Origin of the sequence: Nonomuraea harbinensis, from assembly GCF_019396385.1 — a bacterium.
Taxonomy (GTDB): Bacteria; Actinomycetota; Actinomycetes; order Streptosporangiales; family Streptosporangiaceae; genus Nonomuraea; species Nonomuraea ferruginea.
This window is the reverse complement of sequence record NZ_JAHKRN010000001.1, coordinates 55,533-170,875: the sequence shown is the minus strand read 5'-3', so window position 1 is coordinate 170,875 and position 115,343 is coordinate 55,533. Positions and strand designations below refer to the sequence as shown.

The window sequence follows — 115,343 nt, the reverse complement described above, 5'->3', positions numbered from 1 at the left end:
ACGGGCTCGCCGAACAGCCGGTGCATGTTCAGCGGCGGCCGGTACGTCGGCAGGTTCTCGCCGAGCTCGGCGATCCAGTCGTGGTCCAGGAAGAAGTGCATGCGCCCGGTCAGGGTGTGCCAGGGCTTGCCGTGCTCGGTGTTGATGGTGAAGGCGCTGTACTGGCGTTCGGTGGTCTCGATGCCCGCCCATTCGGGGCTGGTGATGGTGGTCTGCGGGTGCGCCTGGGTGGCGGCGTAGGTGATGCGGCGGTCGGCGTCGGCGCGGGCCAGGCCGGCCAGCCCTTCGCCGGCGCCCACCTTCCGGGCCAGGGTGCGGAAGCCCTGGTCGGCGAGGCGGCCGTTGGTCGAGCCGGACAACGTCAGGATCGCCTCGCACGCCTTCTTGCCGGTGTCGATCAGCGGCAGGCCGTCGGCGGGACCGCCGCGCGCGACGCCGTTCACCTGGCCCAGCAGCCTGATCTCGTGATCCACCTGGTAGGTGACGCCCTTGCAGGGCACGCCCTCGGACGCGGCGAGCGGGCCGAGGGCGCGCAGCTGGGCGGCGATCGCCGTGTAGTCCCGCTCGACGACGGTCACGCTCGGCATGGTCCGGCCCGGGACCGGGGTCGATCCGTCGGCCCGCCAGTCCCGCGCCGCGCCCGTGGGGTTGCCCAGTTCGCCTGGTGTGTCGTGCTGGAAGGGCGTGGCCACCAGGTCGTACCGGGTGCCCAGATGCTCGCCGGCCAGCTCGGACACGCCGTCGGCGATGTCGTTGAAGATCTCGAAGTCGGTGCGGGCCTGCCAGGGCGGCTCCACCGCCGGGTTGAACGAGTGCACGTACGGGTGCATGTCGGTCGAGTTGAGATCGTGCTTCTCGTACCAGGTCGCGGCCGGGAGCACGATGTCGGACAGCAGGGTCGTGGACGTCATCCGGAAGTCCAGCGAGAGCAGCAGGTCGAGTTTGCCCTCGGGCGCGGGGTCGCGCCAGCGCACGTCGCGCGGCCGGACGTCCTCCGGCGCCTCGGTGGCCCGCAGGTTGCTGAGCGTGCCCAGCAGGTGGCGCTGGAAGTACTCGGCGCCTTTGGCGGACGAGCCCAGCAGGTTGGCCCGCCACGCGATGAGGATGCGCGGCCAGTTGCCCGGGTGGTCCGGGTCCTCGGCGCAGAACTTGAGCCGGCCCGCCGCCAGCTCCCCGGCGACGTGCTCGCCCGGGTCCCGGCCCGAGGCGCGGGCCTCGTCGGCCAGGTCCAGCGGGTTGCGGTCGAAGGTGGGATAGGACGGCATCCAGCCGAGCCGGGCCGACTGGGCCAGGATGTCGACCGCCGTCATCCCTTCGAAGCGTCCCTCGCCGAGCGGCGAGGCCAGGGCGTCGGCGCGGAAGTGGTCGTAGCGCCACTGGTCGGTGTTGAGGAAGAAGAAGCCGGTGCCGATCATCTGCCGGCTCGGCCGTTTCCAGTCGTTCGCGGTGGCCAGCGTGGTCCAGCCGGTGAGCGGGCGGCACTTCTCCTGACCGACGTAGTGGGCCCAGCCGCCGCCGTTGCGTCCTATGCAGCCGGTGATCAGCAGCAGCGTGATGAAGTTGCGGTACGTGGTCTCCGAATGGAACCAGTGGTTGGTGCCGGCGCCCATGAGGATCATGCAGCGGCCGTCGGTGCTCTCGGCGGTCATGGCGAACTCGCGGGCGATCCGGATGGCCGCGGCGGCCGGCACCGAGGTGATCGTCTCCTGCCAGGCCGGGGTGCCGGGCGAGGCCGCGTCGTCGTAGCCGGTCGGCCAGTCGCCGGGCATGCCGTCCCGGCCGACGCCGTAGCGCGCCAGCATCAGGTCGTACACGGTCGTGACCAGCGGCCCGCCGGGCGTCAGCCGTCTGGCCGGGACGCCACGCTTGAGCACCGCCCCCGAGCCGTCGGCGGTGTCGAACCGGGGAAGCAGCACCTCGGCGCCCACGGCGTCGGGCAGGCCCTGCAGGGTGAGCCGGGGCAGGACGTCGCCGAGGTCGAGGTTCCAGCGTCCGTCCTCGTGCGACCAGCGGTCGGCGACGGTGCCGGAGGGGACGACCACGTCGCCGGTGGCCTCGTCCAGCAGCACGGTGCGCCATTCGGCGTTCTCGGCCGCGGCGTGCTCCCCGCCGAGGTCGGCGGCGCGCAGGAACCGGCCCGGGACGTACGCGCCGTCCTTCTCCTCCAGCCGGACCAGGAACGGCATGTCGGTGAAGCGGCGCACGTAGTCGAGGAAGTACGGCACCTGCCGCTCGACGAAGCACTCGCGCAGGATCACCTGGCCCATCGCGTGGGCCAGCGCGCCGTCGGTGCCGGGATGGGGGTGCAGCCAGTCGTCGGCGAACTTGCTGTTGTCGGCGTAGTCGGGGGAGACCACGACCACCTTCTGGCCGTTGTAGCGGGCCTCGACCATCCAGTGCGCGTCGGGCGTGCGGGTGACGGGGACGTTGGAGCCCCACATGATCAGGTAGGCCGCGTCCCACCAGTCGCCGGACACCGGCACGTCGGTCTGGTCGCCGAACACCTGCGGGGAGGCCACCGGCAGGTCGGCGTACCAGTCGTAGAACGACAGCGCCTGGCCGCCGATCAGCGACAGGAACCGGGTGCCGATCGCGTGGGACAGCATCGACTGGCCGGGGATGGGGGTGAACCCGGCGATCCGGTCGGGGCCGTGCTCCTTGATGGTGTGCACATGGGCGGCGGCGATCATCTCCAGCGCCTCGTCCCAGGTGGTGCGCACCAGCCCGCCCTTGCCGCGCGCCTCCTGGTAGCGGCGCCGCCGCTCGGGGTCGCCCACGACGTCCGCCCAGGCCAGGACCGGGTCGCCGAGCCGCCTGCGGGCCTCGCGGTACATCTCCACGAGGACGCCGCGCGCGTACGGGTAGCGCACCCGGGTCGGGTGGTAGGTGTACCAGGAGAACGCCGCCCCACGCGGGCAGCCCCGGGGCTCGTACTCGGGACGGTCGGGGCCGGCCGTCGGATAGTCGATCTCCTGGGTCTCCCAGGTGATGATCCCGTCCTTGACGTACACCTTCCAGGAGCAGGAGCCCGTGCAGTTCACCCCGTGGGTGGACCGCACGATCTTGTCGTGCGACCAGCGGTCGCGGTAGAAGACCTCGCCCGCCCGTCCGCCCCGGTAGGACACGTCCCTCAGGTCGTCTGAATAGACGCCCCGGCTGAAGAAGTCTCCGATCCGCAGGAGGGCCCCTGTGGCTCCCTCCTTGGGTTCCTCCGCCGTTCGCTCGTTGACCATGTCGTGTATCTACCAACGGTGACCGTGAGCAACCGATCGAAACCTTATGCGCAGAGTAATGACTCGATTCCGGAGAGTCCGCTCAGGCGGTCGCGTTAGCGCCGCCCCGCGGAGGGCAGACGGCGGATCCACAAGAGACCCGTCCCGAGGGAGCTCCTATGAACACCCCCCGTACAACCGGCACCCGGACCCCCGTGCAGTTAGCGGCACTCGTCACGGGAGCCGTGTTCCTGCTGGTCGGTGTGCTGGGGTTCGTTCCCGGCATCACCACGGACTACGACCAGCTCCAGTTCGCCTCGCACGACTCGGAAGCGATGCTCCTGGGCGTGTTCCAGGTGTCGATCCTGCACAACATCGTGCACCTGCTGTTCGGGGTCGCCGGCATCCTGCTCGCCCGTACGGTGTCGGGCGCCCGCAACTTCCTCGTCGGCGGCGGCGTCGTCTACCTGCTGCTGTGGATCTACGGCATGCTGGTCGACCACGACAGCGCGGCGAACTTCGTGCCGGTCAACAACGCGGACAACTGGCTCCACCTGGTCCTGGGCGTGGGCATGATCGCCCTGGGGCTGCTCCTGGCGCGACGCCGCCCGCACGCCGTCCGCTGACCACCCGCCGTTCCGGCCTCAGGACCCGGTCTCGCGGCCCCGGGGCCGGAACGCGGGCACCGCGCGCGACAGCGCCCAGCCGACCGCGCCCACGACCAGCCCGACCATGACCCCGGTGAACACGCTGCTGCCGAACGCGAACGTCCGCATCAGCGCCTCCTCCGCGCCGGGCGACAGCCCGCCCGCCAGGTTGCCGCCCAGCCGCGGCGCGTCCTCACCGAACGCCGACGACCAGAGCAGCTGGTGGGTGATCGCCAGCAGCACCCCGTAGGCGCCGCCGATCGCCAGCAGCGTCAGGAACGGGTTCGGCACCCGCCTCCACAGCACGACGCCCAGCCAGATCGCGACCGGCAGGAACACCAGCACGGCGTTGACGACGGGGCCGACCAGCCCCAGATCGTGCGCGATCACCCGCGGCACGCCGAGCGCGGCCAGCCCCGCGACGGCGAGCGGTGACATTCCGAGAGAGTTCGTCTTCCTCATCGTCCGACGGTAGGAGCACGGCTCGGCGCGCGGCGTCGCCCCGCGGTTGTCTCCCCCGTACGCGCCCGCGAGTACGGGAACGCGGGCCCCGTAGGCAGAAAGATGTACGCGCCTCTTCGGCCATGAGCAGGATGCGACGACGGAGGCCGCTCGGCCAGGATCGGTGACATGATCACCGGCCTGCTGCTCACCCTGGCCGCCCTCGCGATCGTCGACAGCACCAGCTTCGGCACCCTGGGCATCCCCGTCTACCTGATGGTGGCGTCGGAGCGCGGGCAGGTGCCGCGGCTGCTCCTCTACCTGGCGACGGTGGCGGTGTTCTACTACCTCGTCGGCGTGGGCCTCATGCTCGGGTTGTCCACAGCCATGGAGAACTTCGGCGACGCACTCCACAGCGAGGCCGCGTACTGGGTGCAGCTCGTGCTCGGCGTGGGCCTGTTCGCGCTGAGCTTCCGCTTCGACGGCAAGCGCGGCAAGGGCCCGCGGCTGGAGCCGCGGATGGGCGGGCCGCGGGCGATGGTGCTGCTCGGGCTGACGGCGGGAACGCTGGAGGTGGCCACCATGGTGCCCTACCTCGCGGCCATCGGGATCATGACGACCGCGGCGCTCCCCGCCGGTCAGTGGTTGCCGCTGCTCGCCGCGTACGTGGCCCTCATGTTCGTGCCGGTGCTGGCGCTGCTCGGGCTGCGCGCGACGGCCGCGGCCTGGGTGGAGCCGAAGCTGGTACGGCTCCGCGCCTGGCTGGCCAGGCACGCGGCGTCGGCGGTGGGCTGGACGCTGGGCATCGCCGGCTTCCTGCTGGCCCGCGACGCCGCGGCCTTCCTGTTCTTCTCCGGAGGGTGAGATCAGGCGCTGGCCGCGCCGTCCACCACCAGGTCGTGGCCGGCGACGAAACTCGACCGGGCTTCGGCCAGCCAGAGCACGGCGGCGGCCACCTCGTCGGGGTCGGCGACGCGGCCGAGCGGCATCGACGGCGCGAGCCTGGCGTCCCGCTCGGCGGGGGTCTCGCCGGGCAGGAAGCTCATGGTCGTGTCGGTGGCGCCGGGGCTGACGGAGTTGATGCGGATGCCGTCGGCGGCGTACTCGAGCGCGGCGGCCTTGGAGAGCACGCTGACGCCGGCCTTCGAGGCGGCGTAGGCGGCCAGGCCCGGGATTCGGCGGTGCGCGCCGATGTTGGAGGCCACGTTCACGATCGATCCGCCGCCGTGCTCCTTCATGTACGCGATCTCGTACTTCATGGAGTGGAACACGCCCGTCAGGTTGGCGCCGAGCAGGGCCGCCCAGCCGGCGGGGTCCAGGTCGGCGAGCGGGCCGGGGCGGCCCAGCACGCCCGCGTTGTTGACGGCCACGTGCAGGCCGCCGTGCCGGTCGGCGGCGGTGGCGACCATGCGGGCGCAGTCGGCGGCGCTGGAGACGTCGGCGGCGATCCAGTCGGCGGCGAGCCGCTTGGCCGCGTCGGCGAGCCGCCCCTCGTCCCGCCCCGTGATCACGACGGTGGCGCCTTCGGCCGCGAACGCCCGGGCGATCGCGTAGCCGATGCCGGAGGAACCGCCGGTGATGAGAACGACCTTGCCCTGCATGGCAAACCCCTTTATCGAGAATGATCGGTCTATAATTTGAGCATGAAAAAAGGCCGCGTCAGCCCAGCACGGCCAGCGCCTGGTCGGCGGCGTCGTCCAGCCGGGCGGCGCCGCCGGGAGTCCGGCCGAGCACCCGCATCCCCTGCATGAGCACCAGCAGCATGCGGGCGACGGCCCGCGGGTCCTTGCCCGGAGCCAGCTCGCCCTGGGCGCGCGCCCTGGTCAGGGCCGAGGTCAGCACCGTCTCCAGGTGGCTCCAGCTGGCCTCCACGAACGCGGCCGCGGCCGGGTCGCGCGGCGCCAGCTCGACCGCGGCGTTCACGACCATGCAGCCCCGCCGGTCGTCGCCGCCGGACTCTTCCGCGTACGTCCTGATCAGCGCGCGCACGGCCGGCAGCACCGGGCCGGGCTGGGACAGCGCGTCCAGGACGGCCGGGTCCATGTTGTGCAGATAGCGCTCCAGGGCCTTGAGGTAGAGCTCGCGCTTGCCGCCGAACGTGGCGTAGATGCTCGCCCGCGCTATGCCCAGGTGGGCCACGAGGTCGGCCATGGAGGTCGCCTCGTAACCGCGCTCCCAGAACAGCTCCAGCGCACGCTGCAGCGCCGCGTCGGGGTCGAACTCCTTGCTCCTCGCCATACCGGAGAACCTAGCTCTATCCAGAACGATCGGTCAAGTTGAGCAACCGGAGTGTGGCCTCCCGCTCATGGGCCGCCCCGATCCGCCCCCACATCTCCGCCGACTCGCCCAACGCCTCCCGGTCCCCCCACAACCGCCCTTGGGCCCGCTTCAGGCAGGCGGCGGCCCACGCGTTCTCCTCACCCGCCGCCTTCGCCGCGGCCACCCGCTCAGCGGCATCCGGCTCCCCGCGGACCACGGCCAACTCCGCCACCGCCGCGATAGCGTACCTCCCGAACATCCCACCGCCACCCTCTCGCCCTGGGCCGTCCGCCGGCGGCGAGGTGTGCGCGAGGGCGAGGTCGGCTTGGTGGATGGCGAGGCGGGCGTCGATGAAGGTGATCAGAGGGGCGTAGCGGGAGGCCGGGCCGATGTGGCCGACGGCGATCGCGCGGGCCCGCCACGCCTGGCATGCCGTGTCGTCCCCGCGCAGGCCGTGGGCCAGTGCCACCATGCCGAGGGCGGGAGCCATCCACCGTCCGGGCGGGGCGTCCACGCGCGCCTGGCCGTCCACCATCTCGGCCGCCCGCGCCAGCGCCTGGTCGAAGTCGCCCGCGAGCACCAGCGGGGGCACCAGCCTGCTGCCGGCCAGCGCGGGATGGCTGCCCGTGACGTCGTCGTCCGCCGCCATCCGGGCCGCTTCCAGTGCCCCGTGCAGGTCGCCGACGGCGACGGCGAAGAAGGACGCGGTGTGCAGCGCGTCGACGATCTCGATACCGGTCCGCGGGTCGTCGCCGTCCATGGCGGGCAGCAGCTTGAGCCGCTCCCCTGCCAGCCGGTACGCCTCCCTGGCCCGTCCCCCGCGGTCGGCGGCGCAGATGACGGCGTCCAGCGCGGAGCTGGTCAGCACCGGGTCCCCGGTGGCCCGTGCGGCCTCCAGCGCCCGCCCGGCCACGTCCGGCCGCCCGGTGCTCCAGGCGCGCGCCGCCGCCACGTGCGCGGCCACGTACGGATCGTCCAGGTCTCCCGCCGCGGCCGCCTCCGCCGGCAGCGCCCGCACCCGCTCCTCCTCCGGCTCGTCGTCGAACCCGAACCCCGGATGCCTCTCGGCGATCACCGCCGCCCGCGCCAGCGCCACCGCCTGGGCGTTCCCATCTCCGGCCGCCCGCGCCCTCTCCGCGGCGCCGAGCTGCAGCCGATACGCCTGCCCCGCACGCGCGAACGCCAGCGCGCACTCGGCGGCGTCGGCCAGATCCCGCGCCGCCTCCCCATCCCCAGGAGCCAGCACCGCCGCCTGCTCATAACGCGCGACAGCCTCCCGCAAAAACCTCCGCCCATACGTCAGCCCCGCCAACCTCCTAGCCAGCCGATGCGCCTCCCCACCAACGCCCACCACACCCGACCCGTCAGCGCCCGCGCCGGTTGCCCCATCCGCAGTCCCCGCCGCGAACGTCACCTCGGGGGACGGGAGGGCGGCGGCGTCAGCGGTCGTCGCGGTGGCGAGGGCGGCTCGCAGGTCGTCGGCCACCGCGTCGAAGCGGCCCCACCAGGCGGTGTCGGGGTCGTCCGCACGGGCGGTGGTGAGCGCGTCGGCCGTTTCGACCGCCCAGGCGAGGTGACGCCGCCGGGCGTCCGGGAGCTCGCCGCTCTCCTCCAGGCGTTCGGCGGCGAAGGCGCGGACCGTTTCCAGCAGGCGCCAGCCGCCGGCGTCGCGACGGTGGACGACCAGGCTCTTGTCGACCAGCCTGCCCAGCACGTCGGCGGCGGCGCTCCGGCTGCCGCCCGTCACGGCCACCACGGCATCCAGGCCGAACCCTCCGGCGAACACCGCCAGCCGCCGGAACAGGGCGCGCTCGTCCGTCTCCAACAGATCGTGGCTCCAGCCCAGCACGGTCCGGAGCGACCGGTGCCGGCGGTCGCCGCCACGCCCGCCCGCCAGCAACCGCAGGTTGTCGTCGAGCGCCGCCAGCAGACCGTCGGCTCCCAGCGCGGCCCCCCGGGCGGCGGCCAGCTCGATCGCCAGCGGGAGCCCGTCGAGCCGGGCGCAGATGCGCGAGGCGACGTCCCGCCCGGCGGCGAACCCGGCGGCCCCGGCCCGGTCGAGGAACAGCTCGACCGCGTCGGACCCCGGCGGCAGCGGCTCGACGGAGACGACCCGCTCCCCGGGGACGCCGAGCCGCTCGCGGCTGGTCACCAGCGCCCGGGTGGCAGGACAGACCGCCAGCAGCCGGTCCACGAGCGCGGCCACCGGATCGAGCAGGTGCTCGCAGTTGTCCAGCACCAGCAGCGCGCGCCCGCGCCCGAGCCGGTCGGCGATCGCGTCCTCCAGCGGCTGCCCCGGCCGCTCCGCCACGCCGAGCGCCGCGGCCACCGCCTCCGCCACGAACCCGTCGCGCACCGGCACCAGGTCCACGAACGCGCCGCCGTGCGGGAACGACGGCGCCGCCGCCCCGGCGACCGCCACCGCCAGCCGGGTCTTGCCCACCCCGCCGGGCCCGGCCAGCGTCACCAGGCGGGAGGACTCGAAGGCCGCGATGATCTCCGCGCGCTCCGCCGACCTCCCCACGAAGCTCGTGCGCGCCGCCGGCAGCCCCGCCAGCTCCCCCGTCCGGCTCTGCCGGGCGAGCGCGGCCAGCTCCTTGCGGTCGGCGGCACCGTGCTTGCGCAGCAGCGACGAGACGTGGCTCTCGACGGTGCGGACGGAGATGTGCAGGCGGGCGGCGATCTGCGCGTTGGTGAGGCGGTGCCCGAGGGCCGCGAGCACCTCGGCCTCGCGCTCCGACATCCCTTCACCCGCCACGGCCCCATCATCGCCCACGGGTGCGGGTGGGCGGTGAATCCGTGGTGGATCCGTGGTCTATACGGATGCCCCCGCGGGCGTGCCGCAGGAGTCTGAGATCAGGTCAACCACCGAAGGGACGCATCATGCTGACGAACATCGCCGACCGGATCGACGGCTTCACCGGTGCCGTGCACCTGCCGGGTGACGAGGGCTACGAGCTGGGCCGGCAGTCGCTGAACCCGGCGGTCGACGCGCGGCCCGTCATGGTCGCGGAGGCGGCGCGGACGGAGGACGTGCGGGCCGCCTTGGTGTCCGCCAGGACGTGCGGGCTGCCGCTGGCCGTGCAGGCCACCGGGCACGGGACGCACGTGCCGGCCGACGGCGGGATCCTGCTGCGCACGGGGGCGCTGGACCGGGTGGAGATCGACCCGGTGAGGCGGGTGGCCCGGGTCGGGCCCGGCGTGCGGTGGGGGCGGGTGCTGCGGGAGGCCGCGGCGTACGGGCTGGCGCCGCTGTCGGGGTCGTCGCCCGACGTCGGGGTGACGGGCTACACGCTCGGCGGCGGGGTCGGGTGGCTGGCGCGCAGGTACGGGCTCGCGGCCGACAGCGTGGTGAGCGCCGAGGTGGTCACCGCCGACGGCCGGACCGTCACGGCGGACGCCGACCGGCACGCCGGCCTGTTCTGGGCGCTGCGCGGCGGAGGCGGCAACTTCGGGATCGTCACCTCGCTGGAGTTCCGGCTCTACCCGGTCGACCTGGTCCATGCCGGGATCGCCTTCTTCCCGTACGAGCGAGCGGCCGAGACCCTGGCCCACTACCGCGCGTGGGCGGCGCAGGCCCCCGACGAGGTGAGCACGGCGGTCATGCTCACCACGCTGCCGGGCGGGACCGAGCGGGTGCTCGGGATCAAGGCCATGTACGCGGGAGCGCCCGAGCGGGGCGACCGGGTGCTCCGGCCGCTGTGGGAGGCGGCCGGGCCGGCGATCAGGGACGAGGTGCGGCCGGTCCGGTACGCGGACGCGGCCATGGGCGGCACCCCGGCCCGCTACCTCGACTTCTTCCACGACCTGCCGGACGCGGTGATCGGCACGCTGGTGGAGGCCGGGCGGCACGCCACCGTGGAGATCAGGCACTGGGGCGGCGCGATGTCCCGTCCAGGCCCGGACGCGGGGCCGGTCGGGCACCGGGGCGCGGCGTTCTCGGTCATCGTCAGCGAACGGCTCGCCGGCATGGCCGACGCGCTGTCGCCGCACGGGACCGGCGGCACGTTCCTCAACTTCCTGGCCGACGCCGGGCGGGTCGCGGACGCGTACACCGAAGCCGATCACGCCCGGCTGGCCGAGGTGAAGCGTACGTACGACCCGGACAACCTGTTCCGGCTCAACCTCAACATCGCGCCCCGGTGACGTCGTGCCCCGGGTCACGTCCTGCGACGGGACGTCCATCGCGTACCGCACGGACGGGGAGGGACCTGCGGTGGTCCTGGCCGGGTTCCCCGATCGGGCGGCGGCCCTGCTGGCGGAGCGTTTCACCGTATACCGCTACGACCGGCGGGGCACCGGCGGCAGCGGGACGACCGCCCCTTACGCGGTGGCGCGGGAAGTGGAGGACCTCCTGGCGGTCCTGACGGCCGTCGGGGGCACCGTGGCGCTGGCCGGGTGGGGTCCGGGGGCGGTCCTCGCCCTGGAGGCCGCCCGTCGCCTCCCGCCCCTCGCCTGTCTCGCCATAGCCGGCCTGGGACCCCTCGTCCCCGCCACCTGCCCGGATCACTCCCACGATGAGGGCCGCGCGGCCGACACCCGCATCGAGGCCGCGCTGCGGCGACTGGTCTCCCACGCTGAAGCGCCGATCCCGGCGGATCTCGCCGCCGCCCGCTGGACGTGGCTGACGGTGCCGGTGCGCGTCATCGGAAACCCCCCGCTGGCGGCCGTCCTCTCCGAAGGCGTCCGGCAGGACGGCTTCACCACCTGAGATTCCCCAGGTCACCGGCTCCGACCATGCGGTCGCCCGCTGCTGAGAGCCAGCGTGACCCGAAGTACGCGGAGCGTCTCCTGGGCGGTGGGAGAACCCTGGCCGAGTGTCTCACTCGAAGAGCTTGTCCACGGAGTCGACCAGCGCGGCCCGCTGCAGCCATCTTTCCAACGTCTTGATGTCGGTGCAGGACATGATCCGATCCCGGTCGTCCTCGGTCACCCGGAACCCGCGCGCCTCCAGCACGACGAGCAGCCCTTTGGCCTCACCCCGGGCCTCACCCCGGGCCTCACCCCGGGCCTCGCCCTTCGCCATGAGGCTTTGTGCATATTCGCCCTGGTAGAGGTAGGTCTGTGTGGCCATGAGCCGCTCCATTTCTTTCTGCGCGTCCCCCGCCAGTGCCACGGTGACATACTCAGCGTAGCGTCCTGCCTTCTCCGGGTCGATGTGGTCCAGGGCTTCTGTCAGGGTGGCGAGAATGGCTTTGATCTGCGGGTTCTCACTATGGGTGATCGCAGCGATAGCCGCCAGGCCGATGTTGCCGACGGCCTCGGCTACGTCGGTGATGACGGGCGTGTTATCGGGGCCGATCACGAAGGGACGCAGGACCAGGCCCGGATGGCCGGTCTGGATGTGCTGGGACGCCCATGCGGCGACGGCGCGGTTGGGGCAGATGACGACCAGCAACGCCTGACAGCGGTCGCGGGCACGCATGTTGGCGATGTAGGCCAGCCACGTCCAGTGTTTGGTGTCGTCGCGCTGACGTTGCACCTCGGTGATGACCGCCAGTTTGACCTTTCCTTCGGTGAAGAGGAGTGCGGCGTCTGCCCGATAGACAGAAGGGCTTATCTCCGACAGCTCGTTGGAGATGACTTCAGAAGTGGATGAGGGGATGCGGAAGCCGAACAGCGTGCGGAGTGTGCGCGCGGTCTCTTCCGGATCGAGAGTGGTGATGCCGATGAGCCCCTCGTGAAGAGCGGTGACCATGGCGAAGATACCGCCCGTCTGCGCGCCCGCGGTCCACCCCACCAGTACGCGAGCACGTACGGGAGGAAACCGAGACCGGCGAGCCCGGCGGCCGGGACGGCGGAGACGGCGAGCGCGCCCTTGAGCCCGTCGGGGAGCGCGCGGGTGCCGTCGGGGGTGAGGCGGGCGTGCGTCACGTCGCCCGCGTCCGAGTCGGGGGAGGTCGCCACCATCACGGGCCGGCCGCCGTCGTCGGGGACGAACCGGCCGCGGCAGTCGTACCGGCCCCGGCCCAGCGACTCGCAGGACACCACCGTGAGCGTCCCGGGCGTGCCGGTGTGGCCGAGCGTGAGCAGGTAGTCGGGCACCGCCACCGGGATCGGCGCCAGGCAGACCGCCAGCCAGAGCAGGATCAGGACGATCCGCGGGAAGTTTCCCATGCGGGACAGAATGGCGACCGCGGCTTGCGGGTGACTTGGCATCGGCTGCCTGGGGCGCGCCGGTGTCGTCAGGCGGGCTTCGGCACCAGCGGGCCCTCGCTGGCCTGGACCAGGACGAAACCCTGGCCCTGGAAGGCCAGTTGCATGGCCTCGCCGCTGCCCCGGCCGATCAGCGCGCCGGCCTTGAAGGTGCGGTTGACGCCGACGTGCAGGGCGGCGCTCCAGCACACGGCCGACTGCCCGTCGGCGAAGGTCGGCATGCGGCTCGCGTCGAGCATGACCGGGGTGCCGTGGGTGGTGACGGCGACCCATCCGGTGCCGGTGAGCGTGGTGTTGAACAGCCCGCCCGCCGCGACTCCGGCCCCCTGCACCCGCTGGATGTCCCAGCTGATCTGCGGCTGGAAGGCGAGCAGGTTGCGGCCGTTGACGGTCAGGCCCTCGTTCTCGAGGTAGAACAGGTGGATGTCGTCGGCGTTGTCGGCGAGGTAGAGCGCGCCCTGCCCGCGCACCCGCATGAGCGAGGCGCCCTCGCCGGTCATGGCCTTCTTGAACAGTTTGCCCAGCCCGCCGGAGCCTTCGTAGTCGAAGTCCCAGTTGCCCTGGAAGGCGACCATCGACCCCTGCTTGGCGAGCACTTCGGGGAGCTCGACCCGGAGCATCTTGCCGTTCTGCAGGGCGAAGCCGGGCGGGAGCTGCCGGGTGTCGAGGTTGCCGAAGATTGGGCTGCGCACGGGTTTACCCTTCAAGATCAGGCGGGGATCCTCTGGTCCACGATATGCGGCGCGGCGGCGGGGCGCGCGAGAGCGGGCCGGGTGAGCATCAGCTCGGCCAGGCTCGCCTTCACCAGAGCGGTTCCGCGCAGCACGGGGGCCAGGGTGATGGCGAACAGCAGGCCGATCACCGTGTTCCAGACCACGAACAGCGCCGGGCCGGCGCCGAACCCGAGCAGGTCGGGCAATCCGGTCTCGACGGCCCCGGGAATGCCCGCGATGATCCACCCGTACAGCGGGAAGGTCAGCCCGGCCAGCGTGCCCACCCACCAGACGGCGGCCACCACGAACCCAGCGACGGCGATCGGAAAGGCGATGATCACGTGCAGCAGGTCCATGATCGCCTGACCGCTGGCCAGCGGGTTCATCATCCGGCGGAACCACCCGGCCCAGACGGGCGCCTCGCGGTAGCGGGGACGGGCGACGGGGTGACCCAGCACGCCGGGCAGGGAGGCCCGCTCGACGTCGGCGACGTTCCTGGCGAGCCCGGCGGTGGCGGCCAGCACGGGCAGCCCGACGAACGCGACGGCGGCGCCCAGCCCGGCGGAGACACCGGCGACGACCAGCGGGAACGAGACGAGGGCGGTGGGGAAGGACAGGAGCAGGTAGCGGGAGTCGGCGGCGATGCGCTGCTGGAGGGTCGTCATACCGGCAACGCTATGGATCGGCGGCGGCCGAATCAGTCCCGCGAGCAGGCGGAACGGGGGTAGGGCTATCCCTACCCCCGTGGCGGTCAGCGCTCCACAGCGCGGCTTGTCAGCACGGCTTGTCAGCACGGCTTGTCAGCACGGCACGGCCGCCACCGCGCTCCCCGCTGTCGTCAACGCGGTGCCAGCAGGGCCGCCAGTGCGTCGGTCGCCGCCGGGTGGCGGGTCAGGAGGTCACCTGCCGGGCCGGGGCCGGGGCCGGTCGCCCCGGTGGCCTGCCAGGTGCCGTCGCAGCCCAGCAGGGCCGCGAGCGCGTCGGTGGTGGCCGGGTGGGCGGTGAGCAGGTCCGTGACCGGGCCGCCTGCCGGGGTGGGGACGGGGGTGGGGGCGGGGGCGGCGGTCCATGGCGGGGTCCACGCGTCCACCGCCGCGAGCGTGCCGGGGAACGTCCGTCCGGCTTCGCGTACGAGAACCGGCACCAGCTCGGCGGCCTCGTCCTTCAGGGTGGTGATGAGCTTGGGCAGCCACGGCAGCAGCACGCTGTCGGGCAGGGTCGCGAAGGCGTCGGAGATCAGCTCGACCACGAACGGCGTCAGCGCGGGCGCGGGTTCGAGCGCCTGCACGAAACCGCTCAGGTACTGCGGGAACGACGGCACCACCAGCGGGTTGGCCAGCAGCTCGGCGCAGCGCGCCCGCAGCTCCGCCGACGACAGCAGGCCGAGCTGGAACCTGGCCGCCCACAGCAGCGCGACCTTGCCCGGCGTCTCCGGGTGCGACTGCTTGACCGCCAGCTCCAGCTGGGCGCGGTCGCAGCCGAGCGAGATCGCCAGGCTCTCCATCCCGGACAGGAACCCCAGCATGGCCGCCACCTGCCGCACCCCGGTGTCGTCGGCCACGAAGGCGCTCGGCAGCAGCGTGCAGTAGTGCGCGTATCCGGTGGTGACGAACCGTTCGACCCAGGCGGGCAGCGCCGGCTCGGCGGACCGGTAGTGCGTGAGCAGCCGGCGGATGCGGCGCAGCACGTCGGGCGCGTCGTCGACGGTGCGCTCGGCCGCCAGCAGCTCCACCGCCCGCGCCCCGAGCTCCTCGGTGAACCGGCGGCTCCCGAGGAGCACGATGGACTCCTCCACCGCCTCCAGCGCGACGGCGGCGGTGGCCTCGGGGTCCGTCACCATCTTGCGCAGCCGCTGCTCCAGCACCTGCTCGACGGTGACGCCCTCGTAGCCGAGCTCGATGAGCGCGCGCTGGTGGTGGCCGATGGCGACGTCCCAGCTCTCCTGCCTGGACCGCTCGCCCAGCGCGCGGTTGCCCATGATCGGCCGCACCGCGCCGTCCGGCATCAGGCGGCGCAGCATCCACAGCAGGTGGGAGCAGGGCTCCAGCTCGGGGTCGGTGCCGAAGTCGAGCAGCACCCGGTGCACGGCCCGCTTCCGCACGTCGACGCCGAGCGGCTCCAGCCGGTCGTAGACGTCCTGGGCGAGCGGCGGCAGCGCGGCGTAGCCGACCTCGCCGATCCGGTCGCCGCCGAGCAGGATCTCGCAGAGCTGCGCGACGTCCCTGCGGCCGGGCACGGCGTCCTTCTCGATGCAGGTGACGGCCGCGTCCTGGAAGTCGTACGGGGTGGGCCTGGCGCGGTTGCGCATCCCGGCCAGCAGGATCGACGTCTCGAACACTGCGATGGCGTCGGCGGTGCTGGCCAGGTAGCCGTTGCGTCGGGCCAGCCGGACGATGTCGACGCACCAGCCGAGCAGTTCGGCCTCGTCCAGCGCGTCCAGCGCCGGCGGGCTCGACAGGAACCCGGTCAGCCGGTCGGTCACCGGCCCCTCCGCGGCCGGAGCCGCCTTGCGCGGCCTGGTCGTCGCCTGCCGGCCCTTGAGCTGGTAGGTCTTGACGCCGCCTCGGGTGACCGCCTTGGCATAGGTGGCGGCGGCGATCGACACCGAGCCGGGTGCCAGCCCGAACTGGGCCTCGACGGCCGAGTGGCTGGCCGGGACGATCCCGTACTGCCAGGTCGTGCCGGTGCGCGGGGTGACCTCGTAGGCGGGCTCCGCCGCGTGCAGGCCGAACTCCTCGACCCGGCTGGCGGCGTGGAAGGCGCCGCACACGTACAGGCAGCGCCCGGGGTCGGCGCCGGAGGCGGCCAGGTGCTCGCGCATGCGCGTCCACATGTGGCGCTCGCGCTCCTCGTCGCCGGCCAGCCGGGGCGAGTCCTCCGGGGTCAGCCGCCGGAACAGGCTGCCGATCAGCACCATGACCTGCCGGTAGGTGGCGTAGTCGGCTCCGGAGAGCGGCTGCTCCACGTACTGGTCCCACCACTCGGACCAGTGGCGGACCTTGGCGTGGTGCAGCAGGTGCCGCTCCAGCTCGGCGAAGCGGGGCCGCAGGTCGCCGATCTCGATGCCGACGGACTCGTCCGGACGTTCCTGCGGCAGCCACTGGTAGACGTGGTCGGCCGAGCGGTCCACCAGCACCAGCTCCACGCCGGGCGTGTCGAGCGCGTACGCGATGGCCTGGTATTCGGCGGACGCCTCGGTGATGGGCGCGACCACGTTGAGCGGGCCCCAGCCCTCGGGGAAGCCGTCCAGCTCGGTGGCGAACGCCTGCAGCGCGACCGGCAGCCGGCAGTTGCGCAGCTCGTCGAGCACCGGCCGCAGGTCCTCGCAGAGCTCCAGGTAGACGACCTCGGGCTGCTTCTCGCGCAGCCTCCTGGCCATGGCCAGCGCCGAGGCCGGGGAGTGGTGGCAGACCGGGAAGATCTCCAGCGGCTCGGCCAGCGCCCGGTCCACGTCGTCGACCAGGCCCGACAGGATGCCGGAGAGCGCGCCGGGCCCGTCGGCGAAGGTCTCGGCGGCGGCGTGCAGCTGCTCGCGCAGCGCGGCGAACGGGCTCATGAGAGCGTGGCGATCGCCTGGCGGCCGCCTTCGAGGAAGCCCTGCCACTCGCCGCCGTCCTTCTTGCTGCGCGGCTCGACCACGCCGTGCCAGAACTTGTTGAGTATGGCCAGGTCCTCGGGGCTGCGCCGGGCCAGCGAGCCGACCAGCGACCCGGCCAGCGTCGAAGCCCGCAGCGTGCTGTCGCCGAAGAAGTTGCTGTGCAGGATCGCGTCCTCCAGCACGCCGATCTGCTCGGCGGTGGACAGCGCCGACTCCAGCTTCTCGTCGTCGCTGGTCGCCGACTGGGCGGCGGCGCGCAGGTCGGCGAAGCTCTGCAGCAGGATGTCGAGCAGCGACGGCGGCACCTCCAGCTCGATGCGGTGCCTGCGCAGCAGCTCGGTGGTGCGGAAGCGGACGATCTCCGCCTCGCTCCGCTTGTTGGTCACGACCGGGATGCGGACGAAGTTGAAGCGCCGTTTGAGCGCCGACGACAGGTCGTTGACGCCCCGGTCGCGGCTGTTGGCGGTGGCGATGATGGAGAAGCCGGGCTTGGCGAAGACGATGTTGTCGTCGTCCAGCTCGGGGATGGACACGTACTTCTCCGACAGGATCGAGATCAGCGCGTCCTGCACGTCGCTGGTGGAGCGGGTCAGCTCCTCGAACCGGCCGATCACGCCCTGCTCCATCGCGGTCATGATCGGGGACGGGATCATCGACTGGCGCGACTGGCCCTTGGCGATCACCATGGAGACGTTCCACGAGTACTTGATGTGGTCCTCGGTGGTGCCGGCGGTGCCCTGCACGACCAGCGTCGAGTTGCGGCAGATCGCCGCCGACAGCAGCTCGGCCAGCCAGCTCTTGCCGGTGCCGGGGTCGCCGATCAGCAGCAGGCCGCGGTCGGACGCGAGCGTGACGATGGCGCGCTCGACGAAGCTCCGGTCGCCGAACCACTTCTGCTTGATCTCCCGGTCGAGGCCGTCGGAGCGCTCGGAGCCGAGCACGAACAGCCGGACCATGCGCGGGCTGAGCCGCCAGGAGAACGGCTTGGGCCCGTCGTCGACCGACTCCAGCCAGTCGAGCTCTTCGGCGTACTTGGCCTCGGCGGGGGCACGCAGCATCTCATCGGTCATGGCGTATCTCCTAGGTGAGGAAGCTCTTGAGCTCGAACACGAGTTTGTTGATGTTTCCCGAGATGACGGGCGTGCCCAGGTCCTTCAGTTTCTGGCGGAACCACGGGTCCACGCTCTGATGGCCCGAGCTGGTCACCGACCCGACGGGGATGAACCTCGTCCCGGAGCGGTGCACGGCCTCGAACTCCCGCTGCAGGTCGCGGACGTCGTAGAAGTCAGAGATCCACACCATCGCGGTGTTGCGCGGGTCGACGATCTTGGGGCGGGCCAGGGTCATCGCGACCGTCCCGTTCGTGCCGCCGCCGAGTTTGGTACGGAGCAGCACCTCGAACGGGTCGCTCACCCACGGCGTCAGGTCGAGTGCCCTGGTGTCGTAGGCGATCAGGTGGACGTCGACCTTGGGCAGCCCGGCGAAGATCGAGGCCAGGATGGTGCAGTTGACCATCGAGTCCACCATCGAGCCCGACTGGTCGACGACCACGATCAGACGGGCGGGGGTGGTGCGGCGGGCGGTGTGCCGGTAGAAGAGCTTGTCGACGTACAGCCGCTCGTCCTCGGCGTTCCAGTTGGTGAGGTTCTTCCAGATCGTCCGGTCCAGGTCGAGGTTGCGGAAGACCCTCTTGGGCGGCACCGAACGGTCGACGGCGCCCACGCTCGTCTGCTGCACCTGGGTGCGGAGCACCTGGGCGACCTCGTCCACGAACCGGCGGATCAGCGCCTTGGCGTTGGCCAGCGCCACCCCCGACAGGTTGGACTTGTCGCGCAGCAGCTGCTCGATCAGCGACATGCTGGGCGTGAGCTGCCTGGCCAGCGCGGGGTCGGCGAGCACCTCGCGCAGCCGCATCCGGCGCACCAGGTCGCCTTCCAGCCCGGCGAGCATCCCGCCCAGCTCGCTCTGCCCCGGCTGGGCGCGCAGCTCGCCGGCCTCGCAGCCGAGCGCCTGCTCGAACCAGCCCGCGTCCTGCTGCCAGGCGGCCAGCCGGGTGGCGGTGACGTCGCCCGTGCCGGTCGCGAACAAGTTGAGCAGCAGCTTGGCGGCGAGCGCCGCGGTACGGGCGCGGTCACGGTCGTCGTCGCCCGTCATGAGGCCGCGGAACTCGGGGCCCAGCTCGGGGAAGCGCTGCACCAGGTTGTCCACGGACACGGACGGGTCGAGCAGCTGGGCCGGCAGCCCGAGGTCCTCGACGATGGCGACGCTCGCGGACTCCAGTGCGGGCTGCTCGTCGGCGCCGAACACGCGGGCCAGCATCCGCCAGAGCAGCACCTGCCGCCGATTCGCCTCGGCGGCGTCGTGGGCGGTCGCGTCGCCGTGGGCGGTCGCGTCGCCGGTGGGGTTGTGGTCGGTGGTCATTTGCGCAGCAGCCGTCCCGCTCGTTCGCGGAGCACGCCGACCGGGTCGCCCGTCTTGGCCAGCGCCTTGGCCGCCTTGGGGTCGGTGGTGCCCAGCGCCCAGTCGCCGTTGTGCGCGGCGACCGGCTTCTTCTTGACCGTGGCCTGGACGGCGAGCGGCTGCAGCAGCCACCCCCCGGCGTCCCAGCGCAGCAGCCCGACGCAAGCGGTGGAGGCGGCGAGCAGCTCGGGAGTGAGCGGCCCGCACCCCGGCAGCCGCCCGGTGGCGAACGGCAAGGTGGCGCCGTCGAGCGTGAGCGTGACCCCGCCGCCGGCCTTGGCCGCCTTGTATCCCTCCACCAGGACCGGCTCCGCGACGCGCGCCGGGTGACGGTCCAGCGGCGGGGTCTCCCCGGCCACCGCGCCCGCGAGCAGCACCCGGGCGGTGGCGAACGGGTCGGTGAGCTCGGCCGCGGTGGCCTTCTCCTCCTGCCAGACCAGGTCGCCGCCGGGAAGCAACGGCATGCCGTCGATCTCCGCGGCCAGATGCTTGGCCAGCGTCGCCAGCAGCACCGGATACGCCTGGAACAACCCCCACACGGCCGGCCCGGTGATGGTGTCGACCTTGCCCGCGGCGACGCTCACCCGTACCAGCCGGGACGTCCCGCCGCCGGCGGGCTCCAGCACCGCGTGCACCTGCACCTGGACGGCGGTGCCGTGCTCGTGCACGTCCGCCCCGAGCGGCAGCAACCGCCCCGACACCGTCTCGGCGCCCTCCCCCGACCCCGGCCAGCCGGGCTCGGCCAGCAGCGTGGCCCGCGTCCACAGGTCGGCCCAGCGCCGTAAGGGCAGCCGTTCCATCGTGGACACCGGCGACGAGTCACGCAGCTCGGCGGCCAGCCCGTCGAGCAGCACCGCCAGCCGGCGCGCCCCCGGCTCCGCGAGCACGGCCTCGATGGCCTGGTCACCGGCGGCGGCCAGATCGTGCCCCACTCCCCGCCACCCGGTGATGGCCAGCTCGTACAGCCACGACCGGCACCCGACGAGCAGATTTCCCGGTACGGACGAGTCGCCGGTGGCGGGCGGGCCGGAGGGAGACCTCGTCCTGCCCAGCGACTCGTCCAGCCGGGTCAGGAGGGCGTCGTGGGCGGCGCCCAGGAGGGCGGACCGCGCGGCGGCCAGGGCCGTCAGGTGCTCGCCGCTCACCGATCCGGCCGGCACCTTCGCGGCCGCCTCCGCCACCCGGTCGCCCAGCGGCGTCGCCGCCACCGCTCCGGCCAGCGCGGCGATCGCCGCGGCCCGCTGCTCGCCCACCCGGCCGAAGCCGTGGGACAGCGCGTCGTCGAAGCCGTCGACCAGCTCCAGCGCCTCGGCGAGGCCGTCGGGCAGCCCGCCGACCAGGTCGTTCAGCTGCATCCCGAGCATCAGCGCACCGTCCCGGGGAACCAGTGCATCTCCGCGAGCGGCGCCGTGGTGACCGGCAGCTCCAGGTAGCCCAGGTGGCGCAGGAACCGGCTGAACACCACGGCCGCCGGCTGCGACTCCTGCTGCCCGCCCAGCCTGGCCGCCAGGTCGGCCCCGGACGCCACGGTCTCGGCCCCCTCGACCCGGAGGTATCGGGCGACCCGCTCCGCTCCGTACTGCACGACCGCCTCGTCCACCAGCGACCGCAGGTGCTTGCAGAGCGAGCCGTAGAGACCGCCGCACGGGCGGTTGTTGTTGGTGCTGCAGTTGAAGTCGTGGGATCCGGCGGCGATCGAGGAGACGTACACGCGAGCGATGTCGGAACCGCTCGACACCACCCCCTGCAGCCTGCCGTCGGCCAGCTCGACGAACGGCACCTTGGCCAGCTTGCGCGGCTGGACGGGCGGCACCACGCACGTCACGCTGCTCTGGTCCCACACGGTCGGGTCAGCGGGCACGGTCAACGACCTCCAGCCGGGCTCGGCAATGATCAACGGAACCGGAATGTAGCGAACCTCACCGACAAAGACCGGTGGATCTCTCTCAGCAGACCTTCATGTGACTCACCTAACGTCGAAACCCCATCGAAGGGAGCGATATGGGACACGATCACGAAGGGCAGCGCGTCAGCAGGCGGCGGATGATCGCGGGCATCGGCTCTCTCGGGCTCGGCGGGCTGATCGCCGCGTGCACGGGGCAGCCGGTCACCACCTCCACCGGCGAGTCCGTCACCCCTCAGGCGACCACCGCCCAGGACCTCACCTCGCTCTTCGACGGCGCGAACACCTGCACGCTGACCCCCGCGACCACCGCGGGGCCGTACTACTTCGACGCCGACAAGGTCCGCGCCGACATCCGTGAGGACCGGGAGGGCGTCCGGCTCCGGGTGGCCGTCAAGGTGCAGGACAGCGGGAGCTGCCGGCCGATCAAGGACGCGGTGGTGGAGATCTGGCACTGCGACGCGGGCGGCCTCTACTCGGGCGCCGAGGCGATGTCCCGAGGCGGCGGCGCGCTCTCGGCCTCGTCGCCCGACCTCGACCCGCAGGACGACGAGCGCTACCTGCGCGGCGCCCAGGTCACGAACGCCGACGGCGTCGTCGAGTTCACCACCATCTGGCCCGGCTGGTACCGGGGCCGCTGCGTGCACATCCACGCGATGGTGCACGTCAGCGACGCCCGGGTGCTGACCACGCAGATGATGTTCGACGAGGCGCTCAACGACCGCGTCCTGGCGGGGCGGCCGTACGCGGCCCGGGGCGAGCGGGACACCCGCAACGACGGCGACGGCATCTTCCGGGACGAGATGCTCATGAAGGTCACCCCCGACGGCGACGGCTATGTGGGCGCGATCGTGCTCGCCGCGGACCCGGACGGCGATAGCGGGTGACAGCCGCGCGGGGTGGCGTATAACGTCGCCACCACTGTCCGAGTCCGGCTGACGACGGGGGCGAGCGGTGCGGTCCTGGGCTGCGTTACCGACCGGCAAGGTCGTGCGCCTGGAGGGCGCCGGCCCGCTGCCGCTCGCCGTCGACTCGCTGCCCCGCGAGGCCCCCGCGATCCTCACCTGCACCGCCCGGGAGGCGCGCTCCCCGAAGGCGCTGGCCTCCGCGATATTGGACGAGCTGGACGCCACGGTGCTCGGCCTCTTCCCCGCCTGGCTGCCGGACGCCGAGGGCATCGACGGGCCCGGCGGGGCGGGCCTGGCCGCCGTACGCACCCTCGCCCTCCGCACCGCCGCCACCAGCGCCCACTTCGGACCGTTCCTCGCCGAGCTGGCGGCACGCGCCCTGCGCGCCCGCCCCGGCCGGCTCCCGGACCTGCGGGCCAGCCTCTCCCCCGAGATCCGGCCCAGCGGGTTCCCGCCGGAGGTGCGGGCCGCGGGGCTGGCCAGGGCGCTGGCCGCCGCCTTCTCCAGGCCCGGCGCGGCGCTCCTGGTTGACGTGCCGGAAGGGCTGTCGCCCGCCGGTCAGGAAGCCCTGGTCGCAGCGGGCGAGTGGCTGGCGCACCGCGCCGGGCTGGGCATCTGGCTCTCGGGACCGCTCCCCGCCGTGGACCGGGTGGAGACCGTCCTCGTCGCGGAAGCGCCGAGCCAGGCCGCCTCCCGTCCCGAACAGCAGATCACCCCGGGCAGGACCGGCCACCCGCCCGTCGCCGGCCGCCCGCACCCGGCGAGCGCCGCGGAGCACGCGCTGGAGGCCGCGCTGAGCGGGTGCGCGTGGGCCGCCGGCCGGGCCTGGAACCAGACGATCCACCCCGGCGCCCTGGCCTCTCCGGTACGGGCCGACCTGGTGTGGCAGGACGAGTGGTGCGTCGTCGAGCTGGACGGGCCGGATCACCGTGAGCTGGACAAGTTCACCACCGACCGCGCCCGTGATGTGCGCCTGCAGATCGCCGGTTACGCCGTGCTCCGGTTCACCGATGTCCAGGTGCTGACCGATCCCCAGGCCGTGGTCCGTCACATCGAGCTTTTCCTGCGGAACCGTCGAGTCTCTCAAGAAGGATGAAACATGTCAGAGCGAAAGCTGTCGCTCCCTGAATTCGCCGCGCTGATGGCGCTGGCCGAGGAGAACGCCGAGATCTCCAACCCCGACCTCAAGGAGCGGCACGGCCTGACCATCGACGGCAAGAGACGTCTCAAGCTCAACGAGCTGAAGCTGGTCGACAGTTGGCGGCAGGGCCGGACGTACGTGCACATGCTCACCGACAGCGGCTGGGCTCGCCTTGAGGAGGATCTGCGCGCCGGAGCGCTTCCCGCGATGACCGGCTCGCCGAAGGTGATCGCCCGTGGCCTGCAGGGCTGGCTGCGGAAGTACATGGACCGTTCCGGCTTGCGACTGGCCGACGTGTCCACGCCCCTGGAAACCGCTCCGTCTGGAGAGGAGGCCCCGGTGGACGAGCCGGTCGGGCTGCTACCGGGAGACCTGGACGCGCGGATCCGCGCCGCGTACGCGCGGTTGGCTCCCCGGCCCGGCTCCTGGGTGGGGCTGGCCCGGCTGCGTCCCCTGCTCGGCGACGCGCCCAGGGACGAGGTCGACGCCGCGCTCGTCCGGCTGGAACGGCTGCCGGACGTGAACATCGTCCCCGAGTCCAACCAGAAGATCCTCACGCCCGCGGACCGGGAAGCCGGGGTGATCATCGGGGGTCAGGAGAAGCACCTGCTGTGGATCGGGGAAGCATGACAGGGCCCGGCACCGAGGCGCTCACCGCGCTCAGCTTCAACTACACCGAGGGCGCCGACGACGTCTGGCGGCCCTCGGCGTTCCACGTCGAAGGGCTGCACGGGCACTCGGCGAAGATCCTGCTCGACGGCCTGGCTGAGGCCGGCGGCCAGCGGGAGACGAGCCCGATCGGCGTGGTCCTGCAGGGCCAGCGCGGCACCGGCAAGACCCACCTGCTCGGCTGGCTGCGCGAGGTGACCCAGCGCCAGGGCGGTTACTTCGTGCTGGTCGGGCTGCTGGACGCCAAGGAGTTCTGGGAGAGCGTCATGGTGTCGCTCCTCGACAGCTTCTCCCGGCCGGGCGAGGGCGGTGAGACGCAGCTCAGGGCGTTCCTGTCACGACTGGCCGCGCGCGCCGACCTGTCCCGGATGGCCCGCAGGGCCGTGACCGGCAAGAAGACCCTGTCCAGGGAGGAGCTCGACGCGTTCGTCCACGCGCTGCGGGCGATGGACGAGAAGGTCGGGCGCGAGTGTCAGGACACCGCGCGGGCGCTGGTGCTCTACGCCTCCCCCGACCCGGCCCTGCAGGACCTCGGCGAGGCTTTCCTGTACGCGATGCCGGAGGGCGAGACCGGCGACCGGGCCCGCTGGGGCATCCGGCCGATCAACAAGTCGCCGCAGGAGATCGTCAGGGACGTCTCCCACCTGCTGGCGCTCACCGGCCCGACGATCATCGCGGTGGACCAGATCGACCCGCTGATCGCCCAGTCCAGGATCTCGACCGACACCGCGACGGATGACGGCCACGGCGACAAGCTGCTCCTGGAGCGGATCGCCGGCGGCCTGATGGCGCTGCGCGAGGTGACCAGGCGCACCATGACGGTCGTCTCGTGCATCCCCCAGACCTGGACGCTCGTCGAGCGGATGGCGGTCGACACGGTCCGCGACCGGTTCCGTACGGCCGTGCAGCTCATGACCATCCCTGACCCCGAGACCGCGCGCGAGCTGGTCGCCAAGCGGTTCGGCGTGCAGTACGGGGCGGCCGGGGTCGAGCCGCCGTACCCGACCTGGCCCGTGCGGCCGGAGGCGTTCGACGAGGCGCCCGGGTTCACCGCGCGGCAGTTGCTCATCACGATCGACAAGCACGTACGGGCATGCCTGCTCAGCGGCGAGGTGTCGGAGCTGACCAGCCTCACCGCGCGACCGCAGCCTCCGGTCGAGGAGCCCGCACGTACCGCGGCCGTCACGGAGGCGGCGGCGCTCGCCGGGCTGGACGCCCGCTTCGCCACGCTCCGCGACGCCGGGGAAGCCCCTGACGTGAACGGCGCCACCGAGGACGTGCTGATGCCCGCGCTGCTGGCGGCCGGGTTGGCCGCGTGGATCACCGAACAGGGCGAGGACGGCCAGGCGTTCAGCGTCGACCCGCCGCCCAGCGCCAAGCCGCCCCTGCACGCGCGGCTGCGGTTCACGCTGGACGAGACGACGGAGGACGAGGCTCACTGGGCCTTCCGGGCGATCACCGCCGAGCACGCGGTCTCGGCGCTCAACCGGATACGCAAGGCGTCGGTGGCGGCCGGTCTGGACGCCGAGGTGCCCAAGCGGCGGCTGTTCCTGCTGCGTAAGCAGGACTGGTCGAAGGGGGCGCGGACGCGGGAGGTGGTCGCCGCCTTCGAGCGCGCGGGCGGAAGGACCCTGTCCTTCACCGACACCGACCTGCGCGTCCTGGCGGCGCTCAGGCATCTGCGCGCGGAGAACCCGCCGGGGCTGGCGTCGTGGCTGGCCTCCCGCCGTCCCACCCGCGCGGTCACCTTCCTGGCCGAGGCCCTGGCGGATGTCCGGACCGTCCCGCCCGCGACCCGGGACGACGGCCTGAGGACCGGCGATCCCGCCGTCGGGCGTGCCGAAGAGCAGGAGAGGCCGACAGGTCCGACGGGCCCCGGGCCTGCTCCGTCCGATGACGCCGCCGTACGGAGAGAGGACGCGTCCCCTTCATCCCACGGTCCCCTGGCGCCCTCGCCATCCCGTGAGGACACCCCCCACGTCCGCCTGGGGAGGACCGTCGGGAGCGGGCAGCCCGTCCGGGTGCAGCTGGAGGCGTTGCGGAAGCATGCGGCGATCTTCGCCGGTTCCGGCTCGGGCAAGACGGTGCTGATCAGGCGGCTGGTCGAGGAGTGCGCCATGCACGGCGTGTCGGCCATCGTGCTCGACCCGAACAACGACCTGGCCAGGCTGGGCGACCGGTGGCCGGAGCGGCCGCAGGGCTGGCTCGACGGGGACGAGGGGAAGGCCGCCGACTATCTGGCCGGGACCGAGGTGGTGGTCTGGACGCCGAGGCGCGCGGCGGGCAGGCCGCTCAGCTTCCAGCCGCTGCCGGACTTCGCGGGGGTGGCCGGTGACCCCGACGAGTTCGCCGAGGCGGTGGAGTCGGCGGTGGCGTCGATCGCGCCCCGGGTGAAGGTGGACACGCGGACGAAGAAGGCGGATCTGGGCCGGGCGGTGCTGCGCAAGGCGCTGGAGCACTACGGCCGTGGGGGCGGGTCGAGCCTCAAGGGGTTCGTCGCCCTGCTGGCCGACCTGCCCGACGGGGTGAGCGAGCTGGCCGACGCCCCCCGGCTGGCGGCCGACCTGGCGCAGTCGCTGCAGGCGGCGATGGACAACGACCCGCTGTTCGGCGGTGGCGGCGAGCCGGTGGACCCCGGCGTGCTGCTGACGCCGTCGCCGGGCAGGCGGGCGCGCGTCTCGGTGATCAGCTTCGTCGGGCTGCCGAACGACGAGCAGCGGCAGAGTTTCGTCAGCCAGCTCCAGATGGCGCTGTTCGCCTGGATCAGGAGGAACCCGGCGGGCGACCGTCCGCTGGGCGGGCTGTTCGTGATGGACGAGGCGCAGACGTTCGCCCCCGGCGGAGGGCGGGTGACGGCCTGCACGCACAGCACGCTGGCGCTGGCGTCGCAGGCCCGCAAGTACGGTCTGGGCCTGGTGTTCGCCACCCAGGCGCCCAAGGGTCTGCACAACCAGATCCCCGGCAACGCCGCCACCCAGTTCTTCGGCCTGCTGAACGCGCCGGTGCACATCGAGGCGGCCAAGGAGATGGCGCGGGCCAAGGGCGGCTCGACGCCGGACATCGCCCGGTTGAGCTCGGGCGAGTTCTACGTGGCGCTGGAGGGGAGCGCCTTCGTGAAGGCGCGGGCGCCGATGTGCCTGAGCCACCACCCGAGGGCGCCGCTGACGACGGAGGAGGTGCTGGCCCGCGCCGCCCGCTGACGGCTAGCGGCTGGACGCCGGGTTGACCTCGCTGAAGGTCGTGCCCACCGCGATGTTGTCGTGGAAGATCGTGCGGCTGTCGACGTCGGTCTTCCCGGAGGCCCACGCGGGCTTGTAGATGCCCCACTTCAGATAGCCGCTGGTGGTCTTGTCGTCGTTGAAGGTGTTGGGACCGCCGGCGGTCAGGACCTTGCGCCATCCGGGGTTCTTGTGGGTCTGGTGCCAGCCGTCGATCTTCCCCTGGCTGCCATGGCTCCAGGTGAACCTGAAGACGAAGTCGTGCCACTGCCCTGGCTTCACGTCGACCAGGTCGAAGCTGGTCTTGCGGACGGATTCGGGGGTGGAGCAGGCGTTGCCGTCGGAGTTGACCCGGAGCCGCCATTTCCCGGAGGGCTGCACGCTGAGGAAGGCGCTGGGGAACTTGCCGGTCTCGCACGCGTCGCTCCAGGGCTTCCACTGGAACACGATGTCTTCCCTGGAGTCGCGCTGCCAGGTGCTCAGGAGGTAGACGCTGAACCCGTAGTAGACGGTGTCGCCGGAGCGGAAGTGGGTCTCCTTGGCGTGGAGGGTGTGGCTCTCGGCGCGGGTGCTGCCCGCGACCTTCGGGTCGCCGTACTTCAGCACGCTGCGTACCGCGTACTCGCCGGTCCTCGGCAGGTCGTCGACCGTGATCGAGTGGCTGCAGCACTCGTTGAGGCCCACCTTGGGGTGCGCCCCGTTCTCGTAGTCGACGCGGAACGGCGCCGCCGCCGCGAGTTCCGCGGACGCGGGGGCCGGAGCGCCCGCCGTCGTGAGACCGGCGACGGCGAGCGCCGCCGCCGTGATCTGTCGGGGCTTTCCCATGTGCGTGAAGTCCTCTCCGTGACCTGAGATCCCGCGGCAGCTTGCCAGCGGTCGGTATGGAGCCGGTATGCCGTGCCGAACCGAGCCGGACAGGAGAGCGCTCTCCGACATGATCCACTCCGCGTCTTGATATTTCCTTCCTGCTGGCAGGCGGCTTGACAGACTTTCCTGACACCATCACTCTCCATCTAGGGAGCGCTCCCCAGCCGTGCGTCTACCAGTGAGGACCCCGCCATGAGACTGTTACGCCTGTTCGCCGTGCTCGCGGTGCTGATGGGTGCGCCGCTGTCGGTCCAGCCCGCCCAGGCCGAACCGGTACGGGTGGCGGAGTTCCTCGCCGACTGCCCCTACAGCCACCGGCTGCCCGACGACCCGATCATCTTCCCCGGCCTGCCCGGCGCCTCCCACATGCACAGCTTCTTCGGCAGCCGGGTCACCAACGCCCACACCACGCTGGCCGACCTGCAGCGCGGCGCCACCAACTGCAACCCGTCGGTCGACAAGTCCTCGTACTGGGTGCCGACGCTCTACCGGAACGGCACGCCGGTCGAGCCGACGATCACCACGTTCTACTACCTCGGCGAGGGCGTGCGGCCTGACGTGACCGCGCGCATCCAGCCGTTCCCCCTGGGGCTGCGGATCGTGGCCGGCAACGCGCGCGCCACCGGGCCCGGCGACTCCACCATCGCCCGCTGGTCCTGCCTGCACGCCGGGCACGTGCCGGCCTCGAAGGACTTCGTCACCTGCCCGCCCGGCACGATGCTGGAGTCGTACCTGGACTTCCCGCAGTGCTGGAACGGCCGCGACCTCGACTCGCCCGACCACAAGAGCCACATGGCCTACCCGGTCGGCGACGACTGCCCGAGCAGTCACCCGGTCCCGGTGCCCAAGCTGCGCCAGGTGCTGCGCTACCCGGTCAGCGGTGACCCGTCCGGGTTCCGGCTGGCCTCGGGCGGCGGCTACACCATGCACGGCGACTTCTTCAACGCCTGGCCGGTCGCCGAGCTGGAGCGCCGGGTACGCGACTGCATCCGGCCGATCATCAAGTGCGGGGCCGACGGCAGGCCGTCGTGACCTCCCCGGGCGGGCCGTCTCCGGCGGCCCGCCCGCCTTGGCCGTTTGGGGATGGTTTGCTGGCGGTAGCGATGGAATAGTCAGGGCAATACCCGCGCAAACGGTCTGCGTTAGGGGTGTGCGATGGTCTCGGCTCGACGGCTGCTCGGCAAGCTGGTCTACGGCTCGCGCTACGACAAGGTGCCCTGGGGGCAGCGGGTCTACGTCCGCCCCGGAGAGCGGCTGATCCGCGAGGCGCAGTGGCGCAGGCTGCTGAGACGCTCGCCGATCGTGGAGCCCGAGGACTACCAGGCACGCATGCCGCTGGGCGAGATCGAGGAGTTCATCGACTGCACGCTCTGCGGCGAGCCGCGCATGCAGCCGCTGTACGAGCCGGTGGGCGAGGACGGCAAGTGGCGCTACCACGTGGTGCGCTGCCCCTCCTGCGGGTTCCTCTACCGCAACCCGAACATCCGTCCCGAGCGGCTCGGCGACCTGTACGCCAAGGGCTACAGCAAGTTCCTGACCGGCAAGTACGCCGCCAACCGGCAGCGCCGCTACCAGCTGACCATGGACGCGTTCTCCCCGGTCTTCGACGACGGCGCCGGGCGGCGACTGCTCGACTTCGGCTGCGGCGCCGGGCTCTTCCTGGAGCTGGCCGAGCAGCGCGGCTTCGACGCGGTCGGCGTGGACCTGTCGCCCGACTCGGTCGCGCAGGCCAACGAGCGGCTCACCCGGGGACGGGCGTACCTGGGCGCGCCGGAGGACGTGCCGGAGATCGCCGCCGGCGGCTTCGACGTGATCACCCTCTGGTCGGTGCTGGCGCACCTGCCCAGGCCGGTGGACGACTTCCGCCGGTTCCGCGAGCTGCTCGCGCCGGGCGGGGTGCTGATGATCCTCACGGTCAACGCCAACTCGCTGCTGCTCAAGGCGTACGAGTCGGCGTGGAGCGGCTTCACCAAGAACCACCTGATGTTCTACTCGGCCGACACGCTCCCGGTGCTGCTGCGCCGTACCGGCTTCGCGGGGGCGGGCTACGCCCCCTTCTACGGCGACACGATCGAGGCCCGCACCACCAACCTGCCGGAGTCGCTGCGGGCGCGGCTGCGCCGCACAGTGCAGGCCACGGACGGGGGCAACATGCTGCGCGCGATGGCCTTCGCCGACGAGGAGGCGATCACCCGCTGGTCCGGCCCCCGCGAGGTCCGCCGCCTGCGCGCGGAACCGGCGGCCGCCAAGCCCGCGCCGCTGGATCTCACCGGGACGTGACTACCCGGAGGTAGTTGAAAGGCGTACTGTTGGGCCATGGCTGCAACCCCGGAAACGGTGCACTGGCGTGGCGTCCACCACCTCGCCCTCATCACCGCGGACATGGACGCCACCGTCAGGTTCTGGCACGGCGTCCTGGACGCGCGACTGGTCGCCACCCTGGCCGTGCCCGCGTTCAAGCACTACTTCTTCGAGGTCGGCGTCGGCAGCACCATCGCCTTCTTCGAGTACGCCGACCAGGAGCTCGACAGCTTCGCCAAGCCGGCCGGCGTCCCGTACGCGAAGGCCGCCCAGTTCGACCACCTCTCCCTGCACCTGCCCGACGAGGACGCGCTGGTACGGATGCGCGACCGGCTCAAGGAGCACGGCTGCGAGGTCACCGACGTCATCGACCACGGCTTCCTGCGCTCGATCTACTTCAGCGACCCCAACGGCATCGCCCTGGAGGCCTCCTGGTGGGCGCTCGACGCGACCGGCAGGCCGGTGGACTACACCGACGAGCGGCTGTTCGCCGACCCCGACCCGGTCCCCGCCGCCCGCGAGCTCCGCGACACCGGCAGGCTGACGCACACGGTCAGCACCAGGCTGGTGGACGGCGTCATCGAGGACCTGCGACGGGAGGGCATCACCCTGGAACGTTGAGGCCCAACAACTGACCGGATTCGCCTGTAAGCACCGTAAACTCCGCGTGGCGACCTCCGGCGTGGGGAAGTCTGCGTACGCCCGGCACCCGGCGACGCAGCCTCACGCCAAGGAGAGACCATGGAGCACCCGATCAAGTCGACCGTGGAGAAGGTCGTCGACGCGGTGACCGGCGGCGGGCCCGCCGAGATCCCCGGCGTCCCCAACAGCGAGCCGCCGTCGCTGGAGGAGCCCACGGAGCCTCGGGAGCCGCTGCCGCCCAAGCCGGACCAGAGCGGGCCGGACACCTTCTCCCCCACCGGCCAGCCCACCGGCGTTCCGCAGGACAAGGTTGCTCAAGGCGGGGCATACCTGACGACCGCCCAGGGGCTCCGGCTGCCCGACACCGACCACTCGCTCAAGGCGGGCCCGCGCGGCCCGGTCCTGCTGCAGGACCACCACCTGCGCGAGAAGGTCATGCACTTCGACCACGAGCGCATCCCCGAGCGCGTCGTGCACGCGCGCGGCGCCGGGGCGCACGGCGTCTTCCGGGGCTACGGCGCCGCCTCGAACGTCACCAAGGCCGCCTTCCTCGCCAAGGACGTCGAGACGCCGGTCTTCGTGCGGTTCTCCACCGTGATCGGCTCGCGCGGCTCGGCGGACACCGTACGCGACACGCGTGGCTTCGCGACCAAGTTCTACACCTCCGAGGGCGTCTTCGACCTGATCGGCAACAACTGCCCGATCTTCTTCATCCAGGACGCGATCAAGTTCCCCGACGTCATCCACGCCGCCAAGTGGCACCCGGACCGGGAGATCCCGCAGGCGCAGACCGCGCACGACACCTTCTGGGACTTCGTCGGCCTGCACACGGAGGGCACCTTCCACACGATCTGGAACATGTCGGACCGCGGCATCCCGCGCTCCTACCGGATGATGGAGGGCTTCGGCGTGCACACCTTCCGCCTGGTCAACGCGGAGGGTGCGACCACGCTGGTCAAGTTCCACTGGAAGCCCAAGCTCGGCGTGCACTCCCTGGTCTGGGAGGAGGCGCAGCTGCTCAACGGCGTGGACCCGGACTTCCACCGGCGCGACCTCTTCGACGCGATCGAGGCGGGCGCCTATCCGGAGTGGGAGCTGGGCATCCAGGTCTTCCCCGACACGCCGGAGCAGATGTTCGAAGGCATCGACCTGCTCGACTCGACGAAGATCGTCCCCGAGGAGCTGGCCCCGGTCCAGCCGATCGGCCTGCTCACCCTCAACCGCAACACGTCCAACTTCTTCGCCGAGACCGAACAGGTCGCCTTCCACGTCGGCCACCTCGTGCCCGGCATCGACGTCACCGACGACCCGCTGCTGGCCGGGCGGCTGTTCTCGTACCTCGACACGCAGATCACCCGGCTGGCCGGGCCCAACTTCCCGCAGATCCCGATCAACCGGCCGCACGCCCCGGTCAACGACATGCTGCGGGACGGCTTCCACCAGACGGCCGTGCACCGGGGCGTCGCCCCGTACCGGCCGAACTCGCTCGACGGCGGCTGCCCCTTCACGGCGGGAGCGGCCGAGGGAGGGTACGTCGAGGTGCCCACGCAGGTGTCCGGCCGGAAGGTGCGCGAGGCGCCCGCGTCGTACGCCGACCACTTCAGCCAGGCGCGGCTGTTCTGGCTGAGCCTGACGCCGGTCGAGCGCGAGCACACCATCGCGGCCTACACCTTCGAGCTGGCCAAGTGCTACGAGCAGGCGATCAAGGAGAGGTACCTGCGGGTGCTCGCGAACATCGACCCGATCTTGTGCGAACAGGTCGCCGAGGGGCTCGGGCTGCCCGCGCCGGCCGGGTCCGAGCCGCTGGCGGACCCGCGGCCCAGCCCGGCGCTGTCCCAGGTCGGGCGGACCTGGCCGGCCGACGGCCGGATCATCGGCATCATCGCCGGCGACGACGACGCGGCGGCGGTCGGCGACCTGCGCCAGGCGGTGCTCGACGGCGGCATGGTGCCGCTGATCATCGCGCCGACGGGCGGCATGCTCGGCGGGACGCTGCCGGTGCAGCGCACCTTCGTCACCGCGCGCTCCGTCGAGTTCGACGCGCTGCTGGTGGCGAGCGCCCCCGCACCCGGCAAGGACGCGTACGGGGCCCGCGACGCGAAGGCGGGCGGCGGTTCGGACGCGGCGGTCGACCCGCGCGTGCTGCTGCTGATCACCGAGGCCTACCGGCACGCCAAGCCGATCGGCGGCTGGGGCACGGCCTCCCAGGTCTTCACCCAGGCGGGCATTCCCACGCAGGCCCCGGGCGTGCTCCTCGGCGACGACGGCCCGGCTGTCCTGCGGGAGACACTCCAGCTCCTGGCGGCGCACCGGGTCTGGGACCGCTTCCCCGCCGCGGCCGCCCTGACCTGATCGGGAGAGAAGGTCACGCGGCGCCCGGAGTGCGGGGCAGGGCGAACCAGGTGGCCTTGCCGAGCCGGTCGGGCCAGGTGAGGTAGCGCTGCGGGTGGCAGCCGTAGAAGCCCTCGGACAGGATGGCCACGATGTGCAGCCCCCGGCCGCGCTCGTCGCCGCTGCCGGGGGTGCGCGGCTCGGGCAGCGGCGGGCCGCTGTCGACCACCCCGCAGACGATCTCCCTGCGATCGGCGCTCACCGCCATCTCGTACGGCGGATCGCCGTACAGCAGCGCGTTGGTGACGATCTCGCTCATCATCAGCACCGCGTCGTCGACCAGCTCGGGGTCCACGCCGAGCCCTTCCAGCGCCTTCCTGGCGGTGGCGCGGGCCGTGGCCACCGCCTGGGCGTCGCCGGGCAGCGGCCACGCGTCCTGCGAGCGGCTGTGCGGAGCTGGGCGCAGCGTGGTCATGACGGGCCTTTCCCGAGGACGCCGTTTTCAGACTGTACGAAGACAGGAGCACGGCGGGTTGAGTCCCGGGGTGTCGCCTGGGCGTGACATCTTCGTCACGCATGGGTCAGGTGGCCGAGGCGACGGCGATCCCGAGGCACATCTCGTCGGCGGTGCCGTCGCCCCACACCACGTAGCGCGGGTCGAGCTCCCGGAGCTGCGGGATCTTGGCGCGGAGCCCGGCGTCGTGGGTGCAGGTCACCCGGACCACGTCGCCCCGCCCGACCGCGACGGGCTCGGGGAGCGGCCGCAGCGCCTGGTCGTCGAAGTCGTACGCGGGCACGTCGAGCAGGGTCCGCGCCTCCGGCGTGCCGGGGTTGAGCTCCACCTTGATGGCGCGGCCCAGCAGGTGCATGTGCCCGGCCATGGCGTGGATCCTGGCCGGCCGTTCCACCGGCAGGTCGCAGTGCTGGGTCGGGCCCGGCTCCGGCCGGCCGCACCGCTGCGCCAGGACGTCGACCTGGTCGAGCGACTTCTCGCCGAACCTGCGGCCGAGATCCCGCACCGCGGCGGCGCGGTCGCAGAGCGGCCCGGACTCCTCGGGCGTGCAGGGCAGCTCGATCGGGGCGGAGAAGAGGACGGTGTCGAACGGCTGGAGCGTCCGGTCGGTCACCCGCAGCCGGATCCCGGACCGGTCGGTGCCAGGCCGCCCTTCCACGCCGAGGGTGTTGTAGTGGACCTGCATGACGAGCCGGCTGCCGGGCGGCATCGCGTAGCCGTGCGACGGGTCGAGCAGCACCTCGTCGGTGCCGGGCGCCCAGTGGGCCACCCACGCGGCGGCGACCCCGCCGTCGCCGAAGCAGGTGTAGCCCTGGCCGGGCGCGCTCTCGTCGAGCCGCTCGGCCTCCGCGACGTGCTCGGGGCCGACCCTGAAGAAGATCGCGTGGTGGACCAGCTCGGTGTTCTGCGGCAGGAACTGGGCGCCGGTGAGGAACACCTGCTCCTCCAGCCCCGGGTCGATGAGGAAGCATCGGTAGTCGTCGGTGCCGCCGTTCGGCGGCGCCGGGGTGTACGGCTCGGGCATGCCCAGGGTCATGAACCGCTCGCCGTCGCGCAGCGGCGAGGGCTCGGGGTCGTGCGCGCCGTGCCCCGCGTGGCCCGTGCCGGGCTCGTACGGGCTCGTCGTGGCCGTCGCGCCGCAGGCGGCCAGCAGCACGGCCGCGGCCAGGGCGGACGCCGTACGGGTCAGTCGCGTCATGCTTCCACCCTGGCCCATGGGGCCGCGCCGGGCACCCCCTAAAGAGGAGCTACTGACCCCCCAGCCCGGTGTGCGCGACGCCGCGGACGATCTGCCGCTGGAACAGCACGAACACCACCATCAGCGGCAGCCCGGCGAGCACCACCGAGGCCATGATCTGCGCGTACCGGAGGCCGAAGGTGCCCTGCACCACGTTGGCCAGGCCGACCGGCAGGGTCATCGTGTTCGGGTCGGTGGACACCAGGAACGGCCAGAGGAAGTTGTTCCACGTGGTGATGAACGTGAAGATCGACACCGCCGCCAGCACCGGCCGCGACAGCGGCAGCACGATCGTGAAGAACACCCGCCAGCGGCCGGCCCCGTCCACGAACGCGGCCTGCTCCAGCTCCGGCGGCACGTCCTGGAAGAACTTGTACAGGATGAAGACGATCAGCGGCGCCGCCACCTGCGGCAGGATGATCGCCCACCAGGTGTCGACCAGCCCGAGCGCCACCATCTCGGCGAACAACGGCGCGATGAGCACCTGCGGCGGCACCATGATCCCGGCCAGGATCAGCCCCAGCAGCGCCCGCTGCCCCTTGAACTGGGTGCGCGCGAACCCGTACGCGGCCATCGCCGAGAAGAGGACGGTCAGGAACGTGACGATCACCGCGGTCACCGTGGAGTTGACGGCCCACGTGATGATGCCGCCGGTGCCCAGCACGAGCTCGTAGGCGTCGAGCGTGACGGTGCTGCCGAACCATTCCAGCGGCAGCTTGGTGGTCTCGTCCTCGGGCTTGAGCGAGGTGGCCACCGCCCAGGCGATCGGGGCGATCCAGATGACGGCCAGCACCGAGGCGACCACCAGCAGGACGAGCTGGCTCACGCTGAACCGCTTGGTCATGAGGAGACCTCCGCGCGCTTGCGGAACAGCCGGAGCTGCGCCAGGGAGACGATGACGATCAGGACGAAGAGGATGTAGGAGACGGCTGACGCGTAGCCGATGCGGTAGCCGGTGAAGCCGACGTCGTAGGCGTACTCGATGATCGGCCGGGTGGCGTCCTCGGGCCCGCCGCCGGTCATGAGGTAGATCTGGTCGAACACCTTGAGCGAGGCCAGCAGCTGCAGCACGACGATCAGCGCCGTCGTACGGCCGAGCATCGGCAGCGTGATGGACCTGAGCTTGTCCCAGGCGGACGCCCCGTCGATGGCGGCGGCCTCGTACAGGTGCTGCGGGATCGACTGCAGGGCGGCCAGGTAGAGCAGGAAGTTGAAGCCGACCGTCCACCAGACGGTGGTGAGCACCACCGACCACATGGCCGTGCCGGGGTCGCCGAGCCACAGGACGTCGGTGCCGAGCGTGCCGTTGAGCAGGCCGTACTCGGGCGGGTAGATCATCTGCAGCCACAGGATCGACACCACGGCCGACGGCAGCAGGAAGGGGCCGAAGAACGACAGCCGCCACAGCCACTGCACGAACCGCAGGTTGTGCACCAGCAGGGCCAGGCCCAGGCCGAGGAGCACCAGCGGAACCGTGCTGAGCACGGTGAAGACGAGCGTGTTCCACAGCGAGCGCCACATGCGCGGGTCGCCGAACGCCTCGGCGTAGTTGGAGAAGCCGACGAAGCGGTCGTTGCTGCCGGCGATGTTGACGTCGGTGAAGCTCATCCGCAGGCCGAGCAGCGTCGGCCAGACGAGGAAGGCGACGTAGACCAGCAGGAAGGGCGCGACGAACAGCAGCCCGTGCTGCGTCCAGCTCCGCTTGACCTGGGCCTTGGCGGCGGGGGCTGTGGTGGCGGGGGCGGCGACGGTGGTCGTCATCATCGCTCCTCGGCGGGGAAGGGGTTCGGGGCGGACATCAGCCGGCTCAGCGCCGCCTTGGCGTTGGCCAGCCCCTCTTCCGGCGTGCGTTCACCGCTGATGACCGGGGAGAACGCGCCGCCGAACTCGATCCACAGCCGGGAGGCCGAGCCGGTGTACCAGACCTGGGGGTCGAGGGCGACGTCGGTGATGACGGAGCGGTACTCCGACTGCGGCTGGAGCGCCAGGTAGTCGGGCTCCTGGAGTGCGGGCAGGTAGGAGGGCACGTGGCCGGCCACCGCCCAGTCGGCGCTGTTCTTCACCAGGTAGGCGATGAACTGGTAGGTCGCCCGTTCCACCTCGGGGTCGCGGTCGCGCTGGTGCGGCAGCACGAACACGTGGCAGTCGGCCTGGGCGGCGCCGCTGCCGAACACGCTGGGGAAGCGCGTCATGCTGAACGGCGTCTTGCGCTCCTTCAGGCCGGTGACCTCCCAGTCGCCGTTCCACAGGAACGCGGCCTCGCCGTTGGTGAACTTGGCCACCGAGGCGCCGTAGTCGGTGGTCGGGTCGCACAGCCCTTCCTCGCCGAGCCGGCGCATGAACCGCAGCGCTTCCAGCGCCTTCTGGTCGTCGATGGTGACCTGGCCGCCGTCCTCCGAGAGCAGGGTGCCGCCGCTCTGCGGGTACAGCGAGTACCACACCCGCCAGGGGCCGACGGTGCCGAGGCCGAGCGCGTCGAAGACCAGCGGAGGCTTGCCGCCGAGCACTTCCTTGGCCTTGCGGAGCTGCTCCAGGAGCTGGTCGGCGCCGGTGGTGGGTCGCAGCTTGCCGTCGGCGCCGAGCAGGCCGGCCCGCCCGCAGAGGTCGGTGTTGTAGTACTGCACCATCGGGTGCGCGTCGAACGGCACCGCGTACAGCGTGCCCTGGTAGTGGGCGCGTTCCCAGATGGGCGGGCTGAAGTCGGCCGCCCGGAGGCCGACCTCGGCCAGCAGGTCCACGTTGATGGGGTCGAGGATCTCGCCCGCGCCGATGCCGGCAAGCCTGGCCAGGTGGAAGGTCGCGACGTCGGGCGACCGGCCGCCGGCGCCCGCCATGGCGATCTTCGTGTAGTACGGCTCGCCCCAGGCGAGCACGTTCTCCTCGACGAAGACGCCGGGGTTGTCCCGGGCGAACGCGCCGACCATCTGGTTCATGATGATGCCGTCGCTCGCGCCGAGGAAGTGCCAGTACTTCACGCGGGTCTGGGACGAACCGAGTCCCACGGGGATGGCGCAGCCGGAGGCGGCGGCGCCGAGGAGGGCAAGGCTTCCGCCGAGCAGGTGCCGGCGGGTGATGGCTGGGGGGTCTTGCACAGTGGCCTCTTCCTTCGCCGAGGAATGTTCTCGCTAACACCAAGGGGCGCTGGGGTGGCTATGGGTCATGTTTCGGCGGGGTTACCCGAGTGTTAGCGGTAACAAGCACGCTGTCAAGGTTTGTGCGGCAAGCGCTTGCCACGCCCTTGACCTCGCGGGTTGATAACGCTAACAATCTCTGGAGCACCACCAACCGCGAGGAGCCCCCCGTGCACGACGCCCGCCTCACGATCGATCCCGCGTTCCGGGTGGCGCCGGTGCGGCGCCGGACCTTCGGCACCTTCGTCGAACACCTGGGCCGGTGCGTCTACACCGGCGTCTACGAGCCGGACCACCCTGGCGCCGACGAGGACGGCTTCCGCCGCGACGTCCTCGACCTCACCCGCGAGCTGGGCGTGAGCACCGTCCGCTACCCCGGCGGCAACTTCGTCTCCGGCTACCGCTGGGAGGACGGCATCGGCCCCAAGGAGAGCCGCCCCCGCCGGCTCGACCTGGCCTGGCACAGCACCGAGACGAACGAGGTCGGGGTCGACGAGTTCGTGCGCTGGTGCCGCAAGGCGGGGGTCGAGCCGATGATGGCGCTCAACCTCGGCACCCGCGGCATCGCCGAGGCGCTCGACCTGCTGGAATACTGCAACCACCCGTCCGGCACCGCGCTGTCCGACCTGCGCGCCGCCAACGGCGCCAAGGAGCCGCACGACATCCGGATGTGGTGCCTCGGCAACGAGATGGACGGCCCCTGGCAGACCGGCCACAAGACCGCCCGCGAGTACGGCCGGCTGGCCGCCGAGACCGCCAGGGCCATGCGCATGGTCGACCCCGGCCTGGAGCTGGTCGCGTGCGGCAGCTCCGGCTCGACCATGCCGACGTTCGGCGCGTGGGAGTCGACCGTGCTGGAGGAGACGTACGACGTCGTCGACTTCATCTCGTGCCACGCCTACTACGAGGAGAAGGACGGCGACCTCGGCAGCTTCCTGGCCTGCTCGACCGACATGGAGTACTTCATCCGTTCGGTCGTCGCCACCGCCGACTCCGTGGGGGCCCGGCTCAAGTCACGCAAGCGGATCGACATCTCGTTCGACGAGTGGAACGTGTGGTACCTGTCGCGCTTCCAGGCGGCCGAGCCGCCGCGGGACTGGCCGGTGGCGCCGCCGCTGCTGGAGGACCACTACCACCTGGCGGACGCGGTGGCCTTCGGCGGGCTGCTCATCACCCTGCTGCGCAACAGCGACCGGGTGACGGCCGCCTCGCTGGCCCAGCTCGTCAACGTGATCGCGCCGATCATGACCGAGCCGGGCGGGCGGGCCTGGCGGCAGACCACCTTCCACCCGTTCGCCCAGGCCAGCCGGCACGCGGCCGGCGACGTGCTGCGGGTCGAGCCGGTCTCTCCCCTGTACGAGACCGCCCAGTACGGGGAGGTGCCGCTGCTGCACGCGGTCGCCACCCGCTCGGACGAGGGCGTCACGATCTTCGCCGTCAACCGGGCCACGGACGGGCCGCTCTCGCTGGAGATCGACGCCCGCGCCCTCGGCGGCGCGCGCATCACCTCCGCCACCACCCTCACCGGCCCGGACGTCTACGCCCGCAACACCGCCGACGACCCCGACCGGGTGGCCCCGCGCCCCAACGAGAACGTGGAACAGGACCCGATGCGCGTCCTCCTCCCCCCGGTGAGCTGGAACGTCATCCACCTGTCCTGACGGTTTCGAGCAGCGTGGTGAGCTCCTTCACCTCCGTGTGGTTGTCGAGCTGCGCGAAGAGCCGCCGGGCCGCGCTCCAGGCCGTACGGGCCTGGTCCGGATCGGCGGCCGCGTGCAGGGCGCCGAGGGACTTGAGGGTCTGCGCCTCGTGGAAGGGGCTGGCGAGCTCGCGCCAGATCTCGAGGGCGGCGACGGTGTGGGCGACGGCGAGGGCGTGGTGGCCCTCGGCCGCTTCGAGCTCGCCGAGCGCGCCCAGCGACGTGGCCTCCTGGAATCGCGCCCTCCACCGGCGGGCCAGCCGGATGCTCCGGCCGAGCACGTCCCTGGCCCGCGGGTCGCGCAGCTTGACGTAGGTCATGCCGAGGTGCGGCAAGATGGTGATCTCGTCGCTCAGGCTGCGGAGCGAACGGGCCAGCGTCACGCCGCGCGTGAAGTGCGCCTCGGCCTCGACGAGGCTGCCCTCTTCCCGCCGTACGATCCCGAGCAGGCTGTGGATCCGGCACAGCTGCGACGGGAGGGGCACGTCCTCGGCCAGTCGCAGACTGGCCTCCAGGTGGACGCCGGCCCGCTCGGAGTCTCCCAGGACCCGGTGGCCGTACCCGAGCTGCCACTCGGCCTCGACCTGACCGAGCACGTAGCCGGCGTCCCTCGCCTTCGCCAGCGTCGCGTCGAGGTAGGCCACGGCCTTGCCGGGCTCTCCCCGGACCAGGAACGCGGTGCCGGCGAGGATCCGGGCGTCGACCTCGCCGTGGACGTCGCCCAGGCCCTCGAAGAGCGCGACCGCGGAGAGGGCGTGCTCCAGTGCCTCGTCCTCGGCGTGCCGGGGCCCCATGCGCAGGCACCCGGTGAGGTCGCGCAGCATGAAGGCGCGGCCACGCGCGTCCCCGGCGCGCTCGCAGACCTCCAGCGCGAGCCGGCTGGTCGACTCCCAGTCGTCGTAGTAGTCGTGCAGCTCGAAGAAGTTGACGGTCGCATCGGCGAGCTGCCAGCACAGGTCGTGCGCGCCGAGCGCGGCGGCCTGCGCCACCGCGGCCCGGAGCGCGCCTCTTTCCGCCTCGAACCAGGCGCAGGCATCCGAGATCCGGACGTGCGGCTCGTGCGTCACGCCTTCGGCCGGGAGCGTCGGGAAGACCCTGCCGGGCAGCCCGGTGTCGGCCCGCCGGGCGAGGACCAGCCAGCCGGCGAGCGCGCGGGTCACGGCCGCGTGGATCTCGTGCGGGGCGGCCTCGGCGTCGGCGCGGTCGCGGGCGTGCAGGCGGATCAGGTCGTGGAAGCGGTAACGGGGCTGGCCGGCGGTGTCGACGCCCGCGACGGTGAGGAGGTTGGCGCTCAGCAGCTCGCCGAGGCTGCGCTCGGCCTCCTCCGGGGACGTGTCGAGCACGGCCGCGGCGACCCAGCCCGCGAAGTCGGGGGTGTGCAGCACGCTGAGCAGGTAGTAGAGGCGCCGGGCCGGGGACGACAGTGCCGTGTAGCTCAACCCGAGCGAGGCCCGTACGGTGAGGTCCCCGGCCGCCAGCTCGTCGAGACGGCGTCGCTCGTCGCGCAGGAGATCGGCGATGCGGGCCAGGGGCCAGTCGGGCCGGGAGGCCAGGCGCGCCCCCGCGGCCCGGACGGCGAGCGGCAGGTGGTCGCAGAGCCGGACGATCTCGCTCGCCTCCGAGGGCGCGGCCCGCACCTGCTCCGGCCCCGTGATCCGGGCCAGCAGCTCGATCGCCTGGGCGGGCCGGAAGACGTTCAGGCGCAGGTGCCGGACGCCGGCCAGGCCCACCAGCCGGGGACGGCCGGTGATCAGCACGCCGCAGGTGCCCGACCCCGGCAGCAGCGGGCTGACCTGCGATTCGTCGGCCACGTTGTCGATCACCACGAGCATCCGCTTGCCGGCCAGGAGCGACCGGTAGAGGGCCGTGCGGTCGCCGACCGACTCCGGGACGGCGGCTCCCCCGACGCCGAGAGCGCGCAGCATCGACTCCAGCGCCCGGGCCACGGCGGTGCGGTCGTCGGCGCCGGAGAAGCCGACGTAGAGCTGGCCGTCCGGGAACGCGCCCGCGAGCTGATGCGCCACGTGCAGGGCGAGCGTGGTCTTGCCGACCCCGCCCATGCCGGAGATCGCGCAGATCGTCAGCGCCTGGCGCCTACCGGGGGACAGGGCGTCCCTGAGCGTCGCCACCTCGTCGTCCCGGCCGGTGAAGTCGGCGACCGTGGGCGGGAGCTGGCGAGGGACCACAGCGCCTCCGGTCGACGGCCACGCGCCCGGCCTCGCGGGCAGGTCGATCCGCTCGTCGCCGCGGAGTATCGCCTCGTGCACGCGGCGCAGCACGGGGCTCGGTTCGAGGCCCAGCTCGTCCGCGAGCAGGTCGCGGACGACGGCGTAGGTCTCCAGGGCCTCCGTCTGACAGCCGGACCGGTAGAGGGCGAGCATGAGGAGCGCGTGCAGACTCTCCTGGTAGGGGTGGGCCTTCGCCACCTCGCGCAGCTCGGCCACCGCCTCCGCGTGCCGCCCGAGGGCCAGCTCGGTCTCCGCCCAGCGTTCGTGGACGGTGAGCCGGAGTTGTTCGAGGGACAGCGCCTCCTCCGCGATCGGCCCGGAATCGAGGAATTCCGCGAACGCGGGCCCCCGCCACAGATCCAGGGCGCGCCGGAAACAGCGACCGGCGGATTCGTGGTTTCCTCCGTCGAAAGCCGCCGACCCCTCCGCCGCGAGTTTCCGGAACTGCGCCGCGTCCACCTCGCCGTGGGTGACGAGCAGATATCCTTCCGGCTTTCTCAGCAGTCGCTCCGCGCCCAGTTGGACGCGGAGCTGATGCACGTACGACTGGAGATTGCTGCGCGCCGAGACCGGCGGCCGGTCATTCCACAGAACGGTGGACAGGAAATCGCTGGAGACCGGCTGGTCGGCCCTGGAGATGAGACCGGCGAGCAGCATACGTAATTTCCGGGCGTTGCCGAGAAAGTGGTGCCGGCCGTCCTGGATCACCTGGAGTGGGCCTAGGATCTCGAAACGCATCCAGTGTCGCTCCGCCCTGGACATTCATAGAGGAGATCGCCGGCAGTGATCTGCCGCTCGGTCATGCTCGCTGGGGGGTGCGGCTCGACGGGTTGGCGTGCCGATTTTAGGTCGTCGCCGTGCGGGGCGCAAAGGACTTTATGGGCCGTCCGGCGCGGCGTCCGGCAGGTCGCGATCTGCCTGCCCATTCGCGCGGAGACGCCGAAGGTCCGCTCTGCTCGGGCTTCCGGGTGGCCGCCCCGCCACCGTGACGCACCCACCACCGTCGGTGATGTAGCGCGGCTATGGCGGCGGTTCGTAGATTCTGGACATCCTTACGGATTCCATTCGACGGAGCCGGAAACACGTGGAGGTGAACATGGAGAAGCAGAAGAACGAGACCAAGAAGCTTGAGCTCAAGGTCCGCAAGCTGGAGAAGATCGAGACCACCGCTGTTCGCGAAGGCAACGGCTGAGTCCAGACAACGCGCCGGAGCCGATCGAGTCGCGATCGGCTCCGGCGTTCCACGTGATGAAAGAGTGCGCGCATGCGGAAACCTCGTGTCAAACGCGTTCATCTGCCGGCGGTCTTTCCGGACGGCCGGATAAGGATCGGTCTCGGTCAATACGGGGTGGCCGCCGAGTTGCAGGACGACGCCGACGGAAATATCGCGCGAATCCTCACCCTCATGGATGGCACCCGGGGCATCGAACAGCTCTGCGCCGACTTCGCGGCGAACAGCCCGGAGATCGACCAGGAGAACGTCCGCGAGATCGTCAACGCGCTCATCGCCGAGGGTTTCGTTGAAGACGCCGAGGCGGAGTCCCCCGCCAATCTCTCCGCCCGCGAACTGGAGAGGTACACGCCCGCCCGCCACTTCTACTCCTGGATCGACACCGTTCCGAGGGAGTCGCCCTACGACATCCAGTCACGGATCAAGCAGGCCAGGGTGAGCCTGCTCGGCGTGGGCGGCACCGGATCCGCCGTCGCGGCGGGCCTGGTGGCGAGCGGCGTCGGCGCGCTTCACCTGGCTGACTTCGACGACATCCAGGAATCGAACCTGACCCGGCAACTCCTCTACACCGAGCAGGACATCGGCGAGTCCAAGGTCGAGCGGGCGGTCTCCCGGCTGCGTGCGATGAACGGCCTGGTCTCGGTGACGGGCAGCGAGGTCAAGGCGACCGGGCCCGAAGACGTGGCCGCGTTGATGGCCGACTGCGACGTGTTCGTGCTCTGCGCTGACGAACCCAATCCGGACATCATGTTCTGGACGAACGAGGCGGCACTGCGTACGGGGACGCCGTGGTTCGTCAGCTTCTACGCCGGGCCGATGGCGGTGGTCGGCTCCTTCCATCCGGGCGAGACGGGCTGCTGGCTCTGCATGCGCCGTGACGAGGACCGGAAGAGGGACGCCTCCGGGGAGAACTATCTCATCGCAGGCGAGGTCCGGCCGAACGCGGTGGTCGCCGCCGGCGCCAACATCAGCGGTCACCTGTGCGCGCTGGAAGTGACGTATCACCTCGGCGGCCTGCCCACCCAGGCGCGCGGACGGGTGTTCCACTGGAACTTCGCGGTCTGGGACCACGTCTACACCGTGGACGTGGTGCGCGACGACGACTGTCCGGCCTGCGGCTCGGCCGGCGGATGACGGCGCCCGTCCCCGTCGACACGGCCGCCACTCTCCTGCTGCGCCCGCTCAGCATCCAGGCGGACGACGATCCGGACAGCGTCATCGTGGGGCGGCCGGAGCTCGGCGAGTTCGTCAGCCTGCCCGCGCTCTACGGCAAGGCGGTCGAGCTGCTCGGCGGCGGCCTCCCGATCGGCGTGGTCCAGCGCCGGATCGAGGAGGAGCACGACGTCGAGCTGGACGTCGTGCAGCTCGTGGAAGCACTCGTCGAGCTCGGCTTCGTCGCCCGGCTGAACGACGCGGACCTGCCGGACCCGGCCGAGCAGGCCCCGCCGCCCCACCTGCCCTGGCTGGCCGAGAGGCACGTGCGGTGGCTCTTCGGCCGCCCGATGCGGGTGCTGTGGGCGGTCGTGGTCGGCGCGGCGCTGGTCACCCTGTTCGGCCGGCCCGATCTGGTGCCCGTGTACCACGACTTCTTCTGGAGCGACTACATCGGGCTGACGACGCTGGTCAACACCGCGATGTTCTCGGTGGTGATCAGCCTGCACGAGCTGATGCACCTGATGGCCGCGCGGTCGCTCGGCACCCCGGCACGCATCGGGTTCGGCACCCGTCTGCACAACCTGGTCGTGCAGACGGACGTCACCGCGATCTGGTCGGTGCCGAGGCGCTCGCGTTACCGCGTCTACCTCGCCGGGACCGCCTGCGACCTCTTCCTCTTCGCGACCCTGCTGCTCGTGCTCGCCCACGCGAACCCGCCGGAGGGAATCGCGGCGCTCCTGCGGGCCCTCGCGCTGGTCATCATGCTGAGCGTGCCGCTGCAGATGCACGTCTACATGCGGACCGACTTCTACTTCGTGCTCGCCGACCTCCTGCGCTGCCGCAACCTGTTCGGCGACGGGCTCGGCTACGCCCGCCACCTGCTCCGCCGGGTGATCGCCGTCGTGAAGCGGGCGCGGCCTCCCGCCGATCCGAGCGCCGAGCTGTCCGCCCGCGAACGGCGGGCGGTGCGGATCTACGCGGTGCTGCTCGTGCCCAGTGCGGCGGTCGCCCTGGGCATGTTCGCGATCTACACCCTGCCGATCATCATCAGCTCGCTGATCCGCGCGCTGGTCGCCGTCTGGGGTGGCCTGAACGGCGGCTCCCTGCTGCAGGGCGTCGACGGCGGCCTCTTCCTGCTCGTCGAGGGCGGCATCCAGACGCTGTTCCTGGTCACCTTCGTCAAGTCGCACCCCCACTGGTTCCGCCGCCGCAGGCCAGCGGCGGAAGTGAGCTGACCGGCCCGCCCGCCACCCGGGAAACGGGTCAGCCGGGAGCGGGGCCGGTGCTCTCCCGTACGACCAGCTGGGGCTCGACCAGGCGGCGGGCCGGCTCGGTGTGGCCGGCCATGCGGTCGAGCAGCAGGTGGAAGGCGTGCCTGCCGACCTCGCCGAACTCCTGGCGGACCGTCGTCAGCGGCGGCCAGAAGTAGGCCGCCTCCGGGATGTCGTCGAACCCGACCACGCTCACGTCGTCCGGCACCCGGCGGCCCGCCTCGCGCAGGGCGCGCATGAGGCCGAGCGCCATCTGGTCGTTGCCCACGAAGATCGCCGTCACCGAGGGGTCGTCGGCCAGGCGCCGGCCGAGCTCGTGGCCGGAGCGCGGGCTCCAGTCGCCCCGCAGCGGCTCGGGGACCGGGCGGCCCGAGGACTCCAGCACCTGCCGCCAGCCGTCGATCCGGTAGTTGGCGTCCAGCCAGTCGACCGGCCCGCCCAGGTGGTGGACGGTCCGGTGGCCCAGGTCGAGCAGGTGGCGGGTGGCCCTGGCCGCCCCGGCGCGCTGGTCGACGGTGACGACGGGGACGGGGATGTCCTCACCGGCGTCGACCGCCACCACGGGCAGGTCGCGCGGCAGGTGGCGCAGGCCGTCGGCGGCGGATTCGTGCGGGGCGAGGATGACGACGCCGTCGACCGCCTGGGCGCGCAGCCGCCGCACCGCCTCCTCGATGGACCGTCTGCTGAGCAGGCTCAGGCTGGCGATGCTGACGCTGTAGCCGCTGAGCCTGGCGGTCTGCTCGATGCAGTAGAGAGTGGACGCGGGACCGTACAGGGTCGTGTCGATGCTGACCACGCCGAGCACGCCCGAGCGGCCGGTGACGAGCTGGCGGGCGGCCAGGTTGGGCCAGTAGTCGAGCTCGCGTACGGCGGCGAGCACGCGCTCGCGGGTTTCCGCCCGCACCCGGTGCGGTGCGTTGAGCACCCGCGAGACCGTCATCGCCGAGACCCCCGCCAGTGCTGCCACGTCGCCCAGCACGGCGGGCCTGCGCGGGGCCTCGGATTCGTCCCCTTTAGCGGCCATGCGCTCACCCCCTAGATTGGCAATAACGCTAACAGGGAGGCAAAGCCGGTTTCGCGCTGCCTTTCCATCGGACGATTGACGGAACCGAATAACAGAATTAGGTTCGGCCGCTGAGGAGGACCATTGAACCTGCCCCGTATCGGGAGGACGGCCGAGGACCTGCTGGCCGAGCTCGCCCGGCTCACCGAGCACGACCTGCCCGTGCGCGGCGGCCAGGTGACCTCTTATGTGTACGACACCGGGCGGCCCGAGGTGCACGACGCGGCGGCCCGCGCCTATGCGGCGATGCTGGAGGTCAACTGCCTGGACCCGACGGCGTTCCCGAGCATCGTCGAGATGGAGAAGCAGGTCGTCGGCGCCGTCGCGGACCTGTTAGGCGGCGGCCACGGCATCTTCACCAGCGGCGGCACCGAATCGATCATGCTGGCGGTGAAGGCGGCCCGCGACGCGGCCTCCCGGCCCCGGCCGAACCTGGTGCTGCCGGTCACCGCCCACCCGGCCTTCCACAAGGCGGCCCACTACCTGGGGGCCGAGGTCAGGCCGGTGCCGGTGGACCTGGGGACGTTCAAGGCCGACGTGCGGGCGGTCTCGGCGGCGATGGACGAGGACACGGTGCTGGTCGTCGCGTCCGCTCCCTCGTACCCGCAGGGGGTGATCGACCCGGTCGGCGAGATCGCGGCGATCGCGGCGGAGGCGGGCGTGTTCTGCCACGTGGACGCGTGCGTGGGCGGCTGGCTGCTGCCGTGGCTGCGCGAGGCGGGCGCGGACGTGCCGCCGTTCGACCTGTCGGTGCCGGGGGTGACGTCGATCTCCTGCGACCTGCACAAGTTCGGGTACGCGCCGAAGGGGGCGTCGGTGGTGCTGTTCGCCGACCCGGCGATGCGGCGGCGGGCGTACTTCGCGTCGGCGGCCTGGCCCGGCTACACGATCATCAACGCGACCGTGCAGAGCTCCCGGTCGGCGGGGCCCTTGGGCGGGGCGTGGGCGACTCTGCAGGCGCTCGGCCGGGAAGGGTACGTCGAGCTGGGACGGGCCACGCTGGAGGCGGCGGACCGGCTGCGCGCAGGGCTGGCCGGGATCGGCGGGCTGCGCGTGCTGGGCTCCGGGTCGACGCTGGTGGCCTTCACCTCCGACGACGCGGACGTGTTCGTGCTCGCCGACGAGGCGCGGGCGCGCGGGTGGTTCCTGCAGCCGCAGCTCTCGTACGCCGGGATCCCGGCGAACCTGCACATCACGGTCACGGGGGTGACGCTGGCCGGGGTGGACGCGATGCTGAAGGTGATCGCCGAGTCGGCGGAGGCCGCCCGGCGGCTCGGGCCTCCGGTTGTCCCCGACGGGCTGGTGGAGCTGATCACCGGGCTGGACCTGGACGCGCTGGACGACGCCACCTTCTCGGAGCTGGCCGCCTCGGTGGGGGTGGATCTGCGGCCGGGATCGGGTCAGCCTCGGATGGCCGTGGTCAACGCCGTGCTGGACGCGCTCCCGGCCGAGCTGCGGGAGGCGATCCTGGTGCGTTTTCTGTCGGTGATCTATAGCTAGTACGGTTTGCGGTCGTGCTTCCGTTATCCCGTGCCGCCTGGGCAGCCGCCGTCCTCATCGCTCTCCTGCCCACGTGGTGGTTGTGGGAGGAGTGGTCGGCGCCGGAACCGCTGCAAACGCTGGAGTGGGCCGGGCTGGAGGATTTCGAGGAGCACGGCGACGTCTACGGCATGGTCCGCCTCTACAGCGGTTCGAAGCCGACGCCGGTGCTGTCGCCGCTGGTCGGCGACCTCGGCGCGGTCGCGGAAGTCGCCTACTGGTATGCGCTCCCGGCGGTGCTGGTGCTGGCCGGGTTCCTGGGCTGCCTGCGACAGGGGGATCCCGAGGCGGTGGGGCGGCGGGTCGCGTGGGGGCTGGTGGCGGTGGCGGCGGCGGGGCCGGTCACCGCGCCGGATTTCTCGCTGACGGTTCTCAGCCCGGAGTGGTTCGTGGCCATGGCCGACTGCTGGGGGCGTGACCAGGTCTGCTACCTGCTCGCGGCCCTGCTGGTGCTGGCCGCCTCGCTCGGCATGCCGCGCCGTCCCGGCCCTGTCCCTGAAGGGACCGGGCTCAGGGCGGCGGCGCTGCTGGCCGACTACGTGATCTTCTGCGCGGCGCTCGGCCTGGTGATGCCGCTGCTCTCCGAGAGCCGCTTCACCGGTCTCGGGGGGCTGCTCTCCCAGCTGGAGTCCGGGAAGCTGCCGGTGGGCACGGATCTGGCCGTGGTGGCGCTGCTGTTCCTGTACGTGTGGATCCCGCGCGGCACGACCGTCGGCAAACGGCTCCTCGGGCTCCGGGTGGAGGGCGCCGGGCCGGGGAAGGCGGTGCTGCGGACGCTGCTCTTCCCCGTCGCCGTGCTGTGGCCCGAGGTCGGGGTGCTCTGGCTGGCCACCGACGCGCTCTGGTCGTTCGCGGACCGGGACGGCCGGATGCTGCACGACCGCCTGCTGGGCACTTCAGTCACATTCACCAGGGGGCATCCGGCCACCCTGAGGCCGCCCGTACCGTGAGCCCTCGGCCTCGCCGGAGAGCAGCTTCTCCCACAAGTCTCCGGCCTCCCTGTACGAGGTCGGACGGCTCTCCTTGACGACCATGACGGTCGGCGAGCGGTGGGTCTGGCGTATCCAGGCGAGCCCGGCCGCAGCGCAGAACTCGTAGACCCGCGCCCGGCACTCACAGGTGTGCCGCAGGACCCGGACCCGGCCGAAGCGAGGCAACGGATCACGCCAATCGATCGACTCAGCATCGAACCCACCAGCAGCGGCGTGAGGACCGTGAAAGTCACGAGTCACGTCAGAACCTCTTCCGCGTCCTCGAACTCAGGCATCGGGAGCACGCCCAGCGTGGAAACCTCGGCCCACACCAGGTTCCACCGTTGCGACACGGACCGGGTCCCCCACCTGATCGCGGTCTGCTCAACCAGCCACAGACCACGACCACCACACTCGTCGTCACCGGACCGGCGAGAACGAGGAACCGTCGCCGCGCCCTCGTCGATCACCTCGATCCTGGCCAGCACGTCGGTAACCCCGAAGACCTTCACCCTCACCAGCCCGCCCGGCCGCCCCGACACGGTATGCAGCACGGCGTTCCCCGCCAGCTCACTCGCGACAAGCCGGGCATCGTCCACATCGCGATGCCCCGCCACCATCAGGGCGTCGGCCACCCAGCGGCGGACCAGGCAGACCCAAGCCGCGTTCCCCGGGATCGTCAGGTCCACCAGTGCCTGTTCTTTCACTGGGCCACCTCCCACACTCGCTCGCACGCGCCCTCGTCCCGCGCGTCCACGCACCGGTCGCGTCCTCGTCCCCACGAGAAGACCCACTGCTCGCCCCGCAGAGAAGCCCGTACGAGCAACGGCCCCGACATCCGCTGGACCGCGACGCACGGCTCGTCGCGTCGTGGCAACTGCACCGAAACGGCCAGGCCGCGCCTCGCCAGGCCCCACGCGAGCTGCGTCAGGTAGTGGAACTGCACCTGCTCACGAGTCGGCATGGAACGCTCCAGATCGTTCTCTCTTCGTTTGCGTCGCATTTGATCCAACCGCCCTTCATGCGCGGAGCCGATCCAGCCCGACCACTGCAGCCAAGGCAGACTGCACACTGTGCAAGTTCAATGACGACCCGACCGAGGCCGGAATTACTCTCGTCCCGATCCGAGAGGTCAGGGACGCACGGACGCTGCGGGTTGCCGATCTGGTGCAGACGAAGGTGCCGCTGATAGCGGAGCCGACATATCGAGCGGCTGGCGCGGCTTGGTGTTCACGCTGGGCGAGCGCAATGCGATGATGAGCGGCATCAGGTGGATCTCTTTTCGCGAGGAGTGACCTGATTCGGCGGCCTCCGGTGTTCCAGCACCGGGGGCCGTCTTGCTTTGTTTGGGCTGGTGGCGCGCAACGCCACTGCTTACGTCTACTGTCTCCTTGTACGACGTAATGTCCGGGGACAATCCTTGGACTGTCTGGGACCATAGTGGGCGCGAGAGGGAGTCGTGTCAAGGATTGATCGGGGACAATCTTCGAAAGGGAGGAAGCATGCAGCACTCGCGCTATCTGGACATCGCAGCGGAGATCAGACGCAGGGTCGAGGCCGGCGAATGGGAGCCGGGCTCCCGCCTTCCGCGACTCAACGATCTCGCGGCCGAGTATGACGCGAATCGCGACACCATCGGCCGAGCCATCGCCGCGCTGGAGTCTCAAGGCGTGTTGTGGGCCGTGCAGGGCCGGGGCATCATCGTCCGGCACGGGATGATGCGCCTTCGCAGACCGCGCGGGAACCTGGTGAAGCGCAACAGGGCCACCCCCAGCGCCGGTTACTCCTTCCCCTCGGCCTCCGGCCAGGAGAAGTGGAAGCACCACATCACCCCCTTGGCAGGCCACGAACCACTGACCGACCCGAGGATCGCCAAGCTGCTGGGCGTCGAACCGGACACACCTGTCATGCGCCGGTTCCGGGTCACCGGGCCCGAGTCCGAGCCGCCCTTTCAGATCAACATCTCGTGGATACATCCGCGGGGAGTGACCGACGCCCCCGAGACGGCGTCCGAGGACCCCGGCCCAGGCCACTGGCTGTACCTACTGGAGAAGGCCGGCCACTGGCCGATCAGTTGGACCGAGTTCCACCGGGCACGCACCCCGACCCCCGACGAGGCACGCCTGCTGGAGATCCCGATCAGCCTGCCCGTCCTGGAGATCGTGCGCGTAGGCACATCCGGAGCGGACGGCAAACCGATCGAGGTCACCGAGTACATCGTCGCCAGCGACCGGGTAGAAACCGTGCACGTGCTGCACCGAGACGAGTCCGCGCAATCCCCGTGGCCCGACATCCGAAGCCCCGACCAGATCGAGACCGACAGGTGAACGCCCATGAGCCGCCTCACCGTTGAAGCGTCCGCCCGGACACACATCGGGCTCGTACGCCGCCACAACGAGGACGCCGTATACGCAGGTCAAAACCTGTTCGCGGTCGCCGACGGCCTCGGCGGGCACGCGGCCGGCGACGTGGCCAGCTCCACGGTGATCGACACCCTGAAACCGTATGACCGCGTGCACTCGCCGCCGGATCTCCCTGACGTACTCGGGCAGGCGATCCACTCCGCGAGTCTGGCGCTGCGCAACAGGATCGAGATCGACCCGGACGCCGCGACCATGGGCACCACCCTGGTGGCCATGCTCTGGTCCGGGACGACCGCAATCGTGGCCAACATCGGCGACTCGCGGGCATACGTGCTGCGAGATGGCGACCTGACCCAGATCAGCGAAGATCACACCTACGGCAATCTTGTGGCGGACGCGGCCGACGTGCCCCATCTGCCTGAGAAGATCGCACGATTTCTCGACGGCCGCGCCGACGGGCGCTCCCCCGACCTGAGCCGGCGACAGCTCCACTCGGGAGATCGGTATGTGCTGTGCTCGGACGGCTTGAGCGGCGTCGTGCCCACCGGGGTCATGCGGGCTGTCCTGGACTCGACCACTGATCCGGGCGACGCGGCCGAGCGGCTGGTCGCGCTGGCTCTGGAGAGTGGCGGGCCGGACAACATCACCGTGCTCGTCATGGACGTACGCAGCGGCGGCGACGATCTGGTGGTGGAGGCCGACAGACTGCCGCCCTCCACGTCGGACCCAACATAACCAGCGTGCCGGCGAAAGACATCGCGGAGTTCGGGGGCGGCGGTGACCGGGCCGAGGTTGGCGAACATCTGCTCTTCCCTGTCGCCGTGCTGTGGCCGGTCTACGGATTGTTGTGGCTGGCCGCCGACGCGCTCTGGTCATTCGTGGACCGGGACGGGCGGGCGCTGCACGACCGCTTGCTGGGAACCTCGGTCACGGCTCGTTGACGCAGCGCTGCGGCCTGACATTCGGGAACGTCGAGCAGGTCCAGTCCTCAAGCCCGTCGAAACAAAAAGCGATAGAGCGATCTAACTTTTCCAGAAGCCTTTCTCCGGCGGATCGTCCGTCGGCGATGCATCAGGCTGATCCGGGGGTTGCACAGGAGCAGGGCTGCCATATTCCTCCGATTTTACGGACGATACGGCATCCTGGATGTGTACAGCAAGCTCGCGGAAGCCCTGCGCGGTTTCTTGTATCGCAGTTTCTTGAGTGCTCATGAAGCGCGTCGTCTGTTCGTGGACGACCGCCAAGTTCTTCGCGATCTCTTCGTGAGCGCTCCCCAGGTGCTTCGAGACCTCTTCCTGAGTGGCCGCCATGCGCTTCGCGACCTCTTCCTGGCCGGCCGCTATGCGTCTCAGAACATCTTCGAGCTTCTCCAACGGGCTTACCGCTGCGGGCTGCAGCTCTTCAGACTCTCGTTTCGTTACCTGGGCATATACCAGAGACAGGCGATCACGCCACTCTTGAAGACCGTATGGGTAGTTGTGAATGACGCCGATTACGCTCTCGTCCCAGTCGTCCTCGTTGAAGAAGACCTTGAGCTCTTCTCCTGCCCGCGCAAGCATTTCCAGGGATTGCATATCGGAATCAAGCCTGGCTTTGACCTCATCGTAACTGGTCACGAAGTTCCTTCCTTCTGTCTCCAGGAATCAGCAGCCGAAGATCGGCACTCCTTACTATCGGCGCTCACTAGAGGTTCGGGAAGTCCTCTCTTCGATAGATTCTGCCGAGTCTTGTCGAATGGCTATCAGGAGTTCTCTTCCGCCACGTTATCCACATACGCCAGCAATAGCGGGCAGCACGCATCCCACCTTCGGCGAACTCCTTTTTCATTTGAGTACGCAAATCCGGGGGATATGGCATGTCATCCAGCGGGAATACCGCCGGCTCAGTCGCGGCCGTCGTTGACGCAGCGTAGGACGGGGTGGGTGGTGAGTGCCGAGGGGTCCAGGGTTGCGCCGGTGGTGACGTGGAAGGTGGCGCTCTCCCCCGGCAGGAGGGTGACCAGCATGGTGTCCACCGACGCGTCGGGGTCCAGGCGGTCCGGGAAGAGGGCCAGGTCGCGGAGGATCGTGCGGGCGGTGACCGTCACGCGGTAGCCGCCGTCCACCCGGTCGGCGGAAGCGTCGTAGGACGCCGGAGGGAAGGCCACGGCCGGGTCCTCGGCGAAGAAGGACAGGGTGCGCGAGTCGCCGAGGCGGACCGAGAGGAGTTCGCGGGAAGGGTCGTCGGGGGTGGCGACCGAAGGCGGGAGCGGCGCCCGCGCCACCGACCGGGGTTCCGCCGAGACCTCCAGGACGTCCTTGGCCAGCGGTTCCCCGTCCAGCCCGAGGCGAGTGACCAGTAGTGAGCCCTGCCACGCCGTACCGGAGTCGTTGACCACGGCCACCTCGTCGCCCTGCACGGTGAGCAGCCGGTCGGCGTAAAGGCGGCGCAGCGCGTACCACAACGGTTTGCGCCTGCCGTCACCGTCGACCGCCGCCCAGGAGGTGACCGGCCAGCAGTCGTTGAGCTGCCAGACGATCGTGCCCATGCAGTACGGCGCCAGCGCGCGGAACCGCTCGACGCCGAAGGTGATGGCGCGGGCCTGGTTGAGCTGGGTCAGGTAGTGCCAGTCGTCGAACGAATCCGGCGCGGGCAGGTGGTCGCCGAGGCCGCGCAGCAGCTTGCCGTTGCCGTCGTCGGCCTTCTGGTGGTGCAGCACCAGCGGGGCGTCGGCGGCCAGCTCCCCGGAGACGGCGCGGCGGAGCGTGGCGTACGCGGGCGGCCCCTGGAAGCCGAACTCGGCCACGAACCGGGGCGTGTAGGTCGCGTAGTGGCGGTAGTCCTCGCGGTTCCAGACGTCCCAGATGTGGATGGTGCCGGTGGACGGGTCCTGCGGCGGAGCGGCGGGGTCGGCCGAGAACGGGCTGCCCGGGACGTACGGGCGGGTCGGGTCCAGCTCGGCCACGATCGACGGCAGCAGGTCGTGGTAGAAGCCGCCGCCCCAGCTCCGGCCCGCCAGCTCGTCCTGCCAGCCCCAGTCGGCGTGCCCCTCCAGGTTCTCGTTGTTGCCGCACCACAGCACCAGGCTGGGGTGCGGGGCGAGCCTGGTCACGTGCTCGCGCGCCTCGGCGGCCACCTCCGACCGGAACGGCTCCTCCTCCGGGTAGGCCGCGCAGGCGAACGGGAAGTCCTGCCACACCAGCAGCCCGAGCTCGTCGGCCAGGTCGTAGAAGTCCTCGCTCTCGTACAGGCCCCCGCCCCATACGCGCAGCAGGTTGACGCCCGCGCCGACGGCCTGGCCGAAGCGGGCGGCGAGCCGGTCGCGGGTGATCCTGGACGGGAAGCAGTCGTCGGGGATCCAGTTGACGCCGCGGGCGAACACCGGCGTGCCGTTGACGACGAGCCTGAACGCCTCCCGTTCCAGCTCGACCGTCCGGAACCCGATCTTCCCGGCCCACGACGACTCCCCGAGCCGCACGGCCAGCTCGTAACGGTGCTGCTCCCCGTACCCGCGAGGCCACCACAGCCTGGGCGAGGGCACGGTCAGCGGCACGACGGCGGTCCGCTGACCGGCGGCGAGCCGCACCTCCGCCGAGACCCCGGCCACCTCGGCGACCAGAGTGAGCGGCGCCTCGGTGGCTCGTTCGACGCTCACGTGCACGTCCACCCGGCCCGAGCCGTCGGCGGCGACGGTGGCGAGCGGGCGGACCGAGGCCAGGCGGGCGCCGGTCCAGCTCTCCAGCCCGATCGGGCGCCAGATGCCGGCCGTGACCAGGGCGGGCCCCCAGTCCCAGCCGAAGTTGCAGGCCATCTTGCGGATGAACGCGTACGGCGCCTCGTAAGCGCCGGGGCGGAACCCGAGCGCGGCCCGCCGCTCCTCGGCGTACTCCAGCGCCGAGCCGAAGGAGACGGTGAGCGTGTTCTCGCCCTCGCGCAGCAGGTGCCGCACCGGGAACCGGTAGGAGCGGTGCTGGTTGGCGGTGGCACCGACGCGCACCCCGTTCAGGGTGATCTCCGCCACCGTGTCCAGCCCGTCGCACACCAGGTCCGTGCGCTCGTGCTCGTCGCCCGACCAGGAGAACACGGTGGTGTACGTCCACGCGGTGCGGCCGATCCAGGCCAGCCGGTTCTCGTTGTCGTCCAGGTACGGGTCGTCGATGAGACCGGCGGCGAGCAGATCGGTGTGCACGCAACCGGGCACCGTGGCGGGCACAGTGGCGGGCACCGTGGCAGGCACCGTGGCGGGCACGTCCCCCGATGCGCCCGACAGGACCCAGCCGTCGTGCAGCGGTCGGTACGAGCTCACGTGGTTCTCCTTCAGCAGTCGTCGAGCTTGGCGCAGGCCACGAAGTGACCGGGCTCGGCCTCGTACAGGCCGCCGGTCGCGCCGCGCTCGTGATACAGGCAGGTCTCCACCGGCGGGGCGTCCTCCCACGGGGCGTGCAGCCGGGGGACGGACGACAGGAGCTGCCTGGTGTAGGGGTGCAGGGGGTCGTCGAACACCTTGTGCGTCAGCCCCATCTCGACGACCGCGCCGCTGCGCAGCACGACCGTGCGCTCGGCCAGGTAGTGGCCGAGCGACAGGTCGTGCGTCACGTACAGCACGCTCAGCCCGCGGCCCTTGAGCTCGGCGAGCAGGTTGAGCACGTCGATGCGGGTGGAGGCGTCGAGCATGCTGGTGATCTCGTCGGCGATCAGCAGCTTCAGGTCGAGCAGCAGCGCCCTGGCGATCAGCAGGCGCTGGAGCTGGCCGCCGCTGAGCTGGTGGGGGAACTTGCCGAGCACCTCGCGCGGGTTGAGCCGCACGTCCTCGATGGCCGAGTGGACCCGTTCGGTCCACTCCTTGCCGGGGACCGACGGGTAGTAGCTGTCCTTGATCAGCTGGAACACCCGGTCGGCCTTGAAGACCGGGTTGTAGCAGCTGAACGGGTCCTGGAAGACGCCCTGGACGGACCGGTAGTAGTCCCGGCCCGGCTTGACGGGCACGCCGTCGACGGTGATCGTCCCGCCGGTCATCGGGATCAGGCCGAGGATCATCTTGCCGATCGTGCTCTTCCCGCTGCCGCTCTCCCCGATGAGGGAGACGACCTCGCCGGGCCGCACCTCGAAGCTCACCGCGTCCACGGCCGTCAGCGTCCGCCCGCCGAAGGTCCCGACCTTGTAGACCTTGGTGACGTTCTCGACTTTCAGCATCAGGCCTTCCAGCACGCGACGAAGTGGTTGGGCTCGATCTCGTTCACCGGCGGCTCCTCGGCGCACTCGTCGCCGGCCAGCGGGCAGCGGTCGCGGAAGCGGCAGCCCTGCGGCGGGTTGAGCAGCGACGGCGGGCTGCCGGGGATGCCGGCCAGCTTGCGTTCCTCGTAGCGGACGCCGATCTCCGGCAGCGAGTTGATCAGCAGCTTCGTGTACGGGTGCTTCGGCGCCTTGATCAGTTTCTCCGACGGCGCCTTCTCCGCCAGCTTGCCCGCGTACATCACCATGACCGTGTCGGCGATGTGCGAGGTCAGCGCCAGGTCGTGGGTGATGAAGATCATGCTCTTGACGTAGCCGCCGTCGCGGAAGCCGAGCAGCGCCTTGGCCACCGCCTTCTGGGTGGACACGTCGAGCGCGGAGGTGATCTCGTCGGCGATCAGCAGCGCCGGGTCGAGCAGCGTGGAGATGACCATGACCATGCGCTGCTTCTGGCCGCCGGACAGCTCGATCGGGTAGCGGTCGAGCACCTCGCGCGGCAGCCCCACCATGCCGATCCGGCTCTCCAGCTCCTTCCTGTCGAGCGTCACGCCGCGCGAGCGGAGCAGCTCGGTCACCATCCTGCCGATCCGGCGGGTCGGGTTCATGGCGCTCATCGAGTACTGCGGGATGAGCGAGATCTCGTGGAAGCGGTAGTCGTTCATCGCCCGGTCGTCGCCGATCGGCAGCTCACGGCCGTCCAGCTCGACGGTGCCGCCGACGTGGCGCATCCGGCCGTCCATGCGGATGAGGCTCTTGCCCAGCGTCGTCTTGCCGCAGCCGGACTCGCCCGCCAGGCCGAGGATCTCCCCGTCGTCCATGGTGAAGGAGACCCCGTCGAGCGCCTTCACATCGCCTCTGAGTGTCTTGTAGTGCACCCTCAGCTCGCTGACCCGCAGACTCATGTTTCCCTCAACTTCGGGTTGAAGACCTCGTCCAGACCGACGTTCGCCACGTACAGGGCGCCGACGACGGCGGTGATGGCCGCGCCCGGCGGCACGAACCACCACCAGAGGCCGAGCTGGAGCGCGCTCCACTGGGTCGCGTTCTGCAGCATCAGCCCGAGCGAGACGCCCTCCGTGGGCCCGAGCCCGATGAAGTCCAGCGAGGCGGCGATCAGCACCGAGCTGCCGAACAGCAGGATGAACGTCATGAACAGGTAGGAGCTCATGTTCGGCGCGATCTCCCGCGCGATGATCCTGGGCGTGCCGACCCCGCTCAGCCTGGCCAGGTCGACGAAGTCCCTGGACCGCAGCGAGAACGTCTGGGCCCGGATCGCCCGCGCCGCCCACGGCCAGGAGGTGAGGCCGATGAGCAGCGCCTGCATGCCGACGCTGCGGATGCCCAGGTAGGCGTTGATGATCAGCAGCACGGCGAGGGTCGGGATGACCAGCACGATGTTGGTGAGCATGTTGAGCACCTCGTCCACCATCCCGCCCCGGTAACCGGCGACGAACCCGATCACCATGGCGATCACGGCCGCGATGCCGCCGCCGATCGCGCCGGCCAGGATCGTGGTCCGCAGCCCGTACACGAACTGGACGAAGACGTCCTGGCCCTGCGTGGTCGTCCCGAACCAGTACTCCGACGTCGGCGGCAGCATCGGCATCGCCACGTACTCGTTGGGCGCGTCCACGCCCAGGATGACCGGCCCGAACAGGCCGGTCAGCGCGAGCACGAGCACGATGGAGAAGCCGATGACCAGTTTCGGGTTCCGTACGGCGAAGTAGAGCGCCTCGCGGCGCACCACGCGCTCCTCGGTGGGCAGTGCCGTCGTCGCGGTCATGCCTGCGCTCCCGCCATCCCGGTGCGCGTGCGTGGGTCGATGAGCACGTACACGATGTCGATGATGAAGTTGGCCACCAGCACCCCGATGACGATGAACATGAACGAGCCCTGCAACAGGAAGAAGTCCTGGTTCTGGATCGCCTTGAGTATCAGGCTGCCGATCCCCGGATAGGAGAAGACGATCTCGGTGACCAGCGCGCCCGCGACCAGCACGCCGAGCTGCAGCGCCAGGCCGGTGATCTGGGGCAGGATCGCGTTGCGGTAGGCGTAGCGGCGGATCAGCTTGGCCGGCGCGCCGAGCGCCGCCAGGTAGTTGGAGTAGTCCGACTCCAGCTCATAGATGATCATGTTGCGCATGCCGATCGCCCACCCGCCGAGCGCCACCAGGAACAGCGACAGGAACGGCAGCGCCCAGTGGTGCAGCAGGTCCACGAAGAACGTCCAGGACCAGCTCGGCGTGAGCGAGAAGCTGTAGCCGCCGGCGATCGGGAACCATCCGGCCACCACGCCGAACCCCCAGGCCAGCAGCACGGCCAGCCACATGTACGGGGTCGCGGTCAGGACGTAGCCGACCGGCAGCACGGTGTTGTCCAGCAGCTTCCTGCGCGCGGCGAACGCGCCGAACCGGTTGCCCACCCAGTAGCTGAGCAGCACCGCCGGGATCATCAACCCCAGCGTGTACGGGACAGCGCCCATGATCAGGTCGGTCACCGGCACCGGGAAGACGTAGATGCTGATGCCGAAGTCGCCCCGGAAGAGCGCGCCCCAGAAGTTCAGGTACTGCTGCCAGATCGGCTCGTCGAAGCCGAAGAGGTTGGTGTAGTAGACCCGCATCGCCTCGACGGCCTCGGGCTGCGAGACCCGGGCCCTGGCCAGCATGCTCGCGACCGGGTCACCGGGCATGAAGCGCGGGATCACCCAGTTGACCGTGACGGCGGCCACGAAGGTCAGGCCGTAGATGAACAGTTTCCTGCCGAAGTATTGGCGCACGAAGATCTCCCCAAGGGACCCCCTCCGCCCTGAGGACAGGCGGAGGGGGCGCCGTTGTGTCAGGTCAGCCGGCCGCCGGCTGGAGCTGCGTCAGCGTCTCGAAGCCGCCGAGCTCCATCCAGTTGCGCCACATCGCGGGCGCGTGCTTGGGGGCGCCTTCCGCCGCGGAGGGCCAGTTCTTCCAGGTCGCGTTGCTGGCCTGGGCCCACAGGCCGTTGTACCAGAGCGGGATGATCGGCATGTCGTCCATGTGGATCTTCTGGATCTTGGAGATGACCTCCTTCATCCCCTCGACGTCGTCCGTCTTGACCTTGTCGAGCTGCTGGACCAGCTCCCAGGCCTCCTTGTTCTCGTAGCGCCCGAAGTTGGTGGTGTTCTGCACCTTCCGGATCGGGAGCTGGAACATGTAGTCGTAGTAGGTCCACGGGCTGCTGGACAGCTGGCGCTCGTTGTTGATGACCAGGTCGAAGTTGCCCTTGCCGCGCTTCTCCACCAGGGCGTTGAAGTCGGGGAACTCGGGGGTGATCTCGATGCCGGCCGCCTTGCCGCTGCTGGAGATGACCCGGGCCGCCTCCATCCAGTCGGTCCAGCCGGTGGGCACCTCGATGGTCAGGCTGATCTTGGAGCCGTCCTTGTTCTCCACCAGCCCGTCGCCGTCGCGGTCGCGGTATCCGGCGTCGGCCAGCATCTTCTTGGCCTCGTCGGTGTTGAACGTGAAGCCGTCGGAGCTCACCACGGCCTGGTCGACGAACTGGTCCCACTGCGGCAGCAGGCCGGTCGGGCTGGCCGCCTTGACCAGGTTGCCGTAGACGCCCTCGACGATCTTCTTGACGTCGACCGAGGTGGCCAGCGCCTTGCGGAAGGCGGGGTCGTCCATCGGCTTCTTGGTGGTGTTGGGCACCAGCCAGGCGGTGTTGGCGGACAGCATGTACGGCGGCTCGTCGTAGTACGAGGTGATGCCGAAGTTGCCGTTGATCAGGTTCGCCACGCCGGGCATGAAGTTGTTGCTGAGGTCCAGGCCCTTCTGCAGCAGCATGCCCATGGCGACCTCGTTGCTCGGGTTGGCCACGTCCACGATGTACTTGGGCTTGGGCTCCATGCCGAGCGCGGTCTTGCCCCACCAGTCGTCACGCTTGACCCAGACCACGCGGTCCTGGTCGTGGCTCTGGTACTTGTAGGCGCCGCTGCCCACCGGGTTCTCGTTGACGCCGTTGAGCACGTCCTCCTCGGAGCGGCCGCTCCACACGTGCTCGGGGACGATCACGCGGCTGTAGAGGTTGAAGTCCCACTCCTGGTAGTTGGCCTCGGAGAAGGAGAAGCGGACCGTCTGGTCGTCGACCGCCTCCACGTTCTCCAGCCAGTCCCACATGTTGTGGAACGGGACGGTCTCCATCTTGCCGAGGCCGTAGGAGAAGGCGACGTCCTTGGCGGTCAGCGGCTTGCCGTCGGCCCAGGTGACGCCCTGGCGGATCTTGGCCTCGTACGTCTTGTCGTCCGTCCAGCTGCCGCTCTCGGCGATCCAGGGGACGAGTTTGCCCGCGTTCGGGTCGTAGTGGAAGAGCGTCTCGTACACCAGGCCCTTGGTCCCGGTGGCGGAGTCCCACTCGCGGATCGGGTTGAAGTTGGCCGGCGGGCCCCACTGGGTGCCGGTCGTGTACAGCGTCTCGTTGCGGGGCAGCGCGCCGGCGTTGCCCTGGGCGGGCGGGCTGCCCGCCTGGGAGGTCGCGGGTGTCGGTGCGGCGGTGCCGCCGCCACCGGTACAGGCGGCTGCGGCCAGGCCCGCCGCGAGGAGCGGTATGAGAATCCGCGCCCGGGTCTGCATCTGTGCTCTCCTTCCCCCGCCTTGTCGGCGGAGGTCGACCGTCTGTCCAACCCCCGAACGTTGGGCGGCCCGGGACATACGCCGCCGCACGGCCGTCCGCTGCTGCCTTGTGGGAGCGCTCCCGAAATGTCGCGGACGGCTTGTCGCTGAACCGGATAAGTACCGCGACGGTAAAATCGGCGCGACGATCGCGTCAAGGGTCGTAACGAGTTTGAGATGCACCGTTCGGAGGACCGGTTAAGCCGAGGGAGCGCTCCCAACGACGGTTTCGCAGGTGCGCGCCCTTCTCGCCGGTAGTAAGGTGCGTTCACGTACCTGACTAACCGGTTCATATCCAGGGGGCTCGGTGAAGCGACCAACGATCGCCGACATCGCGCGCAGGGCGGGGGTCTCCAAAGTGGCCGTCTCCTACGCGCTCAACGACCGCCCCGGCGTGTCGCCCGCGAAGCGCGCGGCGATCAAGGCCATCGCCGAGGAGATCGGCTGGCGGCCCAACAGCGCCGCCCGCGCGCTCAACGGCGCTCAGGCCCGCTCCGTCGGGCTCACCCTGTGCCGCCCCGCCCGCATCCTCGGCGTCGAGCCGTTCTTCATGGAGCTGATCAGCGGCATCGAGACCGAGCTGTCCGCCCGCTCCTACGCCCTCATGCTCCAGGTCGTCACCGCCCCCGAGCAGGAGACCGAGGTCTACCGGCGCTGGTGGGGCGAGGGCCGCGTCGACGGCGCCATCCTCGTCGACCTGCGCTTCTCCGACCCCCGCGTCACGGCGCTGCACGAGCTCGGCATGCCCGCCGTCGTCCTCGGCGACCCGTCGGAGGCCGGCGCGCTCACCCCCGTCTGGGCCGACGACGCCGCCGCCGTCCGCGAGACGGTCGAGTATCTGCACGCCCTCGGCCACAGCCGCGTCGCCCGCGTCGCCGGGCTGCCCGACCTCGTCCACACCGTCCTGCGCGACCAGGCGTTCACCGCCGCCTGCCGGGAGCTCGGGCTGGAGTGGCACACGATCATGCACACCGACTACACCGGCGAGGAGGGCGCCCACGCCACCCGCCGGCTGATGAGCGCCGCCACCCGCCCGACGGCCATCATGTACGACAACGACATCATGGCGGTCGCGGGCATGTCCGCGGCCGACGAGCTGCGGCTCCGGGTGCCGGCCGACCTGTCGATCGTGGCCTGGGACGACTCGCCGCTCTCCCGGATCGTCCGGCCCGCCCTCAGCGCGCTCACCCGCGACATCCCGGCCTACGGGGCGCACGCGGCGCGGGCGCTGCTGTCACTGATCGAGGGGCAGGAGGTCGAGGCCATCCGCGACCAGGCCCCCCGCCTCGTCCCCCGCGGCAGCACCGCCCCTCCCCCGGCCCCGTGACGAAGATCGGCTTTTTGCGCCGAGGAAGACGGAGATCCGTTATCGTCCTATTACGGCTGTGCTGAGTGGTGCGTTTGGGACAAGGGAGCGCTGCTTGAGTGAGGAGTTCCGGCTGACCATCGAAGCGTTGGCCAAGGAGTACAACGAGCAGGCGCTCCGGCTGCGCGAAGCCTACGAGAAGCTGTCCGAGCTGACGGTGACCGCCGAGTCCCGCGACGGCATGGTGAGCGTGACAGTGGGACCGCGAGGCCAGGTGGAGGCCATCAAGCTCGATCCCCGGGTCTACCGCAAGCTCTCCCCGTCACAGCTCTCCCGCGCGATCATGGAACAGATAGGCGCCGCCACGCAGCAGGTGACCGACCGGACGAAGGAGCTCATGGCGCCCTTCGTCCCGGAAGGCCTGCCTCTGGAGGACGTCTTCGGCGAGGGAGCGAGCATCGAGTCGTTCCTGCCCCAGCCCTTGAAGCTGCCGCCGGAGGACGGGCGTGGGTAGCGCCGCCCCGCAGGGCTACCAGGCCGTCTTCGAGGGCCTGCGGACGCGTTCACGGCAGGCCGGCTCCAGCGCCCAGCACCTGTGGGAGCTGCACGACGCGCTGTCCAGGACCTTCTACGAGGAGGGCAACCCGCTGGGGGACGACCAGTACGGCGCCGAACTGGAGAAGAACCGCGTCAAGATCGAGACTGCGGTCCTGGGCGCCTTCACGGACTACATCTACGAGGTCGAGTACCTGCGCGACGGGTTGCGGGACAACTCCAGGGTCTACGAGGAAGCCGAGGACCCGTGGGGCCCCGGAGGCGTGCCGGATCTGTCCATGGACGACAGCGCCTACGACGATCCGGCTCACCGGCAGGGCTGGTGAGCCTTCGTGGGGTTCGACGGCTTTCTCGTGCCCGACTGGGCCAAGCCGTACGTCGGCTACGCGGTCGGCATGGACTGGCCTGAGGGCGACGAGGACGGTTGTTTCCGGCTCGCCGACGCGTGCGCGGCCACCGCCGAGAAGCTCCTGCAAGATCGGGGCGTCGCGGTCTTCACCGAGCCGGGCGAAGACTGGAACGGCGACGCGCTCAAGGAGTTCGTCGAGCGCGTCAGGTACGAATCCGATCCGAGGCTGGAAGAGCTCGTCGAGCAACTGGTCTCGGCCGCGCTCCACTACAACGAGCTCGGCGTCCAGGTCGAGTACACCAAGCGGATGATCGAGGTCTCGGTCTGGTTCCTGATCTTCCAGATCGGCTGGCTGCTGGCCGCGTCCGCCGGGCCCTGGGGAGCGATGTCGCTCTCCCTCGTCGGAGCCCGGGTGCAGCTCACCCGGCTGGCCATCGCCCAGCTCGGCAAGCGGCTGCTGATCAACATCGGCCTGTTCGGCGGCCTGATGGCCGGCATGGACCTGGCCGTGCAGGCTTCCCAGTCCCGGCGTGACCACCTCGACTGGGAACAGGTCATGATGTCGGGCGGCACGGGAGCCCTGCTGGGCGCCTTCCTGACGGCCTTCACCGGGCTCCTGCCGGCCAGGACGATGCTGGGGCTCATGGGCAGGTCGGGGCTGGCCAGCGGGGCCACGGACCTGACCGTGCAGCTCGGCAGCGGACAACCGCTCGACTTCGACCGGCTGTTCAAGAGCGTCACCTCGGGAGTGGTGGGCGGCGCGGACGCGCACTGGGCGAGCTGGAGCCCGTTCGCGCACGGCAGGCCGGACACGACCACGAACCTGGCCGGCACGCCCACCACCGGCACGAGCTCGACGGGCGGCGGCTTCACCTCCCACTCCCCCGGCACTCACACCGCCGGTCATGGCTTACCTCCTACCTGGCTGACCGGCGGCACCACCCACCCGACGACGCCCGCCTCCAGGCCGGTCGCGCCCCCGTCCCAGCCAGGCGCTCTGTCGTGGGAGAACTTCGCGCGGAACCCCAATATCACCTTCGAATCCCTGCTCAACGGCCCGCGGACGGCGGACTCGCAGGGCACCGGGGTCGCCGGCGCGGACTCCCCGTCCAGCCCGTTCCAGATCCTCGACAATCCCGGCAAATCAGGTGACGGTTACGTCAGCGGAGGGCTCTGGGGCAAGTACGGCGCCGCGGGCGTGCTGATCAGAACCATGGACAGCGGCGAGCCCCGGTACCTGCTCATGCAACAGAGCCAGCACGTCTCCAACGCCGGCAAATGGCAGTTGCCCGGCGGGGCGCTCGACAGCCTCGAAACCCCGGTGCAGGCCGCCGCCCGCGAGCTGAGCGAAGAACTCGGGGTCAACCAGACCTATCTCAACAAGCTGAAGCTCGTGGGCGAGCACGTGGTGGAGGTCGGCGACCACGGCTGGACGTACACGAACCTGGCTGCCGAGGGGCCGCAGTTCAAGCCGAAACTCGACCCGTTCGAGGCCAGCGACGCCCTGTGGTTCACGCGGCAACAGCTGAACACCATGGCTAGCCAGGGCCAGCTGCACCCCGCTCTGGCCAAGGCCCTGCCGGACGTGCTCTCCCTGTACCACAAGGACGCGGACCCCGCCGCGCCACCGATCCATCACTACACTCCGGCGTCGACGACAAACCTGATCAGACCTCCGGTGGACTTCGCGGCGCGGGCCACCCACGACAGCCCGCCCGCCTCCTGGCACGCGTCCCACGGCAAAGCGACCTCCGCGCCCGCCTACTCCGGGCTCGCCTCTGACGGGCCGGGCCCCCCGTCGGTGTGGCCGACCGTCCACGGCACCGAGTCAGGCCTGTACTACACCGCGCCGGCCCCTCACGTCCCCCTGGACGCGCCCTTCGGCGCCCGGCTCGTCGGCAATTCGTTCGGGGAAGCGATCTGGACAAGTGTCTACAGGGACATGTCACCGGCCGAGCTCGAGGTGGGCAAGGCGTATTCCCGCAATGGGTTCACGGACATGAACGGCTATCTACGCCAAGGCGACTCCGTTTTCCATCATTACTCGCCGGACGCCCGAACGGCGCACATCGATCGCGTCGTCAGGGAGATCGAACTCCTGGACGGGGTCCTGCGCCGCAAGCCGTTGCCGGAGACGATCGACGTGTACCGAGCAGTGGACCTCACCCCGAAACTCTTCACCGTGCCCGTCGACGAACTGCCGGGGACCGTGCAACGCGATCCGGCCTTCTTCTCGACCAATCTCGGCCACAAGCCCGTGTGGGACAGGAGCGTCATCCTGCATCTGCGGGTGCCGGCCGGCACTCCGGCCTTCTACCTGGCGCTGCTCAGCACGTTTCGAGAGAACGAGTTGCTGCTGGGCAGCGACGTATCGTGGTTCGCGGAGGACGTATACCGGCGGGACGGCACGTGGCACGTCTACGGTTGGGTCCTACCGCCTGAGGAGTCCGGCGGCTGATGCGGGAGGCTAAGGATTGTCGCTGAAGGACCAGCCCGAGTTCCGGACCGTCTGGGCTCCGGACGCCTACCCGCGCACGACGTCCTCCCCCGTCCGCTACGTGCCGGTGCTCAAGGATGACACCGTCATCGGTTACCTCTGGGCCGCGACCACGGACGACGCGACCCAGTACGTGCCGCGCGAGCAGGCCGGTGACCCCGCGCTCGACGCAGCCGTCGCCTGGACACGGCGCCTGCGCTGGGCCAAGGCCAACGGCGTCACGCCTCTGCAGGCCCTGCGGCACTGGGCGGGCGAGGGCGAGGACCCCCGGGCGGGCCTGGTGCCGGTGGGACCGCCGTTCGAGCTGCCGACCTTGCGTGCGCTGGAAGAGCTGGCCGCCGCCGTGTGAGGCCGGCCGGGATCGTCGCCTACTCGCCCGTGAGCCCGTCGATCGACTCGCGGATGAGGTCGGCGTGGCCGTTGTGGCGGGCGTACTCCTCGATCATGTGGCACAGGATCCAGCGCAGGCTGGGGTGCTCGCCGCTGGACAGGGTGCGGCGGGCGGGCAGTCCGAGGTCGCCCGCGGCCAGGGCCTCGTCGACCGCGGCGCGGGAGCGGGTCACCGTCTCCTCCCAGAGCTTCACGAGCTGCTCGGGGGTGTCCTCGGCAGCCGAGTGCCAGTCCCAGTCATGGTCGGCCTTCCAGTCGACCGTGTCCCACGGGGGGTTCGGGTCGCGCCCGTGCAGGACGATCGAGAACCAGTGGTCCTCCACGTAGGCCAGGTGCTTCATCATGCCGCCGAGGGTCATCGACGAGGCGGCTGCGGTCGCGTTCAGGCCAGCCGCGTCGAGCCCCGCGCACTTCCAGGCGAATGTGGCCCGGAGGAATTCGAGGAAGCCCAGGAGGGTGCCCGCCTCGTCGGCAGCGGCGGGAGGCTCGGGCCTGCCCTGTTCGTCTAGTTCTGTCATGATCGATGAGTTTAGGGGCTGAGCACCCGGACGAGGTCGTCCGGATGGGTCAGCTGAGGGTAGTGGCCGGCTCCCTCGATCACCGTCACCGGCCGGTCCACGGGCGTGACCAGCGGGTCGGCCGAGCCCACGACGATGTCCACGGGCACCGTCACCCGGGACAGCGTGCTCGCGAGGTCGGCGCGGGCGGCTCCCAGGGCGGCGACGACGCGGCGGGCGTGACCGGGGCGGGCGAGGTTCGCGGCGGCGCTGGCGGTGGCCGGGCTCTCGGGGACGCCGAGCGCGCGGGCCAGGCGGGCGGAGGTCATGCGCCGCAGCACGGGGACGGCGAGCGGGGAGCGCCGCGGCCACGGGGCGGGAGCCTGGAGGAACGCCGGGGCGACCAGCACGAGGCGGGAGAGGCCGTCGGGGTGGGCCGCCGCGTGACGGATGGCAGGACCGCACGCCAGGGAGTGGGCCACCAGCGTGGGCCTGCTCCCGACCGTACGGAGGAGCTCGGCCAGCCAGTCCTCCAGAGGCCCGTCGGCGGGGGACGACCGGCCGAGACCGGGCAGGTCGGCGGCGAGGACGGGGGCGTCGAGCCGTTCGACCATCTCCGACCACGACGCGGAGTCGAGCGGCAGCCCGTGCAGCAGGACGTGGGACGGGTGCTCGCGCTCCCCGGTCAGCCACGTCGCGCTGCCCGCGACCCGGTGGAACCCGTACGGTCCGCGCGGCGGGGCGGACGTGCCGAAGCCGGTGGCGACGAGGTCGTCGGCCCACCGCTTGAGCGCCGGTCCGACCGGGGGCATGGGACGCTTGGCGACGGCCTGGGCGGGGGCGGTGTCGTAGCGGTCCGCGGACAGGAAGGACAGGGTCTCCGGCTCGGCTCCGGTGATCGTACGGGGGAGGCGCCGCAGCAGCCCGACCGGGATCGTGCGTTCCGGCGCGGGGACCCCGAGATGTGCGGCGATCAGCTTGACGAGGTCGGGCAGGTGGGGAGTCGCCTCGTCGAGCACCCAGTAGGCGTTGCCCTCGGTCCTCTCGTCCGCGGGGAGGTCGGCGAGGAAGGCGGCGAGATAGCCGAGGTCGACCACGGGCACGAACACCTCGGGGCCTCCCGGGACGGCGGGCAGCCGGCCGCGCCAGAGGTCGGACACCAGCGAGGCGAGGCCGATGAACTGGCCGGGGCCGATCACGGTGGCCGGGTTGGCGATGGTCAGCGGGATGCCCCGCTCGTGAGCGCGGGCCCGTGCCGCCGTGTCGCCCTCCCGTTTGGACCCCTCGTAGGCGCCCAGCTTGCGGTAGTCGGGGCCGCCGGCGCCGCTCACCCGGTATCCGCTGATGTGCACCACCCGGCGCAGGTACGTCAGAGTGGCGGCCCAGTCGAGGACGTTGAGCGCACCGGTGACGTTCACGGCTCGCGCCTCCGTGACTCCCAGGCCGAAGGCGAACCGGGCGGCGGTGTTGTAGACGTCGCGTACGTCTGCCAGGTCGTCCGCCAGACCGAGGCCGGGGCGGGTGATGTCGGCGGTCACGACGCGGAGGCCGTCGAGGGGGACGTCGCGCTCGGCGAGTGCGGACGCCAGGCGGTCTCCCCCGCCGCGGACGGCGGCGGCGACGCCGTGGCCGCGCCGCAGGAGCTCCTCGACCAGGGCACGGCCGACGAACCCCGCGGCGCCGAAGACGATCGAGTCGGGTCTCATGGCAACTCCTTTAGAATAGACCGGTCTACATATTTTGCGGGCATGGGTCGGCCGGTCCCGGCCGTCGTTCACAGCAGGGCGGCGACCTTCCGGGCCGCCCGGTCCAGAGGCTCGCGGCTGCGTCGCGCTCTGGCCAGCAGCAGCGCGCCCTCGATCAGGGCCAGGACGGTCGTGGCGGTGTCGTCAGCGTCGGGGTGCCCGCCTGCGGTGAGCCGCTCCCGGAGTATGGCCTCCCACGAGTCGTACACCTCGGCGCAGACCTGCTGGAGCGCGTCGTTCCCGGCCGCCATCTCCAGGGCGACCGTGGCCACCGGGCAGCCCTTGCGCCAGCCCGACGCCTCCAGCCGGTCGGCCAGCAGGTGGATGACGCCGGTCACCAGGGAGACGGTGTCGGGGGCGGCGTCCGCGAGGTCGCGCACGGCCTGCTCGATCTCCCGGCCGGCCCGCCGCAGCGCCTCGGCGACCAGGTGGTCCTTGCCGCCGGGGAAGTGGAAGTAGAGCGATCCCCTGGGCATGCCGCTGGCGGCGATCACCTGGTTGAGCCCGGCGGCGGAGTATCCCCCGGCCTCGATCAGTTCCTGCGTCGCGTCGAGCAGCCGCGCCCGCGTCTGGTCCCCTTTACGTCCCACAGGAGTGAAAATAGACCGGTCTTCATATAAAGCGCAACCTTCCGGCAGTTCTCACCTGCGCACGCCGGGACCGTCCGCGCGTTCGCCCCGGAGGGCCGGGTTCTGCTGCCACCGCTCGATGACCTGCCGGAAGGCCTCGCTCAGGAGGAGGAGGAGTTCGGCGGAGGTCTCGAAGCGGGCGCCCGCCGGCGTCGTGACCCCGAGGATCTCGGCCCCGCGCCGTGACGCGGCCGCCAGGGCCTCGTTCATCCGCAGAGCCGCGAGGAGGTTCGGGAGCCAGATCTCGTCGTCGACGACATAGCGTTCGCGACGCGCGCCGGGAACCCGCTCGCGCCTCAGCATTCCCTGCTGTTCGAGGAAGGCGATGGCGTGCGAGATCGACGCCGGGCTGACGCGGAGCCGCTGGACCAGGTCGGCGGCGGTGAGCGTGCCGGAGTCCGTGATGTACAGGCAGGCCAGCACCCGGGCCTCCATCCGGGGCAGCCCCTGCTGGACGAGAAGCTCGGTGAAGGACTCCGTGAAGTCGAGCACCGCTCGGGGATCACGCCCGTGGTCGTCGTCGGGGATCGGCGGCGCCGGCGGCCGGGACGGCTTGTGCCGGCGCGCACGATGCCGCGCGGCCTCGTGGGCCCGGTCCGCACGGTAGTCGTCGGGCCCGCCGTTGCGGGCGACCTCCCGCATCACGGTCGAGGCGGGCCGCCCCAGGCGCCGGCCGATCTCCGCGTATCCGAGCCCCTCGGCCAGCCCCTCAGCGATGTGCCGACGGTCCTCGTCAGTGAGTCTGCCTCCGGGCATCGGTGTTCGTCTCCCATCCGCCGGCATGCGCGCGCTCGCTGCACAGTATGCATTCACTCCGAGTCTGTTGCAATGCCTGCTTGATCACTCGTTGCGTTCAGCTCCAGTCTCATTGCAATGCAAGCATCTAGACGCCGCTTCAACAGGAAGAATGCATGCTTTTTGTGTTGACTGATTCTTGAATGCAATGTAGCTTTCCAGGTGTTCAAAGATTTCCGAACAGACGGTGAGCGAGGCGATGATGATGGAACACAGCAACGGCGGCTTCTCCGCGGCAGGGCTACGCAAGATGCGCGAGGTGCTGGCCGAGCATGTCGACTCCGGGAAGATCCCCGGGCTCGTCGCCCTGGTCAGCCGTGGCGGCCGGACGCATGTCGAGGCGCTCGGGACGATGCACCGCGACGGCGGCGCGCCGATGAGCCGCGACACGATCTTCCGGATGGCCTCCACGTCCAAGCCGGTCACGGTCGCGGGGGCGATGGTGCTGCTGGACGAGTGCCGGCTGCGGCTGGACGACCCGGTGGAGCCATGGCTGCCCGAACTGGCCGACCGGCGGGTGCTGAGGCGGATCGACGGCCCGCTGGACGACACCGTGCCGGCGCGGCGGCCGATCACCGTACGTGACCTGCTGACCTCCACGTTCGGGCTCGGCATGGACATGATGGCGCTCGGCACGCCGATCATGAACGCGGTCTTCGAGCGAGGGCTCACGCCCAACCTGCCGGTGCCGATGCCCGAGCCTGACGAGTGGATGCGCCGTCTGGGCGAGCTTCCGCTGATGCACCAGCCCGGCGAGCACTGGCAGTACCAGATCAGCAACGACCTGCTCGGGGTGCTGGTGGCCCGGGTCACCGGCCGGTCGTTCGAGGATTTCCTGCGCGAGCGCGTCTTCGACCCGCTCGGGATGAACGACACCGGTTTCCACGTGCCCGCCGACCGGCTCGACCGGCTGCCGACTCTCTACGCCCCCGACCCGCAGACCGGCGAGTTCCTGGTGTGGGACGAGGCCAAGGGAGGGCGGTGGAGCGAGCCGCCGGCGTTCCAGGGAGGCGGCGGCGGGCTGGTGTCCACCGTCGACGACTACCACACCTACTTCCGGATGCTGCTCAACGGCGGGGTGCACGAAGGGAGGCGGATCCTGTCGCGGCCCGCCGTCGAGCTCATGACCACCAACCGGCTCACGCCCGAGCAGACCGCCGCCCGCACCGCCATGGCCGTCGACAACGTCCACATCTCGCACGGCCAGGGCCAGCACGGCGGCTGGGGTGTGGGGATGGCGGTGCGCACCTACCGCGGCGACTACGCTCCGGTCGGCCAGTTCGGCTGGGACGGCGGCACCGGCACCACGAGCTACGCCGACCCGCACAACCGGCTCGTCGGCATCCTGCTCACCCAGGTCGGGCTGTCCGTCCCGGATCCCGCGCGGTTGATCCACGACTTCTGGACCACGCTCTACCAGGCCATCGACGACTGACACCGACCCCGCGAAGGAGCACACCACCATGTCCATCACCCTCACCGACCAGGACAAGCGCACCCTGCGCACCGCCGCCTACGGCGCCGTCTCGCTGCTGGCCGCCGCCTCCGGCAAGCCCCACAAGGTCGCCACCGGCGGCTCCGTCGCTCTGTACTCCGCGACCGGCCCGGTCGGGCACGCGCTCGCCGAGAAGACCAGAGACATCGACCTGAACGGCAAGTCCGTGGCCGCGCTCGCCGACCATGTGCTGCCGGCCCTGACGGAGGCCATGAGCCTGCTCAAGCGGCAGGATCCGGCGGCGGCCGGCGACTTCCGCGACACCGTCCTCATCGCCGTCGAAGCAGCCGCCCGGGCACAGGAAGGCGAGCCCGGCCCAGTCATGGCGGAGATGGCCCGCAAGATCACCGCAGCCCTCGACGCCGGCTGACGGGATGTCCCGGGGTCCCCTCCGGATCCCGGGACGCGGCGTGCCGGGACCCGGAGAGGACCCCAGGCGCCGGCCGGTCCGTGCGCGAGAGGAAGACGCCGGCGATCACGAGGACCCCGCCCGCGACGACGTTCCAGCCCAGCGGTTCGCCGAGCAGCGTCACGCCGAGCGACGTCGACCACACGGGGGTCACGTACGTCACGGTGGCGGCCACCGTGGACCCCGCCGAGCGGATCACCCGCAGGTTCAGGATGTACGCCAGACCCGTCCCGACGGCGCCGAGCACCACGAGCGCCGCCGCGGCCGGCGCGCCCGGCCAGGACGGGCCGCCACCGCCGAGGGGAGCGAAGACGGCCAGTTGGGCGGTCGCGCAGACGATCTGCACGGCCGACAGGGCGGCGGCGGAGCCCTCCCGCGCGGAGTAGAACCTGCGGGTGTAGGCGAAACCGGCGCCGTAGCAGGTCGTCGCCGCCAGGCAGGCGAGGCTCCCGGCCACCGGGGCGCCGTCCACGCCCTGCCAGATCCCGAGGACCACGAGGACCCCCGCGAAGCCGACGAGCAGCCCGAGCAGGCGCCGGGCGGTCGGTCTCTCCTGTGGCACCATGAGGATGACGAACACCAGCGTGGTCAGCGGCGTCGTCGCGTTCCACACCCCGGCGAGCACCGAGCTCACCAGCGTCTCGCCGTACGCGAGGAAGGTGAACGGCACCGCGTTGAGCAGCGCGGCCACCACCAGGGCGTGCCCCCACACGGTGCGGTCGCGGGGAAGGCGCTCGCGCCGGAGCGCGCACACCGCGAGGAGAGCCAGCGCGCCGAAGAAGCACCGCCAGAACGCGACCCACAACGGCGGGACCCCCGCCTCGACCGCGATCTTGATCAGCGCGAAGCTCGCTCCCCAGATGACCGACAGCATCACGAACCCCGGCATCCAGCGCATCCGGCCTCCCTCGGTGTGGCTATGGACGGCATCCTGCTCACGCGGGGATCATGAGTCCAACAAGTCGGACCACCGATGCCATGAAGGATGCTCATGACGGTGCACATCGCGCAGCTGAAGGCGTTCGTGGCGGTGCTGGACGAAGGCGGCTTCGGCGCCGCGGCCGACAGCCTCGGAGTGAGCCAGTCGGCCGTCTCCCACTCCGTCGCCGCGCTGGAGCGGACGCTCGGGACTCCGGTCCTGCTCCGCCAGGGCGGGCCGCGGCCCACCGCGTTCGGCGAACGGATCCTCGCGCACGCCCGCGCGGCCGTCGCGGCCGCCGTCGCCATCGAGGACCTGGTCGCCCGGCGGGACGGCGTGCCGAGCGGGGCCATCAGGCTGGCCGCCCCGCCGAGCGTGTGCCAGGGGCTCCTTCCCGGCCTGCTGAACCGCTGGAGGTCCGACTTCCCCAAGGTCGAGATCACCGTGTTCGAGGGCGAGGACGACGAGGTCGCCGACTGGCTCGCGGACTCCACGGTCGAACTCGCCGTGCTGGTCGATCCGCCTGCGGGCGGCGGGGCGGTCGTCGGCGAGGACGCCTTCCACGCTCTGCTCCGCCGGGACCACCCCCTCGCCGGGGAACCGTCCGTCAGCATGGCGGACCTGGCGGACGACGCCTTCCTGCTGTCGTGCGGCGGCTGCGAGCCGCACATCAGGGAGGTCTTCAGGCGGGGAGGCGTGCCGTTCACGCCCACGCACCGGATCCGCGAGATGGGCACGCTGCTCGCCATGGTGCGCTCCGGCGTCGGGGTGACCGTCGTGCCCGGCCTCACCGCCGCGATGATCGACACCCGGCTCGTCCTGGTGCCGCTCGACCAGCGGGTCACCAGGAGACTGGTGCTCACCGGCCCGCCCGGCCGGCCCTGGCACCCCGCCGCGGAGGCGATCGTGGACACCGTGCGCTGACGCCGAGTTCCCGCCGACCTCTTCACAGGAAGCGCGGCGAGTGTTAAACGATTAACTATGAGCGGGATCGTACGGGACCGCGCCTCGTGCAGCAGAGGCATCGGGCATCATCGCGCGGTCACCAAAACCCCCTTTACATATAGGGAATACTACGTTATACGTATAACATGCGACCCACCGCCAAGCAGGTAGCCGAGCTGGCCGGGGTGTCGACCGCCACCGTCTCGTACGTCCTCAGCGGGCGGGACCGGCGCGTCGGCGCCGAGACCAAGCAGCGCGTCCTCGACGCCGCCGCCCGGCTCGGCTACACCCCCAACCAGGCCGCGAGGAGCCTGCGCAGGCGCAGGACGCAGCGGGTGTGCCTGGTCCAGGGCTCGTTCGGCGGGGTGCCGACCGACGAGCGGCTGGCCCGCGACCTGCACGAGATGGCCGACGGGCACGGATACTCCGTCGTCACGCTGGCCGTCTACTCCGAGGCCCGCGCCGTGGCCGCGGTCGACGTGCTGCGCGGCGGCATCGCGGACGCGGTGCTCGTCAACAACGTCGGCGACCACCTCACCGAGGAGCTGCTCGCCCAGGTCGTGTCCGCCCGGCTGCCGACCGTCGTGATCGGCAACGGCCCCGTGCCGCCCGGTTGCGACGTCGTACGGGCGCCCGAGACCGAGGTGTCGGCCGAGGCGGTGGAGCACCTGATCGCCCAGGGGCGGCGGCGCGTCGCGTTCCTGGCCCAGCGCTACGAGCTCTACCGCGACCGGCCGATCGGCCGGCTCCTCGGCTACCACACGGCACTCGACCGTCACGGGATCGAACAGCGGACCGTGGTGTCGGGCGCCGACGACCGGGTGAGCGCCTACCAGGCGGCGACCGGTCTGCTGCGCTCCCCCGACCCTCCCGACGCCGTCTTCGCCGCCAGCGACCGGGCCGCGATCAGCACGATCTGGGCGGTCAGGGACGCCGGGCTGCGCGTGCCCGCCGACGTCGCGGTGGTCGGCGTCGGCAACATCGACGAAGGCCTCATCACCAACCCCCAGCTCAGCACCGTTGGCCCCATCCGGCACGACTACACCGACGTCGTCCGCCTGCTCTTCGACCGGCTCCAGGCCGAGGAGCCACCGCCCGCCCGCGAGATCGTCCGCCCGTGGACGTTCGTGCGGAGGGGCTCCTCCTAGAAGGGAAACCGACGCAGATGTCTCCCCACCTTTCCCGCCGGGACCTGCTCCGCCTCGCCTCCGCCGCCGCGACCGTGCCCCTCCTGTCCGCGTGCGCGGGCGCCCCGCCCGCGCCGGGCGCCGAGCCCGGCACGTTCACCGTCTACTGGAACGCCGGCCACGACTACCAGGCCTACCGCAAGGTGATCGCCGAGTTCGAGCAGGCCAACAAGGTCACCGTCACCTTCCAGAAGTACCAGTGGCCCGACCTGCGCACCCGGCTGCTGGCCGACTTCGCCTCCGGGGTCGTGCCGGACGTGGTCGAGGAGCCCGGCGGGTGGGTGCAGGAGTTCGCGCTCTCCGGCAACGCCCGCTCGCTCCAGGAGTACGTCGACCGCGACGGCGCCGCCATGGGCTTCCCCGCCGACTGGCAGGCGGTCACGGTCGAGCGCAACTCCTACCAGGGCCAGGTGTACGGGGTGCAGCTCCATCTGACGTGCACCCTGCTCTTCTACAACAAGGGGATGCTCGACGCCGCCGGCGTCCAGCCGCCCACCACCTGGGAGGAGCTGCTGGAGGCTGCCAGGAAGCTCACCAAGGATGACGTGTACGGCATCGCGCTCAACCAGGACCACACCTACGCCAACCCCTGGCTGCTGCAGGCCGGCGTCCGCCACTACGACCCCGGCACCAAGGAAGTGCTGACGCCGCGTGACAAGGCGGTCGAGGCCATGCGCTTCCAGGCCGACCTGGTGCACAGGCACAAGGTGGCGCCGGTGCCGGTGTCGGGCACCGACTACTCGGGGCCGCAGAAGCTGTTCTCCGCCGGGCGGGCCGCGATGATCATCACAGGCCCCTGGGACCTCGGGCCGATCAAGGAGACCAGCCCCGACATCGAGCTCGGCCTGGCCGCTCCGCTCAAGAAGGACGGGCAGGCCACCAACGCGGCCGGCACCAGCCTGCTCGTGCCGGCCAAGGCCGCCAGGCCCGACCTGTCGTGGGACTTCATCAAGCGCATCACCGCCCTGGAGGTCGAGCGGGCGGCCACCGAGGAGGTCGGCATGCTCATGCCGCGCGTCTCCTGGGCCGAGCTGCCCGAGGTGGGGAACGACCCGCTGATCAAGCCCTTCGCCGATGCGCTCGGCTACGCCCAGGACTCCAGCCAGGAGATCCGGCTGACCGGCCAGTCGGGCAGGTTCGACGAGGAGCTGAAGAAGATGTACCAGTCGGTGGTGATCCAGAACCGGCCGGCGGAGGAGGCGATCGAGGCCCTCGCCGAGACGGCCAAGGGCTTCCTGAAGTGAGCGTGCTCCGCCCGCGCACCCTGTCGGCCAGGTACGCCCGCACCGCCTACCTGTTCCTGCTGCCGGCGATCCTGTTCTTCGCCGCGTTCTTCTACCTGCCGATCGGGAACGTGGTCTCCACGAGCCTGATGACCGGGCCGCAGGCGGACCGGTTCACGGGCCTGGGCAACTACGCCCAGGCCCTGGCCGACCCGTCGGTGCGCCACTCGTTCCTGGTGACGGTCGCGTTCGCGGTGGCGGTGGTGGCGGGGTCGATCGTGCTCGGGCTGGCCCTGGCGCTGGCCCTGGACCGGCCGCTGCGGGGCCGGGTGGCGTTCCGGATGATGCTGCTCGTGCCCTACCTGACGTCGGTGGCGATCGTCGGGCTGCTGTGGCGCAACATCCTCGACCCGGAGCTGGGCGTGCTGAACCGGTCGCTGTCGGCCGTCGGGCTGCCCGAGCAGCAGTGGCTCAACACGCACCCGCTCCTCACCATCGCCGCGATCACCCTCTGGCAGAGCGCGGGCTACACGATGGTGCTGTTCCTGGCCGGGCTGCAGGGCATCCCGGAGACGTTCCACGAGGCGGCGAAGATCGACGGGGCCGACGGCTGGCACCGGTTCTGGCGGATCACGCTGCCGCTGCTGGCGCCGACGACGCTGTTCGTGTCGGTGATGGCGGTGATCTCGGGGCTCCAGGCCTTCGGTCAGGCGTACATCATCACCAACGGCGGGCCGGGCGACGCCACCGACCTGTCGGTGTTCCACATCTTCAACGTGGCCTTCCGCGCCCGCGACTTCGGCTACGCCTCGGCGCAGTCGGTGCTGCTCCTGGTGGTGATCGTCGCCTTCACCCTGATCCAGCTGCGGGCCGGGCGGCGCGGGGAGGTGCAGTACTGATGCGGCGCGCGCTGATCTACCTGATGCTCACCGTCGCCTCGCTGGTGATGGTGCTGCCGCTGCTCTACATGCTCTCGCTGTCGCTGCAGACGGAGGCGGAGACGCTCGCGGCCGAGGCGGTGATCGTGCCGGAGAGCCCGCAGTGGGGCAACTACGCCGAGCTGTTCGAGCGGGCGCCGTTCGGCGACTTCATCGTCAACAGCCTCGTCGTGGCGGGCGCGATCACGCTGGCCCACCTGCTGTTCGACCCGTTGGTCGGCTACGTGTTCGCGAAGTTCCGCTTCCCGCTGCGCAACACGCTGTTCGTGGCGCTGCTGGCGACGCTCATGGTGCCGTTCTTCGTGCGGATGATCCCCTTGTACGTGCTCATGGCGCATCTCGGGTGGATCAACACGTACCAGGGATTGATCACCCCGTTCCTGATGGACGCGTTCGGGATCTTCCTGATGCGGCAGTTCATCCAGCCGATCCCGGACGACCTGATCAGCGCGGCCCGGATCGACGGCGCTTCGGAGTTCGCGATCTATCGGCGGATCATCCTGCCGCAGACCCGGCCGGCGCTGGCCGTGCTGGGGCTGTTCACGTTCGTGTTCCAGTGGAACGAGTTCCTGTGGCCGCTGGTGGCGACCACGACGCCGGAGATGCGGACGATCCCGGTCGGGCTCACGCTGTTCAACCAGGAGTACTTCACGCTCTGGCATCTCACGGCGGCGGGCTCGGTGATCCTGTTCGTCCCCACCGCCGTGCTGTTCATCGTCAGCCAGCGATACTTCGTGCGCGGTATCGCGCTGACCGGCCTTCGTTAGGAGTCATCGAGTGCGCCCGAACGTGATCGTCGTCCTCACCGACCAGCAGCGGTGGGACACCGTCGGCCCGGCCTTCACCCCGAACCTCGACCGCATGGCCAGGTACGGGACGCAGGCCGCGGTGGCGCTGACCCCGCAGCCGGTGTGCGCGCCGGCCCGGTCGGCGCTGCAGACCGGGCGCTACCCGACCACGACGGGGGTCTACCGCAACGGCATCGTGCTGCCGCCGGAGGAGCGGACGCTGGCCCACCACTTCGGCGCGGCCGGTTACGCCACCGGTTACCTAGGCAAGTGGCACCTGGGCAGCCGGGATCCGGTGCCGGCGGACGAGCGCGGCGGCTACCGGAGCTGGCTGGCGTCCAACATCCTGGAGTTCACCTCCGACGCGTACCGGACGATCACCTACGACGACGCGGGCGAGCCGGTGTTCCTGCCGGGCTACCGCTCGGACGCGCTGGTCGACGCGGCGATCCGCTACGTCGCCGACCACAGCCGCGAGCCGTTCTTCCTGTTCCTGTCGTTCATCGAGCCGCACCACCAGAACGAGGTGGACAACTACCCGGCGCCCGACGGGTACGAGGAGCGCTACCAGGGGAGCTGGCTGCCGCCCGACCTGGCCGCGCTGGGCGGCACCGCGCACCGGCACCTGGGCGGCTACCTCGGCCAGATCAAGCGGCTGGACGAGGGGCTGGGCAGGCTGCTGGACGCGCTGCGCAGCATGGAGCTGCTGGACGACACGATCGTGGCCTACACCTCCGACCACGGCAGCCATTTCAAGACCCGCAACGACGAGTACAAGCGGTCCTGCCACGACGCCTCGCTGCGGGTGCCGCTGGCGCTGCGCGGGCCGGGCTTCGACGGCGGCGGCGCGATCGCACGGCCGGTGTCGACGATCGACCTGCCGCCCACGCTCCTGGAGGCGGCCGGGCTGCCGGTGCCGGAGGAGATGCAGGGCCGCTCGTTCCTGCCGCTGCTGCGCGACGCCCGCGCCGACTGGCCGGAGGAGGTGTTCTTCCAGGTGAGCGAGTCGGAGGTGGGCCGCGGCATCCGCACGGAACGGTGGAAGTACTACGTGGTGGCCGAGGACGCCGACGGCTGGCACGACCGGGCCGCGCCCCGCTACCGGGAGCAGGCCCTGTACGACCTGGCCAGCGACCCGCACGAGCTGGTGAACCTGGCCGGGCTGCGCTCCCACGTCAAGGAGGCGGCCGGGCTGCGGGAGCGGCTGGCGCGCAGGATGGCAGCCGCGGGCGAGGCCGAGCCGGTGATCGAGCCGGCCGTGGAGAGCGACGCGGAGGAGAGGGTGCTGGCCGACCCGGTCGTGCGGCTCGGCGGGCTCGAACCCGTCAGGTTCGGTCACCAGCGCCCGGGTGGTTCGTAGCCCTATACTCCTCCCGTCCTATTGGGAGGATGTGCGCCTTTGACCGCCCCGGTTCCCTCCGCCAGGAAGGCGGCCGAGCCGCTGTGCTACCCCGCGGGCTCCCTGGTGATCATCACCGGGCTGCCGGGGGCGGGCAAGTCGACGCTGCTGGGCCGCCTCTACCCGCTGACCGGAGCCGAGAGTTCCCCGGTCAGGGCGGGTGGCGCGACGGTCGTCGACTCGATGCAGTCCCGGCTGCGCTGGGCGGCCGCGCTCGCCTGGGCGCCGAAGCCGGTGCGCACGGCCGTGGTGTTCGTCACGCACATCCGGCGCATCCGGGCCGCGCTCGGGCGGGGCGAGTCGGTGGTCGCGCACAACCGGGGCTGCGGCCCGCTGGTGCTGCGCGGCTTCGCCCGGCTGGCCCGCCGCGCCGGCGCGGGCTTCCATCTGGTGATCCTGGACGTGCCCGCCGGCGCGGCGATGGCGGGTCAGCGCGCCAGGGGCCGGGTCGTCCCCTGGCGCACGTTCGCCCGTCACCGGCGCCACTGCGCGGCGCTGCTCGCCCGCGTCCGGGCCGGCGACCCGGCCCCGGCGGCCACGGCCCGGGTGCTGGACCGGGAGACCGCCGCGCGGCTGGCGGGCATCAGATTCGAGTGATGCGCACCGCGTCGGCGATCACGTAACCGGCCGTCGTCGTCCAGCGGCTCACGCCGACCACGTTGTACGTGCCCGCGTTCAGGGAGAAGGTGCCGATGCTCCGCCAGGCGCCGCCGCCGGTGCGCTGGTCGACGGTGACGGTCTGGTTGCCGCCCGAGGCCGCGACGATGTGCGGGGTCGCGCTGTTGTACCCGGCGTTGCCGGGATACCAGACCTCCACGCGGTACGTGCCCGCGCTCGGGATGCTCGCCCGGAACCAGGCCGGGTCGCTGGCGGCCACCGGGTCGGCGAAGCGGTAGTCGGCGCCGTGGCGCTCGGCGGAGAACGCGGAGGAGCCCCAGTTGGCGCCGGCGGTGAAGGCGGCGTCGGCGTTGTCCACGGTGACGGAGAACCCGGTGCCGCCCGAGGCGGTCACCGCGCGGCCCGCGCTGGGCGCGCTCTCCTGGTGGGTGCGGGCGAGCGCGGTCACGTAGTAGGTGTAGGCGGTCCCCGCGGCGGCCGTGGTGTCGGTGAACGTCCTCGACCGGGTGGTGCCGAGCAGGTTGCGGGCGTCGGCGAACGCGCACGGGTCGGCGGCCGAGGGGGTGCCGTTCACCCGGTGGACGGCGTAGGCGGTGCCGCCGCCGTTCCAGGCGAGGGACACGCCGGTCGAGCCGCGGGTGGCGGAGGTGATGGCGGGCGCGGCGGGGGCGGCGGCCGTGCCGCGGGGGTGCGGCAGCGACGGCTTCGCGTAGTGGGCGGCGGCCAGGATGGAGAAGGAGTTGATCCGGTTGGCCCTGACGTCCTTGGCGCTGAAGAAGATGTCGCCGGCCACCTCGGGGTGCTGCCGGTTGAGGTGCAGGTGGTCGCTGAGCTCGTCCGGGTCCTGCCAGTCGGCGCCGTGGCTGCTCACCCCGGCCCGGTAGGAGGCCTGGCCGGCCAGGAGCCGCACGCCGGTGTTCCTGACCACGTCCGCCCACCAGGCGATCAGCACCCGGTAGTCGGCGACGGAGTAGCCGATGTGCCAGTAGAGCTGCGGCGCGATGTAGTCGACCCAGCCCTGCTTCACCCATCGGCGGGTGTCGGCGTAGATGGCGTCGTACGACTGCAGGCCGGAGGTGGCCGAGCCGAGCGGGTCGGTGCCGGAGTTGCGCCAGATGCCGAACGGGCTGATGCCGAAGGCGACGTGCGGCTTGGCCGCGTGGATGCGCTGGTCGAGCTCGCGTACCAGCAGGTTGACGTTCTCCCGCCGCCAGTCGTGCACGCTGGCGAAGCCGCCGCCGTACTGGGCGTACGCGGCCGAGTCGGGGATGGTCTGGCCGCCGGCGGGATACGGGTAGAAGTAGTCGTCGAGGTGGACGCCGTCGATGTCGTACCTGGTGACCGCTTCCATGATCACGTCTTCGATGAAGCCGCGCACCTGTGGCAGGCCCGGGTTGTAGTAGAGCTTGCCGTCGTAGGCGAAGCGCCAGGAGGGGTTGCGGCGGGCCGGGTGCGAGGAGACCAGCTGGTTCGGGTCGGCGTGGTTGGCCACCCGGTACGGGTTGAACCAGGCGTGCAGCTCCAGGTTGCGGCTGTGCGCCTCGGTGACCATGAACGCGAGCGGGTCGTAGCCCGGGTTGCCGCCCTGGGTGCCGGTCAGCCACTGCGACCACGGTTCGAGCGAGGACGGCCAGAACGTGTCGGCGGTGGGCCTGACCTGCACGACCACGGCGTTCATGCGCCGCTGGACGGCCAGGTCCAGCCAGGCGCGGAACTCCGCCTGCTGGGCGGAGACGCTCAGGCCGGTCCGGCTGGGCCAGTCGATGTTGGCGACGCTGGAGATCCACATCGCCCGGAGCTGACGCTTGGGGGTGGCCGGATCGGTCGCGCAGGCCGCGCGGGCAGTCACGGCGGCGGCGGGGGCGGCCGGGACGACGACGGTGCCGAGCGCGGCGGTGAGTGCCACCAGGACGAGGCGCAGGAGCAGGGTCACGAAGATAAGTTTCAGCGCATCGCCATCAGGGTGCAATAGTTTTCACAGCTTTCGCGGGGGCCCAACTTTGCCGGGGCCGCCGACGCGCGGGCGGAAAGTTTCCTTTAATACCTGAGTAATGTCAATTATCGACATCTGTCATGAAAGTCCCTTACTGTGCGTGCGGTACCCCCCAGAGTGGAGTTCTCATGACACTGGTACGCACCCGATTAGTAGCCCTCGTCGCCGCCACCCTCTCCACCCTCCTGGTCCTCGCCGTCCAGCCGGCCCTCGCGGAGCGCGGCACCCCGCTGTCGGACGCCTTCGCCAAGGCCGCCGCCGCCCACGACGTCCCCCGCGACCTGCTCGTCGCCCTCGGCTACGCGGAGACCCACCTCGACGGCCACGCAGGCGAGCCCAGCGCCAGCGGCGGCTACGGGCTCATGCACCTCGTCGACAACCCCACCAACAAGACCCTCTCCGAAGCCGCCGCGCTCACCGGGCAGCCGGCCGCCACGCTGAAGAAGGACGACGCCGCCAACATCCTCGGCGCCGCCGCCGTGCTGCGCTCGTACGCCGACAAGCTCGGCCTCGACGAGGCCGCCAGGAAGGACGCCGGCCGCTGGTACAAGGCGGTCGCCGAGTACGGCCACGCCTCCTCGCCCGAGACGGCCCGCCTGTACGCCGACGCCGTCTACGAGATGCTCGGCCTCGGCCTCCAGGCCCGCGGCGTGACCGTCGAGCCGCAGGAGGTCACCGCCGACCGCGGCGACCTGGCCAAGGCCCGCGACCTCAACGCGCAGGCCGCGGTCGCCAGCCCCGACTACCCGCCGGCCGCCTGGGTCGCCGCCTCCTCCAGCAACTACCGGGTGTCGAACCGCGAGACCAGCTACAACATCGACCGCATCGTCATCCACGTCACCCAGGGCTCCTACGCGGGCACGATCTCCTGGTTCCAGAACCCGGCCGCCCAGGTCTCGGCGCACTACGTGGTCAAGTCGTCCAACGGCGCCATCACCCAGATGGTGCGTGACAAGGACGTCGGCTGGCACGCCGGGAACTCCACCTACAACAACCGTTCCATCGGCATCGAGCACGAGGGCTGGGTCAACGACGCGTCCTGGTTCACCGACGCGATGTACCGCTCCTCGGCCGCGCTGACCCGCCACCTGGCCGACAAGTACGGCGTGCCGAAGAACCGCACCGGCATCATCGGCCACAACGAGGTGCCCGGCGCGACCCACACCGACCCGGGTCCGCACTGGAACTGGACCACGTACATGAACTACGTGAACGGAGGCTCCACCAACCCGCCGACCTGGACCACCACGGTCGACAACGCCAGCTCCCAGTTCACCGCCAGCACCAACTGGGGCACCTCGGCGTACTCCAGCCAGCGGCACGGCGCCGACTACCGGTTCGCCGACCCGGTGGCCGCCAGCGACCCGGCCTGGTACTCGGCGGCCATCCCCAGCGCCGGCACGTACCGGATCGAGGTCTGGTATCCCAGTGATCCCGGATACAACAGCTCGGCCCCGTACATCGTGGCGGCGGCAGGCGGCAACCAGACCGTCTACGTCGACCAGCGCTCCGGCGGCGGAGCCTGGCGGAGCATCGGCACCTTCCAGCTCAACGCCGGCACGCAGAACGTCGTGGGCGTCAGCCGGTGGACCGGCGGCACCGGCTACGTGATCGCCGACGCCGTCCGCATCTCCCGCATCTAGATCTCACCCGCGCCTGACGGGAAGCGCCGCGCCGGTGCTCCCCGTCAGGCCCTCCTTCAGGACATGAGCAGGCTGTCGTCGCCTCCGCTGATGCGGGCCTGCACCATGCGGATGGTCTCCACGGCCTCACGCGTCCGCGCCGCCTCCTTCCGGATGAAGCCGTGGGAGTGCTTCCCGCCGTGCTCCTCCGCCGACCGCGCCATCCGGCCGAGAATCCGCACCCGCTCGTCCAACCGCTGGATGGCGATCCACAGGGCTCTCTCCACCGCGTCCGACTGGGCGCCGACCAGGCTCTCGTCGGACCAGGCGTGTCCCACCCGGCAGACGAGGCGCGCGCGGCCCTCGTCCCTCTGCTCGTACATCGGACCACCGCATTCCGGGCAGCCGAGTCCGGAGAGGGCGCCACCGGGTTCCGCCAGGGCGGGCTCCTCGCTCAGGAACCGCCCGACCTCCCGCATCATCTCCGTGTCGTCCATCCTGGCCTCCGTGATGACAGGCGTTCTGCTCTGCCGCACCAGCCAGTCGGCGAGCTCCCGTACGGGAAGCGACGGCGCGTTCGGGACCGCGGCGACGGCCGCCTCCGGCATGCCGGGGAAGGCCGCTTCGCCCGGATCCTGCACCGCCACCGCGCCTCCTCTGCGGTCCACCGCGACGCACCCTCGCACGCCGTCGTCGAGCATGCCGCTCAGCACGACGGCGGCCACCCGCTCCCCCGCGTCGAGCGCCGCGCTCATGAAGAGCGGATCGGCCGCGGGGCGGTGACCGTTGTGCCGGGGGCCGCGTGACAGCCGGACCTTGCCCTCGTGGACGAGCAGGTGGTGATCGGGCCTGGCCACGTAGACCCGCCCCCGGCGCAACTCCTGCATGTCCTCGGCCGGGACCGCCTTGAGCGGACCCGCCCTGTCGAGGATCCCGGCCAGCACGCCGCCGCCCTGGGGCGGCAGGTGGAGCACCACGAGCACCGTGGCGGGGAGATCAGCGGGCAGCGATCCGACCAGCGTCCGCAGCGCCTCCACTCCTCCGGCGGAGGCCGCCACCACGATCGTGTCTCGTCCTACTGTCCACACCTTCTCCCCCTGTCCCGCAGGCGCGGGCTTATGCGTGCGAAGCGGTCGCCTGCCCGGCCATCCGTACGCGCGACTCCATGGCCTCTCAGGGGCCCGGCCCGCTCGCGCAGCGGCTCCGGGCGGAGGGTGATCGGCCGGGTGCCGAGGGCGGCATCGTGCCACGCCGCCGGCCCGTGACAGGCCGCGCGGGGAGCCCGCGCAGCAGCGGCAGGTGACGAGGTTCCGGGGGCGCCGGCTCCGCGCACACGCCACAGGCGGCCAGCGCCTGGGGCAGGGTGTCGAACACCGGCAGCGGCGACCTCCGGCCCTTCTCCATGAGCGAGATGAGCCGGCGGAGCGCCGGGCTCGCCTCCGCGAGGAACAGGTCGCCGCCCGTGACCCGCAGGCCCCGGCGGGCGGCCACGAGCCGGCTCACCCCTCTCAGGTCGCAGAACCAGAGATCACCGGCCGCCACGACGACGCACATGGCCGGGGACGCGACCAGCGGTTCGAGCGTCTCGGAGAGGATCGGGACGGTCATCGCGTCCAGCTCACCCGCGAGGGCGACGACCATCGTGGTGTCCGCTATCGGCTTCAAGTGAACCGACAAGTACATGTCCGGCCTCTCCTTCGACTTCTCGACACCGCCGTGCGCTTGCGCCCCTTCAGGTGCGGCGCCAGCGGGACTCGCCGAAGCAGTAACCGGCGAACAGCACCAGCCCGAGCGCGACCGCGATCAGCAGCCAAGGTCCGACGGGAGTGTCCGCGAAGGAGCGCAGCGCCTGGTCGATGCCTCCGGCCTTGTCCGGGTCATGGGTGATCGCCGCCTGGATGACGAGGAACCCGGCGAGCCCGGCGATGACGCCGCGGGCCACGTAGCCGGCCATGCCCAGCTTCTCCATCACCGAGCGGGCCCGGGGCGACATCCGCCCGAGGTCCAGCTCCTCGCGGAACTTCTTGGTGACGCCCTGCCGCACCCAGTAGACGCCGAGCGCGATCACGCCGAGGCCGACGGCGCCCACGATCCACTCGCCGGCCGGGAGGTCGAGCAACATGCCGGTCACGTCCTGCGACTTCTCGTCCTCCGACGCGGCGCGCCCGGCCAGCAGCACGCTGAGCAGGGTGAACACGATCAGTCCGTAGACCACGGTCCTGCCGGCCGACTCGGCCCTGTCGAGCTTCTCCTGGTGGCTGAACAGCGCCTCGGACGCCTGCCACAGGGCCAGCGCCACGAAGCCGACGACCATCACCCACAGGATCACCGCCCCGAACGGCAGCTCCGCGACCGTGGTGATGGCGCCGCCCTTGTCGGCCTCCTCCTCGCCGCTGCCCAGGGCGATCTGGACCGCCAGCACACCGATCAACGCGTACAGCACGCCGCGACAGGCCAGCCCGACCCGGGCCAGCCGGTCCAGGGCCGGGTGGTCAGCCGCTCGCCGGGCAGCGGCCTCCGCTGACCGCCCCGCGCTCTGCGCAGTGTTCACGGGATCCTCCTCGGAAGTTGAAAGGACCGTAAAGTGCCCAGAATCGGGGCGATCAGTCACCGGGGTGTGAGCACCCACCTCCAGCTGCCGTCCTCCTGGCTCTCCTGAACGCCGGTGAGCGGGACCGTGGTGCGGCCGTCGACGCTGACGAGCACCAGGCCGTTGCGGAACTCGTTCTCGCACCCTCCGGCGCAGCCGAGCGCGATGACGTGCTCGTCGTCGGCCCAGCCGATGAGCTGGAGCACGTTCTGGCTACCGGCGACCTTCCCGGTGCGCCGTTCGATGATCGCCGTGGGCAGCCCGTCCGGGCCGAGTTCGAGCCGGCCGTCGGGCGAGATCTTCGACTCGCCGTGGCGGTTGAACGCCTCACCGGGCGGCGGCTCCGCGGGCCGGCCGTCGAGGCCGTAGTAGACCCGCTCCGGGGAGATGTCGACGGTGGGCCCCCAGATCAGCGAGCCGTCGAGGCTCCAGCCGAGGTCCTGCCTGCCGTTGGAGTTGCTCGGCGGACCGTCCGTACTGGGCAGCGGCGGCAGCGCGTGGTGTTCGGCCCGGCCCGTCGGCACGTCGATCAGGTAGTAGCCGGTGCGCGGGCTGTCCTTCCGCCGCCATGCGACCCCGTCGGTGGGCAGCTCGTCGGGGTAGGAGGAATAGGTGGTGGCCAGCAGTTTCGTGCCGTCGGGCGACCAGGCGACGTGCCCGGCCCGGCGACCGAGCTGGATCCAGGAGAGGAACTGCCGGGTGTCCAGGTCGATGACGCCGATCCGGTCGCCCAGCAGGTCGCCCTGGACCACGGCGGCGACCCGCATGCCGGGGGCGACGTCCACCCAGGCCCAGGGGGTCTCCTCGTAGCTGTCGGTACGCGGGTCGTACAGGTGCCAGGTGCGCCGGACGTGGTCCAGCCCGTTCTCCCCCTTCTCCCTGCGCAAGGTGTAGTACGCGCCGACCGCCAGATTTCCGGCGGCCACGAGCTTCGTGGGCCGCGCGTGGTCCGGGTCCGCCCGCACGTCCGTGGGCGCCGGCGAGGGCCGGGCCGGAAGCGTGACCGTCACGGCCGGCAGCACGGGGCCTGGCGGCTGGACGGTCACGAACACGGCGACGGCGGCGATGACCGCCGCGGCCAGCAGCGCGGCGCCGGCGGGCAGCAGGCCGCGCCGCCTCCTCCGCAGCGCCCGATCGGCCAGGTCGTGCGGCACCTCGGCCTGCCCGGCCCACTCCTCCATCGTCTCGCGGAGCAGCCTGGTCATTTCGCGGCCTCCAGTTCCTCGGCGAGTTCGGGTGCGATCTCACGCAGCCGGGCCAGCGACCGGTGCGCGGTGCTGCGTACCGTGCCGACCGAGCAGCCGAGCCGGCGGGCCACCTCGTGATCCGGCAGGTCCTCGAAATAGCGCAGCACCAGGACCGTGCGCTGCCTGGCGGTGAGCTTGGCCAGCGCGGCGCGCAGCACCACGCGGAGCTCGCTCTGATGGGTACGGTCGCGCCCGGGCAGGTCGGGCACCGCGCCGCGGACCACCTCGACCCGCCGGCCCGTCGCCCGCCACCAGCTGATCTGCTGGCGGTACATGATCTGCTTCGTGTACGCCTCCGGTGCGTCCACCCGCCGCCATCTGCTCGCCAGCTTCGCCAGCGCCGCCTGCACCAGGTCCTCGGCCGCGTGCTGGTCGCCACCGGTGAGCAGGAAGCCGAGCCGCATCAGCGCGGGGGACCGCGCGGAGACGAACTCGCGGAAGCCGCGCTCGTCTTCGGCGTCCACGTCACCTCCAGGGATTGACTGTCACCACTGAGACGCCGCGAACCCGGGCCCGCTATGCCGCAAGCCATCACTTTCTTGGGCCTACCGTGGCGACACGGAGGGTAGTTGGTTCTTTACGGAGCGCCTGCCGAGGGGGAACCAGGGTGACGATCCAGAAGCCGAGAGACGAGGAGCCGACGACTTCGCCGCCGGCCCCGGTCCACGGCCGTCGCACGGGCGCGGTCATCACCAAGTGGCTCACGTCCACGGACCACAAGGTGATCGGCTACCTGTACCTGATCACGTCTTTCATGTTCTTCCTGTTCGCGGGCGTCCTGGCCATGATCATCAGGGCCGAGCTGGCGGGGCCCGAGCTGCAACTGGTGAACGCGGAGCAGTACAACCAGCTGTTCACCATGCACGGCGTGATCATGCTGCTGCTGTTCGCCACCCCGCTGTTCGCCGGGTTCGCCAACGTCATCATGCCGTTGCAGATCGGGTCGCCGGACGTGGCCTTCCCCCGGCTCAACATGGCCAGCTACTGGCTGTTCCTGTTCGGCGGGCTCATCACCGCGTCCACCTTCCTCACCCCCGGCGGGGCCGCCAGCTTCGGCTGGTTCGCCTACACCCCGCTGTCGTCGGCCACGTACTCGCCCGGCATCGGCGGCGACCTGTGGATCATGGGGCTGGTGCTGGCCGGGCTCGGCACCATCCTCGGCTCGGTCAACTTCATCACCACGATCATCTGCATGCGCGCGCCGGGCATGACCATGTTCCGGATGCCGATCTTCACCTGGAACGTGCTGCTGACCAGCATGATGGTGCTGATGGCGTTCCCGGTGCTGGCCGCCGCGCTGCTGGCCCTGGAGGCCGAACGCAAGTTCGGCGTGCACGTCTACGACCCCGCGGCCGGCGGGCCGATCCTCTACCAGCACCTGTTCTGGTTCTTCGGGCACCCCGAGGTCTACATCATCGCGCTGCCGTTCTTCGGCATCATCACCGAGGTCATCCCGGTCTTCTCGCGCAAGCCGATCTTCGGCTACATCGGGCTGGTCGGCGCGACCATCGCCATCGCCGGGCTGTCGATGACCGTCTGGGCGCACCACATGTTCCCCACCGGGCAGGTGCTGCTGCCGTTCTTCTCGTTCATGACCTTCCTGATCGCGGTGCCGACCGGGGTGAAGTTCTTCAACTGGATCGGCACGATGTGGCGGGGACATCTGAGCTTCGAGACCCCGATGATGTTCGCCGTCGGGTTCCTCATCACCTTCCTGCTCGGCGGGCTCACCGGCGTCATCCTGGGCTCGCCTCCCTTGGACTTCCAGGTCACCGACTCCTACTTCGTGGTGGCCCACTTCCACTACGTGGTGTTCGGCACGGTGGTGTTCGCGATGTTCGCCGGGTTCTACTTCTGGTGGCCGAAGATGACCGGGCGGATGCTGGACGACCGGCTCGGCCAGATCCACTTCTGGCTGCTGTTCATCGGCTTCCACACCACGTTCCTGGTGCAGCACTGGCTCGGCTGGGCCGGGTTCCCGCGCCGCTACGCCGACTACGCGCCCGGCGACGGGTTCACCCTGCTCAACCAGATCTCGTCCGTCGGCGCGGCGATCCTCGGGCTGTCGACGCTGCCGTTCCTCTACAACGTGTGGATCACCCAGCGCAAGCCGCGCTGGGTGACGCTGGACGACCCGTGGGGGTTCGGCGGCTCGCTGGAATGGGCCACGAGCTGCCCGCCGCCGCGGCACAACTTCTCCTTCATGCCGCCGATCCGCTCCGAACGGCCCGCGTTCGACCTGCACTACCCGCACAGCTACCCCAAGCGGGACGAGATCGAGGCGTGACACATACTTCGGTCGGTCCTGAGCATCCCTAAGGCCGATCCGCGGGGCCGCGGCCGGGCACTAGCGTCGGGCCATGCGCAAAGCCATCCAGATCGTCGGCTTCGTCCTGGCGCTCCAGGGCATCAGCGGGGCCATCGACCACGTGGCCGTCCAGCCGTTCCTCGGCTTCTTCCTCAACTTCTTCAACCGGGTGATCATTCCCCGGGTCGACCTGCTGACCGGCTACGAGCTGTTCGCCAACCTCGCCCTGGCCGCCCTGGGCGTCGTGCTGATGATCGCCGCCGAACGCGCGCCGGGTTGACCGACTATGTCGCGTAGCTGAGCCGGGGATGGTCGCGCAGGATGATCGGGGCCGACAGCATCGTATGCCGCTCGCCGACCTCCCCCACCAGCACCGGCCAGGTGCCGATGTTGCGGCAGCTCTCGGCCAGCGGGCGCAGCTCGGCCGGCGGGTTCAGGAGCGAGACGAACCGCCCGCCGTGGGTGCGCACCACGCTCTGCGCCGACACGAACGTGTGCCTGAGCACCTCCGCCCGATCCTCGCCCCGCCAGTCGGTGGTGTTGGCCACCTTGACCGTCAGCCTGAACAGCCGGTCGCGCAGCGGCTCCGCGCGCACCACGGCCTGGCCGTGCAGGGTCTCCCAGCAGCGCAGCACCGCCCCGGCCCGGCCGCGGGCGTCGATCAGCCAGGCCGCCTCCTGGTCGCCCGGCACGTCCACGCGCATCGTGTACGCCGCCGCCGCCAGGTCGGCGAGCGTCAGCCCCGACACGGCCGCCTCGCGCTCGCGCGCCTCCAGCCCCGAGACGTAGCGGGCGCCGTCGACGGTCAGCTCGGCCGCCGGCTCCAGCTCGCCGCCGCGCGCCCGCGCCACCTCGCGGCTGACCAGTTGCAGGAACCGTACGTGCACGTCCACGGTGTCGGCGGGGGCGGCCTCGACCAGGCACTGGGTCTGCATCATCCAGGAGAGACCGGCCCGCCCGCCGGCGTACGGCTCGGGGTGGAGTCCGCGCAGGTACCGGTCGTCCAGCAGCCGATGGTACGGGTGGCACTCGTACAGCACGGCCTGCGCGATCTGTCGCGCTCTGTCCATATCGAGCCGCCTTGCAGTCGACCTGTCACTTTCTGTAATCGACATACCGCTCGGGCGTGACGGACAAACCCGTGCTCAGGTGACCGGGACGATCTCGGCCTCGACCAGCGCGCCGCCCTCGACGCGCAGCACCCCCACGGTGCCGTGCGGCTGGCGGCGCCGGTCGGTCGGCGATCCGGGGTTGAAGATGCGCAGCCCGTCACCGGACTCGTCGAGCGGGATGTGCGAGTGCCCGAACACCACCAGGTCCGCCTCCGGGAACCGCCGCCGCATCCGGGCCGTCCGTCCCCGGGCCGGGCCGCTGTCGTGGATCATGCCGACCCGCAGCCCGCCCAGGTCGAGCTCCAGCGTCTCGGGCGCGTCCAGGTCGGGCCCGTCGTTGTTGCCCTTCACCACGTGCACGGGCGCGTACGCGGCCAGCTCGGCGAGCACGGAGGGCACGCACACGTCACCGGCGTGCAGGATCACGTCGGCGCCCACCAGCAGCTCGGCCACCCTCGGCGGGCACGACTTCCAGCGGCGCGGCGCGTGCGTGTCGGACAGCACGACCACTCTCACGCCACGTCCCTACCCCTCCGCAGCACGAGCACCTCCAGGGCCCGCTCGGGCAGCGCGCCGACCCGCCGCCAGCCCAGCGCCCGGTAGAAGCGAGCCGCGGGAGCCCGCGGCGAGGTGAGCAGCCAGGCCCGCGGCCACCCGGCCACCGCCGCGTCCAGCAGCCGCCGCCCGATCCCCCGGCCCTGGGCGCCGGGGCCCACGAACAGCTCCACGACCTCGAACGCGCCCCTGGTCAACCCGGCCACGGCCTCCGGGCCGCAACTGCGCTGGAGCTCCTCGTAGATCGCGTTGCCGGACAGGTCGTCAGGCGTCGGCCACCCGAAGCACACGCCCACGAGCTCGTGGCCGTCACGCTCGATCCACGCGGCGAACCCGGGCCGTTCGGCGTCGCGCGCCAGCTTGCCGGGGAAGGCGGCGAAGTCCTCCTCGGTCTCGTACCAGGGCGGCACGGAGAAGCACTGCCGGTAGAGGCCGGCGATCTCGCCGGAGATCGTCACGCAGCCGGGGCCGTCGAGTCGCTCCACCACCCCATTATCGGTGGCCGGCGAGCCCCACCTGGTCGCCCACGTCCTCGCCCTCCGCCGCCGCCAGCACCGCGTCGAGCAGCCCGGGGAAGCGCCGGTCCAGGTCGGTGCGGCGCAGCGCGACGTAACAGCGGGTGCCTTCCTGGCGGGTACGGGTGATGCCGGCGTCGCGGAGGACCTTGAGGTGATGGCTCAGCGTGGACTTGGCCACCGGCGCGCGCAGCTCGCCCCAGCCGCGCTCGCGGCCGTCGGACAGCACCCGCCCACTCGGCCGCGCGGCACCCCCGAAGAGGTCGCCACCTGGATCGTCCGGCTCGCCGACCCCGCGGCTCACCCCGGACGGCGGGCCCGCCTCGATCTGATCAGGAGGATGGCGACCAGCGCCGCGGCGGCCCCCGCGACCGGCACCGCGCCGACGGTCTCCAACCAGCCCGAGATCGTCCCCTGCACCGCCGTCACCCCGCCGACGACCGGGTCGTCCGGGTCGCCGCCGCCGAACACCCGCAGCTCGTACCAGCCGTAGTAGGTCACGTACAGGCCGGCCAGGACGAGCAGGACCCCGCTCAGCCGGTACACGCGCGGCAGCGACCGGCGCACCCGGAACAGGACGGCCTCCCTGGTCAGCGCCACGGCCAGGGACAACAGGGCGACGACCAGTCCCATGCCGAGCGCGTAGGCGGCGAAGACCGCCAGCCCTCCGGCCACCCCGCCGCTCGTCAGCGAGGCCGACGTCACCGCCAGGAACGGCCCCACCGTGCACGACAGCGAGGCCACCGCGTACGCGATCCCGTAGCCGTAGAGCGAGCGCGCCGACGTGGCGGGCCTGGCGGCGAGCCCGGGGACGCGGACGAACAGCGACCGGCCGGCCAGCAGCCAGCCGCCCAGCCCCACCAGGACGACCCCGATCACGATCGTCACCCACGGCAGGACCGTCCCGGCCACCGCCGCCAGCGGCGTCACCACCAGCCCGAACAGTCCGAACACGGTCACGAACCCGGCGGTCATCGCCGCCGACAGCACCACCGCCCGCACCACCGGGCCGCGCCGCCAGACCCCGCCCGCGCCGCGTGGCGGCTCGCCCGCGACCAGCATCGACAGGTACGCGGGCAACATCGCGAACCCGCACGGATTGAACGCGGCCACCGTGCCCGCCGTCAGGGCGAGCGCGATCGGCAGATCCGTCATGGCTCAGGCGGCCTTGATCTTGGCCACTTCGGCGTCGAGGCCGTCGCGGCCCAGCGGGCCGTTGACCTTCGTGGTGCCGCCGCCGGGCTCCATGAAGACGAACACGGACTGCTGGGCGACGCCCAGTTTGGTCCACACCGCGCCCTTCTCGTCCGACAGGTGGACCAGCCCGCCGGTACCGGTGCTCTCGACGAACTCCCTCATCGCGGCCTCCGTGTCGAGCCCCGCCACGCCGACGAACGCCACGTCAGGGTGCGCGGTCGCGGCGGCCCTGACCGCGGGCGCGTCCGACCGGCACTTGGTGCACCACGGCGCCCAGAACCAGAACACCACGGGCTTGCCGGCCAGGCTGCCGCCCTCGAACTCCTTCCCGTCGAGGGTCTTCGCGCTGAACCGCAGCGCCGCGGGCGTGGACCCGCTCTCCATCGGATCCGCACTCTTCATCGGATCCGCGCTCTCCATCTGATCGGTGCTCTTCATCTCATCGGAGGGCGCGGCGGACGTGGTCCCCATCGGGTCGGAAGGGGCGGCCGCACCGCAGGCGGCCAGGGTCAGTGTCGCGGCGGTGATGACGGCCGCCATGCCAGCTCTGTTCACGCCCACCAGGCTAGGTACGCGGGGCCGCCGAGAACCTTACGAGCTGATGACGCCGCCCCGCCCGGCGCGGTCCGCCGACCGTCAGCGTTTAGGCTCACCACGAAAAGGTTGATCTCGCACGAATCGGGCGGCAAGGGTTGAACATCACCGTCGAGGCGAAGCAGGCGTCAGGCGGAGGCCCGCCGCCCCGTGGACACTCACCGCGCAGGCGGTGGGTCTCCTGGCTCACCGTGACCTTCCTGACCGGCTGGGCCGTGGTCAGGGCAGGCGGGCTGGAGTCTGGATCGTTCCTGACCCAGCTCATGACCGTCACCCCGTACGGCGCCGTGCTGGCCCTGCTGCTGGCCGCGGCCCTCGTCAGGCGGAACCGCCCGGCGGCGGTCGTGGCCCTGGTGGCGAGCCTGGTGATGGCCGCCGCCGTGGCGCCCAGGGCGTTCCCGGCGGGCGAGCCGGCCACCGCCGGCACCCCGTACAAGGTGCTGGCGGTCAACCTGTTCGGCCGCGCCGACCCGCGTACCGTGGTCGAGCTCGTACGGGAACTGCGCCCTGACGTGTTCGCCGCGACGGAGCTGACCACGCGCCAGGTGGCGGCGCTGGACGCGGCCGGGCTGGACGAGCTGATGCCGCACCGCGTGCTGCAGGACGAGCACGACGCGGCGGGCAGCGGCCTCTACGGCAGACACCCGCTCACCGAGCTGCCCGGCCTGTTCACCCCGGTCGGCCACAACATGCCCGCGGCGGCCATGACCCTGCCCGGCGGCAGGCGCGTCGAAGTGGTCGCCGTGCACCCGAACCCGCCGCTCGGCCGGATGGTGGACGGGTGGAACCGGGCGATGGAGTCCTTCCCCGCGCCCGGCGGCGACGCGATCCGCATCCTGGCCGGCGACTTCAACGCCAGCCTGGACCACCGGGCCATGCGCGACCTGCTCGGCCGCGGCTACGCCGACGCCGCGCACCAGGCCGGCGCGGGCCTGACGCCGACCTGGCCGAACGGGCGCGGCCTGCCGCCGTTCATCACGATCGACCACATCCTGGTCGACGAGCGCGCCGGGGTGAGCTCCTTCGACGTGCTGGACGTGCCGGGCACCGATCACCGGGGGGTGTTCGCGGAGCTCCGGCTGCCGTCGTAGCGGGTTAGAATCGGGCGCATGACCTGGCGACATTGATGCATCACCAGAGGCCGAAGGGCTCGCGGGCCGCCGCGCAGGCAGGCAGTCGCGTCCCCCGTTCGTTCCCTTCGGAAGGCCTCACGCATGTCACCGCCTGCCAAGCGGCTGGTCCGCACGCTCTACGTCTACACGTTCCTTGACGATTTCGTCCTGCTCTACCCGGTCTACGCGCTGCTGTTCACCGACACCGGGCTGTCCGTGGCCGAGACGTCCTCGTTGTTCGTCATCTGGTCGGTCGCGGGGCTGGTGCTGGAGGTGCCCTCCGGGGCGCTGGCCGACTCCGTGTCCCGTCGCCTGCTCCTGTTCGCCGGCCCGCTGCTCGCCGGCGCCGGGTTCGCGCTGTGGGTGATCTTCCCGTCCTACTGGATCTTCGCGCTGGGCTTCGTGCTCTGGGGCGTGCGCGACGCGCTCGGCTCGGGCTCGATCGAGGCCCTGGTGTACGAGGAGCTCGCCCGCACCGGTGAGACGTCACGCTACGCGCAGGTCATGGGCCGGGCGGCGTCGGCAAGCATGGCGGCGACCGCCGCGGCCATCGCGCTGGCCATCCCGGTCTTCGCCGCCGGCGGTTACCCCGCGGTGGGCGTGGCCAGCGTGCTGGCCTGCCTCCTCACCGCCGCCACCGCCCTGGCCTTCCCCGAGCACCGCTCCCCCGTCCGGGAAGCCGGTGACGACGGGGAGCTCTCGTACGGGCAGGTGCTGAGGGCCGGGCTGGCCGAGGCGCGCGGGGACCGGCGGGTGCTCCACGGACTGGTCCTGCTCGCGACCGTCACCGCCGTGTGGGGTGCGCTGGACGAGTACGTGGCGTTCCTCGGCATCGAGGCCGGGCTGCCGGAGACGGCGATCCCGCCCGTGTACCTGCTGGTGTGGGCCGGGGCCACGGCCGGCGGCCTGCTGGCCGGGCGGGCGCGGCGGTTGCGGGCGCGCGGGTTCGGCGCGGTGCTGGCGGCCGGGGCGGTCGCCCTGGCCGGTGGCGCGCTCAGCGGGCATCCCGCGGGGTTCGTGGCGATCGCGGCGGCGTTCGGGGTGTTCCAGCTGGCGGGCGTGGTGGCCGACGCCCGGCTGCAGGACAGCATCACCGGCCCGAGCCGCGCCACCGTCACCTCGGTGGCCGGCCTGGGCACCGGCGTGATCACGCTGGCGGTCTACGGCGTCTACGGCGCCGCGTCCGGCCTGGTCTCGCACGGGCTCATGTTCGCCCTGCTGAGCGTCCCGTACCTGCTCGTGGCCGCATGGGTGATCATCGGCCGCCGGGCGCGGGCGGCCGCGGAGCCGGAGCCGGCCCCGGCCGCCTGACCGGGCCGCGTTCGCGTCGGTTTCGTAGGGGTACGTGCCGCCCATGAGATATCACGTGCTCGCCTGCGACTATGACGACACCCTCGCCCGGCATGGCGAGGTGGCCGAGCACACGATCAAGACGTTGGAACGGGTCTCCCGCTCGGGCAGGAAACTGCTGCTGGTCACCGGGCGGGAGCTCGACGACCTGCTGACCGTCTTCCCGCACGCCGACCTGTTCGACCTGGTCGTGGCCGAGAACGGGGCGCTGCTCTACGACCCTGGGCAGCGCTTCGGCGAACCGCTCGCGGACCCTCCGCCGCCGGAGTTCGCCGAGCGGCTGAGCGGGGAGGGCGTCACCCCGCTCGGCGTGGGATCGGTGATCGTGGCCACCCGCGAGCCGTACGACGTCCAGGTGCAGGACGCGATCCGGGAGCTGGGCCTGGAGCTGCAGGTGATCAGGAACAAGGGCGCGGTCATGGTGCTGCCGCCCGGCGTGAACAAGGCCAGCGGCCTGGCCGCCGCGCTGGACCGGCTGGGCCTGTCGGGCCACAACGTGGTGGCCGTCGGGGACGCGGAGAACGACCACGCGTTCCTGACCGCCGCCGAGTGCGGCGCCGCCGTCGCGAACGCCGTCCCGGCCCTGCTGCGCCAGTGCGACCTGCCGCTGGGCCGGGAGAACGGCGACGGCGTGGCCGAGCTGGCTGACCTGCTGCTGTCGGGCGAACTGGACGAGATGGAGATCCCGCGGCACCATGTCCTGCTCGGCGAGGGGGCCGGCGGCGAGGTGCGGCTGCGCCCGTACGGGACCGGCCTGGTGGTGGCGGGACCGTCGGGCAGCGGCAAGTCCACGGTCACCACGGCGCTGCTGGAGCGGCTCGTCGAGGCCCGGTACCAGTGCGTGGTCATCGACCCGGAGGGCGACTACGCGGAGTTCGCCGGCGCGGCCGTGCTGGGCGAGCCGGACCGGCCGCCGGGCCCGGAGGAGGTGCTGCGGCTGCTGGAGTCGCCGGACCAGAGCGCGGTGGTGAACATGATCGGGATGCCGCTGCGCGACCGGCCCGCGTTCTTCGCGGAGCTGATGCCCCGCCTGGTCGCGCTGCGGGCCAGGCTCGGCCACCCGCACTGCGTCGTCGTGGACGAGGCGCACCACCTGATGCCGGCCGAGGTGCAGGAGGTGCCGGTCAAGGACGTACGGGACCTCGGCTCGCTGATGATGATCACCGTGCACCCGGAGGCGCTCAGCCCCGCCGCGCTGGACCTCGTGGACGGCGTGATCGCGGTCGGGCCCGAGCCCGGGGAGACGCTGGGCGCGTTCGCGGGCGCGCTCGGCCGGGACACCCCCGCGCTGGAGGGCGAGGCGGCCGAGGGTGCGGCGCTCTGGCGCGTCTCCGCCGACACCGCCCAGCTCGTCCATCCGACGCCGGCCCGCGCGCACCGCACCCGCCACCGCCGCAAGTACGCCGCCGGCACCATGTCCAAGGACAAGAGCTTCTACTTCACCGGCCCCGAGGACCGGCTCAACCTGCGGGCCCGCAACCTGCACACCTTCGTGGAGCTGGCCGAGGGCGTGGACGACGAGACCTGGGCCTTCCACCTGAGGCAGGGCGACTACTCGGCCTGGATCGGCGAGAAGCTGGGCGACGCCGAGCTGGCCGGCGAGGTCGGGCGGGTGGAGCGGGAGGAGCCGGACGACAGCCTGCGCCGGGTGGCCGAGCTGATCGAGCGGCGCTACACCCTGCCCGCCGAGCCGACCAAGTACGACCCGGACCACGACGACACCTGACCGGCGGCCTACTCCGGTGGATAGAGTTAGCGAACCCCCGGGCCCGTCGCGTTGCAGACCCCGCTCAGCGGGAAACCGTATGACGTGGCCGACAGGTTGAGGATCGAGACGACCCACCACCTGGGGTGCACGGTCCTGCGGGCCGGCGGAGTGCTCGACCACGCGGGAGGCGCCCGGTTCAGCGCGCACGTCCAGGCGGTGTGGGGCTGGTCGCAGGGGCCGGTGCTCGTGTTCGACCTGAGCGAGCTGCGCTTCTACGACTCCTCGGCCATCGGCGTGCTGGGCACGGCGTTGCAGCGGATCGAGGCCACGGGCAGCGGGCGGGTGATCCTCATCCGGCCCACCGAACACCTGCTGAGCGTGCTGCGGCAGACCGATCTGCTGGCGCGCGTGGAGGTACGCGACAGCGTCGCGGAGATCGTGGCCGAGCTGATGTCGGGTGATGCCGATTTCCGGGAACCGGAGGAAACCGAAGATCGTTTCCGATACGGTCGCCTGCCGTACGGAAACGGAGAGTGAGCAGTGGTATTCAAAAGGATGCTGGGCGCGTTCGGCGTCGGAGCACCGTCGGTCGACACGGTCCTCAGCACGCCCCGGGTGCGCCCCGGGGGCGCCCTCGCGGGTGAGGTCCGCCTCAAGGGCGGTGAGTTCGACGCCGGCATCGAGCACGTGACGCTGGCCCTGGTCGCCCGCGCGGAGGCCGAGGCCGGCGACGACGAGCACACGGGGCTGGCCGTGCTGCACGAGATCCGGGTCTCCGGCCCCTTCACCCTGGCCAAGGGCGAGGACCGGACGATCCCGTTCGAGGCCGAGATGCCGTGGGAGACGCCGCTCAGCGAGGTGCAGGGGCAGCCGCTGACCGGGATGGCGCTCGGCGTGCGCACCGAGCTGGCCATCGCCAAGGCGGTCGACAAGGGCGACCTCGACCCGATCGCGGTCGAGCCGCTGCCGTCGCAGCAGCGGGTCATGGAGGCGTTCCTGCAGCTCGGCTTCGCGTTCAAGTCGGCCGACCTGGAGATGGGGCAGATCTACGGCGTCCGGCAGGAGCTGCCGTGCTACCAGGAGATCGAGTTCTACGGCCCGCCCGGGCAGATCTCCGAGGCGGAGCTGACGTTCGTCGCCGACCCCGTCGGCATGGACATCGTCATCGAGGCCGACAGGCGCTCGGGCCACTACGGGTCGGACGCCATCGGCCGGTTCCGGGTGAGCCACGACGAGGCGCTGCGGATGGACTGGGCGGCCGAGCTCGGCAACTGGCTGGGCGGGCTCTCGCAGCACCAGGGCTTCGGCCACGGAGAGGGCCACTACCACGGCCACCATGACCACCATGACCACCACCACGGCGGTGGCGGCGGCATGGGCGGCGCGATCGCGGCCGGGGCCGTCGGCGTGGCCGCGGGCGTGGCCGGCGGGATGATCGCCGCTGAGCTGATCGAGGAGGCCTTCGAGGGCGACGAGGAGGAAGGCGAAGACTGATCCCCCGCCGCCCGGCGGTCAGCGGGAGCCGACCCGGTCGCCCCTCGTCAGCTCGGCGAACAGGTTCTCCCACATCGGCATCACCACGTCGGGTGCGTAGCCGCGGGCGGTCGCGGCCGCGGCGGCGCCCATCTCCAGGCGCCGCCTGCGGTCTCCGACGACCTCCTTGAGCGCGGCGGCGAGCCCGTCGACGTCGCGCGGCGGCACCAGCCGCCCGTCGACCCCGTCGGTGAGCACGTCGCGCGGGCCGGTCGGGCAGTCGAAGGCGACGATGGCCAGGGCGTGCGTCATCGCCTCGATCATGACCATCGGCAGGCCCTCGAAGCGGGAGCTGAGGGCGTAGACCGAGGCCGCCGCCAGCTCGTCGTCGAGCCGGTCGGTGCGGCCCATCAGCGCGATGTTGTCGCCCACGCCCAGCTCGTCGATCTGCGCCCGGAGCCGGGCCTCGCGCGGGCCGTTGCCGAAGATGCGCAGCCTCCAGTCGGGGTGGTCGGCCACCACCTCGGCGAACGCCTTGACGAGCAGGTCGAACCCCTTCTGCGGCACCAGCCGGCCGGCGGCCACCACGACGGGGTTCTGCTGGGTGGACCGCACCTGGTCGACCTTGTGGACCGCGTTGGGGATCTGCACGATCTTGGTGTCGGGCAGGATCTCCTGGTATTCGAGCTGGTTCGTCCTCGTGAGCACCGCCACGGCGTCGAAGCTGCCGTAGTGGCGGGCGATCTCGTGGCGGATCGTGTCGGGGTAGGCGGTCAGGTTCATGTGCTCCTGAGCCACCCTCACGACGTTCTTGGGGGCGCGCCTGGCGGCGATCAGGTTGAGCGCCGGGCGGGTGGTGACCAGGATCCCGTCCGGCAGCGAGGAGACGTAGTCCATGGCCGCCTTCTCCACGCGCTCGGTGAAGTATTCGGCCGCGAACTCGCCGCGGGGCACGATCTTGCCGCGGAACCTGCGCCACGCCTTGCGCGCGAGCGAGTCGGTCTGCCTGCCCTGGCGCTGGTCCACCAGGGCGCTGACCCGGACGTCCTGGTGGATGGCGAACTGGGGCTTGGTCCGGCGGCGGACCACGCTGACGATCTCGACGTCGTGACCGGCCTTCGCCATGGCGTTGGCCTGGTTCACGACGGTGCGGATGGTGCCGCCCATGCCGTAGGCGTGCAGCATCAGGTAGCGGATCTTCACTCCAGATACCCCCAGGTCCGGCACATCGGCTTCAGCGAGTCCAGGACCGAGTCGGGGTCCGGGAGCTCGCGGCCGGGCTGCACGGTGCCCGAGCGGATCTTGTCCCGCCAGTCGCCGAGACCCTTCTGGATGACCGCCTGCTCGCCGTACGAGAGCATCCCCGGCTCCCACGCCAGGCCGAGGAACTCGCAGATCTCGCGGGTCACCCGCTCCGGCTCGGCGCTGAGGTCCTCGTAGCGGACGGTCAGGCCGGACAGCCCGGACTTCGCCCTCTCGACGGCCTTCATGTAGCGCAGGGCGTCGACCGCGGCCTCCTCCCGATCGCGCTTGTCGGGGCTGGCCTCGTACCAGGAGGTGGCGATCGAGGCCGGGTGGCGCAGGAGGAAGATGTAGCGCGCGTCAGGCCAGCAGGTCGAGATCCGCTCGTAGGCGAACGCGTTCGCCGGGGTCTTGTCCACGATGAACCGCTTGCCGCTGCGTACCAGCTCGCGGTGGAGCACGCGGTCCCAGAGCAGGTGCTCCAGGTCGGCCTGGTTGTGGCCGAGCGCTTCCATTGCCTTCGCAGCCAGGGACGTGCCGAACTCCACTCTGAGGCGCCGCACATGGAGCTCGTGCGGGGCGTGCAGGTCCGAATGGGCGTTCATGATCGAACGCAGCAGGGTGGAACCGGACCGCACCGGGGAGATGATGAAGATCGGCGCGGTCAGCAACCGGTCGGCCTTCGGATCGGTCGGCGGCCTGATCTCGGCCTCGGTCTGCTTGGCCTTGGCGGTGGCCTTCGCGGTGGCCTTCGCGGAGGCCGCCCTGGCCGGAGCCGACGACGGCGCCGTCGAAATCCCCTGGTTCCCTACTCGATTGACCTGGAATCCGGTGAACCTGACCAGCGCTTTGTTGATTCTACGCTGCCAGCTCATGGCGACGCAGACTACCCACACTTCCTGGCAGTTCCCTGGCAATCTGGTGACATTGCCGGTTAGCACTTGCGTGAGGATCGGGTCGTCCGGAATGTTTTGGTGTTTCGGACCAGCTATCCTCATCCGCTGTACGCTGGCGCGGGTCCGCCGGGAAAGCCTCTTCGGGGAAGCCTGACATTCACATGAGACGTGTTCGGGCCGCCTCTGCCCTCTTCGGCGGCTACCAGCACCCCACCCAGATGATCGCGGTGGGTTTCGGCCTCGCCATATTCGCGGGCTCCCTGCTGCTGTCCCTGCCCGCCGCCACCGCCCCGGGCCAGACCACCACCTGGATGACCGCGGTGTGGACCGCGACCGCCGCCGTCTCGCTGACCGGGCTGACCATCGTCGACACCCCCACGCACTGGTCGATGTTCGGCGAGGTGGTCATCATCGGCCTGGTGCAGATCGGCGGGCTCGGCATCATGACGCTGGCCACGGTCTTCACCGTGCTGGTGTCCGGCAGGCTGGGCCTGCGCGCCCGGCTCTTCGCGCAGGCCGAGACCAAGACGGCGACCATGGCCGACATGCGCAAGGTCGTGCGCAAGGTCGTGGTGTTCAGCCTGGTGTGCGAGGCCGTCGCCGCCACCGTGTTCACCGCGCGGCTCATGATCGGGTACGGGGAGGGCTTCGGCAGCGCCCTCTACCTCGGCGTCTTCCACGGCATCTCGTCCTTCAACAACGCCGGCTTCACGCTCTGGTCCGACAACATCATGGGGTTCGTCGGCGACCCGTGGATCTGCCTGACGATCGCGGCCGCGGTCATCGTGGGCGGGCTCGGCTTCCCGGTGGTGTTCGAGCTGCTGCGCTCCTGGCGGCGCCCCGGCAGGTGGAGCGTGCTGACCACGATCACCGTCTACGCCACCCTCTTCCTGCTGGTCCTGGGCACGCTGGTCTACCTGGCCACCGAGTGGCGCAACCCCGGCACCCTCGGCGGGCTGGACGACTCCGGCAAGCTGCTGGCCGCGTTCTTCCTGTCGGCCATGGTGCGCACGGCCGGGTTCAACAGCATCGACACCGGCGAGCTGCACCCGTCGAGCTGGCTGCTCACCGACGTGATGATGTTCATCGGCGGCGGCAGCGCCGGCACCGCCGGCGGCATCAAGGTGACCACGCTCGGCCTGCTGGCCTTCGTCATCTGGGCCGAGCTGCGCGGCGAACCCAGGGTGAACGTCCGTCACCGCCAGGTGCCGGACACCGCGCAGCGCCAGGCCGTGGTGGTGACCGCGATGAGCGCGGCCCTGGTGGCCTTCTGCACCTACGTGCTGCTCGTGCTCACCCCGCACGGGCTGGACCAGGTGCTGTTCGAGGTGATAGCGGCGTTCAGCACGGCGGGCCTGACGACAGGGATCACGAATGAGATCCCGCCCGCCGGGCACGTGCTGCTCATCGTGCTCATGTTCGTGGGCAGGATCGGCCCGCTCACGATCGGCTCCGCCCTGGCGCTCAAGGAACGCGCCCGGCATTACGAACTACCCGAGGAGCGGATGATCGTTGGCTGACCAACGCAATGACCCCGTGGTGGTGATCGGCCTCGGCCGGTTCGGCTCCGCGCTGGCGCTCGAACTCACCAGACGCGGGACCGAGGTGCTGGCCATCGACAACCGGCCCAGGATCGTGCAGGGGCTCACCGGGCACATCACGCACCTGGCCACCGCCGACGCCACCGACCTGGAGGCGCTGCAGCAGCTCGGCGTGGCCGACTTCTACCGGGCCGTGGTCGCCATCGGCGATCTGGAGTCCAGCATCCTCACCGCGTCGCTGCTGGTCGAGCTGGAGATCGACGACATCTGGGCCAAGGCCGTCAGCCAGCAGCACCGCCGCATACTCAGCCGGGTCGGCGTGCACCACGTCGTGCTGCCCGAGCACGACATGGGCGAGCGGGTGGCCCACCTGGTCAGCGGGCGGATGCTCGACTACATGGAGGTGGACGAGAACTTCGCGCTGATCAAGACCCGGCCGCCGAAGGAGTACGTCGGCGTCGCACTGGGCGAATCGAACCTTCGGCGCAAGTACGGCGTCACAATAGTGGCGGTCAAAAAGGAAGGCGAGGAGTTCACGTACGCGACCTCTGACACCGAGCTGTCGTACGGCGACATCATCCTCGTCTCCGGCCGCAGTGACCAGATCGAGCGCTTCTCCGAGCTGACCTGAGCCGGCCGCCTGCCTGTGAGTTGGTAAACGGACGGATTTCTGGCCATTACCGTGGCTATAGGGTTTTGGCAAGGGCTGGTAGATCGGGGAGGTTCTCTCAATGGACTGGGGATCGGGCATCGTGCGGCTCGTGGGGGCGGCGGCCGCCGCCGGCGTGCTGACCGCCGCCATCGCCCTCCCGGCCGTCGGCGGCGCCGGCGCGATGTTCGTCAACACGGCTGAAGAGCTCAACCTGAAGGCGATGACCCTGAAGGAGCCGCCGCTGGCCGAGAAGACCACGCTGCTGGACGCCAAGGGCGACGAGATCGGCCAGTTCTACGAGGAGTACCGCGAGGTCGTCACGCTCGACGAGATCTCCGAGGTCATGAAGACGGCCATCATCGCCATCGAGGACTTCCGCTTCTACGAGCACGGCGCCATCGACATCGAGGGCACGCTGCGCGCCCTGGCCAAGAACCTGACCTCCGGCGGCATCGCCCAGGGCGGCTCCAGCATCACCCAGCAGTACGTCAAGCAGGTGCTGCTCAACTCGGCCGTCACCGACGAGGAGAAGGCCAAGGCGCTGGAGGCCAGCTACGCGCGCAAGCTCAACGAGCTGCGCTACGCGATGGGGGTCGAGGAGAAGTACACCAAGGACGAGATCCTGGAGAAGTACCTCAACATCGCCTACTTCGGCGCGAGCGCGAACGGCGTGGAGGCCGCGGCCAAGCGGTTCTTCGGCGTCTCGGCCAAGGACCTCGACCTGGTCCAGGCCGCCACCCTCGCCGGAGCCGTGCAGGACCCCAACCGCACCGACCCCAACCTCGGCAGGCAGCAGCGCACCCGCCTGCTGGAGCGGCGCAACGTCGTGCTCAACCGGATGCACGAGCTCGGCAAGATCACCGACGAGGAGCTGGAGAAGGCCAAGGCCAAGAAGCTCGGCTACAAGGGCACCCCGCTGCCCGGCGGCTGCGGCGCGAGCCCGTACCCGTACTACTGCATGTACGTGCGCGCCGAGATCCTCAACAACCCGGTCTTCGGCAAGACCAAGAAGGAGCGCACCCAGCTGCTCAACCGGGGCGGCCTGACGATCAAGACCACGCTCGACCCCAAGATGCAGCGGGCCGCCGAGCGGGCGATCAAGAAGTGGGTGCACGCCTCCGACAACCCGGTCGCCTCCGAGGCTCTGGTCGAGCCCGGCACCGGCGAGATCAAGGCGATGGCCGCGAGCCGCACCTACGGCCGTTCCAAGAAGCGCAACGAGATGTCGTACAACGTCGTGGCCGACGCGGCACACGGCGGCGGCGTCGGCTTCCAGGCCGGCTCGACCTTCAAGACCTTCACCCTGCTCGCCGGCCTCAAGGAGGGCATGAAGGTCAACGACGGGTTCTCGGTGGGGGCCGGCTACCGCGCCTCCGGCTACTCGACGTTCAAGAACTGCAAGGGCGAGAACATCGGCGACCCGTCCCACACCGTCACCAACGACGAGGGGTCGGGCGGCTTCAAGACGCTGCAGACGGGCACCTGGGGCTCGGTCAACACCTTCTTCATGAAGCTGGAGGAGGAGGTCGGGCTCTGCGACACGATCAAGACCGCCAAGTCGCTGGGCATCAAGCGCTCCGACGGCCTGCCGCTGCAGGAATACTCCACGTTCACGCTCGGCATCAACGAGATGGACCCGGTGACGGTCGCCAACGCCTACGCGGCGATCGGGGCGCGCGGCAAGTACTGCGAGCCGATGGTCGTCACCGAGATCACCGACCGCGACGGCAAGGTCAAGAAGTACGAGCCGAAGTGCAAGCAGGTGATGGACCCCGAGGTCGCGGACGCCGCGGCGAACATCCTGGAAGGGGTGTTCACCAAGGGCACGATGCGCGGCGTCGGCGGCATCGGCCGCCCGGCGGCGGGCAAGACGGGCACCACCGACGCCCAGGCGACGGCCTGGTTCGCCGGGTTCACCCCGGACCTGGCGGGCGCGGTCAGCATCGGCGACCCGCGCGGCTCGCAGAAGTACAAGCTGAACAACGTCACGATCGGCGGCCGCTACTACGGCTCGGTCTTCGGCGCCAGCATCCCGGGCCCCATCTGGCGTGACACCATGCTGGCCGCGCTGAAGGGCACGAAGGCGACGGACTTCCACCCGCTCGACACGGCCAGGTTCGGCGGCTGCGGGTCGAGCTGCGCGCCGGTCCAGCGCGACCGTGAGGAGCCGAACGAGCTGCGGGACATCGACTCCGACAACGACGTCTCCATCGGCACCGGCCAGGACTGACGACACGCGGAGGGGACGCCCGGGTGTCCCCTCCGCGAAATGTCTCCGAAATCTCTGCGCTCACTTTGACCCCATTCACCTGCGCTTTTCTTTACTGGGTACTAACAGTGCAGTACAGAGGGCCTGTTAACCGCGGCGAAACATTGATAACGTGGGAGCGCTCCCAGGGATCTTCGGCGCGAGGTGTCGATCATGTCCGAGCAGCCCACACTGGCCCAGGTGGCGGCGGCCGCCGGGGTCTCCCCCGCCACCGCCTCCCGCGTGCTCACCGGCTCGGTCCGGGTCAGCACGTCGACCCGTCGCCAGGTCTACGAAGCCGTCTCCCGGATGGGATACGTGCGGCAGCGGGCGCCCAGAGGATCGGTCTCCAGAAACCCGGTGACGGGAATCACCGCGGTCATCTGCGACCATCTGCCGCGATTATTCTCCGAACCGTACTATGCCCGGCTGTTGTCCGCCAGCGGGGCCGTCGTCGCCGAGAACGGCACCCATCTGACCATCACCACGGTCAACCCGACCTCGTCCGTCCTGCCCACGCTGTCCGGCGCGGTGCTGCTCGTCGGCGCCAGGGAGCGGCACCCCCTCGCCATCAAGCTCTGCACCTCCGGCATCACCGTGCGCAACATCGGCCGGCCGCCCCACGACCTGAAACTGCCGTTCGCCGACGTCGACAACTACGACGGCGGGCGCCAGGCCGCCGAGCACTTCCTGCTCACCGGCCGCAAGTCGGTGGCCGCCATCGGCGGCCCGCCCTCGCTGCCCGCCGCCAGGGACCGGCTCGACGGCCTGGTCAAGACGTTGCGGGAGGCGGGCGTGGCCGAGGTGCCCGTCGCGTACGGGGACTTCACCGCCGCCTCGGGCACCCACGCCATGCAGTGGCTGCTGCGCCACGCCCCCGGCCTGGACGCGGTCTTCGCCGCCTCCGACCTGATGGCCGCCGGGGCGATGCAGGCGCTGCGCAGGGCCGGCCGCAGGGTGCCGGCCGACGTGGCGGTGATCGGGTTCGACGACGCCCCGGTGGCGCGGCACACCAACCCCGCGCTCACGACCGTACGCCAGCCTGTCGAGGAGGTGGCCACCATCGCGACCAGGTTGCTACTGTCCGGAACGACAGGGATCGATCCGATTCTCCCGACAGAACTGGTCATCCGTGACTCGGCATGAACCCGGCGACATCCTGGCCCGCAGGTACCTGCTCCTGGACCCGCTGGCCCGGGGCGGCATGTCCGTCATCTGGCGCGCCTTCGACCAGTCGCTGCACCGCATGGTCGCGGTCAAGGTGCAGTGCTCGTCCCTGCAGACGGGCCTCGGCGACCGGGTGAGAGCGCGGAGCGAGGCACGGGCCGCGGCCCGGTTCATCCATCCGGACGCCATCGAGATCTACGACTACGGCGAGGCCGTGACCACCAGCGGGGAGGTCGCGGCCTTCGTCGTGATGCCGCTGCTCGACGGGGTGCCGCTGGCCGAGCGCCTGGAGAGGGGGCCGCTGCCGTGGGCGGAGGCGGCGGCCGTCGCCATGCGGACCGCCCGCGTGCTGGCCGCCGGGCACGCCCGCGGGCTCGTGCACCGGGACGTCACGGCCGAGAACGTGCTGCTCACCGGCGACGGGCTGAAGCTGCTCGACTTCGGCATCGCGGCCTGGGCGGGCGACCCCGACGACGAGCGGGGCACGCCGCCGTACGTGGCGCCCGAGCGGCTGGCGGGGGCGCCGACCCATCCGGCCGTGGACGTGTACGCGCTGGGCGTGCTGCTGTTCACCATGATCGAGGGGCGTACCCCGTACCCGGAGACCACGTGGGAGCAGCTGGAGACGGCGCGCCGCCCGTACCCGCCGCCGCGCCCGCCGGGCGCGCCGCACGCGATCGCGCTGCTCTGCCAGCGGTGCCTCGACCCGGAGCCGGCCCGCCGCCCGGAGGCGGCGGAGGTCGCGGCGGCGCTGACGGCCGCGCTCAGCCTGCCCAAGCGGCTGCGGCGCGGCCTGGCCGTGGCGGGAGCAGGGGTGCTCGCGCTGTCGCTGGTGGCGCTGATGGAGTTGCCCCGGGACGCGATGCCGCCCGGGGTGACGGCGTCGCCGCCGGCCTCGCCCGTGGCGTCGCTGCCGTCCACGTCGATGCCGTCCGCTTCGATGCCGTCGATGGAGCGCTCCCCGGCCGAGGGGCGGACGGTCCGGCAGGCGGTCGACGGCTTCCACGCCACGCTGGAGGGCTCCGACGTGTGCGGCGCGCTCGGCGGTGACGTGGCGCTGGATCTCAAGCAGGTGCTGCGGGGGGCGCTGGTGTCCCCGGGGCAGGAGGACTCGCTCCTGGCCGGCCTGCGCAGGAAGCTGGCCGACCGGGAGCGCGAGGGCCGGCTCGCCCCGGCCTGCCGCACCCAGTTGGAGATCAGCCTCAACGAGATCACCGCCGCCCGCCGCTCACCCTGATCAGGCGCACGTGTAGCCGGACGGCAGGGCGGAGCTCCCGCTCGGCTTGGCGGCCTGGAAGCCGAAGGTGGTGCTCGCGCCCGGGGCGAGGCTGCCGTTGTAGGGGAAGTTGGTGGCGGTCACCGTCTGGCCGCTGGTGGAGAGCTGGGCGCCCCAGGAGCCGGTGATGGCGTGGCCGGCCGGCAGGGTGAAGGTGACCCGCCAGCCGGAGATCGGCGAGGAGCCGCGGTTCGCGACCGTGACGGGCTGGACGACGTATCCGGTGGCCCACTGGCCCTGGGTGGTGGCGGTGGCCTGGCAGGAGCCGCCCGGCTGCGGGTCCTGGCCGCCCGAGGTGGTCACGGCGAAGGAGTTGACGGCCAGCCCCGCGCCGCCCACCCAGGGCTCGAACCCGGCCTGCACGCTGGTCAGATACCAGGAGCGCTGGCCGTAGCCGCGGGCGACGACGTCGGAGAAGAACGTGTCGACGGCGAAGTCGATCGAGCTGGCCGGCGAGGTGCGGACGTAGGAGATGACGTTCCATCCGACGTTGCCGAACCACACGTCCCAGGTGCCGCCGGCCAGGTTGGCGGTGCCGACGCGGGAGCCGATCGGCTGGATGGAGCCCCGGTGGTTCAGCCAGATCATCAGCTCGGCGCCGGTGTTCTGCCCGTCGGTCCGCGGGGTGGGGTCGAACCACAGGTCGTAGGCGGCGTTCCAGGTGCCGCTGCCCGGATAGCTCATGCTGACGCTGGAGCGCAGGTTGCCGAACCCGCTCGCGTCCGCCCGCACGGGCAGGCCGCTGCCGGTGGTGCAGGCGGCGTAGTGGCACCCGGCGTAGATGGACGGGTAGGCGGCGGGCGCGCCGTTGGTGGCGTTGTTGTGCGCCGCCTGGGTGACGGTGAAGCCGCCGTTCTGGTTGACGTCGATGCACTGGGCCGTGCTAGCGCCCCACACGTTGTTCTGCACGATGTAGCGGCCGTTCTGGACTTGCGCCGAGCCGTACTTCTCGCAGATGACCGGCGCAGCGTGCGCGGGGACGGCGAACGCGAACGCGGCCAGCAGGACCGCGAGGGCCAGGGGGATGTGCACGCGTCTCATGGCCGTCAGGATCACGAGCCCGCGGCGGCCAGGGCAACCCCGCCCCGGTGCGCGCGGGCGGCGGCAGGGTGTTCCACCAGGGGAAAGCGGCGGCGGTACGGGCTGAAAGTTTCACTCGATGTTGTCGAACGAAGTCCGGACATGTTGTAATGCGACCACGCGAAAGCTGCCGGGCGGGCGGGTCGTGGTGGGTTCCTCTGTCATGCGAGCAAAGGAATCTTCTTCATGAGAGTCATGCGTTCGGCGGCACTGGCGGCCGCTGCGGCGTTAGTCATGATCGTCACCGCCTTCGTCATCCCCCAGTCGGCCCAGGCCCACGGCGTCACCATGTTCCCCGGCAGCCGCACCTTCCTGTGCTGGCAGGACGGCCTGCGGGACAACGGCGCGATCGACCCGTACAACCCCGCCTGTGACGCGGCCGTCGCCCAGAGCGGCACCACCCCGCTGTACAACTGGTTCGCCGTGCTGCGCTCCGACGGCGCGGGCCGGACCAGCGGGTTCATCCCCGACGGCCAGATCTGCAGCGGCGGCACCGGCGGGCCGTACGACTTCAGCGCCTATAACGCGGTGCGCAACGACTGGCCGAAGACCCACCTGACGTCAGGCGCCAACATCCAGATCCGGCACAGCAACTGGGCTGCCCACCCGGGCTCGTTCGACCTGTACATCACCAAGAACGGGTGGAACGCGAACGGTCCGCTGCGCTGGGCCGACCTGGAGAAGTTCGGCACCGTGAGCAACCCGCCGCAGTCGGGCGGCGTGGGCGGGCTCAACTACTACTACTGGAACTCCACGCTCCCCGCCGGCAAGAGCGGCGACCACATCCTGTTCATCCACTGGAAGCGCTCCGACAGCAACGAGAACTTCTACAGCTGCTCGGACGTCGTCTTCGACGGCGGCAACGGCGAGGTCACCGGTGTCGGTCCGGGCGGCAGCTCTCCCGGCCCGGGCCCCGGCCCGTCGGACACGCCGACCCCGGACCCCGACGCGGACTGCCAGGCCACCTTGCGCGCCACCGACACCGGCTGGGCCGGCCACTTCCAGGGCGAGGTGACCGTCCGCAACACCGGCACCACCCCGCTCAACGGCTGGACGGTGTCCTGGACGTACTCCGGTGGCCAGGGCTTCGCCGGAGCGCCGTGGAACGCCACGCTGACCGGGCAACCGCCCAACGTGGTGGCCAAGAACGTGTCGTACAACGGGCAACTGGCGCCGAACGCCTCGACCACGTTCGGCTTCAACGCCACGGGCAGCGTGCCCAGCCCCGTCCCGACGCTGACCTGCACGAGCCCGTAGAGGCAGGCTGATGCTGGAGGACGTGCGAACACCCCCGGCCCGGCGGCGCGGCTTCCTTGCCGTCGCCGCCGTGGTCGTGGCCGCCATCGCGGGTACGTCGCTCTTCGCGGTCCTGCGGCAGGGCGACCTGCCGCAGGACCTGTCCGAGGAGCTCACCGCCCGCGTGACGGTGCTGCTGGAGAGCGCCTCGCAGGAGGAGCACCTCCACCACGGGCACCACTTCGAAGAGGACGCCGGGAAGATCATCTGCGCGGTCGAGCCGTTCGGCGTGTCCCCCGAGGACGCGCGGAGCGTGACCGAGGTGGAGTGGGTGTACGCCCGGCACATGTGCGCGATCACCGGCCCCGGCACGGACTGGAAGACGTCCGTACGGGCCGCCGGGCCGCTCGCGGTGCACTTCGGCCACCACGCGGAGGTACAGGTGCCCATGGCGGGCACCGGTTACCCGCAGCGGGTCAGGGAGCTGATCCCGGAGCGCCTGCACGAGGAGGCGTTCGCCGACTTCGGCGACGACGAGGCGCTGGAAGCCGCGCGGGCGAGGTTCGAGCAGGCCAAGTAGGAGCGAGCGGGAGCGGCGGACGCGGCCCCGCGTATGGAAGCGGGCGGGCACCGCGGGAGGCGGTGGCCCGCACGCGAACGCGGCCGGCGGGGAGTGGGGAGGACTCTCTTCTGGGCCGGCCGCGTTCGCGCCATCCGGGCGGGATGGTTCGCAGGGGCGGTTCACTTCATCGGGGTGGGGCCTCACCTCCTCGGGCGGGGAACGGGGTGGTCAGGTGGCGCAGGTGTAGCCGGACGGCACGCTCGTCTGGCCGCCGGGCCTACCGGCCTGGAAACCGAAGCTGGTGCTGCCGCCGGGGCCGAGGTTGCCGTTGTAGCTCGCGTTCCTGGCGGTCACGGTCTGGCCGCTGACGGACACCGTGGCGTTCCAGGAGCCGGTGATCTGGTGGCCGGCGGGCAGCGTGAACGTCACCGTCCACCCCGTCACGGCCGAGGTGCCGGTGTTGGTGACGCCGGCCTGGACGACGTACCCGTCGCCCCACTGGCTCTGCACGGTGGGAGCCACCGAGCAGCCGCCGCCCGAGCTGCCGGGCTGGGTGGTGAACGAGGCGTTCGGGGACGAGCCGGACTGGTTGCCCGCCGCGTCCCTGGCCCGCACGTACACCTGGTAGGCGGTGGACGGGGTGAGGCCGGAGAGCGTGATCGCGTTGGTGGCCGTCTGGCCGAGGAGCGTGCCGCCCGAGCGGTAGACGTCGTAGCCGGTGACGCCCACGTTGTCGGTGGAGGCGGTCCAGGTCAGGCGGGCGCCGGTGGCGGTCACGTTCGACGCCGACGGGGTGCCGGGGGTGGACGGCGGGGTGGTGTCGACCGGGCCGCCGCCGCCGTAGATCGCGGCCTCGCGGGAGGTCGCCCTGATGCCGTTGGTCCCGTTGAAGAGCCGCTGGCCCCAGGAGGTGAGCTGGTTGACGTCGAAGTTGGTGACCTGGTCGAGGTACTCGACGCCGCCGCCGTTGCCGCTCCACGACCAGCCGAAGTAGCCGAGGCCGCGGCTCACGGCCTGGGCCATGATCGTGTCCTCGTCGGGGTTGCCGTCGGAGTGGTTGTGCCCGAACTCGCCCACGACCAGCGGCAGCCCGGCGGTCCTGAACGCGTCCATGTAGGCGGTGATCTCCGCGGCCGTGTCGAAGACCCCGTACATGTGGATCGAGAAGATCACGTTGCGGTCGGGGTCGCTGTCGAAGACGGTCCTGGCGTTGTCGCGCATGCCGAACTGCCAGTCCTGGCCCCAGTTGGGGGCGTCGACCATGAGCGCGTGGTCGAAGCCGTTGGTCCGCAGCTTCTGGATCGCGGCCGAGGTGGCGGCGGCCCAGCCGGGGGTGACCGCGTTGTTGCCGATCGGCTCGTTGCCGATGTTGACGACGACGTAGTCCTCCTGGCCCACCAGGGCGGACTTGACGCTGATCCAGTAGTCGGCGGCCTGGTCGAGGGTGTAGGCGCCGCTCTGCTCGCCGTACCCGGTGGTGTCGTGGTTCTCCAGGACGCAGATCAGCTTGTTCTGCTTGCACAGGGAGACGACGTTGGCCACGTCGGCGGTGTTGTTGGGGGTCCACCGGCCGCCGCTGAGCACCACGCGCACGGCGTTGGCGCCGAGCGACTTGATGTCGCGGAAGGACTGGGTCTGGCTGGTGTACCAGGTGTGGGCGTGGCTGGTGCCGCGGAAGATCAGGTTCTGTCCGCCGCTTTCGACGATGTTCGCGCCGCTGACGTGGATGCCGACGGCGGCGTGCGCCGGTTGGCTGATCAGGGCGACCGGGAGGAGGATGAGCGCCGCCAGGGCGGCGAGGCGTGATCTCATGTGCTGCCCTCAGTGGTGCAGGTGATGGGGTCGGGTACGACACCGCCGCCGTTGGCCAGGAAGCCGAACGTGGTGGTGCCTCCGGGGGCCAGGGAGCCGTTCCAGGTCTCGTTCCGCACGGTGACGGTCGAGCCCGACGCGGTGTGCCTGCCGCCCCAGATCTGGGTGATGGTGCCGGAGCCGGTCCAGGAGACGGCCCAGCCGGTGATCTGCGAGGTGCCGGCGTTCTTCACCGTGACCTCGCCCTGGTAGCCGCCGCTCCACGAGTTGACGACCTTGAACGCGGCGGTGCAGCCGCCGGTCGGGGCCGGTTCGTCGGTGGTGGTGAACGTGACGCTGCCGGACGGCGGAGAGGTGTTGCCGGCCGCGTCCCTGGCGACGACGTACGCGGTGTAGCCGGTGCCGGGCGTGAGCCCGGTCAGGTCGAAGGTCGTGCCCGTCGCGGTGCCCGCCTTCTCCCCTTCGCCGTCACGATCAGACAGGTAGACGTCATAACCGCTGACGCCCACGTTGTCGGTGGCGGCGCTCCACGTCAGCCTGGCGGTGGAGCCGGTGATCGCGGAAGCCGCCGGGGTGCCCGGCCTGCCGGGCGGGGTGTCGTCCTCCTCCTCGGGTCCTGGCGGCTGGCCCCAGATCTTGGTGCCGCCGCTGTAGAGGGTGATGTTGTCGACCCGTACCGGCGTCGCGCCCGGCGTGGTGGTCACGCCGCGGTAGGACCAGTCGTTGGCCGGGTCCCACGTGCCGGAGCTGGCGATGCGGAACTGGATCTCCCTGCGGTGCTGCGACTGTCCCGCCGGGGCGATGCGCTGGCCGGAGCAGTCGACGGACACGTAGTAGGTGCTGCCGCCGGCCGCGTGCAGCGTCGGGGCCGCGCACTGGGTGTACGCGGACGACACGGTGATCTGCGAGGCCGTGGTCGCGCCGTCGAGGGTGAAGTAGTAGCGGAACGACCCGTCGTCCAGGACCCGGGCGGGCCAGGCCGACCGGTTGCGGATGATGGCCTTGATCTCGGTGAAGCTCGCGCCGGTGGCGTTGACCCCGGCCTCCACGAAGATCTCCGGCCCGTCGGGCGTCTCCTCGGTGGGGAAGCCCGCCGCCGGCGGCCCGCCGTACTCGCGGTAGAGCCGGGCGAGCGCGCTGGTGAAGCCCGCGTTGTAGTCGGTGGCGACCTCGTTCATCACGTAGTCGTCACGCTTGTCGGTGTAGGCGTCGTTGGGGTCGGGCGGCCCGCCGACGAGTGCCCCGTACAGGGTGTGGCGGGTCTCCACCGGGGAGGAGAGCTGGTCCGTCCACGAGCCGTGCGCGGTGCGGTGGTGCGGGTTCTTGGGCGGGTTGTTCCCGAACCCGATCACGTAGGACGAGTTGCGGGGGTTGTCGCCGAGCGCGTAGCCGATCTGCCGTACCGCGAAGTCGTGGTAGCGGGCCTTACGGGTGGCGTCGGTGATCGAGTCGCTGTGCACGAGCGCCGCGAAGGCGGTGTTGGCCGCGTACCGCAGCGACCCCCACCGGTCCAGCACGGCCTGACCGCCGGGCGAGTACGCCACCCGGGAGCCGTTCACCCCGACCGTCCACCAGTCGAGCCAGCGGTTGGCGTCGTCGAGGTACTTCTGCTTGCCGGTCAGCTTGTGCAGCAGCACGTAGGTGCCGTAGGACTTGTCGTCCCAGGCGATGGTCCACTTGTACGACTTGATGGAGGTCTGGGGCTCGGTGCCCAAACTGTCGTAGAGCGACTCGGCCTTGGTCAGGAAGGTCGAGTCCTGCGTTGCCCTGTACAGCCAGATCGCGCCCCAGACCAGCTCATCGGTGTATCCGCTCCAGGAGTTGTAGTAGCTCTGGGCGTCTGTGATGCAGTCGCT

General features: G+C 71.1%; 102 protein-coding genes (2 of these 102 cut by a window edge). 50 read left to right on the top strand and 52 right to left on the bottom strand.

Translation table 11 applies throughout. The annotated features are described in order from the left end of the window. Positions 1–3,233 carry the 5' portion of a nitrate reductase subunit alpha gene (locus KME79_RS00790; RefSeq protein ID WP_219542868.1) on the bottom strand. 478 nt of this gene lie to the left of the window's left edge, so the window shows 3,233 of its 3,711 coding nt (coding positions 1–3,233); it begins with the start codon at positions 3,231–3,233; its stop codon lies beyond the left edge, outside the window. A gap of 158 nt (positions 3,234–3,391) precedes the next feature. Here KME79_RS00790 and KME79_RS00785 point away from each other — a divergent pair, with 158 nt between their 5' ends. Next, a complete protein-coding gene (locus tag KME79_RS00785; RefSeq protein WP_219542867.1) occupies positions 3,392–3,838 on the top strand; it encodes a DUF4383 domain-containing protein in 447 nt (148 codons plus the stop codon). Positions 3,839–3,856: 18 nt separating this feature from the next. Here KME79_RS00785 and KME79_RS00780 read toward each other — a convergent pair whose 3' ends face one another. Continuing rightward, positions 3,857–4,321 carry a hypothetical protein gene (locus KME79_RS00780; protein WP_219542866.1) on the bottom strand — a complete coding sequence of 155 codons (465 nt, stop codon included), beginning with the start codon at positions 4,319–4,321 and terminating at the stop codon, positions 3,857–3,859. A gap of 168 nt (positions 4,322–4,489) precedes the next feature. Here KME79_RS00780 and KME79_RS00775 point away from each other — a divergent pair, with 168 nt between their 5' ends. After that, complete coding sequence (locus KME79_RS00775) at positions 4,490–5,164, top strand: GAP family protein (RefSeq protein ID WP_219542865.1); 675 nt, start codon at positions 4,490–4,492, stop codon at positions 5,162–5,164. A 2-nt stretch (positions 5,165–5,166) separates the two neighbouring features. Here KME79_RS00775 and KME79_RS00770 read toward each other — a convergent pair whose 3' ends face one another. The 3 genes from KME79_RS00770 to KME79_RS46060 are packed head-to-tail and all read right to left on the bottom strand — an operon-like array spanning position 5,167 to position 9,317. Then, complete coding sequence (locus tag KME79_RS00770) at positions 5,167–5,901, bottom strand: SDR family NAD(P)-dependent oxidoreductase (protein WP_219542864.1); 735 nt, start codon at positions 5,899–5,901, stop codon at positions 5,167–5,169. Positions 5,902–5,959: 58 nt separating this feature from the next. Beyond that, positions 5,960–6,538, bottom strand: a complete 579-nt coding sequence (locus KME79_RS00765) for a TetR/AcrR family transcriptional regulator (RefSeq protein ID WP_219542863.1) — start codon at positions 6,536–6,538, stop codon at positions 5,960–5,962. Between the two features lie 16 nt (positions 6,539–6,554). Next, complete coding sequence (locus tag KME79_RS46060; protein WP_219542862.1) at positions 6,555–9,317, bottom strand: ATP-binding protein; 2,763 nt, start codon at positions 9,315–9,317, stop codon at positions 6,555–6,557. A gap of 125 nt (positions 9,318–9,442) precedes the next feature. Here KME79_RS46060 and KME79_RS00755 point away from each other — a divergent pair, with 125 nt between their 5' ends. Together KME79_RS00755 and KME79_RS00750 are read left to right on the top strand one after the other, a co-directional pair. After that, positions 9,443–10,705 (top strand): FAD-binding oxidoreductase, encoded by a 1,263-nt coding sequence (locus tag KME79_RS00755; protein ID WP_219542861.1) that lies wholly within the window; start codon positions 9,443–9,445, stop codon positions 10,703–10,705. Positions 10,706–10,709: 4 nt separating this feature from the next. Further along, on the top strand, positions 10,710–11,270 hold the full coding sequence (locus KME79_RS00750; protein WP_219542860.1) for an alpha/beta fold hydrolase: 561 nt from the start codon (positions 10,710–10,712) through the stop codon (positions 11,268–11,270). Between the two features lie 111 nt (positions 11,271–11,381). On the opposite strand, the gene KME79_RS00745 is transcribed toward KME79_RS00750, so the two are convergent. Continuing rightward, entirely contained in the window at positions 11,382–12,257 is an 876-nt protein-coding gene (locus tag KME79_RS00745; RefSeq protein ID WP_219542859.1) for a hypothetical protein, read from the bottom strand. A 144-nt stretch (positions 12,258–12,401) separates the two neighbouring features. On the opposite strand from KME79_RS00745, the gene KME79_RS00740 reads away from it, so the two are divergent. Further along, positions 12,402–12,596 (top strand): hypothetical protein, encoded by a 195-nt coding sequence (locus tag KME79_RS00740; protein ID WP_219542858.1) that lies wholly within the window; start codon positions 12,402–12,404, stop codon positions 12,594–12,596. A 148-nt stretch (positions 12,597–12,744) separates the two neighbouring features. Here KME79_RS00740 and KME79_RS00735 read toward each other — a convergent pair whose 3' ends face one another. The 7 genes from KME79_RS00735 to KME79_RS00705 all read right to left on the bottom strand — a co-directional run bounded on the left by KME79_RS00735 (position 12,745) and on the right by KME79_RS00705 (position 21,347). Beyond that, complete coding sequence (locus tag KME79_RS00735; protein WP_219542857.1) at positions 12,745–13,407, bottom strand: AIM24 family protein; 663 nt, start codon at positions 13,405–13,407, stop codon at positions 12,745–12,747. 17 nt (positions 13,408–13,424) lie between these two features. Then, positions 13,425–14,093, bottom strand: coding sequence for a sensor domain-containing protein (locus tag KME79_RS00730; RefSeq protein ID WP_219542856.1), 669 nt, complete (start codon positions 14,091–14,093; stop codon positions 13,425–13,427). Between the two features lie 173 nt (positions 14,094–14,266). Then, on the bottom strand, positions 14,267–16,984 hold the full coding sequence (locus KME79_RS00725) for a DUF5682 family protein (RefSeq protein ID WP_219542855.1): 2,718 nt from the start codon (positions 16,982–16,984) through the stop codon (positions 14,267–14,269). Further along, positions 16,981–18,096: an ATP-binding protein gene (locus KME79_RS00720; protein ID WP_148035483.1), complete on the bottom strand. Its 1,116-nt coding sequence runs from the start codon at positions 18,094–18,096 to the stop codon at positions 16,981–16,983. Before KME79_RS00720 ends, KME79_RS00725 begins: the two co-directional genes overlap by 4 nt. 10 nt (positions 18,097–18,106) lie before the next feature. Then, positions 18,107–19,345 carry a VWA domain-containing protein gene (locus KME79_RS00715; RefSeq protein ID WP_372452397.1) on the bottom strand — a complete coding sequence of 413 codons (1,239 nt, stop codon included), beginning with the start codon at positions 19,343–19,345 and terminating at the stop codon, positions 18,107–18,109. 98 nt (positions 19,346–19,443) lie between these two features. Beyond that, positions 19,444–20,850, bottom strand: coding sequence for a hypothetical protein (locus KME79_RS00710; RefSeq protein ID WP_219542853.1), 1,407 nt, complete (start codon positions 20,848–20,850; stop codon positions 19,444–19,446). Further along, positions 20,850–21,347, bottom strand: coding sequence for a hypothetical protein (locus tag KME79_RS00705; protein ID WP_308248727.1), 498 nt, complete (start codon positions 21,345–21,347; stop codon positions 20,850–20,852). Before KME79_RS00705 ends, KME79_RS00710 begins: the two co-directional genes overlap by 1 nt. A gap of 140 nt (positions 21,348–21,487) precedes the next feature. On the opposite strand from KME79_RS00705, the gene KME79_RS00700 reads away from it, so the two are divergent. The 4 genes from KME79_RS00700 (at position 21,488) to KME79_RS00685 (ending at position 27,307) form a co-directional block, all read left to right on the top strand. Next, the gene (locus tag KME79_RS00700) at positions 21,488–22,276 is read left to right on the top strand and encodes an intradiol ring-cleavage dioxygenase (protein WP_148035487.1); all 789 of its coding nucleotides are present in this window, start codon (positions 21,488–21,490) and stop codon (positions 22,274–22,276) included. A gap of 67 nt (positions 22,277–22,343) precedes the next feature. Then, entirely contained in the window at positions 22,344–23,393 is a 1,050-nt protein-coding gene (locus tag KME79_RS00695) for an endonuclease domain-containing protein (RefSeq protein WP_219542852.1), read from the top strand. Positions 23,394–23,396: 3 nt separating this feature from the next. Further along, positions 23,397–24,068: a hypothetical protein gene (locus KME79_RS00690; protein ID WP_219542851.1), complete on the top strand. Its 672-nt coding sequence runs from the start codon at positions 23,397–23,399 to the stop codon at positions 24,066–24,068. Continuing rightward, a complete protein-coding gene (locus KME79_RS00685; protein WP_219542850.1) occupies positions 24,065–27,307 on the top strand; it encodes a helicase HerA domain-containing protein in 3,243 nt (1,080 codons plus the stop codon). The genes KME79_RS00690 and KME79_RS00685 overlap by 4 nt, the downstream gene beginning before the upstream one ends. 3 nt (positions 27,308–27,310) lie before the next feature. Here the strand turns inward: KME79_RS00685 and KME79_RS00680 are convergent, their stop codons facing one another. Further along, the gene (locus KME79_RS00680; protein ID WP_219542849.1) at positions 27,311–28,150 is read right to left on the bottom strand and encodes a polysaccharide lyase family 20 protein; all 840 of its coding nucleotides are present in this window, start codon (positions 28,148–28,150) and stop codon (positions 27,311–27,313) included. Between the two features lie 234 nt (positions 28,151–28,384). Between KME79_RS00680 and KME79_RS00675 the strand changes: the two genes are divergently transcribed. The 4 genes from KME79_RS00675 (at position 28,385) to KME79_RS00660 (ending at position 33,487) form a co-directional block, all read left to right on the top strand. Beyond that, positions 28,385–29,224 carry a DUF1996 domain-containing protein gene (locus tag KME79_RS00675; protein ID WP_219542848.1) on the top strand — a complete coding sequence of 280 codons (840 nt, stop codon included), beginning with the start codon at positions 28,385–28,387 and terminating at the stop codon, positions 29,222–29,224. A 123-nt stretch (positions 29,225–29,347) separates the two neighbouring features. After that, positions 29,348–30,472 (top strand): class I SAM-dependent methyltransferase, encoded by a 1,125-nt coding sequence (locus KME79_RS00670; protein ID WP_219542847.1) that lies wholly within the window; start codon positions 29,348–29,350, stop codon positions 30,470–30,472. A 36-nt stretch (positions 30,473–30,508) separates the two neighbouring features. Continuing rightward, a complete protein-coding gene (locus tag KME79_RS00665) occupies positions 30,509–31,114 on the top strand; it encodes a VOC family protein (protein ID WP_148035494.1) in 606 nt (201 codons plus the stop codon). 120 nt (positions 31,115–31,234) lie between these two features. Next, on the top strand, positions 31,235–33,487 hold the full coding sequence (locus tag KME79_RS00660; protein ID WP_219542846.1) for a catalase: 2,253 nt from the start codon (positions 31,235–31,237) through the stop codon (positions 33,485–33,487). A gap of 13 nt (positions 33,488–33,500) precedes the next feature. Here KME79_RS00660 and KME79_RS00655 read toward each other — a convergent pair whose 3' ends face one another. The 5 genes from KME79_RS00655 to KME79_RS00635 all read right to left on the bottom strand — a co-directional run bounded on the left by KME79_RS00655 (position 33,501) and on the right by KME79_RS00635 (position 38,309). Continuing rightward, entirely contained in the window at positions 33,501–33,941 is a 441-nt protein-coding gene (locus KME79_RS00655) for an ATP-binding protein (protein ID WP_219542845.1), read from the bottom strand. 106 nt (positions 33,942–34,047) lie between these two features. Next, positions 34,048–35,178, bottom strand: a complete 1,131-nt coding sequence (locus KME79_RS00650; protein ID WP_219542844.1) for a monooxygenase — start codon at positions 35,176–35,178, stop codon at positions 34,048–34,050. A gap of 49 nt (positions 35,179–35,227) precedes the next feature. Then, positions 35,228–36,061, bottom strand: a complete 834-nt coding sequence (locus KME79_RS00645; RefSeq protein WP_148035500.1) for a carbohydrate ABC transporter permease — start codon at positions 36,059–36,061, stop codon at positions 35,228–35,230. After that, positions 36,058–36,978, bottom strand: a complete 921-nt coding sequence (locus tag KME79_RS00640; protein ID WP_219543052.1) for a carbohydrate ABC transporter permease — start codon at positions 36,976–36,978, stop codon at positions 36,058–36,060. The genes KME79_RS00645 and KME79_RS00640 overlap by 4 nt, the downstream gene beginning before the upstream one ends. Further along, on the bottom strand, positions 36,978–38,309 hold the full coding sequence (locus KME79_RS00635; protein ID WP_219542843.1) for an extracellular solute-binding protein: 1,332 nt from the start codon (positions 38,307–38,309) through the stop codon (positions 36,978–36,980). Before KME79_RS00635 ends, KME79_RS00640 begins: the two co-directional genes overlap by 1 nt. 209 nt (positions 38,310–38,518) lie before the next feature. Between KME79_RS00635 and arfA the strand changes: the two genes are divergently transcribed. Beyond that, on the top strand, positions 38,519–40,009 hold the full coding sequence (gene arfA / locus KME79_RS00630; RefSeq protein ID WP_219542842.1) for an arabinosylfuranosidase ArfA: 1,491 nt from the start codon (positions 38,519–38,521) through the stop codon (positions 40,007–40,009). On the opposite strand, the gene KME79_RS00625 is transcribed toward arfA, so the two are convergent. Continuing rightward, the gene (locus KME79_RS00625; protein WP_219542841.1) at positions 39,993–43,013 is read right to left on the bottom strand and encodes an AfsR/SARP family transcriptional regulator; all 3,021 of its coding nucleotides are present in this window, start codon (positions 43,011–43,013) and stop codon (positions 39,993–39,995) included. The genes arfA and KME79_RS00625 overlap by 17 nt on opposite strands. Before the next feature lie 667 nt (positions 43,014–43,680). Here KME79_RS00625 and KME79_RS00620 point away from each other — a divergent pair. Next, the gene (locus KME79_RS00620; RefSeq protein WP_219542840.1) at positions 43,681–44,640 is read left to right on the top strand and encodes a TOMM precursor leader peptide-binding protein; all 960 of its coding nucleotides are present in this window, start codon (positions 43,681–43,683) and stop codon (positions 44,638–44,640) included. After that, complete coding sequence (locus tag KME79_RS00615) at positions 44,637–45,896, top strand: hypothetical protein (RefSeq protein ID WP_219542839.1); 1,260 nt, start codon at positions 44,637–44,639, stop codon at positions 45,894–45,896. Before KME79_RS00620 ends, KME79_RS00615 begins: the two co-directional genes overlap by 4 nt. A 28-nt stretch (positions 45,897–45,924) precedes the next feature. On the opposite strand, the gene KME79_RS00610 is transcribed toward KME79_RS00615, so the two are convergent. Then, positions 45,925–46,956, bottom strand: coding sequence for a LacI family DNA-binding transcriptional regulator (locus KME79_RS00610; RefSeq protein WP_219542838.1), 1,032 nt, complete (start codon positions 46,954–46,956; stop codon positions 45,925–45,927). 123 nt (positions 46,957–47,079) lie between these two features. Here KME79_RS00610 and KME79_RS00605 point away from each other — a divergent pair, with 123 nt between their 5' ends. Together KME79_RS00605 and KME79_RS46780 are read left to right on the top strand one after the other, a co-directional pair. Beyond that, the gene (locus tag KME79_RS00605) at positions 47,080–48,495 is read left to right on the top strand and encodes a pyridoxal phosphate-dependent decarboxylase family protein (RefSeq protein WP_219542837.1); all 1,416 of its coding nucleotides are present in this window, start codon (positions 47,080–47,082) and stop codon (positions 48,493–48,495) included. Positions 48,496–48,509: 14 nt separating this feature from the next. Beyond that, the gene (locus KME79_RS46780; protein ID WP_219542836.1) at positions 48,510–49,484 is read left to right on the top strand and encodes an RDD family protein; all 975 of its coding nucleotides are present in this window, start codon (positions 48,510–48,512) and stop codon (positions 49,482–49,484) included. 278 nt (positions 49,485–49,762) lie between these two features. On the opposite strand, the gene KME79_RS00595 is transcribed toward KME79_RS46780, so the two are convergent. Then, positions 49,763–50,194, bottom strand: coding sequence for an ATP-binding protein (locus KME79_RS00595; RefSeq protein WP_308248726.1), 432 nt, complete (start codon positions 50,192–50,194; stop codon positions 49,763–49,765). 14 nt (positions 50,195–50,208) lie between these two features. Then, positions 50,209–50,469 (bottom strand): hypothetical protein, encoded by a 261-nt coding sequence (locus KME79_RS00590; protein WP_219542835.1) that lies wholly within the window; start codon positions 50,467–50,469, stop codon positions 50,209–50,211. Between the two features lie 538 nt (positions 50,470–51,007). Between KME79_RS00590 and KME79_RS00585 the strand changes: the two genes are divergently transcribed. From KME79_RS00585 to KME79_RS00575, 3 genes are read left to right on the top strand one after another with little or no spacing between them, the layout of a single operon-like run. Continuing rightward, positions 51,008–51,832, top strand: coding sequence for a GntR family transcriptional regulator (locus tag KME79_RS00585; RefSeq protein ID WP_219542834.1), 825 nt, complete (start codon positions 51,008–51,010; stop codon positions 51,830–51,832). 6 nt (positions 51,833–51,838) lie between these two features. Then, the gene (locus tag KME79_RS00580; RefSeq protein ID WP_219542833.1) at positions 51,839–52,603 is read left to right on the top strand and encodes a PP2C family protein-serine/threonine phosphatase; all 765 of its coding nucleotides are present in this window, start codon (positions 51,839–51,841) and stop codon (positions 52,601–52,603) included. Between the two features lie 5 nt (positions 52,604–52,608). Continuing rightward, positions 52,609–52,809 (top strand): RDD family protein, encoded by a 201-nt coding sequence (locus tag KME79_RS00575; RefSeq protein WP_219542832.1) that lies wholly within the window; start codon positions 52,609–52,611, stop codon positions 52,807–52,809. An 81-nt stretch (positions 52,810–52,890) separates the two neighbouring features. Here KME79_RS00575 and KME79_RS00570 read toward each other — a convergent pair whose 3' ends face one another. The 7 genes from KME79_RS00570 to KME79_RS00540 form a co-directional block, all read right to left on the bottom strand. Beyond that, complete coding sequence (locus KME79_RS00570) at positions 52,891–53,484, bottom strand: hypothetical protein (protein ID WP_219542831.1); 594 nt, start codon at positions 53,482–53,484, stop codon at positions 52,891–52,893. A 266-nt stretch (positions 53,485–53,750) separates the two neighbouring features. Next, positions 53,751–56,153, bottom strand: a complete 2,403-nt coding sequence (locus KME79_RS00565) for a glycoside hydrolase family 2 protein (protein ID WP_219542830.1) — start codon at positions 56,151–56,153, stop codon at positions 53,751–53,753. A gap of 11 nt (positions 56,154–56,164) precedes the next feature. Next, complete coding sequence (locus KME79_RS00560) at positions 56,165–57,040, bottom strand: ATP-binding cassette domain-containing protein (RefSeq protein WP_219542829.1); 876 nt, start codon at positions 57,038–57,040, stop codon at positions 56,165–56,167. After that, entirely contained in the window at positions 57,040–57,981 is a 942-nt protein-coding gene (locus tag KME79_RS00555) for an ABC transporter ATP-binding protein (RefSeq protein ID WP_219542828.1), read from the bottom strand. Before KME79_RS00555 ends, KME79_RS00560 begins: the two co-directional genes overlap by 1 nt. After that, on the bottom strand, positions 57,978–58,862 hold the full coding sequence (locus KME79_RS00550) for an ABC transporter permease (RefSeq protein ID WP_219542827.1): 885 nt from the start codon (positions 58,860–58,862) through the stop codon (positions 57,978–57,980). Before KME79_RS00550 ends, KME79_RS00555 begins: the two co-directional genes overlap by 4 nt. Beyond that, the gene (locus KME79_RS00545; protein ID WP_148035514.1) at positions 58,859–59,854 is read right to left on the bottom strand and encodes an ABC transporter permease; all 996 of its coding nucleotides are present in this window, start codon (positions 59,852–59,854) and stop codon (positions 58,859–58,861) included. The genes KME79_RS00550 and KME79_RS00545 overlap by 4 nt, the downstream gene beginning before the upstream one ends. Before the next feature lie 64 nt (positions 59,855–59,918). Next, positions 59,919–61,676, bottom strand: coding sequence for an ABC transporter substrate-binding protein (locus KME79_RS00540; protein ID WP_219542826.1), 1,758 nt, complete (start codon positions 61,674–61,676; stop codon positions 59,919–59,921). A gap of 346 nt (positions 61,677–62,022) precedes the next feature. Between KME79_RS00540 and KME79_RS00535 the strand changes: the two genes are divergently transcribed. From KME79_RS00535 to KME79_RS00515, 5 genes are all read left to right on the top strand, one after another. Continuing rightward, complete coding sequence (locus KME79_RS00535) at positions 62,023–63,042, top strand: LacI family DNA-binding transcriptional regulator (protein WP_219542825.1); 1,020 nt, start codon at positions 62,023–62,025, stop codon at positions 63,040–63,042. A gap of 94 nt (positions 63,043–63,136) precedes the next feature. Next, entirely contained in the window at positions 63,137–63,535 is a 399-nt protein-coding gene (locus KME79_RS00530) for a YbaB/EbfC family nucleoid-associated protein (protein ID WP_219542824.1), read from the top strand. Next, complete coding sequence (locus KME79_RS00525; RefSeq protein WP_219542823.1) at positions 63,528–63,902, top strand: hypothetical protein; 375 nt, start codon at positions 63,528–63,530, stop codon at positions 63,900–63,902. The genes KME79_RS00530 and KME79_RS00525 overlap by 8 nt, the downstream gene beginning before the upstream one ends. A 6-nt stretch (positions 63,903–63,908) precedes the next feature. Further along, on the top strand, positions 63,909–66,383 hold the full coding sequence (locus KME79_RS44415; protein WP_219542822.1) for an NUDIX domain-containing protein: 2,475 nt from the start codon (positions 63,909–63,911) through the stop codon (positions 66,381–66,383). 16 nt (positions 66,384–66,399) lie between these two features. Continuing rightward, positions 66,400–66,771 carry a hypothetical protein gene (locus KME79_RS00515; RefSeq protein WP_219542821.1) on the top strand — a complete coding sequence of 124 codons (372 nt, stop codon included), beginning with the start codon at positions 66,400–66,402 and terminating at the stop codon, positions 66,769–66,771. A gap of 19 nt (positions 66,772–66,790) precedes the next feature. Here KME79_RS00515 and KME79_RS00510 read toward each other — a convergent pair whose 3' ends face one another. The 4 genes from KME79_RS00510 to KME79_RS00495 form a co-directional block, all read right to left on the bottom strand. Continuing rightward, the gene (locus tag KME79_RS00510) at positions 66,791–67,330 is read right to left on the bottom strand and encodes a DinB family protein (RefSeq protein WP_219542820.1); all 540 of its coding nucleotides are present in this window, start codon (positions 67,328–67,330) and stop codon (positions 66,791–66,793) included. An 11-nt stretch (positions 67,331–67,341) separates the two neighbouring features. Further along, positions 67,342–69,015 (bottom strand): alpha/beta fold hydrolase, encoded by a 1,674-nt coding sequence (locus tag KME79_RS00505; RefSeq protein WP_219542819.1) that lies wholly within the window; start codon positions 69,013–69,015, stop codon positions 67,342–67,344. 68 nt (positions 69,016–69,083) lie between these two features. Next, positions 69,084–69,644, bottom strand: a complete 561-nt coding sequence (locus KME79_RS00500) for a TetR/AcrR family transcriptional regulator (RefSeq protein ID WP_219542818.1) — start codon at positions 69,642–69,644, stop codon at positions 69,084–69,086. 51 nt (positions 69,645–69,695) lie between these two features. Further along, the gene (locus KME79_RS00495) at positions 69,696–70,439 is read right to left on the bottom strand and encodes a GbsR/MarR family transcriptional regulator (RefSeq protein WP_148035522.1); all 744 of its coding nucleotides are present in this window, start codon (positions 70,437–70,439) and stop codon (positions 69,696–69,698) included. Between the two features lie 244 nt (positions 70,440–70,683). Here KME79_RS00495 and KME79_RS00490 point away from each other — a divergent pair, with 244 nt between their 5' ends. Then, entirely contained in the window at positions 70,684–71,913 is a 1,230-nt protein-coding gene (locus KME79_RS00490; protein ID WP_219543050.1) for a serine hydrolase domain-containing protein, read from the top strand. A 28-nt stretch (positions 71,914–71,941) separates the two neighbouring features. After that, on the top strand, positions 71,942–72,343 hold the full coding sequence (locus KME79_RS00485; protein ID WP_148035523.1) for a hypothetical protein: 402 nt from the start codon (positions 71,942–71,944) through the stop codon (positions 72,341–72,343). Here KME79_RS00485 and KME79_RS00480 read toward each other — a convergent pair. Continuing rightward, complete coding sequence (locus KME79_RS00480) at positions 72,318–73,280, bottom strand: DMT family transporter (RefSeq protein WP_219542817.1); 963 nt, start codon at positions 73,278–73,280, stop codon at positions 72,318–72,320. The genes KME79_RS00485 and KME79_RS00480 overlap by 26 nt on opposite strands. Positions 73,281–73,373: 93 nt before the next feature. On the opposite strand from KME79_RS00480, the gene KME79_RS00475 reads away from it, so the two are divergent. The 7 genes from KME79_RS00475 (at position 73,374) to KME79_RS00445 (ending at position 80,378) form a co-directional block, all read left to right on the top strand. Further along, complete coding sequence (locus KME79_RS00475) at positions 73,374–74,225, top strand: LysR family transcriptional regulator (protein ID WP_219542816.1); 852 nt, start codon at positions 73,374–73,376, stop codon at positions 74,223–74,225. A gap of 167 nt (positions 74,226–74,392) precedes the next feature. Next, entirely contained in the window at positions 74,393–75,394 is a 1,002-nt protein-coding gene (locus KME79_RS00470; protein WP_219542815.1) for a LacI family DNA-binding transcriptional regulator, read from the top strand. 17 nt (positions 75,395–75,411) lie between these two features. Next, positions 75,412–76,677 (top strand): ABC transporter substrate-binding protein, encoded by a 1,266-nt coding sequence (locus KME79_RS00465; protein WP_219542814.1) that lies wholly within the window; start codon positions 75,412–75,414, stop codon positions 76,675–76,677. Further along, entirely contained in the window at positions 76,674–77,555 is an 882-nt protein-coding gene (locus KME79_RS00460; RefSeq protein ID WP_219542813.1) for a carbohydrate ABC transporter permease, read from the top strand. The genes KME79_RS00465 and KME79_RS00460 overlap by 4 nt, the downstream gene beginning before the upstream one ends. Then, positions 77,555–78,361 (top strand): carbohydrate ABC transporter permease, encoded by an 807-nt coding sequence (locus KME79_RS00455; RefSeq protein WP_148035528.1) that lies wholly within the window; start codon positions 77,555–77,557, stop codon positions 78,359–78,361. Before KME79_RS00460 ends, KME79_RS00455 begins: the two co-directional genes overlap by 1 nt. A gap of 10 nt (positions 78,362–78,371) precedes the next feature. After that, positions 78,372–79,742, top strand: a complete 1,371-nt coding sequence (locus tag KME79_RS46775; RefSeq protein ID WP_219542812.1) for a sulfatase family protein — start codon at positions 78,372–78,374, stop codon at positions 79,740–79,742. A 39-nt stretch (positions 79,743–79,781) separates the two neighbouring features. After that, positions 79,782–80,378 carry an AAA family ATPase gene (locus tag KME79_RS00445; RefSeq protein WP_148035529.1) on the top strand — a complete coding sequence of 199 codons (597 nt, stop codon included), beginning with the start codon at positions 79,782–79,784 and terminating at the stop codon, positions 80,376–80,378. On the opposite strand, the gene KME79_RS00440 is transcribed toward KME79_RS00445, so the two are convergent. After that, a complete protein-coding gene (locus tag KME79_RS00440) occupies positions 80,365–82,332 on the bottom strand; it encodes a family 10 glycosylhydrolase (protein ID WP_308248725.1) in 1,968 nt (655 codons plus the stop codon). The two genes, KME79_RS00445 and KME79_RS00440, sit on opposite strands and share 14 nt — an antisense overlap. A 188-nt stretch (positions 82,333–82,520) precedes the next feature. Here KME79_RS00440 and KME79_RS00435 point away from each other — a divergent pair, with 188 nt between their 5' ends. Further along, positions 82,521–84,035: a golvesin C-terminal-like domain-containing protein gene (locus KME79_RS00435; protein ID WP_219542811.1), complete on the top strand. Its 1,515-nt coding sequence runs from the start codon at positions 82,521–82,523 to the stop codon at positions 84,033–84,035. Positions 84,036–84,091: 56 nt separating this feature from the next. On the opposite strand, the gene KME79_RS00430 is transcribed toward KME79_RS00435, so the two are convergent. The 5 genes from KME79_RS00430 to KME79_RS00410 all read right to left on the bottom strand — a co-directional run bounded on the left by KME79_RS00430 (position 84,092) and on the right by KME79_RS00410 (position 88,315). Beyond that, complete coding sequence (locus tag KME79_RS00430) at positions 84,092–85,102, bottom strand: chemotaxis protein CheB (RefSeq protein WP_219542810.1); 1,011 nt, start codon at positions 85,100–85,102, stop codon at positions 84,092–84,094. An 85-nt stretch (positions 85,103–85,187) separates the two neighbouring features. Continuing rightward, positions 85,188–85,697 carry an STAS domain-containing protein gene (locus KME79_RS00425; RefSeq protein ID WP_219542809.1) on the bottom strand — a complete coding sequence of 170 codons (510 nt, stop codon included), beginning with the start codon at positions 85,695–85,697 and terminating at the stop codon, positions 85,188–85,190. 49 nt (positions 85,698–85,746) lie between these two features. Then, positions 85,747–86,565, bottom strand: a complete 819-nt coding sequence (locus KME79_RS00420) for a DUF1206 domain-containing protein (protein ID WP_219542808.1) — start codon at positions 86,563–86,565, stop codon at positions 85,747–85,749. A gap of 56 nt (positions 86,566–86,621) precedes the next feature. Next, the gene (locus KME79_RS00415) at positions 86,622–87,809 is read right to left on the bottom strand and encodes a YncE family protein (RefSeq protein WP_219542807.1); all 1,188 of its coding nucleotides are present in this window, start codon (positions 87,807–87,809) and stop codon (positions 86,622–86,624) included. Then, positions 87,806–88,315: a SigE family RNA polymerase sigma factor gene (locus tag KME79_RS00410; protein WP_219542806.1), complete on the bottom strand. Its 510-nt coding sequence runs from the start codon at positions 88,313–88,315 to the stop codon at positions 87,806–87,808. Before KME79_RS00410 ends, KME79_RS00415 begins: the two co-directional genes overlap by 4 nt. A 143-nt stretch (positions 88,316–88,458) precedes the next feature. On the opposite strand from KME79_RS00410, the gene ctaD reads away from it, so the two are divergent. Both ctaD and KME79_RS00400 read left to right on the top strand, forming a co-directional pair. Next, positions 88,459–90,138, top strand: a complete 1,680-nt coding sequence (gene ctaD / locus KME79_RS00405; protein WP_219542805.1) for an aa3-type cytochrome oxidase subunit I — start codon at positions 88,459–88,461, stop codon at positions 90,136–90,138. A 73-nt stretch (positions 90,139–90,211) separates the two neighbouring features. Beyond that, positions 90,212–90,439, top strand: coding sequence for a hypothetical protein (locus KME79_RS00400; RefSeq protein ID WP_219542804.1), 228 nt, complete (start codon positions 90,212–90,214; stop codon positions 90,437–90,439). A 4-nt stretch (positions 90,440–90,443) separates the two neighbouring features. Here the strand turns inward: KME79_RS00400 and KME79_RS00395 are convergent, their stop codons facing one another. From KME79_RS00395 to KME79_RS00370, 6 genes are all read right to left on the bottom strand, one after another. Next, positions 90,444–91,229 carry a hypothetical protein gene (locus KME79_RS00395; protein ID WP_219542803.1) on the bottom strand — a complete coding sequence of 262 codons (786 nt, stop codon included), beginning with the start codon at positions 91,227–91,229 and terminating at the stop codon, positions 90,444–90,446. A gap of 75 nt (positions 91,230–91,304) precedes the next feature. Then, a complete protein-coding gene (locus KME79_RS00390; RefSeq protein WP_219542802.1) occupies positions 91,305–91,787 on the bottom strand; it encodes a metallophosphoesterase family protein in 483 nt (160 codons plus the stop codon). Then, the gene (locus KME79_RS00385; RefSeq protein ID WP_219542801.1) at positions 91,784–92,311 is read right to left on the bottom strand and encodes a GNAT family N-acetyltransferase; all 528 of its coding nucleotides are present in this window, start codon (positions 92,309–92,311) and stop codon (positions 91,784–91,786) included. Before KME79_RS00385 ends, KME79_RS00390 begins: the two co-directional genes overlap by 4 nt. Positions 92,312–92,318: 7 nt before the next feature. After that, complete coding sequence (locus tag KME79_RS00380; protein WP_219542800.1) at positions 92,319–92,645, bottom strand: ArsR/SmtB family transcription factor; 327 nt, start codon at positions 92,643–92,645, stop codon at positions 92,319–92,321. Next, on the bottom strand, positions 92,642–93,496 hold the full coding sequence (locus KME79_RS00375; protein WP_219542799.1) for a cytochrome c biogenesis CcdA family protein: 855 nt from the start codon (positions 93,494–93,496) through the stop codon (positions 92,642–92,644). The genes KME79_RS00380 and KME79_RS00375 overlap by 4 nt, the downstream gene beginning before the upstream one ends. A gap of 3 nt (positions 93,497–93,499) precedes the next feature. Then, positions 93,500–94,093 carry a redoxin domain-containing protein gene (locus KME79_RS00370; RefSeq protein ID WP_219542798.1) on the bottom strand — a complete coding sequence of 198 codons (594 nt, stop codon included), beginning with the start codon at positions 94,091–94,093 and terminating at the stop codon, positions 93,500–93,502. 230 nt (positions 94,094–94,323) lie between these two features. On the opposite strand from KME79_RS00370, the gene KME79_RS00365 reads away from it, so the two are divergent. From KME79_RS00365 to KME79_RS00345, 5 genes are all read left to right on the top strand, one after another. Further along, positions 94,324–95,223: an endonuclease/exonuclease/phosphatase family protein gene (locus KME79_RS00365; RefSeq protein ID WP_308248724.1), complete on the top strand. Its 900-nt coding sequence runs from the start codon at positions 94,324–94,326 to the stop codon at positions 95,221–95,223. 123 nt (positions 95,224–95,346) lie between these two features. Then, the gene (locus KME79_RS00360) at positions 95,347–96,555 is read left to right on the top strand and encodes an MFS transporter (RefSeq protein WP_219542797.1); all 1,209 of its coding nucleotides are present in this window, start codon (positions 95,347–95,349) and stop codon (positions 96,553–96,555) included. A gap of 43 nt (positions 96,556–96,598) precedes the next feature. Then, positions 96,599–98,320 (top strand): HAD hydrolase family protein, encoded by a 1,722-nt coding sequence (locus KME79_RS00355; protein ID WP_219542796.1) that lies wholly within the window; start codon positions 96,599–96,601, stop codon positions 98,318–98,320. Between the two features lie 84 nt (positions 98,321–98,404). Beyond that, on the top strand, positions 98,405–98,839 hold the full coding sequence (locus KME79_RS00350) for an STAS domain-containing protein (protein WP_219542795.1): 435 nt from the start codon (positions 98,405–98,407) through the stop codon (positions 98,837–98,839). 3 nt (positions 98,840–98,842) lie between these two features. After that, a complete protein-coding gene (locus KME79_RS00345) occupies positions 98,843–99,796 on the top strand; it encodes a sporulation protein (protein ID WP_219542794.1) in 954 nt (317 codons plus the stop codon). A gap of 18 nt (positions 99,797–99,814) precedes the next feature. Here KME79_RS00345 and KME79_RS00340 read toward each other — a convergent pair whose 3' ends face one another. Both KME79_RS00340 and KME79_RS00335 read right to left on the bottom strand, forming a co-directional pair. Then, entirely contained in the window at positions 99,815–100,978 is a 1,164-nt protein-coding gene (locus KME79_RS00340) for a glycosyltransferase family 4 protein (RefSeq protein ID WP_219542793.1), read from the bottom strand. Beyond that, on the bottom strand, positions 100,975–101,892 hold the full coding sequence (locus KME79_RS00335) for a sulfotransferase family protein (protein WP_219542792.1): 918 nt from the start codon (positions 101,890–101,892) through the stop codon (positions 100,975–100,977). Before KME79_RS00335 ends, KME79_RS00340 begins: the two co-directional genes overlap by 4 nt. A gap of 182 nt (positions 101,893–102,074) precedes the next feature. On the opposite strand from KME79_RS00335, the gene KME79_RS00330 reads away from it, so the two are divergent. The 5 genes from KME79_RS00330 (at position 102,075) to KME79_RS00310 (ending at position 108,758) form a co-directional block, all read left to right on the top strand. Beyond that, positions 102,075–103,433 carry a TrkH family potassium uptake protein gene (locus KME79_RS00330; RefSeq protein ID WP_246639050.1) on the top strand — a complete coding sequence of 453 codons (1,359 nt, stop codon included), beginning with the start codon at positions 102,075–102,077 and terminating at the stop codon, positions 103,431–103,433. Then, on the top strand, positions 103,426–104,085 hold the full coding sequence (locus KME79_RS00325; protein ID WP_219542791.1) for a potassium channel family protein: 660 nt from the start codon (positions 103,426–103,428) through the stop codon (positions 104,083–104,085). Before KME79_RS00330 ends, KME79_RS00325 begins: the two co-directional genes overlap by 8 nt. Before the next feature lie 100 nt (positions 104,086–104,185). Beyond that, entirely contained in the window at positions 104,186–106,336 is a 2,151-nt protein-coding gene (locus KME79_RS00320) for a transglycosylase domain-containing protein (RefSeq protein WP_219542790.1), read from the top strand. A 192-nt stretch (positions 106,337–106,528) separates the two neighbouring features. Beyond that, entirely contained in the window at positions 106,529–107,500 is a 972-nt protein-coding gene (locus tag KME79_RS00315) for a LacI family DNA-binding transcriptional regulator (protein ID WP_148035553.1), read from the top strand. Next, a complete protein-coding gene (locus tag KME79_RS00310; RefSeq protein WP_148035554.1) occupies positions 107,487–108,758 on the top strand; it encodes a serine/threonine-protein kinase in 1,272 nt (423 codons plus the stop codon). Before KME79_RS00315 ends, KME79_RS00310 begins: the two co-directional genes overlap by 14 nt. Here KME79_RS00310 and KME79_RS00305 read toward each other — a convergent pair whose 3' ends face one another. Further along, the gene (locus KME79_RS00305; protein ID WP_219542789.1) at positions 108,759–109,838 is read right to left on the bottom strand and encodes a glycoside hydrolase family 12 protein; all 1,080 of its coding nucleotides are present in this window, start codon (positions 109,836–109,838) and stop codon (positions 108,759–108,761) included. 225 nt (positions 109,839–110,063) lie between these two features. On the opposite strand from KME79_RS00305, the gene KME79_RS00300 reads away from it, so the two are divergent. Further along, a complete protein-coding gene (locus tag KME79_RS00300) occupies positions 110,064–111,134 on the top strand; it encodes a lytic polysaccharide monooxygenase auxiliary activity family 9 protein (RefSeq protein ID WP_219542788.1) in 1,071 nt (356 codons plus the stop codon). Positions 111,135–111,156: 22 nt separating this feature from the next. Continuing rightward, positions 111,157–111,693: a hypothetical protein gene (locus KME79_RS00295; RefSeq protein ID WP_148035557.1), complete on the top strand. Its 537-nt coding sequence runs from the start codon at positions 111,157–111,159 to the stop codon at positions 111,691–111,693. 210 nt (positions 111,694–111,903) lie between these two features. Here KME79_RS00295 and KME79_RS00290 read toward each other — a convergent pair whose 3' ends face one another. Both KME79_RS00290 and KME79_RS00285 read right to left on the bottom strand, forming a co-directional pair. Continuing rightward, a complete protein-coding gene (locus tag KME79_RS00290) occupies positions 111,904–113,487 on the bottom strand; it encodes a cellulase family glycosylhydrolase (protein ID WP_219542787.1) in 1,584 nt (527 codons plus the stop codon). Further along, on the bottom strand, positions 113,484–115,343 hold the 3' portion of the coding sequence (locus KME79_RS00285; protein WP_372452396.1) for a glycoside hydrolase family 9 protein. The gene runs 735 nt beyond the window's last position; only the last 1,860 of its 2,595 coding nucleotides appear in the window; its start codon lies beyond the right edge, outside the window — the gene reads right to left on this strand; the stop codon is at positions 113,484–113,486. The genes KME79_RS00290 and KME79_RS00285 overlap by 4 nt, the downstream gene beginning before the upstream one ends.

Bases quoted from the DNA above. Each gene is read 5' to 3' on its own strand.
- KME79_RS00655 (WP_219542845.1), bottom strand. From the start codon at position 33,941: ATGACCACGCTGCGCCCAGCTCCGCACAGCCGCTCGCAGGACGCGTGG.
- KME79_RS00660 (WP_219542846.1), top strand. From the start codon at position 31,235: ATGGAGCACCCGATCAAGTCGACCGTGGAGAAGGTCGTCGACGCGGTG.
- KME79_RS00510 (WP_219542820.1), bottom strand. From the start codon at position 67,330: ATGACAGAACTAGACGAACAGGGCAGGCCCGAGCCTCCCGCCGCTGCC.
- KME79_RS00610 (WP_219542838.1), bottom strand. From the start codon at position 46,956: ATGGCCGCTAAAGGGGACGAATCCGAGGCCCCGCGCAGGCCCGCCGTG.
- KME79_RS00590 (WP_219542835.1), bottom strand. From the start codon at position 50,469: ATGCCGACTCGTGAGCAGGTGCAGTTCCACTACCTGACGCAGCTCGCG.
- KME79_RS00665 (WP_148035494.1), top strand. From the start codon at position 30,509: ATGGCTGCAACCCCGGAAACGGTGCACTGGCGTGGCGTCCACCACCTC.
- KME79_RS00415 (WP_219542807.1), bottom strand. From the start codon at position 87,809: ATGACCAGGCTGCTCCGCGAGACGATGGAGGAGTGGGCCGGGCAGGCC.
- KME79_RS00400 (WP_219542804.1), top strand. From the start codon at position 90,212: ATGCGCAAAGCCATCCAGATCGTCGGCTTCGTCCTGGCGCTCCAGGGC.
- KME79_RS00730 (WP_219542856.1), bottom strand. From the start codon at position 14,093: ATGACGACCCTCCAGCAGCGCATCGCCGCCGACTCCCGCTACCTGCTC.
- KME79_RS00625 (WP_219542841.1), bottom strand. From the start codon at position 43,013: ATGCGTTTCGAGATCCTAGGCCCACTCCAGGTGATCCAGGACGGCCGG.
- KME79_RS00680 (WP_219542849.1), bottom strand. From the start codon at position 28,150: ATGGGAAAGCCCCGACAGATCACGGCGGCGGCGCTCGCCGTCGCCGGT.
- KME79_RS00720 (WP_148035483.1), bottom strand. From the start codon at position 18,096: ATGACCGATGAGATGCTGCGTGCCCCCGCCGAGGCCAAGTACGCCGAA.
- KME79_RS00305 (WP_219542789.1), bottom strand. From the start codon at position 109,838: ATGAGACGCGTGCACATCCCCCTGGCCCTCGCGGTCCTGCTGGCCGCG.
- KME79_RS00580 (WP_219542833.1), top strand. From the start codon at position 51,839: ATGAGCCGCCTCACCGTTGAAGCGTCCGCCCGGACACACATCGGGCTC.
- KME79_RS00465 (WP_219542814.1), top strand. From the start codon at position 75,412: ATGTCTCCCCACCTTTCCCGCCGGGACCTGCTCCGCCTCGCCTCCGCC.
- KME79_RS00550 (WP_219542827.1), bottom strand. From the start codon at position 58,862: ATGACCGCGACGACGGCACTGCCCACCGAGGAGCGCGTGGTGCGCCGC.
- KME79_RS00715 (WP_372452397.1), bottom strand. From the start codon at position 19,345: ATGCTGGCCCGCGTGTTCGGCGCCGACGAGCAGCCCGCACTGGAGTCC.
- KME79_RS00300 (WP_219542788.1), top strand. From the start codon at position 110,064: ATGAGAGTCATGCGTTCGGCGGCACTGGCGGCCGCTGCGGCGTTAGTC.
- KME79_RS00480 (WP_219542817.1), bottom strand. From the start codon at position 73,280: ATGCGCTGGATGCCGGGGTTCGTGATGCTGTCGGTCATCTGGGGAGCG.
- KME79_RS00290 (WP_219542787.1), bottom strand. From the start codon at position 113,487: ATGAGATCACGCCTCGCCGCCCTGGCGGCGCTCATCCTCCTCCCGGTC.
- KME79_RS00375 (WP_219542799.1), bottom strand. From the start codon at position 93,496: ATGACGGATCTGCCGATCGCGCTCGCCCTGACGGCGGGCACGGTGGCC.
- KME79_RS00675 (WP_219542848.1), top strand. From the start codon at position 28,385: ATGAGACTGTTACGCCTGTTCGCCGTGCTCGCGGTGCTGATGGGTGCG.
- KME79_RS00560 (WP_219542829.1), bottom strand. From the start codon at position 57,040: ATGCTGAAAGTCGAGAACGTCACCAAGGTCTACAAGGTCGGGACCTTC.
- KME79_RS00425 (WP_219542809.1), bottom strand. From the start codon at position 85,697: ATGTACTTGTCGGTTCACTTGAAGCCGATAGCGGACACCACGATGGTC.
- KME79_RS00355 (WP_219542796.1), top strand. From the start codon at position 96,599: ATGAGATATCACGTGCTCGCCTGCGACTATGACGACACCCTCGCCCGG.
- KME79_RS00615 (WP_219542839.1), top strand. From the start codon at position 44,637: ATGACGGCGCCCGTCCCCGTCGACACGGCCGCCACTCTCCTGCTGCGC.
- KME79_RS00470 (WP_219542815.1), top strand. From the start codon at position 74,393: ATGCGACCCACCGCCAAGCAGGTAGCCGAGCTGGCCGGGGTGTCGACC.
- KME79_RS00330 (WP_246639050.1), top strand. From the start codon at position 102,075: ATGAGACGTGTTCGGGCCGCCTCTGCCCTCTTCGGCGGCTACCAGCAC.
- KME79_RS00670 (WP_219542847.1), top strand. From the start codon at position 29,348: ATGGTCTCGGCTCGACGGCTGCTCGGCAAGCTGGTCTACGGCTCGCGC.
- KME79_RS00540 (WP_219542826.1), bottom strand. From the start codon at position 61,676: ATGCAGACCCGGGCGCGGATTCTCATACCGCTCCTCGCGGCGGGCCTG.
- KME79_RS00785 (WP_219542867.1), top strand. From the start codon at position 3,392: ATGAACACCCCCCGTACAACCGGCACCCGGACCCCCGTGCAGTTAGCG.
- KME79_RS00485 (WP_148035523.1), top strand. From the start codon at position 71,942: ATGTCCATCACCCTCACCGACCAGGACAAGCGCACCCTGCGCACCGCC.
- KME79_RS00315 (WP_148035553.1), top strand. From the start codon at position 106,529: ATGTCCGAGCAGCCCACACTGGCCCAGGTGGCGGCGGCCGCCGGGGTC.
- KME79_RS00685 (WP_219542850.1), top strand. From the start codon at position 24,065: ATGACAGGGCCCGGCACCGAGGCGCTCACCGCGCTCAGCTTCAACTAC.
- KME79_RS00770 (WP_219542864.1), bottom strand. From the start codon at position 5,901: ATGCAGGGCAAGGTCGTTCTCATCACCGGCGGTTCCTCCGGCATCGGC.
- KME79_RS00455 (WP_148035528.1), top strand. From the start codon at position 77,555: ATGCGGCGCGCGCTGATCTACCTGATGCTCACCGTCGCCTCGCTGGTG.
- KME79_RS00320 (WP_219542790.1), top strand. From the start codon at position 104,186: ATGGACTGGGGATCGGGCATCGTGCGGCTCGTGGGGGCGGCGGCCGCC.
- KME79_RS00505 (WP_219542819.1), bottom strand. From the start codon at position 69,015: ATGAGACCCGACTCGATCGTCTTCGGCGCCGCGGGGTTCGTCGGCCGT.
- KME79_RS00495 (WP_148035522.1), bottom strand. From the start codon at position 70,439: ATGCCCGGAGGCAGACTCACTGACGAGGACCGTCGGCACATCGCTGAG.
- KME79_RS00775 (WP_219542865.1), top strand. From the start codon at position 4,490: ATGATCACCGGCCTGCTGCTCACCCTGGCCGCCCTCGCGATCGTCGAC.
- KME79_RS00435 (WP_219542811.1), top strand. From the start codon at position 82,521: ATGACACTGGTACGCACCCGATTAGTAGCCCTCGTCGCCGCCACCCTC.
- KME79_RS00690 (WP_219542851.1), top strand. From the start codon at position 23,397: ATGTCAGAGCGAAAGCTGTCGCTCCCTGAATTCGCCGCGCTGATGGCG.
- KME79_RS00490 (WP_219543050.1), top strand. From the start codon at position 70,684: ATGGAACACAGCAACGGCGGCTTCTCCGCGGCAGGGCTACGCAAGATG.
- KME79_RS00475 (WP_219542816.1), top strand. From the start codon at position 73,374: ATGACGGTGCACATCGCGCAGCTGAAGGCGTTCGTGGCGGTGCTGGAC.
- KME79_RS00725 (WP_219542855.1), bottom strand. From the start codon at position 16,984: ATGAGCCCGTTCGCCGCGCTGCGCGAGCAGCTGCACGCCGCCGCCGAG.
- KME79_RS00765 (WP_219542863.1), bottom strand. From the start codon at position 6,538: ATGGCGAGGAGCAAGGAGTTCGACCCCGACGCGGCGCTGCAGCGTGCG.
- KME79_RS00395 (WP_219542803.1), bottom strand. From the start codon at position 91,229: ATGGACAGAGCGCGACAGATCGCGCAGGCCGTGCTGTACGAGTGCCAC.
- KME79_RS00650 (WP_219542844.1), bottom strand. From the start codon at position 35,178: ATGACGCGACTGACCCGTACGGCGTCCGCCCTGGCCGCGGCCGTGCTG.
- KME79_RS00645 (WP_148035500.1), bottom strand. From the start codon at position 36,061: ATGACCAAGCGGTTCAGCGTGAGCCAGCTCGTCCTGCTGGTGGTCGCC.
- KME79_RS00360 (WP_219542797.1), top strand. From the start codon at position 95,347: ATGTCACCGCCTGCCAAGCGGCTGGTCCGCACGCTCTACGTCTACACG.
- KME79_RS00700 (WP_148035487.1), top strand. From the start codon at position 21,488: ATGGGACACGATCACGAAGGGCAGCGCGTCAGCAGGCGGCGGATGATC.
- KME79_RS00335 (WP_219542792.1), bottom strand. From the start codon at position 101,892: ATGAGCTGGCAGCGTAGAATCAACAAAGCGCTGGTCAGGTTCACCGGA.
- KME79_RS00745 (WP_219542859.1), bottom strand. From the start codon at position 12,257: ATGGTCACCGCTCTTCACGAGGGGCTCATCGGCATCACCACTCTCGAT.
- KME79_RS00555 (WP_219542828.1), bottom strand. From the start codon at position 57,981: ATGAGTCTGCGGGTCAGCGAGCTGAGGGTGCACTACAAGACACTCAGA.
- KME79_RS00620 (WP_219542840.1), top strand. From the start codon at position 43,681: ATGGATGGCACCCGGGGCATCGAACAGCTCTGCGCCGACTTCGCGGCG.
- KME79_RS00585 (WP_219542834.1), top strand. From the start codon at position 51,008: ATGCAGCACTCGCGCTATCTGGACATCGCAGCGGAGATCAGACGCAGG.
- KME79_RS00640 (WP_219543052.1), bottom strand. From the start codon at position 36,978: ATGACGACCACCGTCGCCGCCCCCGCCACCACAGCCCCCGCCGCCAAG.
- KME79_RS00710 (WP_219542853.1), bottom strand. From the start codon at position 20,850: ATGCTCGGGATGCAGCTGAACGACCTGGTCGGCGGGCTGCCCGACGGC.
- KME79_RS00755 (WP_219542861.1), top strand. From the start codon at position 9,443: ATGCTGACGAACATCGCCGACCGGATCGACGGCTTCACCGGTGCCGTG.
- KME79_RS00780 (WP_219542866.1), bottom strand. From the start codon at position 4,321: ATGAGGAAGACGAACTCTCTCGGAATGTCACCGCTCGCCGTCGCGGGG.